Here is a 113225-nt window from a genome sequence, read left to right on the forward strand (position 1 = left end):
CGCGCCTCGCCGCCCCCGGTGAGCGGCGTGTGCTTGAGGCGTGACGTCTCCTCGCCGATGCGCTCGACGAGCCCCGCGGCGAGCCGGTCGCCGCTCTCCATGTCGATCAGCTGGTACTTCAGGGACGAGGAGCCGGAGTTGAGGACGAGAACGCGCGTTGCTGCCACGGTGGTCATGCCTTTTCGATGGGGGTCTGGGCCTGGATGGCCGTGATGGCGACGGTGTTGACGATGTCCTGCACGAGCGCGCCGCGCGACAGGTCGTTGACCGGCTTGCGCAGCCCCTGGAGGACCGGGCCGACGGCGATGGCACCCGCCGAACGCTGGACGGCCTTGTACGTGTTGTTGCCGGTGTTCAGGTCGGGGAAGATCAGCACGCTGGCCTGGCCCGCGACCTCCGAGCCGGGCAGTTTGGTCGCCGCCACCGACGGCTCGACCGCCGCGTCGTACTGGATCGGGCCCTCGATGCGCAGGTCGGCGCGCCGCTCGCGCACCAGCTCGGTGGCCTTGCGCACCTTGTCGACGTCCGCGCCCGAACCGGACGTGCCCGTCGAGTACGACAGCATCGCGATCCGCGGGTCCACACCGAACTGCTCGGCGGTGGCGGCCGCCTGCACGGCGATGTCGGCGAGCTGCTGCGCGTCCGGGTCCGGGTTCACCGCGCAGTCCCCGTACACGAGGACCTGGTCGGCGAGGCACATGAAGAAGACGGAGGACACGATGGCCGCGTCCGGCTTCGTCTTGATGATCTCGAACGCGGGCCGGATCGTCGCCGCCGTCGAGTGCACGGAACCCGACACCATGCCGTCCGCGAGACCGCCCTGCACCATCAGCGTCCCGAAGTAGTTCACGTCCGCCACCACGTCGTACGCGAGCTCGACCGTCACGCCCTTGTGGGCGCGCAGCTTCGCGTACTCGGTGGCGAACCGTTCCCTCAGCGCGGACGTGGCCGGGTCGACGAGCTGCGAGTCCACCAGGTCGATGCCGAGGTCGGCGGCCTTCTTGCGGATCTGCTCCACCGGGCCGAGCAGCGTCAGGTCGCACACCCCGCGCCGCAGCAGCACGTCGGCCGCGCGCAGGACGCGCTCCTCGGTGCCCTCGGGCAGGACGACGCGGCGCTTGTCGGCCCGGGCCCGCTCCAGGAGCTTGTGCTCGAACATCATCGGCGTGACACGGTCGCTGGACGGCGCCGATACGCGCTCCAGGAGGCCCGCCGTGTCGACGTACCGCTCGAAGAGGCCGAGTGCCGTCTCCGCCTTGCGGGGCGTCGCCGCGTTCAACTTGCCTTCCATGGCGAACAGTTCACCCGCCGTGGGGAAGGAGCCGCCCTTCACCGCCACCACCGGCGTGCCGGGCGCGAGCCGGTCGGAGAGCGTCAGGATCTCCTCGCCCGGCCGCTCGTCGAGGGTCAGCAGGACGCCGGCTATCGGCGGGGTGCCCGCGCTGTGCGCGGCCAGCGAGCCCACCACGAGGTCGGCCCGGTCCCCGGGCGTCACGACCAGACAGCCCGGCGTCAGCGCCTTGATGAACGCGGGCAGCATCGCCCCACCGAACACGAAGTCCAGCGCGTCGCGCGCCAGGCCCGCGCCGTCACCGAGCAGCACCTCGCCGCCCAGCGCCTGGGTGATCTGGGCGACCGTCGGCGCGGACAGGGCGGGCTCGTCCGGCAGGACGTAGGTGGGCACCGGCAGCTGGGACTCCAGGCCGGCCCGGATCGCCTCACGGTCCTGGGGCGCCACCCGGTTCACGACCACCGCGAGCACGTCGCAGCCGAGCACCTCGTAGGCGCGGTACGCGTTGCGGGTCTCGGCGCGCACGGACTCGGCGGTCTGCTTCCGGCCGCCCACCACCGGGATGACTGACGCCCCGAACTCGTTCGCGAGGCGGGCGTTGACGGCCAGCTCGTCGGGGAGCTGGGTGTCGGCGAAGTCCGTGCCGAGGACGAGGACGACCTCGTAGTCGCGGGCGACCTGGTGGAAGCGGTCCACGAGCCGCGAGACGAGCTCGTCGGTACCCTGCTCCGCCTGTACGGCCGACGCCTCGTGGTAGTCGAGGCCGTACACCGTCGCCGGGTCCTGGGAGAGGCGGTAGCGCGCCCGCAGCAGTTCGAAGAGCCGGTCGGGACCGTCGTGGACGAGCGGACGGAACACGCCCACCCGGTCCACCTGCCGGGTCAGGAGCTCCATGACCCCCAGCTCGACGACCTGCCGGCCGTCTCCCCGGTCGATCCCGGTCACGTACACGCTGCGCGTCACGCGTGCTCTCCGTTCCGTTGGAGTTGCGTTGGAGTTGCGTCAAAAAAAGGTCGTCGCCGTGTCCTCTTGACAATACCTCCGGGGGTGGATACATCGCCCGGCGGACAAAGGCCCTGGTCCAAGGGGTGCAAGGGCCCTCGCGCACGCGCCGGGGGCGCCGGTGTGACCGCAGGTGAACGGCATCGCCCCCATGGGCGTGGAAGAATCGGAACGGCTCAGACGTCTCAACAGCGAGCAGGAGACACGCACGATGCGTATCGGAGTTCTCACCGCCGGCGGCGACTGTCCTGGCCTGAACGCAGTGATCCGGTCGGTCGTCCACCGGGCCGTCACGCACTACGGCGACGACGTCATCGGCTTCGAGGACGGATACGCCGGACTGCTCGACGGCCGCTACCGTCACCTCGACCTGAACGCCGTGAGCGGCATCCTCTCCCGCGGCGGCACCATCCTCGGCTCCTCCCGGCTCGAGCGCGACCGCTTCCGCGCCGCCTGCGAGAACGCCATAGAGCTGGCCTCCGAGATCGGCTTCGACGTCCTCATCCCCATCGGCGGCGAGGGCACGCTCACCGCCGCCCGGATGCTGTCCGACGCCGGTCTGCCCGTCGTCGGCGTACCGAAGACCATCGACAACGACATCTCCGCGACGGACCGCACCTTCGGCTTCGACACCGCCGTCGGCGTCGCCACCGAGGCGATGGACCGGCTGAAGACCACCGCCGAGTCCCATCAGCGCGTCATGGTCGTCGAGGTCATGGGCCGGCACGCGGGCTGGATCGCCCTGGAGTCCGGCATGGCGGGCGGCGCGCACGGCATCTGCCTGCCCGAGCGGCCCTTCGACCCGGCCGACCTCGTCACGATGGTCGAGGAACGCTTCGCGCGCGGCAAGAAGTTCGCCGTCATCTGCGTCGCCGAGGGCGCGCACCCCGCCGAGGGCACCATGGACTACCGCACCGGCGAGATCGACCGGTTCGGCCACGAGCGCTTCCAGGGCATCGGCACGGCCCTCGCCTTCGAGCTGGAGCGGCGCCTCGGCAAGGAGGCCAAGCCGGTCATCCTCGGTCACGTCCAGCGCGGCGGCACCCCCACCGCGTACGACCGTGTCCTCGCCACGCGCTTCGGCTGGCACGCCGTCGAGGCGGCGCACCAGGGCGTCTTCGGCCGGATGACGGCGCTGCGCGGCACCGACGTGGTGATGGTCCCGCTCGCCGAGGCCGTCACCGAACTGAAGACGGTCCCGAAGGACCGCATGGACGAGGCCGAGTCCGTCTTCTAGTTCCGGACGCCTCGCGCAGTTCCGGACGCCTCGCGCCCGGCGGTCGGGAGTCCTACCTGAGGCGCATCCTCGTCCAGAAGTCGTCGAGTACGCCCTCCAGGAACTCCCGCCCCGCGTCGCCGGTACCCTGCCCGGCGCCCCCGCCCCAGCTGAGAGTCGCGGCCATCAGGGCCTGGTACTCGAGGTGCATCTCCTGGAGCACGTCGTCGAGGCGCACCCGGTCCACCGGGACGAGCTTCGCGATCGGCCGCGCGTACGCCTGCCAGCGCGTCGTCACCGCGCTGCGCAGGAAGTCCGCCAGCTGCTCGTCGCGGCCCGTGACGGTCGCGAAGTCGGGCGGCGCCAGGGCGAGCACCTCGCCGAGGGCCGCCGACTGGCGCTCGCTGCCCCGCCACTCGCCGGTCTCCTCCATCCGCAGATACGCGTGGATCTCCACCCCGACCGTGCGGGCCACGTCCTCGGGTGCCATGCCCCGCGCGAGCCGGTGTTCGCGCAGCGTCCGCGCGGCGCCGATGAGATCCCCCGGCGAACACCACAGGGCACCCGCGAGCGCCGTGAGCTCCGAAGCGGTCGGCGAGGCGAGCTCCTGCTCCCAGGCGACGACCGTGTCGGGCGTGACGTGATGCTGCCCGTACGAGGCACGCATGCCGTACGCGACGTGCCCGGGCGCCATGCCGAGCGCCTCACGGAGGCGTCGGGCGGCCGGGGCGTTGAACGGTGGAGCGGAGTCGTCGCTTGGGTGCACGGGCACACGCTAGGGGCGAAGGGGGAGGATGGCTACGGTCTGTTCGCACCGGGTCACGCTTTGTGTGAACGTACGGGAGTGGTTGGGAGGGGGCCCACGGAGGGGGTCCGTCAGCCCTTGACCGCGCCCCCGAGCGCGAAGCCGCCGCCGAAGCGGCGGGCCACCAGCACGTACAGCAGGACCACCGGTGTCGAGTAGATGATCGAGAAGGCCGCGAGCTGGCCGTAGACCACGGTGCCGCGGTTGCCGAAGAAGTCGTTGATGCTGACCGAGGCCGGCATCTGCTCGGGGGAGAGCAGGAGCATGAAGGGGACGAAGAAGTTGCCCCACATCATGACGAAGGAGAAGACGGTGACGACGGCGACCCCCGGACCCATCAGCGGGAGGACGATGCGGATCAGGGACTGGAACGACGACGCCCCGTCCGTCCAGGCCGCCTCCTCCAGCTCCTTCGGGACGCCGTCCATGAAGTTCTTCATCAGCCAGATGGCGAACGGGAGTTGGGACGCGGCGAAGAAGAAGATCGTGCCCTGCATCGTGTCGATCAGATTGACCTGCACGAACAGCGCGTAGACCGGGACCATGATCGCCGTGATGGGGAGGCACGTCCCGAACAGGACCGTCGCAAGGAACGGGTTGTTGAAGCGGGAGCGGTAGCGGGACAGCGGGTAGGCCGCGAGCGCCGCGCTCGCCACCGTGAGGAGTGTCGCCCCGCCGCACAGCAGCAGGCTGTTGAGGAGCGGCGTGAAGGTGATCGGGCGTCAGGACCGCGTCGAAGTTGTCCAGGGTGACCCCGCCCGGGATCTTCACCTGGAGGTTCGCGTGCGGGTCGAGGGCGGAGAGGATCACCCAGGCCAGCGGGAGGACGAACGCGGCGGCGACCACGAGGAGGCCGGCGTCGGCCGCGAGGCGGTGGCGGGCGGTGCGGGACGCGGACACTCAGGCCTCCGAGCGCAGCAGGCGCATATAGACCAGCGAGAACAGCGAGCCGACGACCAGGAGGAGCAGGGCGACCGCCGTGCCGTAGCCGATCATGCTCTTCTGGAAGGCCTGCTCGTACATGAACAGGGGGAGGGTCTGGCTGCGGTTGCCGGGGCCGCCGCGCGTCATCACCCAGATCAGGCCGAAGACGGACAGTGTCTGCAGGGTGTTCAGCATGAGGTTCGTGCCGATGGAGCGGCGGATCATCGGCAGCGTGATGTGCCACATGCGGCGCCAGCCCCCGGCGCCGTCCATCTCCGCCGCCTCGGTGATCTCCTTGGGTATCTCGCCGAGCGCCGCCGAGTAGACGAGCATCGAGAACGCGGTGCCGCGCCACACGTTCGCGAAGGACACCGCGAGGATCGGCAGGGTGAACAGCCAGTTCTGGGTGGGGAGATGGAGCCATCCGAGGATCGCGTTCAGGGTGCCCTCGCGGCGGAAGAACGCGTAGAGCAGGAAGCCCGCGACGACCTCCGGCAGGACCCACGCGCAGACCACCACCGCGCCCGTGACCGTGCGGACCGTCTTCGAGGCGCGCTGCATCAGGGCGGCCAGGGCGAGGCCCAGGGTGTTCTGGCCGATGAGGGAGGACAGGACGGTGAACACGAGCGTGAGCCAGACCGCGTTCAGGAACGCGTCGTCCCTGAACGCGGCCGTGAAGTTGTCGAAGCCCACGAAGGAGGAGCGGGCCTGGCCGGTCAACTGCAGGTCGGTGAAGGCGATGTAGGCGCAGTACGCGATCGGGCCCGCGAGGAACAGCAGCAGGAGGACCAGGGAGGGGGTCAGGGGCAGGGCGCGTGTCAGGGAGCGGCGCACACCGCCCCGCCCCGCCTTCACTTCGTGATCACCTTGCCGTCCGTGGCCGTCTTCAGCTGCTCGTCATAGGTGCTCGCCGCCTTCTCCACCGAACTGTCGCCCGTGGTCACCGACTCCATCGCCTCCTGGATCGCCGTGGAGACCTTCGGATACGCGGGGTAGGCGGGCCGGTAGTGGGTGGACGCCACCAGGTCCGTGAAGAACTTGATGCCGGGCTGCGCCTTCACGTACGCCGGGTCGGCGGCGACGTCCTTGCGCACCGCGATGCCGGAGTTGGCGATGTACCACTTCTGGGCGTTGGCCTTGGTCTGCATCGTCTTGATGAACCGGAAAGCCAGGTCGGGGTTGGACGCCTTCGACGGGATCGACCAGGTCCAGCCGCCCGACATGCTGACCTTGCCCGGCGCCTGGCCGTTCTGCGTGGGCATGGGGGCGAGGCCCAGCTTCTGCGACCACTCGGGCCACTCGTGGCCGCTGCCCGTCAGCCAGTCCTGCGGGAGCCAGGAGCCGTCGAGGTTGATCGCCAGCTTGCCCTGGGGGAGGAACTCGCCCCGGATGCGGGTGCCGATGTTCGGGTCGAGGGCGTCGGAGACGTCGGGGCCGAGCTTCTCGGCGTAGACCGTCCTGACGAAGGTGAGCGCGTCCTTGAAGGGCTTGCCCGCGGTGATCCACTTGTTGGTGGAGCTGTCGTACAGCGGGTCGGCGGTGCCCGGCGCGGCGGCCCCGGATCCGGTTCCGTACAGCAGCATCTCGAAGCTCTGCATGGCCGACTGCTCGCCGCCGGGCTTGCCGGTGTAGACGTTGAGCGGGGTGACGGAGGGGACCTTCTTCTTGATGACGCGGGCCGTGTCGAGGACGTCGTTCCAGGTCTTCGGCCGCCAGGGGGTCTTGATGCCGGCCTTCGCGAAGATGCCCTTGTCGTACCAGAGCCCGCGGGTGTCGGTGCCGTCCGGGACGCCGTACGTCTTGCCGTCCTGGGCCTTCGCCGCGTTCTTCGCCGTGTCGACGAACTGGTTCCAGTCGGGCCACTTGGCGAGGTAGGGGTCGAGCGGCTTCAGATAGCCGCTGGTGATGTCCGAGTTGATGAGGAACGTGTCCTCGTAGACCAGGTCCGGTGCCGTCTTCGGGGAGCGCAGCATCTGCTGGAGCTTGGTGTAGTACTCGGAGTCCGGCGCCGTGATGGGCACCAGCTTCACCTTCTTGCCGGGGTTCTCCTTCTCGAACTGCTTCTTCATCGACGCCAGATATTTGTCCATGACACGTATCTGGTTGTCGGTCGACTGCTTGAACGAGATCCTTACGGTGTTCGGGTCGTCGCCGGAGCTGCTGCCACAGGCCGTCAGGCCGGCCGCGGCGACGAGCAGAGTGGCGCTGAGGAGTACTGGGGCGGTGGGGCGCACGGGCACGACCTCCTACGGGCCGCCGCCGGCCGGCTTGCCGAGCGGGGCTGCCCGGTGAACGTACGGTCGGGGTCCGAGCAAGGTCAATCCCCGTGCAGGAGTGGCGAGTTGACCAATGGTCTACACCGCTGCGAGCCACCGGTAGTGCAGCTCCGGACGGCCCACCTGCCCGTACTGGGGGCTGCGGACCGCGCGGCCCGACTCGACCAGATGCTCCAGGTAGCGGCGCGCCGTGATGCGCGAGATCCCGACGGACTCGGCCGCCGCGGCCGCCGTCAGGCCCTCGGGGGCGGCGCGCAGAGTGGCCGTGACCCGCTCCAGGGTCGGCGCGCTCAGCCCCTTGGGGAGCGCCGCCGGGCCGGGGGCGCGCAGCGTGGCCAGAGCGCGGTCGACCTCGTCCTGGCCGCCCGCCTCGCCCGCCGCCGCCCGGTACTCCGCGTACCGCACGAGCCGGTCGCGCAGCGTCGGGAACGTGAAGGGCTTCAGGACGTACTGCACGACGCCGAGCGACACCCCTTCGCGGACGACCGTGAGATCGCGGGCCGAGGTGACCGCGATGACGTCCGTGTGGTGGCCCGCCGCCCGCAGTGAGCGCGCCAGCTGCAGCCCGTGGCCGTCGGGCAGGTGCAGGTCGAGCAGGAGCAGGTCGACCTGGGTGCGCTCCAGGGCGCGATGGGCCTCGGCCGCCGTGTGGGCCTTGCCGATCGCGGTGAATCCGGGGACCCGGTTCACGTAGAGGACGTGCGCGTCGGCGGCCACCGGATCGTCCTCGACGACCAGTACGCGGATGGCGTCGCCGGTGGGGCCGGGCTCTGTCATGCGATGCCTCCGGTGGGCAGGGGCGCGCTCGCGCGCTGGAGAGGCAGCGTGACCGTGAACTGCGCGCCGCCGGTGGGGTGTTCGGTCAGGGTGAGGGTGCCGCCGTTGCGGGTGACGGACTGCTGGACGAGCGCGAGACCGAGGCCACGACCGCGGCCGCCGGGGCCCGCGGGCTTCGTGGACCAGCCCCGCTCGAAGACCGCGTCCGTGTGCGGGGCGGCGACGCCCGGGCCCGTGTCCGCGACCCGCAGGAGCAGGGTGTCGTCCTCGGCACGGGCCGTGACCGTCACCTTCGCGTGCGGGGAGCCCTGAGCCGCGTCGACCGCGTTGTCGAGCAGATTGCCGAGGATCGTCACGAGGTCGCGGGCCGGCAGCGTAGGCGGCACCAGACCGTCGTCGATGAGGGTGTCCTCGGAGATCACGAGTTCCACGCCGCGCTCGTTGGCCTGGGCCGTCTTGCCCAGCAGGAGCGCGGCGAGCACCGGCTCGTTCACCGCGGCGACGACCTGGTCGGTGAGGGTCTGCGCCAGCTCCAGCTCGGCCGTCGCGAAGTCGACCGCCTCGTCGGCCCGGCCCAGCTCGATCAGCGAGACGACGGTGTGGAGCCGGTTCGCCGCCTCGTGGGCCTGCGAGCGCAGCGCCTGCGTGAACCCCCGCTCCGAGTCCAACTCGCCCATCACCGCCTGGAGTTCGGTGTGGTCGCGCAGGGTCACCACGGTGCCGCGCCGGTCGCCGCTGGAGACGGGGGAGGTGTTCACGACGACCACGCGGTCCGCGGTCAGATGCACCTCGTCGACGCGGGGCTCGGCGGACAGGAGCGCGCCGGTCAGCGGCGCGGGCAGGCCGAGCTCGGCGACATTACGGCCGACCACGTCCTTGCCGCCGCCCTCCCCGCTGCTTCCCTCGCCGCCTTCCCCGCCGCCCTCCCTTCCGCCTTCCTCGCCGACGCCGAGCAGCTCGCGCGCCCCGTCGTTGATGAGGGCGATCCTGCGCTGCCCGTCGAGCATCACCAGGCCCTCGCGCACCGCGTGCAGCGCCGCCTGGTGGTAGTCGTGCATGCGGCTGAGCTCGGTCGCGTTCATCCCGTGCGTGTGCCGCCGCAGCCGGGCGTTGATCACGTACGTGCCGATGCCGCCGAGGACGAGCGCGCCCGCCGCGACGCCGGCCACCGCGAGGACCTGGCCGCGCGCCTGCGCGCTGATCTCCTCGACCGTGATGCCCGCGCTGACCAGACCGACGATCCGGTGGCCCGTGACGATCGGGGTGACCACCCGCACCGAGGGGCCGAGCGTGCCCGTGTACGTCTCCGAGAAGGTCCTGCCGCGCAGAGCCGGCCCGATATGGCCGAGGAAGCGCTCGCCTATGCGGCGCTTGTCGGGGTGGGTCCAGCGGATGCCGTGCGGATCCATGATCGTGACGAAGTCCACGCCGGTGTGGCGCTGGACGTCCGTCGCGTAGGGCTGGAGCGAACGGGACGGGTCGCCGCCGCCGGTGATCGCCTCGTGGACGGAGGGCGCGTCCGCGACCGCCCGCGCCGCCGCCGTCGCCTGGCGCCGGGCGGCCTCCTCGGCCTGACGGCCGTCGCTGACGTACGTGAACAGCGCGCACCCCGCGACCACGACGGCGACCAGGACGACCTGCATCGCGAAGAGCTGGCCGGCCAGGCTGCGGGCGCGTGGCAGGAAGGGGAAGCGCATGGAGCCCAGTGTGCCTCTCGGTACGAGCGTGAACGTATATCGGTACGAGCGTGAACGTATAAGCGTGAACTAAATGAACGGAAGGGTGACGCCCTTCACCAGCTGGGAGATAGTCACCGGGATTCGCCAGACGTGAGCCGCACGCATGGCGCGTACGTGCAGGTTCTCCGTACGCCTTCTCCGTACGCCGGAACCACCCGCACCTACCCGTACGCCCGACATCGTCGTCAGGAGGCACCCGTGGCCGAGACCCAGGTGGCACCCGCCACCAAGCGAGACCGCACCCACTATCTGTACATCGCCGTCATCGGTGCCGTCCTGCTCGGCATCGCGGTCGGCTTCATCTGGCCCGACTTCGCCAAGGAGCTCAAGCCGGTCGGCACCGGCTTCGTGAACCTGATCAAGATGATGATCTCGCCGATCATCTTCTGCACGATCGTGCTCGGCGTCGGGTCCGTGCGCAAGGCCGCCAAGATCGGCAAGGTCGGCGGCCTCGCGCTCGGCTACTTCATGGTCATGTCCGTGGTCGCGCTCGCCATCGGCCTCGTCGTCGGCAACATCCTGCACCCGGGCGACGGCATGCACCTCACGCAGGCCGTCAAGGACGTCGGCCACACGGCCGCGAAGGACGCCGCCGAGGGCCCCGTCGACTTCGTCCTCGGGATCATCCCGCTGACCATGGTGTCGGCGTTCACCGAGGGTCAGGTGCTCCAGACCCTCCTGGTCGCGCTCCTCGTCGGCTTCGCGCTCCAGGCCATGGGCCGCGCCGGTGAGCCGGTCCTCAAGGGCGTCGAGCACATCCAGAAGCTGGTCTTCCGCGTCCTCGGCATGATCATGTGGGCCGCGCCCGTCGGCGCGTTCGGCGCGATGGCGGCCGTCATCGGCGAGACCGGCATGGACGCCCTCAAGGCACTCGCCACGATCATGCTCGGCTTCTACGTCACCTGCATCCTCTTCGTCGTCGTGGTCCTCGGCACCCTGCTGCGCCTGGCCACCGGCTACAACCTGTTCGCGCTCCTGAAGTACCTGGGCCGCGAGTTCCTGCTCATCCTGTCCACCTCGTCGTCCGAGTCCGCGCTGCCGCGGCTCATCGCGAAGATGGAGCACCTGGGCGTCAGCCGCCCGGTCGTCGGCATCACGGTTCCGACGGGCTACTCCTTCAACCTCGACGGCACGATGATCTACCTGACCATGGCCTCCCTGTTCATCGCCGACGCCATGGACCAGCCGATGGCCATCGGCCAGCAGATCGGCCTGCTGCTCTTCATGATGGTCGCCTCGAAGGGCGCCGCGGGTGTCTCCGGCTCCGGCATCGCCGTCCTCGCCAGCGGACTCCAGTCGCACAAGCCGGCCCTCGTCGACGGCGTCGGCCTGATCATCGGCATCGACCGCTTCATGAGCGAGGCCCGCGCCCTCACCAACTTCGCGGGCAACGCGGTGGCGACGCTTCTCATCGGTACGTGGACGGGCGAGGTCGACAAGGACCGGGTCGCACGCGTGCTGGCGGGGGACCTGCCGTTCGACGAGCGGACGCTCGTCGACGACGGTGCCGTCCCGGCGGGCGTGCCGGATCAGCGCGGTGGCGGCGACGAGGAGAAGGAGCTCGCCAAGGCGTGAGCCGGGCGGTCTGTCGGTCAGACGGTCAGTCGATCTTTGCCACGAGTTCGGTGGCGCGTGAGGCGGGTACGCCTGCCGCGGTCAGTACGGTGACCGCGGCGGAGCGGCCCGCCTCTTCTGCTGGGATCAGCCCGTCGTTGACCGCTTCGAGTAGCCCGAACAGCACCTGCTCATGGACGTACGCGAGGGCAGGCGGCGGCAGAGGTGACATGAACTCGCCTGATTCCAGGCCTTGTTGGAGTAGATCGGCGCAGCTGTCGCGGACCGGGGCCAGCCGGGCGCGGATGCCCTCGACGGTGACTGCGCGCTGCGCGAGGGCGACAAGCAGGCGGTAGCGGTCGGCGACCTTCCATACGGCGAGCAGGGAGCGGGACACGGCCTCGGCGGGGTCGGTCACGCCCGCGCGTCCCTCGGCTTGTGCAGCCTCGACCGCGGCGACGGCGTCGTCGACCAGCGCGGCGACGAGCGCCTCGCGGCTGGGGAAGTGCCCGTAGACCGTGCGCCGTACGACGCCCGCGGCCCTGGCGATCTGGTCCATGGACGCGTCCGGGTCGCGCAGCAGTTCGGCGAGGGCGACGTCGAGGATGCGGCGTCGGTTGGTGTCGGCTCGTCCTGAAGTCACGCGCTCATTCTGCACCCCGGTCCCGACCCTGTTCGCGCGTGGTTTTGCACAGTGCCGTGCAGTGACGTAAATTGCACACTGCTGTGTAATTGCACACTGATGTGCAATGTCCGTGGGCATGCGGACACATGGACTCGTGGACTGAGGGGCAGGGAGCCCCGGAGGGTGGCAGAGGAATGCGCCTCGTCATGAAGGAGCCGGTCGAGGGGATGGACCGGCCGTACGCCCGCCGCTGGTGGGCCCTGCTCGTGCTCTGTCTGAGCCTGCTGATCATCGTGATGGCGAACACCGCGCTCACCGTCGCGGCGCCCGACATGACCAAGGACCTCGGCCTGACCAGCGCCGACCTCCAGTGGGTCATCGACGGTTACACCGTCCCGTACGCGGCCCTGATGCTGCTGCTCGGCGCGATCGGCGACAAGTACAGCCGACGCGGCGCACTCATCCTGGGCCTCCTGGTCTTCGGCGGCGGCGCCGTCGCGGGCTCGCTCGTCGGCAGCTCGGCCGGGGTCATCGCGGCCCGCGCGGTGATGGGCGTCGGCGCGGCCATGATCATGCCCGCCACGCTGTCGCTGCTCGCGGCCACCTTCCCGAGCGCCGAGCGCGCCAAGGCCATCGTGCTGTGGACCGCCACCGCGGGGCTCGCTATCGCCGCCGGCCCCCTGGTCGCCGGCGCGCTCCTGCGCAACCACGGCTGGTCGTCCACGTTCCTGATCAACGTGCCCGTGGCCGCCGTCGCCCTCGTCGGCGCCCTCGTCCTCGTACCGCCGTCCAAGGCGGCGCACCAGCACCGCATCGACTACGTCGGCGGACTTCTCTCCGTCGTCTGGGTCGGCGCCGTCGTCTACATGATCATCGAGGGCCCGCACTTCGGCTGGGGCGCCAAGGCGATCGGCGCTGCGGTCGTCGCGGGCGTGGCCCTGGTGGCCTTCGTCCTGTGGGAGCTGCGCCACCCGCGCCCGGTCCTGAACGTCCGCCGCTTCACGGACCGCCGCTTCTCCGGCTCGAACCTCGCGGTCGCCCTCTTCTTCCTCGCCGTCTTCGGCGCCTTCTACTACCTCACCCAGCACCTCCAGTTCGTCCTCGGCTACGACGCGCTGGCCACCGGAGTACGGATGCTGCCGTTGGCCGGAGCGGTCTTCGTGGGCTCGGCGCTCACGGGGTACCTCACCCCGCGCATCGGCATGAGGATCACAGTGACGGTCGGCATGGTCGGCGGCACCGCGGCCCTCGCGCTCCTCACGCGCATCGACACCTCGTCGTCGTACGGGGACTTCGTGGTGCCTCTGGTCATCCTCGGCCTTGCGATCGGCCTCGCCCTCTCGCCGTGCACCGACGCGATCATGGGCTCGTTTCCCGAGTCGGAGCTGGGCGTGGGCGGCGCGGTCAATGACACGTCGCTCGAACTCGGCGGCTCGCTCGGCATCGCGATCCTCGGTTCGGTCCTGGCCGGCTCGTACTCGTCGCGGCTGGCGGACAACACGGCCGGTTCGAAACTGCCCGCCGACGCGCTGGGCACCGCGCAGGACTCGGTCGGCGCGGGCTACGCGGTGGCGCAGGGCATCGGTGACCAGGCCCACCGGGCCGCCGAGAAGGCGGCGGCCGCGACCAGTCCCGAGCAGGCGGCCCAGCTCAAGGCGCAGGCCGAGCAGCTCGCGGGAGGCGCGAGGCAGATGGCCGACGCGGTCGGCTCCGCCTTCTCGGACGCGGTGGCGCACACGAGTCTGGTAGGTGCGGTAATGCTGGGGGTCGGGACGGTTCTGGTGGCGGTACTTCTGCCGCGGCGAGGGGCGAGGCAGCAGCCGGAACCCGTTGAGGGGGTGGAGGAGAAGGAGCTGGTGGCGAACGGCTGAGGCAGGGGGCCTCGAGAACAAGGGGTGCTACGAAGTCACTTCGAGCCGTCCAGCCCCATGAGGACGGAGTAAGCCGACTCTGCCCGGCGCGCCGGTACGGCGTCACGGCGCGCGTGGTCCAGAAAGCTCTGAGTCCCGCCATGGTGGCGAACCCGGCCGCCATCCATAAGGGTGACGGTGTCGGCTTCGTCGGCCAGGTCGGCGATGTCATGAGTCGACATGAGCACCGGAGTCTTCGCCGCGACCTCTCGCAGCACGTCACGGAAGACTGTGCGCTGGTGAGGGTCGAGCCCGGCCGTCGGCTCGTCCAACAAGATGACGCGTGCGTCGTGGGCCAGGGAGCAGGCGATGCCGACTCGGCGGAGTTGGCCCCCGGAAAGATTGGCGGTCTTTTGGCCGGCCTGCTCGGCCAGGCCGACCTGGTCGAGGGTGGCTCCGGCGCGCTCCCATGCATGGGAGCGGCTCTCGCCCTTCAGCCAGGCGACGTATGCCACGTACTCGCGGGCGGTCAACTGCCGTGAGGTGGGCACACGCTGAGGAAGCCAGGCCACCTGGCGACGGTATTCACGGCTGGCGGATGTGAGGTCCGTGCCGCTGAACAGGACTTTGCCTGCCTTCGGCTCGACCGTGCCTGCGAGAAGAGCCATCGTGGTGGACTTTCCCGCCCCGTTGGGCCCGAGCAGGATGGTCAGGCCATGCGCAGGGACCTCATAGGTGAAGCGGGACAGGACAGGGCGGATCCAGCGGTGATAGCCGAAGGTCACACGGTCGAGCAGCACAGTCATCGGTCGGTCCTTGGTGCGAAACAGATGAGGGAGAGAACTCCGGCCAGATAGACGGCCGCAGCGCCTGCGGCAGCGTGTACGACATGGGCACGCTCTGTGACGATCACCCAGGGGTAGGGGTCGTTGCGACTCCGACCCCCCAGGAACATGGAGTGAATCATCCAGAAGGCAGGGAGCAGGGTCGCCCGGTGTCCGAGGAGTGGCCAGGCGCCCAGGGCGAGTCCACAGAAGAGCAGGTTGTTGCGCGCCGCTGTCCACAGGGCTTCTGCTCCGAGTGGGGACATCGCGATGGCTACTGCGGTCACGAGCACAGCGAAACCGGATGCCAGCGTGATGTCCCTCGCGTCGAGCCTACGGACGGCGGACCGTTCCACGGAGGGCATTCGCCGTTCAAGGCAGACGACCAAAGCGACGGAGGGGATGAGGCAGAAGAAGTTGCTGAGCTCTGTGGGTACCGCGTAATCCCCCAGGAACGCAGGGAATTCGAGGACCATGTCCAGAGTGAGCCCGACGCTCAGGATGAAAGCCAACAGGGCGCCGGGCAGCAGGCCCAGGCCCCCCCCGCTGTCGCAGCCACCAGATCACGTTCAGCGACCTGTCCGGCAGGCATGCCGAAGCTGCTCGAAGTACCAGGCCTTCTGCTGTTGCGGTGGAAGCTTGTTCACTCTGGTCATCTCGGCGAGGAGCTGTCCTCGACTCGGCCCTTGCTTGAACTGTTGGGTCTCATGGGACAGCCAGGCAAGGTAATCGCTCTCCACACCTATGGTCCGGGCGACCCAGAGGGTGTTGTAGTGCAGAGCGTTCCAGTCCGGTTCCGCGCAGGGCATCCCGACGACCGATATGGCGATGTTCTCCCGAAGGGCCTGGTCCGCGTTGCCGGGCACCAGGCTGAGTGTCCAATGCTCCCCTCTGGTGTCGAGGTGCTGAGCTTCGGCCACGGTGCGGTCGGTGATGCGGGTGGGCTGCTCAGTGATGACGCCCCCGGCCTGCAATTGGCCTGTCATCTTGGCGAGTTTGGCCTGAATCTCCCTGATGTGCCGGGAGCCGGCTGTCGGCACGCAGACTTCAGGCGTGTCTCCTTCGCAGGTGATAGGGGCCAAGCCCTTGGCTGCCGGCGCGATTGCACGCCAGTCTTTGGTGATGCTGTACGCGCCGAGTAGGCCACTGACCGCGATAGCGAGGGACGCGGCAACAGAGGCGACGTCGATACGCCGGCGCCATGCGAGTACAACGCAGGCAAGCGCCAGACACACCGTCGGCAGCACTGCGGCTGCCGTCATGGCCAGTGAGTACGTCTCTCCGAACCCCACCCAGGAGATGGACCCAGTGACATGGTGCGCCCAGTAACTGTCCGTCCCCAGGGGAAAACTGATCCCGATGAATACCGCCACGGCTACGAGCGGCGCGGCGTACAGCGCATGGAATCTGCGCCCTACGACGAATCCGATGACGGCGTGCGCAGTGAGCAGGACGACGACGATCCCCATCAGCTGCAACACGTACAGATCGGGAAGGACTCCGACCACCCACAGCCCGCCGGCCATGACGCCGGCGGTGAGGGCAGACAGGGAGAGCACGGCGATGAGGATGGGTTGGACTGCAATGCGCCACGTGGAGCGCGCTGCGCCCAACTCCCAGGTGCCCAGGGCTCGCAGTCGTGTCGCTTCAACCGCGGCCAGGCCTGCCACGGCCGCGGCCGCCATCGGGAGCGGGGCATGCACGGCATACGACGCGACCTGAGCGGGCCACGGAACCGCAATGAGCGGCTGAATGTTGCGGGTAGTCGTGAGGAAGACGTAGGTGAAGAAGAGGCCAATTACAGGGAAGGCCAGCACGGCTGGATGCGTGCGTAGAGCAGAGGAGAAACGCATGAACCCTCGAATGGAGAACAAATCCGGGCCGCCGCACATTGTGTGACGGCCCGGCAGGATCAGTCAGCCAGGGTTGTGTCTACACTCACTTTGTCAGCAGCACCAGTACAAGCTCCGCACCCCGAACCGAGCTTGGTGACTTCAAGGTAATAGCTGTCGTACGGCAGATTGGACTGGGTCGCTGTGCTCGTGTACCCAGCCCCGTTGAAGCAGTTGGTGAGCGTCGACGTGTCTATTTTCGTGTCCGTGCCAAAGTCGATCTGCTGCCACAGCGCTACATTGACGCTGTTCGAAGTTCCCGCCTGGTCACAGCCAGTGAAGTGAAACTCGTTGTACTGCTCATCGACCCACTGCTGAGAAGTGGTCCCCTGGACCAGGCTGAAAGGAGACTTGCTCCAGTTCGCCCAAGCTCCCGTAGCGGTGGCGATCGTGAGTGCGGCGGCAGTCCCCGCGACGACACAGAAGTTACGCAAACGTCTTCCCGACAAAGGGAAACCCCCCTTGTCCTTCCGGTTGTCGAGGCCCCCCCTCGAACTGAAGACCGAAAGGCTGGGGGACTGTATCAGCCCCTCCAGCGGCCATCGCTCACCTCTGGAGTTGTCACCGAACAACCTCGGCGGGACGAAACGCTCTTCAAGGAGGACGGCCCCGGCAGGGAAGTGTTCGGCCGGGGTGAACTTACGGGCTCAGGCCAGGTAGTTGATGAAGTGCTGCCAGATCTCGGGGGTGAGGAGGAGGGCCGGGCCTGTGGGGTTCTTCGAGTCACGGACACCTATTCCGGTGGGAGTCTCGGCGACTTCTACGCAGTTCTGGCCGGGGTCGCTGCACGTCGACTTGAGCCACGCGTGCTCAGGAGCGACATCGGCGGAGGTGCGGTGGGTGGGCATAGTTGGCCTACAGCTCTCGTTCTAGTCGGCGCGGAAGGTCCGGAGTGTCCTCGGGTGGCAGCGCCGACGCGACCATGGCGTCGAACCGCCGCTGAAAACGGTCCACTTCGCGCGGCTTGTCCGAGGTCGACACTGAGCCCCAGGCACTGTCGGCCTGTACGCGCTGCGGCAGGGCGTCGCCGAAGTCGAGGATGGCGAAATCGTTCGTGGAGCGGTAGCTGCGGCGGAACGGGAGCACGGACCCGTTGCCCGTCTTTCCGGTGACGGATCCGTGCCCGGAGGGCGAGCACGGCCGCGGCCTGACGGTCGTACGTCAACTCGCCCTGGAACTTGACTGGTTCCTGCGCCCGGACCTCGGTAAGGCGGTCCGGGCGCGGATGGCGCCTCATGGGCGGCGGGAGGAACTCCGCGCGGTGCGGGGGCAGTTCACATGTTGACATTGCGCTGTCAGCCTGGACAGTTCATACGGGATGTCCCATCACGCTTCGCCAGCGAGGAGCTGTTCTTCACGCACTCGCCGCCCGAGAGTTGACGAAGGACACATCATGACCACACCCTTCAACACCACCGAAGGGCTTTGGCTCCCCGCTGAGCGGTCGCGCCGCGGCGGGTTCTACCTCGGTTTGATCCTCGCGGCGATGCTCTGCCTGGTGCTCCTCGAAGGACTCATTCTCTTTGTGGTTGCCGTGCTGATCATGGGTGAAGACATGGGGCTCATGGGTGACGTGGGTGTCGCCGGCTATGTGGGACTACCGGTGATGGGGGGAGTAGTGAGTCTGCTGCTGCTCATCGCCATCACGTCGCGATATCCGGCCCTGCGCATCGATCCCATGGGCATGAGCAAGGTGTGGCGTGGGGGCACGGAGACCGTGCGGTGGGCTGGTATCGACCAGGTTCGGTTCAACAGCAGGCAGAGTCTGCTGCTGTTGGTGGTGAAGGAGGGGGCTCTCCCGGAGAAGCCGATCGCCGTTGGCGGGCCGAGAATAGTAATCCTCTACTCGCTCGGAAACTCCCTCTGGCGCCGGCGGAGGCCGCATCACTCTGCCTTGATCGTTGACGCAGTCGAGCGGTTCGCCCCGGGAAAGTACACCGCCGAGCCCTGGAACCTGGGCAAGGGCGGCGCGAAGGGTACGGGCGCCTCGGCATAGGGACTGGCGCCTTGCGCTGTTGTCGGAGGGCTTGTCTACCGTGGGGCACGGTCGAATCCTCGGCCACGACCCGGACGGAGCGCCCATGACCACCCTGCCCGATCGCCCGCACACCGCCCTCCTCGTCATAGACGTGCAGATCGGAGTGGTGGCGACCGCCCACGACCGTGACCGTGTCCTGGCGAACATCGTGTCGCTGGTCGACCGGGCCAGGTCCCAGGAGGCGCCCGTGGTGTGGGTGCAGCACTCCGACGACGACGAACTGAAGCGGGGGAGCGAGGCCTGGGAGTACGTACCGGAGTTGGCGGAGCGGCGCGAGGGCGAGGCCGTGGTCCACAAGACGTACCGCGACTCCTTCGAGGACACGGACCTGGAGCGGCGGCTCGCGGAGCGCGGCGTCGGGCATCTCGTCGTGGCCGGGTCCGCGACCGACTTCTGCGTCCGGTCCACGATCCACGGCGCCCTGACCCGTGGCTACGACGTGACGCTGGTCTCCGACGCGCACACGACGGAGGACCTGAGCGAGTACGGGGCGCCGACCCCGGACAAGGTGATCGCCCATATGAATCTGTACTGGGCGGGGCAGCGCGCCCCGGGGCGGACGGCGGCGACGGTGACCACGGCGGATGTGGTCTTCGGACAGCGCTGACACAGGTTCCTCCGGAGGTGATCGCCGGGTACTGCTCCTTCTGGCCCGGGGGAGGCGCAGGCCATTCCCAGCAGGGGCTGGCCTTGACGTCGGCGTCAAGGTCTACCGTCGGGGACATGCGCATCGGAGAGCTGGCCGAGCGGGCCGGGACCACCACGCGGACGTTGAGGTACTACGAGTCGCGCGGGCTGCTGCCCGCGCGGCGGGGCGGGAACGGGTACCGGGAGTACGACGAGGCGGATCTGCGGGCACTGGAGCAGATTCGTACGCTGCAGGACTTCGGGTTCGAGCTTGAAGAGACTCGGCCCTTCGTGGAGTGTCTGCGTGCCGGGCATCCGGAGGGTGACTCCTGCCCCGCCTCGCTCGCCGTGTACCGGCGCAAGCTCGGCGAACTCGATGCGCTGATCGGCGAGTTGACCGCCGTGAGGGAGAGCGTCGGCGCGCAGTTGGAGCGTGCCGAGAAGGTCATGGACGCGCTGGCGGCCGAGGATCATCCGTCGCCGCGCTGCGAACTGGGAGGGTGAAGTGGGTACGGATCTGAGGGGCGTCACGGATGCGGACTTCGACGGAGAGGTGCTGGGGGCCGGGCGGCCGGTCCTGGTGGAGTTCACCGCGGACTGGTGCGGGCCGTGCCGGCAGCTCGCGCCGGTGCTTCGCTCCATCGCGGACGAGGAGCGGGAGCGGCTCGACGTCGTGGTGATCGACGTGGACCGCAACCCGGAGACCGCGACGCGTTACGGCGTCCTGTCCATGCCGACGCTCATGGTCTTCAAGGACGGCGAGCCGGTCTGGTCACGGGTCGGGGCACGCCCGAAGCGGCGGCTGCTTGAGGAATTGGCCGAGGTCATCTGACCGGAGCACAATGAATTGAGGGTGAAGAAAACCCGGGGTGCGTCGAGGCACTGCCAGGGGGTATATTCGGTGTTTCTGTGTGCCCACAGAAAAGGCCCCTCACAGGGGGCCGAATAACCACACCGTACCTGGCAGGGAGCCGCTTTGTCAACCCGTGAAGCGCGTGAAATCGCTGAATTGCAGAAAGAGCAGGAATTCATCGACCGGCTTTACGCGCGCGTGGATGTGCTCCGCGGTGACGCCGCGGAGTCGGTCACGGACGCCCTGATCCCGGTCGGCACCGGCCAGCAGGCGCGGCTCGAACGGGATCTCCTCGTCGTCGAGCGTTCCGGCCTGCTCGCCGCGCTGAACGCGGTCGACGGTTCGCTCTGCTTCGGACGTATCGATCTCACCGAAAAGGCCGGCGGCGCGGTCCATCACATCGGGCGGATCGGAATTCGCGCGGACGACACCGCGCACACCCCGATTCTGATCGACTGGCGCGCACCCGTCGCCCGGCCTTTCTATCTCGCCACCGGGCACACGCCCATGGACATCAGGCGGCGCCGCCACCTCACCACCGAGGGCCGCACCGTCACCGCGCTGCACGACGAGATCCTCGACCTCGGCGACGAGGAACGCACCGGGTTCGAGGACCCGACCGGCGACGCCGTCCTGCTCGCCGCCCTGAACTCGGCCCGCACCGGCCGCATGGGCGACATCGTGCAGACCATCCAGGCCGAGCAGGACCGCATCATCCGCCACTCCCACCGGGGTGTTCTGGTGGTGGAGGGCGGGCCGGGTACGGGCAAGACCGCCGTCGCCCTGCACCGGGCCGCCTTCCTGCTGTACGAGCAGCGGGAACTCCTCGCCAAGCGCGCCGTCCTCATCGTCGGCCCCAACCCCGCCTTCCTCGGCTACATCGGCGAGGTCCTGCCCGCGCTCGGCGAGACCGGTGTGCTGCTCGCCTCGCTCGGCGAACTCTTCCCCGGCGTGCACGCCACCGCCGAGGACACCCCGCACGCCGCCGCCGTCAAGGGCGCCGAGACCATGGTGGACGCCCTCGCCCTCGCCGTCCGCGATCGGCAGCAACTCCCGGAACCCGGCGCGCCGTTGGTCATTCCGCACGACGACGGCGACCTGATCCTCGACTGGGAGATCGCCTACGAGGCCCGGCAGGGCGCCCGCGACACCTTGCTGCCGCACAACCTCGCCCGGCCCCACTTCGCCTTCCGCATCATTGACGCGCTCACCGCGCAGCTCGCCGAGCGCATCGGCGCCGACCCCTACGGCGGGCCGAACTTCCTCGGGCCCGACGACCTCGCCCTGCTCGGCAAGGGCGTTGCCGCGAGTCATGAAGTGCACGCCGCCATCGAGGAGTTGTGGCCCCAGCTCACACCGGAAGCGTTCGTCGCCGACTTCCTCGCCGAGCCCGTGCACCTCGACGACGAGGACGCGAAGGCCGTCCGGCGTGAGGTGACGGGGCCCGGTGACTGGACACCCGCCGACGTTCCGCTTCTCGACGAGGCCGCCGAGCTGCTCGGCGTCGACGACGCGGCCGAGCGGGCCGCCGCGGAGGCCGCCCGGCAGGAGCGGATCGCCTACGCGCAGGGTGTGCTGGACCTGTCGCGCGGCTCGGAGACGTACGAGTTCGAGGACGAGGACGAGTCCGAGGTGCTCGCCGCGCACGACATCGTCGACGCCGACCGGGTCGCCGACTGGTACGAGGAAGAGGACCACCGCAGCGCCGCCGAGCGCGCGGCGGCCGACCGGACCTGGGCCTTCGGGCACATCATCGTCGACGAGGCGCAGGAGCTGTCGCCGATGGCGTGGCGGCTGCTCATGCGGCGCTCGCCCACGCGGTCCATGACGCTGGTCGGCGACCCGGCGCAGACCGCCGAGGAGGCCGGCGTCGGCTCTTGGGAGAAGATCCTCGCGCCCTACGTCGAGGACCGCTGGGAGCACACTCGGCTCGGCGTCAACTATCGGACTCCGTCCGAGATCATGGACGTGGCGGCAGTGGTGCTGCGGGATGGGCATCCCGGGTTCGAGCCGCCCTCGTCGGTTCGGTCCACGGGGGTTCGGCCGTGGGTGCGGGATGTCTCCGACGGCTCCGACGGCTCCGACGGTGACGTGGTGGGTGCGGTGGCCGAGGAGGCTGTCGCCGCCACCCCTGAGGAGGGGCGGCTCGCCGTGATCGCGCCCCGCCGGCTGCACGGGGCGCTGGCCGCTCGGCTTCCGGGGGTGGTGGCCGGTGGTGAGCCTGATCTGACCAAACATCTGGTGCTGCTCGATCCTCGGCAGGCCAAGGGGCTCGAGTTCGACCGTGTCATCGTGGTCGAGCCGGGGGAATTTGGGGTCAGTGATTTGTATGTCGCGCTGACGCGGGCCACGCAGACGCTTGGCGTTGTGCATGGTGGGGAGCTGCCCGATTCGCTCCAGGGGGTGCTGGTCACGCAGGCCTGAGCCAGACCGTGGCCAGCGGGGGGAGCTTGAGGCGGATGCTTGCCGGGTGGCCGTGTGCGGCGTGCGGTTCTGGTTTGACCGGGTCCGGGTTCGTGACGCCGCTGCCGCCGTAGCGGGCGTCGTCGGTGTTGAGGACTTCGTGCCAGGCCGGGATGTCGTCGGGGGCGCCCAGGCGGTAGCCGTCCCGGACCACCGGTGAGAAGTTCGAGACGGCCAGGAGTGGTGTGCCGTCCGCTGCGCGGCGCAGGAACGCGAAGACGTTGTCCTGCGCCGCGTCTCCCACGATCCACTCGAAGCCCGTCGGGTCCGTGTCCCGCTGCCAGAGGGCGGGTGTGGTTCGGTAGGTCTTGTTCAGGGCGCGGGTCAGGTCCCGTACGCCTCGGTGGTCGGGTTCGGCCGGGTAGGACGGGTCCAGCAGCCACCAGTCCGGGCCGTGCGCCTCCGACCACTCCGCCCCCTGCGCGAACTCCTGTCCCATGAAGAGGAGTTGCTTGCCCGGGTGGGACCACATGAAGCCCAGGTAGGCGCGGTGCGTGGCGCGTTGCTGCCACCAGTCGCCCGGCATCTTGGACACCAGGGAACGCTTGCCGTGCACCACCTCGTCGTGCGAAATCGGCAGGACGTAGTTCTCGCTGTACGCGTACACCATCGAGAACGTCATCTCGTCGTGGTGGTGCGCTCGGTGGATGGGGTCGTGGGACGCGTAGTCGAGCGAGTCGTGCATCCAGCCCATGTTCCACTTCAGGCCGAAGCCTAGGCCGCCGAAGCCTGTTGGGCCCTTGTGGTGGGTTGCGCGGGTAACTCCGTCCCAGGCTGTTGATTCCTCCGCGATGGTTACTACGCCGGGGCACCGGCGGTACAGCGTCGCGTTCATCTCCTGGAGGAACTCCACCGCGTCCAGGTTCTCCCTGCCGCCGTATTCGTTCGGGGTCCAGTCCCCGTTCTCGCGCGAGTAGTCCAGGTAGAGCATTGACGCGACCGCGTCCACGCGCAGGCCGTCTATGTGGAACTCCTCGCACCAGTACACGGCGTTGGCCACCAGGAAGTTACGGACCTCCTTGCGGCCGTAGTCGAACTCCAGGGTTCCCCAGTCCGGGTGCGCCGCCCGCGACGGGTCCTCGTGCTCGTAGAGTGTCCGGCCGTCGAACTCCGCCAGCGCCCAGTCGTCGCGAGGGAAGTGGGCCGGGACCCAGTCCATGATCACGCCGATGCCGGCCTGGTGCAGGGCGTCCACCAAGTGGCGGAAGTCGTCGGGGGTGCCCAGGCGGGCCGTGGGCGCGTAGAAGCCTGTTACCTGGTAGCCCCATGAGCCGCCGAACGGGTGCTCCGCTATCGGCATCAGTTCTACGTGCGTGAAGCCCAGGTCGGATACGTAGGCCGGGAGTTGGGTCGCCAGTTGGAGGTAGGTCAGGCCCGGGCGCCAGGACGGGAGGTGGATCTCGTAGATCGAGAGCGGGGCCTCGTGGGGTGGGGGTGTGCAGGTGCCGCGGGTCGCCATCCAGTCGTTGTCGTGCCAGGTGTGGTGCGAGCTCTCCGTGATCGAGGCGTTGGCCGGTGGGGTTTCCGTGCGGCGGGCCAGGGGGTCGGCGCGCAGCGTCTTCGAGCCGTCCGGGCGGGTGATCTCGAACTTGTACAGCTCGCCTTCGGCTAGGTGCGGGATGAAGAGTTCCCAGACGCCCGATGCGCCGAGGGAGCGCATCGGGAAGCCCGTGCCGTCCCAGTGGTTGAAGTCGCCCACGACGCGGACGCCCTGCGCGTTGGGGGCCCAGAGCGTGAAGCGGGTGCCCTGGATGTCCTGGTGCGTCATGGGGTGGGCGCCCAGGGCTTGCCAGAGTTCTTCGTGGCGGCCCTCTGTGATCAGGTGCAGGTCGAACTCCGACAGGGAGGGGAGCAGGGCGTAGGGGTCCGGGGTGATCAGCTCTGCGGTGTCGTAGGTGATGTGCAGGCGGTAGTCACGGGGGACCGGGGCGTTCACCAGGGCCGAGAAGAAGCCCTCGCCGTCGTTGTGCAGCGGGATTGTTTTGTTTTGTGTTGTGAGGGTGACCTTGCGGGCGTAGGGGCGTAGGGCCCGGAACGCTGTGCCGGTGGGGGTGGGGCGGGCGCCCAGGGTTGCGTGGGGGGCGTGGTGCGTGCCTGCCAGGAGGCGGGTGCGGTCCTCTGGAGGGACCGGGGAAGTGTGCTCTTTCATTGCGCGGCCTCCCGGCTCGTCGGGTCCTGCGTCGTGGGGCGGGGCCGCGGCGGTGTGTACGTGCTCGCCATCCCTTCTCCTGCGCCCCCTTCATCCGTGCACGGAGTCTGCGCCGGCGTGCTGCGCGCGCACACACCGCCACGTCCCCTCTCGTACGTGGGCGGCCGCGGGGCCGTTTCGCCTGCCAGGCGGGCTATCGCTCGCATCGGGATCCGCAGCCAGTCCGGGCGGTGCTGTGCCTCGTAGACCGTCTCGTATATGGCTTTGTCCGTCTCGTACGCGCGGAGGAGGACCGGGTCCGTGCGGGGGTCGTGGCCCGTTGTTCGTGTGTAGCCCTCGCAGTACGCGTCCCTGCAGCGCGCCGACCAGTTGGGGTTTGTGCCCGACGCGTAGTCGAAGGAGCGGAGCATGCCGGCTATGTCGCGTGCCGGTGGGTGCGGGAGGCGGCGTTCGGCAAGGGGGCGGGCGGGTTCGCCCTCGAAGTCGATGATCGACCAGGTGCCCTCGGGGGAGCGCAGGCACTGGCCCAGGTGGAGGTCTCCGTGTACGCGTTGGGCCGTGCGGGGCGTCGTGTCGGAGGCCAGTGCGTCGAACGCCTTGTGCAGGGCGGAGGCGTAGGGGTGCAGGGCGGGGACTGACTTCGTTGCTTCGGTCAGGCGGTTCTTCATTGCCTGTGCCAGTTGTGCCGTGTGTGTGCGGGCCAGGGTGACCGTGGGGAGGGCTCGGGCCAGGGACAGGTGGATGTCCGCGGTTGCGCGGCCCAGTTCGTGTGCCTCGTGGGTGAAGTCCGGTGAGCTGAGGGCTAGTTCCCAGGCGTCCTGTGAGCTTTTTAGGTAGGGCTGGAGGATGGCCAGGGTGTGGGGGTCTTTGTGTGTTGTCTCGAACCAGGCGACCGGGGGGAGGGTGTGGGCGCAGCCCTCGGCGGAGATTGATTGTTGGAGTTCCAGGTCCGGGTTCCGGCCCGGGGTTACTTGGCGGAACACCTTGAGGATGAATTTGTCCCCGTAGATGAGTGACGTGTTGGACTGCTCTGTGGTGAGGGGGCGCGAGGGGAGGGCGGGGGGGATTGTTGTTGAACCGTCTTTGGTGAAGCGGAGGTTGCCCAGGGTTCCCGGGTGGCGCAGGCGTTCCAGGAGGACGTTCGTGAGGCGGGGGTCCAGTAAGGCCTCGTAGACCGTTTGGCCTGCCAGGGGGCCCTCTGTGATGTGGCCTATGAGGGCGGGGGCCAGGTGGGACGGGAGCGTCTCGCGTACGCCCAGGAGGAGTTGGTAGGTGTGGTGGGGGTCGGTTTTTATCAGGGTTTGGATCAGGGCTGGGTGTGTGGGGGAGGGAGGGGTGAGGTGGGTGGTGGAGAGGGTTTTTATGGAGGGTGTTGTTGTTCCTGCGTACCAGCGTTGCCTCGGTAGCCAGGTGCGCAGGAGTGGGGCCAAGCCGGCGTCCGTCATGGCGTCACGTCCTTTCGGGACACGCCTCCTTGCGGAGCCTGAACCAGTAGAAGCCGTGGCCCGCGAGGGTGAGGAGGTACGGGAGTTCGCCGATCGGCGGGAAGCGGACCCCGCCGATCAGCTCGACCGGGTGGCGGCCGGTGAACGATTGGAGGTCCAGTTCCGTGGGCTGCGCGAAGCGCGAGAAGTTGTGCACACAGAGGACCAGGTCGTCCTTGTATTCACGGAGGAATGCAATTACTGCGGGGTTGGAGGACGGGAGTTCTGTGTAGGAGCCCAGGCCGAACGCCTCGTTCTGTTTGCGGATCTCGATCATCCTGCGGGTCCAGTGCAGGAGGGATGAGGGGGACGACATGGACGCTTCCACGTTGGTGACCTGGTAGCCGTAGACCGGGTCCATGATCGTGGGGAGCGAGAGGCGGCCCGGGTCGCTCGAGGAGAAGCCCGCGTTGCGGTCGGGCGTCCATTGCATGGGGGTGCGGACCGCGTCACGGTCGCCCAGCCAGATGTTGTCTCCCATGCCGATCTCGTCGCCGTAGTAGAGGATCGGCGAGCCGGGGAGGGAGAGGAGCAACGCTGTGAACAATTCGATCTGGTTGCGGTCGTTGTCCAGGAGCGGGGCCAGGCGGCGGCGGATGCCGATGTTCGCGCGCATGCGGGGGTCTTTGGCGTACTCGGCGTACATGTAGTCGCGTTCTTCGTCCGTGACCATTTCGAGCGTCAGCTCGTCGTGGTTCCGTAGGAAGATTCCCCACTGGCAGGAGGAGGGGATGGGGGGTGTTTTGGCGAGGATCTCGGATACGGGGTAGCGGGACTCGCGGCGTACGGCCATGAAGATGCGCGGCATCACCGGGAAGTGGAACGCCATGTGGCATTCGTCGCCGCCGGCCGTGTAGTCGCCGAAATAGTCGACCACGTCCTCCGGCCACTGGTTGGCCTCCGCCAGGAGGACCGTGTCCGGGTACTGCGCGTCGATCTCCTTGCGGACCCGCTTGAGGAACGTGTGGGTGGCAGGGAGGTTCTCGCAGTTCGTGCCCTCTTGTGCGTAGAGGTAGGGGACGGCGTCCAGGCGGAAGCCGTCGATACCCAGGTCCAGCCAGAAGCGCAGGGCCGCGATGATCTCCTCCTGGACCCGCGGGTTCTCGTAGTTGAGGTCCGGCTGGTGCGAGAAGAAGCGGTGCCAGTAGTACTGCTTGCGGACCGGGTCGAACGTCCAGTTGGACGCCTCGGTGTCGACGAAGATGATGCGGGCGTCCGGGTACTGCTTGTCGTCGTCCGCCCAGACGTAGTAGTCCCCGTAGGGGCCTGTCGGGTCGGAGCGGGACTGTTGGAACCACTCGTGCTGGTCGCTCGTGTGGTTCATCACGAAGTCGATGATCACGCGCATCCCGCGCTGGTGCGCCGAGTCCACGAACTCCACGAAGTCGGCCAGGTCCCCGAACTCGGGGAGGACCGCCGTGTAGTCGGAGACGTCGTAACCGCCGTCTCTGAGTGGGGACTTGAAGAACGGGGGGAGCCAGAGGCAGTCGACGCCCAGCCACTGGAGGTAGTCGAGGCGGGACGTGAGGCCTTTGAGGTCGCCGGCCCCGTCGCCGTTGCTGTCCTGGAAGGAGCGGACGAGGACCTCGTAGAACACGGCCCGCTTGAACCAGTCGGGGTCCCGGTCCTTGGCCGGAGTGTCCTCGAACGTGTCCGGGACGGGTTCGTTGACGATCATGATGTGGGTGACCCTCCGGTGTGCGGTGAGGACGGTCGCGGGACGGTGAGGATGTGCGCGGGTGCGCGGCCCGGTTCGAGGCGCACGTAGTTCGACCTGCCCCATTGGTATGTCTCACCGGTGAGCTCGTCGCGCATCGGTGCGGACTCGTGCCAGCCGAGCCCCAGTTGCGGCATGTCCAACGAGACCGTGGCCTCCTGGGTGTGGTGGGGGTCGAGGTTCGCGACCACCAGAATCGTGTTCGATCCGGCTGTCTTGGAGTAGGCGAGCACCGCGTCCTTGTCCGTGTGGTGGAAGTGCACGTCCCGGAGTTGGTGGAGGGCGGGGTTGTTGCGCCTGATGGTGTTGAGGGTCGTGATGAGGGGGGTGATGTTGGGGGTGGACTGCCAGTTTCTGGGGCGTAGTTCGTACTTTTCCGAGTGCAGGTACTCCTCGCTGCCGGGGCGCAATGGGGTGTTCTCGCACAGTTCGTAGCCGCTGTAGATGCCCCAGGTGGGCGAGAGTGTGGCGGCCAGGACCGCGCGCACCTCGAACGCGGGGCGCCCGCCGTTCTGGAGGTAGGCGTGCAGGATGTCCGGGGTGTTCACGAAGAAGTTCGGGCGCATGTAGGCCGCCGTCTCGCGGGCCAGTTCGGTGACGTAGTCCGTGAGTTCCTGCTTCGTGTTGCGCCAGGTGAAGTACGTGTACGACTGCTGGAAGCCCGCCTGCGCGAGCGTGCGCATCATCGCCGGGCGTGTGAAGGCCTCGGCCAGGAAGATGACGTCGGGGTCCGTTTTGTTGATGGCTGCTATGACCTGTTCCCAGAAGGGCACTGGTTTGGTGTGCGGGTTGTCCACTCGGAAGATGCGGACCCCGTGGTCCATCCAGAAGCGCAGGATCCGCGTTGTTTCGTCGATCAGCCCCGGCATGTCCTGGTCGAAGGCGATCGGGTAGATGTCCTGGTACTTCTTCGGGGGGTTCTCCGCGTACGCGATCGTGCCGTCCGGGCGGTGATGGAACCACTCCGGGTGCTTCTCCACCCATGGGTGGTCCGGCGAGCACTGGAGCGCGAAGTCGAGGGCGATCTCGAGGTCGAGGGCTGTCGCCCGGTGTACGAACTCGTCGAAGTCGTCGAGGGTGCCGAGGTCCGGGTGGATCGCGTCGTGGCCGCCCTCCGGTGATCCGATCGCCCAGGGGACGCCCACGTCGTGCGGGCCCGGCGTGAGCGTGTTGTCCGGACCCTTGCGGTACGTCGTGCCGATGGGGTGGATCGGGGGCAGGTAGACCACGTCGAAGCCCATCGCCGCGATCGCCGGGAGGCGGGCTGCGGCTGTTTCGAAGGTGCCGGAGGTCGGGGGTTCGCCGGGTTCTGCGCGGGCGCCTTCGGAGCGGGGGAAGAACTCGTACCAGGAGCCGTAGAGGGACCGCTCGCGTTCCACCAGGAGCGGGAGGGGGTCTGAGGCCGTGATCAGTTCGCGTAGGGGGTAGCGGGCCAGGATTGTTTCCGTTTTTGGGGTGAGTGCTGCTGCCAGGCGGGCGGTGGGGGTGCTGGTGGTGTCTCGGAGTGCGGCGGCGGCGCGCAGTACTGTGTCGCGCTGGCTCTTGCGCTGGGGGATGTCTTTTGCGGCGCGTTCGTACAGCAACGCGCCTTCCTCCAGGACCAGTTCGGTGTCCATGCCCGCCGGGATCTTGATCTGTGCGTGGCGGCGCCACGTCGTGATCGGGTCGCTCCAGGCCTCGACCGCGTACGTCCAGCGGCCCTCTGACGTGGGCGTCACGCGGGCGCCCCAGCGGTCCGTGCCGGGCGCCAGTTCGCGCATCGGGGTCCACGGGCCCGTACGGCCGCGCGGTGAGCGCAGCACCACGTTCGCCCCGACCGCGTCGTGGCCCTCGCGGAAGACTGTCGCGCTCACCTCGAACGTCTCGCCCGGCACCGCCTTGGCGGGCCTGCGGCCGTGGTCCACCAGGGGGTGGACGTCCAGGATGGGGATGCGGCCGGCGATCGGGGTGAGGGGCGCCTGGCGGGCCTCGGTTCTTGTCTGGTTCGCCTGAGTCGTGCGCGGCTTCGGCGAGGGGCGTCGTGCGGGCATGACCGCTCCTGTCCGCGGGGGGTTCGGCGTGCGGAAACGAGGATGTGGAAGAGGGCCGTGCAGGGTGTACCGGAGGAGCCTTCCACCGCTGCGGGGCGGGCAATCCGGTCCTTTGTTAACTACTCGCGCGTAAGCGAACAGACAAGTCCGGTCCCGCCGTGAGTGACGGGACCGGACCATGAACTCGCCTCTCCGCTACGGGTGGTCGATCTGGAGCAGCCTGTTCGGTGAGCCGGGCAGCGCGTTCGTCACCCGGTCCCTCGCGGCCTGTGCCGTCAGCGCCCGGCTCACCTGGGCCGGGGTGGCCCTGGTGTGGCCGGCGAGGTACAGCGCGGCCGCGCCCGCCGCGTGCGGGGACGCCATCGACGTCCCGGAGTGGGTCGCCTTTCCGGTGTCGCTCGCGTTCGACGCGGAGGTGATGTCCACGCCCGGGGCGAACAGGTCTATCCGGGTACCCCAGTTGGAGAAGTCCGCACGCCGGTCCGTGCGGTCGGTCGCGCCGACCGTGATCGCCTCCGGCACGCGGGCCGGTGAGTACAGGCTCGCCGGGAGGCCGTCGTTGCCCGCCGCCACCGTGTAGGTCACCCCGGAGGCGATGGAGCTGCGCACCGCCGCGTCCAGCTGGGCGTTGGCGGTGCCGCCGAGACTGAGGTTGGCTACGGCCGGCTTGCGCGCGTGCTTCGTCACCCAGTCGATGCCCGCGATGACCTGGGCCGTCGTCCCCGAGCCCGCGTTGTCGAGCACACGGACGCCTACTACTTTCGCCTTTTTCGCCACGCCGTAGGACGTGCCCGCGATCGTTCCGGCCACGTGCGTGCCGTGGCCGTTGCCGTCCTGCGCTGTGGCGTCGCCGTCGACGAAGTCCCAGCCCGAACGCGCCCGGCCGCCGAAGTCCCGGTGGGTCACGCGGATCCCGGTGTCGATGACGTAGACGGTCACGCCCGAACCGGCCGAATCGGGCCAGGTGTAGGAGTGGTCGAGGGGCAGGCTCTTCTGGTCTATGCGGTCCAGGCCCCAGGACGGGGGGTTCTTGCGGGTTTGGGTCAGGTGGATTCGGGTGTCCCGGGTGACTGCGGTGACTGATGGGTCGGCCGCTAGTTGTCTGGCCTGTGTTGCCGTTGCCCTTATCGCGTATCCGTTCAGTGCTGTGGTGAAGGTTTGGCGTATTTTCGCCCCGTATTTCTCGGCCAGGGCCCGGCCCGCGTGGGTGGGGGCCTTTGTTCCTTGTTTGAGCGTCACGATGTAGCTGCCTGCCACGGTGCCGGGTCCGCCGGCGCCGAGTATGCGCCCGAGCGGCGGGGTGGCGTGTGCGGGCAGGGTGGCGGCCGAGAGCACGGCCGCTGTGACGGCGGCCGTGAACGTGCCCGCCCGTCGCAGACGCCTCATGCGCGTCGGTTTCATGGCGTGGACTCCCCTCCTCGACTCGGCGCGCGAGGAACGGAGTTGCCGGGGAACCGCGCACACCGGTTGGCAGCCTCTCGTGCGGCGGCAGGCCCTACAAGACCGCGGGAGGGGGTGGAATCGGCCATATCGAGGTGCGTTGCCGCTGGTCGTGGTGCACCGAGTAATCTGCCGGGGCGTCACAGATGGTGCGTGTGCGCATGGTTGGGGCAGTTGGCAGCAGTTCGGGGGGACGGGGCGGATGATCGGCCGGTTGCGGGAGTCGTCGCCCGTGCGTATAGGTCCGTACGAGACGTTGGCCAGGCTCGGGGCGGGCGGTATGGGTGAGGTGTTCCTCGCCACCGACGGGCCGTGTGAGCCTCAGGCGCTGGTCGCGGTGAAGGCGATCCGGCGCGATGTCGTGGGGGATCCGGTGTTCCGCGCCCGGTTCCGGCGTGAGATCTCCGTCGCCGCGTCCGTCGAGAGTCCCTTCGTGGCGCGGCTCGTCGGTGGTGACGCCGATGCCGAACAGCCTTGGCTGGCAACCGAGTTCGTGCCCGGTCCCGATCTTGCCGAGGCGGTGCGCCGGCACGGGGCACTGCCCGAACCCGCCGTGATCGGGCTCGGCACCGGCCTGGCGCGGGCGCTGGCCGCCGTGCACGGCGCGGGCGTCCTGCACCGGGACCTGAAACCGGCGAACGTCCTGCTCGGCGCCGACGGACCCAAGCTGATCGACTTCGGCGTCGCGCGCACCCCGGGCGCCACCACGATGACCTCGACCGGGCTGCTCGTCGGGACGCCCGGCTTCATGTCGCCCGAGCATGTCGCGGGCGGGCGCCACGTGGTGGCCGCCTCCGACGTGTTCTGCCTGGCCTCGGTCCTGACGTACGCGGCGACCGGGCGCGACCCGTTCGGGGACGGCCCGGTGGCGGCCGTGCTGTACCGGGTGTCGCGGGCCGAGGCCGAACTCGACGGTGTGCCCGAGGTGTTGAGGGGCGTGCTGGCCGATTGTCTCGTGACGGATCCGGCGGCTCGGCCCCGGCCGGACGAGCTCGCCGAGCGGTTCGCCGGTCTGGGCGGTGAGGGGCGGGGTGGTGTCCCGTGGCCGGAAAGCGTCATCGAGTCCATCGCTGCGGTGCGGCGTGATGTGGAGCAGCTGTGCGACGGGGGGCGGCCCCTCGCGCCGCTGCCGTCGGAGGGCGGCCGGACTCCCACCCGCACCCCTACGCGTACCCCTACGCAGCGGTCCGCGCCGAGCCCCCTTTCGCCGCACGATCTGCCCACCATGGGTGCGGTCCCGCCGGCCCAGCGGCGTCCCACGAGCCGCCGTACCCTCCTCGCCGTGATCCTCGCGGTCGCCCTCGCCGGGGGAGCCGTCGGTGCGCTGCTCGCCCTGCGCGGGCCCGGACCGGGTGAAGAGGCCCGAGGATCAGGCCCCACCCCCTCGACCACACTCTCCCCGGCCCAGCTCGTCGCGCAGGCAGGGGTCGACGGCGCCGGCAACGACGACCGCAGCGGATACGTACCGCAGTACCGGGAGCAGCGGCCCAAGGGCTGGAAGCCGTGGCGGGGCACCCTCGGCCACGCGCCCATGAGCTGCGCCGCCGACACCCTTGCCGTCGTCTGCCAGCTCACCGACGGGACGTACACCGCGCTCGACGCGAGCGACGGACGACGGCTGTGGACGTCGAAGGGCGGCACGGCCGTGGACACCGGCGCGGGGGAGGAGGCCTACATCGGGCCGTCCGGTCATTTGTTCATGCCCGGCGACCTTCCGGCACCCGACGTGCGCGGCGGCACCACGGTCATCGCCCGCGACGGGCGCCTCCAGGTGCGGGACTCCCGTTCGGGCGCCGTGCGCTGGTCCGTCGCGCCCGAGAGCGGCACCCGCTTCACCGCCGCCCTGATCACCGGCGACGGCCTCCTCGTCGCCTCCCAGGAAGGGGCGGCCGGCAGCGCGAACCGGCCCACGGGCGCGAAGCTCCGTACGTTCGGCCTGCGCGGCGGCGCGCCCCGCTGGACCCACACCCTCAGCACCGAACAGCTCGCCGAGGCCGAAATCGGCGGCTACCGCGCGGTGCTGGCCCACGGCGGACTGGTCTACGCCGACTCCGCGGACGGCCTGGTCGCTCTGGACGGGACGACGGGCCGGCAGGTCGGCACCCCGTACGACAAGGGGCAGTGCCGCACCCTGATGGCGCGGGGCCGGCAGATCCTGTGCAGTCAGGTCCTGCGGGGGGACGGGGGGTTCGACGACCCGAACGCCGAGCCGCAGACCCGGGTCACCCGGCTCGACCCGCGGACGCTCGTGGCCAAGGGCGCGTTCGGCTTCAAGGCGCCGCGCGTGCAGGCCGACGGCATGCCGGGAATCGACGTCGTCGTGAGCGCGGTCGGGCCGGGCGCCGCGGTCGCCTACGACACGACGAACGGGAAGGTCGTGGTCGCCGACGCGCACAAGGGCCGCGTCATCCGCAAGGAACCGCTGTCGGTCGTCACCGACGTGATCAAGCGGCCGGTGTCGTCGGGGCCCCTGATCGTGGGTGACCGCGCCCTCACCGCCGACAACACCACGCTGCGGTCCGTGCCGCTGGGCGCCAAGGGCACGGCCCGCACCACCGTCGTGCCGGGCGCGCCCGGCAACCGGCCGGTGAAGCCGCATGCCGACCCCGGCACCGTCATCGCCGACTCACCGCGGCCCCCGACGCTCCTGCTGCTCGGCGGCGTCGTGACGCTCGTCTACGACCAGGGGACCGTCGTCTCTCTGGAGATCCCCGCGTAGCACCTCACCCGGTCCTTGGAGGATCCGTTGCTCGACCCCCTGCCCGGGCCCCCGCGGCACATGGGCCCGTACCGGCTGCTCGCCCTCATCGGCGCGGGCGGCATGGGCGAGGTGTACCTCGGCCGGGAGGACCGCGCGGGCGCGCCGCTCGTCGCCGTCAAGACGGTCAGGGCCGACCTCGACGTCGACCATGATTTCCGGACGAGGTTCCGCCGCGAGATCGCGGCCGCCCGCGCCGTCTCCTCCGGGACGGGCACCGCCGCGCTCCTCTGCGGGGACGCCGACGCCGGAGTGCCCTGGCTGGCCACCGAGTACGTGCCCGGGCCCGCCCTCGCCGAGACCGTCGCCCGCTGCGGGCCGCTGCCCGTCCCCACCGTGCGCGCCCTGGGGGCCCGGCTCGCCCGCGCCCTCGCCGCCGTGCACGCGGCCCAGCTCCTGCACCGCGACCTCAAACCCGGCAACGTCCTGCTCACCCCCGAGGGCCCCAAGCTCATCGACTTCGGCATCGCGAAGGCCTGGGACTCCCGGGCGACGGCGCTGACGGCGACGGGGATGGTCGTCGGCACCCCCGGTTTCATGGCGCCCGAGCAGATCGAGGGCGCCCAGGCCGTCGTGCCCGCCTCCGACGTCTTCGCGTTCGGCGCGGTGCTCTGCTACGCCGCCACGGGCCGGGGCCCCTTCGACGACCCGGAGTTCGCCTCCGTCATCTTCCGCATCACCCAGGGCGACGCGGACCTGTCGGCGGTCCCGGACGAGCTGCGTGAGACCGTCGCCGCGTGTCTGCGTATCGCGCCGGGGGAGCGTCCCGGGCCGATCGAGCTCGCACGGATGCTCGACTCCGGTTCCGAAGACGCGCGGGTGCCGTGGCCCACCGAGGTTCTGTCGCTCTTCGCCGAGCACCGTGAGGCGGTGGCCCGCTGCGAACGGGACACGGCGGCACGGTCGTTCGCGGCGGCCGATACGGCGGCGGATACGGCTACAGCTACGGGTGCGGGGCACGCGCCTGTCGTCGCGCCGCCGATGCCATCCACGCCGCCCGTCCCCGTCGGCCGCCGAGTCTCCCGGCGCTGGCCGTGGCTCGTCGCGGCGGCGGTCGCCGGGGCGGCCGTGGCCGTCGCCGCCGTCGTCCTTCCCGGGGGAGGCGGCGGGAGCGGCTCAGGCGCTAAGGACCCCGCACACGCGGCGCCCGGCGGCCCCCGTGTCGTCACCGCCTACGGATCCGCCGACCACTCCGGCGAGTTCGGCCCGGCGGCCACCCGCGCCGCCGTCCGCCCCACCGGCTGGAAGCCCTGGTCCGTGCCCCGCCCCGCCGCCCTCGACGACCGCGGCAGCGGCTGCGTGCTCGTCCGCCCCCGGCTGATCTGCCGCGACGGCAAGGGAGCGGCGGCCGCCTTCGACGCGGCGACCGGCCGCCACCGGTGGACGTCCCGCGGGTTCACCGCCGGGCCCGACGATCTCCAGGGCGTCCAGGACCTGCCGCCCGAGAGCGACGGCACCCGCGTGTTCGTGCCCAGCGAGCTCGGGGTGACCGCCGTCGACGCCGCCACCGGCACCGTGCGCTGGCGGCACCGGCTGCCCCGGTACACCGGACTGCTCGCCCTGACGTACGCGAAGGGCGTGGTCTACAGCGCGGAGTTCGCCGTCAGCCCCGGCACCCGCCTCTCCCGCAGCACGGTCGTACGAGCCCGGCGGGCCACCGACGGCCACGAACTGTGGCGGACCGCCCCGCTGCCCAAGCCGCAGGGCCCGCTCGTGGCCGGCGACGGCCGTCTCTACCTGGCCGGCGAGGACGGCGGAGTGCTCGCCCTCGCCGCGAAGGACGGTGCCCGCGTCGCCTCCGCGCCCGCCGCCACCTGCTTCGCCCTGCTGCGGCACGCCTCGGACGTCCTGTGCTGGGACCTCGGGCACCCGGGCGTGCGCGAGCTCGACGGCCGTACCCTCGCGACCCGGCGCACCGTCGCGGCCGACGTACAGCCCGCGGACCCCGGACCCGTCGTCGGCCAGGACGGGGTGCTCGTGGTCCCCGTCGCCAACGAGGACACCGCGGATCCCGTCGACCACTTCCTCACGGCGTACGACTGGCGCACAGGGCGGCGCCTGTGGCGCTACGGCGCGCCCCAGGAGACCGCCGGCCTCGCGCTCGCGGGCGACAGGGTGCTCGCCTTCGGCGCGTACGCACTCGAAGGGAGGAACACCTCGGGCGACGTCAACACGCTCCGCCGCAAGGACACCCCGCGCACCGGACCGGGGACCGCGGGGACGGCCCTGCACCTCGGACAGCCCCTGTATCTGGGCGGTGCGCTGTTCGCCGACACGCGCGAGCACCGGATCGTCTCCGGTTACGCACCCTGACCCGTCACCGGCCCGCCCGGGTCACCCGGGCGGGTCAGTGACCCCGTGCGCCGTGGTAGCCGGGGCCAGGTGGCCGTACCGTCGGGGATGACAGCCGGGGGGCCGCCCGACCGCGTGCGTCCCCCAAGCACGTGTGCGCGTATGCCCGCCGCGTCCCCCTACAGAGGTGAGAACGTGAAGGCGATCCGCCGGTTCACCGTACGTCCCGTCCTCCCCGAGCCCCTGACTCCCCTCCACGAGCTGGCCCACAACCTGCGCTGGTCCTGGCACCCCGGGACGCGCGACCTCTTCCGCTCCATGGACCCCGCGCGCTGGGCCGCCTCCGACGGGGACCCGGTGCGCTTCCTCGGCGCCGTGGCACCCGCCCGGCTCGCCGAACTCGCCGCCGACGAGGCGTTCCTGCGCTCCCTCGGCGAGGCCACGGAAGACCTCAGGTCCTATCTGGAGGGCGACCGCTGGTACCAGGAACAGAACGGCTCCCTCCCCGCCGCCGTCGGCTACTTCTCTCCCGAGTTCGGCATTACCGCCGCCCTGCCCCAGTACTCCGGCGGCCTCGGCATCCTCGCCGGCGACCATCTCAAGGCGGCCAGCGACTTGGGCGTACCGCTCATCGGCGTGGGCCTGCTGTACCGGCACGGGTACTTCCGCCAGTCGCTGTCCAGGGACGGCTGGCAGCAGGAGCACTATCCCGTCCTGGACCCGCACGAACTGCCGCTGACCCCGCTGCGCGAGAGCGACGGCACCGACTGCCGGATCGCGCTCGCCCTGCCCGGCGGCGGCCGGCTCCTCGCCCGCGTCTGGCAGGCACAGGTCGGCCGCGTACCGCTGCTCCTGCTCGACTCCGACGTCGAGGAGAACGGGCCCGGCGCGCGCGACGTCACCGACCGGCTCTACGGCGGCGGCAGCGAGCACCGGCTTCTCCAGGAGATGCTCCTCGGCATCGGCGGGGTACGGGCCGTGCGCGCGTACTGCCGCCTCACCGGCCATCCGGAGCCCGAGGTGTTCCACACCAACGAGGGGCACGCCGGATTCCTCGGGGTCGAGCGCATCCAGGAACTCGCCGGGCGCGGCCTCGACTTCGACTCCGCGCTCGAAGCCGTACGCGCCGGCACGGTCTTCACCACGCACACGCCCGTCCCGGCCGGTATCGACCGCTTCGACCGCGAGCTTGTCGCCCGGCACTTCGGCCCCGGCGCCGAACTCCCCGGCATCGACGTCGGACGCGTCCTCGCCCTCGGCACGGAGACGTACGCGGGCGGCGACCCGACCCTGTTCAACATGGCCGTGATGGGCCTGCGGCTCGCCCAGCGCGCCAACGGCGTCTCCACGCTCCACGGCCGTGTCAGCCGCGAGATGTTCTCGGGCCTGTGGCCGGGCTTCGACCCGGAGGAGGTGCCGATCACCTCCGTGACGAACGGCGTGCACGCGCCGACCTGGACCGCCCCCGAGGTCCTGCGGCTCGGCTCCCGCGACCTCGACGACCACGAGGCCGTCGTCACCGGGACTCCCGGCCGCGACATCTGGGAGCTGCGGCGCGAGCTGCGCGGCCGGCTCGTCGAGGAGGTCCGCCGGCGCCTCGCCGCGTCCTGGCGTCAGCGCGGCGCGGGCACGGCCGAGCTGGGCTGGATCGACGGGGTGCTCGACCCCGACGTCCTCACCATCGGCTTCGCCCGGCGCGTCCCCTCGTACAAGCGGCTCACCCTGATGCTGCGCGACCCGGACCGTCTGACACGGCTGCTACTCGACCCGGAGCGGCCCGTCCAGATCGTCGTCGCGGGCAAGGCGCACCCGGCGGACGACAGCGGGAAGCGGCTCGTGCAGGAGCTCGTGCGCTTCACCGACGACCCCCGGGTGCGCCATCGCATCGTGTTCCTGCCGGACTACGGCATGGCCATGGCGCGGAACCTCTACCCCGGCTGCGACATCTGGCTGAACAACCCGCTGCGTCCCCTGGAGGCGTGCGGGACGTCCGGTATGAAGGCCGCCCTGAACGGCTGCCTCAACCTGTCCGTCCTGGACGGCTGGTGGGACGAATGGTTCACGCCCGACTTCGGCTGGGCGATCCCCACGGCCGACGGCAGCGGGACCGACGAGGAGCGGCGTGACGACCTGGAGGCCGCGGCCCTCTACGACCTGGTCGAGCGCAGGGTGGTGCCCCGCTTCTACGAGCGCGGCCCCGACGGGCTGCCCGACCGCTGGATCGAGATGGTCCGCCGCACCCTCACCCAGCTGGGCCCGAAGGTCCTCGCCGGGCGCATGGTCCGCGAGTACGTCGAGAAGCTGTACGCCCCGGCGGCGCACGCGGCGCGCGCCCTCACGCCCGACGCGGCGCGGGAGCTCGCGCGGTGGAAGTCCCGCGTCCGCGCGGCCTGGCCCGGGGTGGCGGTCGACCATGTGGAGGCGGCGGGCGCCGCGGCCGAGCTCGGCGCCTCGCTGGTGCTGCGCGTGCGGGTGGCGCTCGACGAACTCGGCCCCGAGGACGTCGAGGTCCAGGCGGTGGCCGGGCGCGTGGACTCCGGGGACCGCATCGCCGACGCGACGAGGGTGGCCCTGAAACCGTCCGGCGGCCCGGACCTGGACGGCCGCTGGTCGTACGAGGGCCCGCTCTCCCTCGACCGTACGGGTCCCTTCGGCTACACGGTCCGCATCCTGCCCGCGCACCGGCTCCTCGCCTCCGCGGCGGAGACGGGCCTGGTGACCGTCCCCTCGGAATCGGCGTCGGAAGCGGCGGGGGTGCTCCTGCGGTGAGCGACGCCCTGCAGTGAGCGGCGTCCGGCGGTGAGTGGCGCCGTGCGGTGAGCGGCGGCCGGTGGTCGGCGGGGTCCGTGGTCTCGGCGAAGATGGACGTATGACCGAGATCCAGACGCCCCGCCTCCTGCTCCGCCAGTGGTCCGACGACGACCTGGTGCCCCTCTCCGAGATCCAGGCGGATTCGGAGGTCATGCGCCGGGTCGGCGACGGCGGGCCGCGCGACCTGGAGCGGACGGCCGAGGACATCGAGCGCTGGGAGGAGGACTGGGACGAGGAGGGCTTCGGGCCGTTCGCCGTCGAACTCCTCGCCTCCGGCGAGCTGGCCGGCGTCGTCGGCCTCTCGGTGTCCGAGCTTCAGCCCGGCATCGAGATCAACTGGTGGCTCGGCCGCCAGTTCTGGGGCCAGGGCTACGCCTCCGAGGCCGCCCAGGCCACCCTGGAGTTCGCCCTCCAGGACCGCGGCGTCGACCGCGTCATCGCCCTGATCCGCCCGGGCGACACAGCCTCCGAGAACGTCGCCCGCAAACTGGGCATGACGGAGGAGACCGAGTTCCCCCACCCGGTACACGGCTTCCCCCTCCGCGTCCACGCGATCGACCTGACGGAGTACGAGGGCTGAGCCGAGCGGACAACTCCCTTGTGAGAAGGGTAAGTTGGGCCCACGTCTAGCAAACGGGGGTCAGGCATGTCCACGGCGGGAGCCGCCACCATCGAGATCGTCCGGGCCCGCGAGGCCCACCTCCGGAGCATCGTCGAGCTCGCCGAGGACCGCCGGCTCGACGTCACCGACCCGCAGCGAGCGGGCCGTGACGGATTCCTGGTGTCGAACTACACCCTGTCCGACTACCGGGCCCGGCTCACCACGGCCGAGCACTTCTGGGTGGCCGTCAAGGGCACGGAGGTGCTCGGCTATCTGCTGGCGTACAGCGACACCCAGATCGAGCCCGACGAATGGCTCAACCACCGGATCAAGTCGACGCTCGGCGCGTTCCTCGTGATCAAGCAGATCTGCGTGTCGCGGAAGGCCGCCCGCAGCGGCGTGGCCTCCCGCCTCTACCACCACGTCCTGGAGCAGTGGCAGACCAGCCCGGTGATCGCGGCCGTCGTCAGCGAGCCGTACAACAAGGCGTCCACGCTCTTCCACCGCAAACTCGGCTTCGAGGAACTGACCCGGCTCACGCCGCCGGACGGCAAGCAGCGGATGGTCTGGGTGTGGCGCAAGCCGCGCGAGGCGATGCTCCAGGCCCAGTACGGGGTGGCCATCGACCTCTACAAGCACGAGGACAACACCAACTGGAACAAGCTGAACAACTTCTTCTACATCACCGCGGGCCTCGCGGCGGCGCTCGGCTTCACCCTCGGCAACGGGGGGCGGCCCGCGAACTCCGTGGAGGGGATCTCACGGAGCCTCGCGATCATCATCTGCGTCATCGGGCTCGGTTCCTCGCTAGCCTTCTCGCAGATGCTGCGCTACGGCCGCCGCTACCTGAGTGCCCGTAAGCGCGCCGCGATGGAGCTGGAGGAGTACATGGCGTGGCACGGTGGGCAGCGGATCGTGGGCCGGGAGGCCGAGACCGACGGCAACGCCTGGCTGAAGCAGTCGCCGACCGGTCTCATCATGATGCTGCTGCCGGCCCTCGTCGCCCTGTGCTGGTCAGCGATGACGGTGGTCCTGGTCGTCGGCTGAGACGTGTCGACCGAGGAGTGGGGCGGCACCCGAAAGTGACGCCCCACAACTGCTCGTTCTCGGGGGTTACTTGACGTTGACCGCTGCCCAGGCGCGGTCTACCGCCTTGTACTCCGTCGAGGAGGCGCCGTAGAGGGCGGATGCCGCGCTCAGGGTGGCCGTGCGGGCCTTGGCGTAGTTCGTGGTGGTCGTGAAGTACGTGGTCAGGGACTTGAACCAGATCTTCTCGGCCTTGTCGCGGCCGATGCCGGTGACCGGCTGGCCGTCCGACGTCGGGGAGTTGTAGCTGACGCCGTTGATGACCTTGGCGCCGCTGCCCTCGCTGAGCAGGTAGAAGAAGTGGTTAGCGATGCCCGACGAGTAGTGGACGTCGACGTTGCCCGCGCCGGTCTTCCAGTAGTCCAGGGACCCGCCGTCCTTGCTCGGCTTGTCCATGTAGCGCAGCGGGGTGCCGTTGCCGTTGATGTCGATCTTCTCGCCGATGAGGTAGTCGCCGACGTCCTTGGGGTTGCCCGCGTGGAATTCGACCGCCGTGCCGAAGATGTCGGAGGTCGCCTCGTTCAGGCCGCCGGACTCACCGCTGTAGATGAGGCCCGCGGTCGCGGCCGTGACGCCGTGGGTCATCTCGTGGCCCGCGACGTCGATCGAGGTGAGGGGCTTCTTGTCGCCCTCGCCGTCGCCGTACGTCATGCAGAAGCAGCTGTCGTCCCAGAACGCGTTGACGTACGCGTTGCCGTAGTGGACCCGGGAGTACGCGCCCTTGCCGTCGCCCTTGATGCCGCTGCGGCCCTGGACGTCCTTGTAGTAGTCCCAGGTGACCTGGGCGCCATAGGCGGCGTCGACGCCCGCGGTCGCCGGGTCGGTCGTCGTGCCGTTGCCCCACTTGTCGTCGGCGTCGGTGAACAGCGTGCCCTTGCCGGACGACCCGTGCTTCAGGTCGTACGTGCTGTGGCCGCCGCGCGCCGTGTCCGTGAGGGCGTACGAGGAGCCGGACTTGGTGGATCCGACGGTCACGCTGCCGCTGTACTGGCTCTCGCCCGCGCCGGTGTGGATCGCGTCCCACTGGAAGATCTTCTTGCCGGTGGTGGCGTCCGTGACGACGTGCAGCTTGCGCGGCGTGCCGTCCTTCTGCGTGCCGGTGACGACCTTCTCGTAGGCGAGGCGCGGGGTGCCCGACGCCGCCCAGACCACCTTGCGGGCGCCGGTGGGGGCGGCCGTGAGGGTGGCGGGGGCCGTGGAGACGGCGACGCTCTTCGACGTGGCGCGGGTGACGCCCTCGTGCTTGCCGGACTTCGACTCGTGGACGACCAGGTCGCCGCCGAGGACGGGGAGTCCGTCGTAGGTGCGCTCGTAGCGCGTGTGCGTCGTGCCGTCGCGGTCCTTGACCACGTCACGGACGACGAGCTTCTCCTTGGAGCCGAGGTTCAGCTCCTTCGCCGTCTCGGCCTTCTTCGCGTCGGCGTCGTGCAGCAGGCCGGCGCGGGCGGAGGAGGTCAGGGCGGTGGGCGCGGCGCTCGGGGTGGGGTCGGCCGCGGGCTGTGCGGTGGCGCCGGTGGTCGTTCCGGTGGCGATGAGCGCTCCGGCCGCGACGGCGGTGGCGATGGCCAGAGTCGAACGCTTCGTGGTGAAGCGCGATATGTGGGGGATCACGCAAGCTCCCTGTACATGTGTGGGGGGTAAGTGAGCTGAGTGGTGCGTGGTGCGTGTGAAGCGTGCCAGTTGCGGCTTGTACATGTCAGGAGGGCGGCCGCAGGTTGGCCGGAAATCGTCCGTTGGGCGATGTCCGTTGTACGGATTGCGAACAGAACATGAACGGGCGCGCCGCCCCGGGGAGTTGACTCACCCGGGGCGACGCGCCCAGATTGTGCGGCTGTGCCGGTGGAGCGGTGGTGCGGTCAAGCGGTCATGCAGTCATGCAGTCATGCAGTCATGCGGTTTACGGGAAGGTGAGCTTCCAGCTGTTGATGTAGCCGCTGTCCTGCGCGTACACGTCCTGGACCTTCAGCTTCCAGGTGCCGTTGGCCACCTCGGAGGACGCGTTGACCGTGTACGTCGTGTTGACGTTGGCCGCCGAGTCGCTGCCGCTGGAGTTCTTCAGGCGGTACGTGGACCCGTCCGGGGCCACCAGGTCGATGACCAGGTCACCGCGATAGCTGTGCACGATGTCCACGCCGACCTGGAGATTGGACGGCGCGTTGCCCGTGCGGCCCGTGACGTTGATCGACGAGGTGACCGCGGCGCCCGCGTCCGGGATCGCGACGTCGGCCGTGTTCTCGAACGTCGTGCCCGTGCCGCCGCCGCCACCGGAGCGCGCGCCCACGTTGACGCCCGCCCAGGCGTCCTGCACGGCCTTGTACTCGGCGCTGGTGGTGCCGTACAGCTCACCGGCCGCGGCCAGCGTGCCGGTGCGCGCGCCCGCGTAGTCCGTGGTGGTGGTGAACTTCGTGGTGAGCGCCTTGAACCAGATCAGCGCGGCCTTGTCGCGGCCGATGCCGGTGACCGGAAGACCGTCCGACGTCGGCGAGTTGTAGCTGACGCCGTTGATGACCTTGGCGCCGCTGCCCTCGCTGAGCAGGTAGAAGAAGTGGTTGGCGACACCCGACGAGTAGTGCACGTCGAGGTTGCCGACACCCGAGTACCAGGAGTCGGCGGAGCCGCCGTCCTTGCTCGGCTTGTCCATGTAGCGCAGCGGGGAGCCGTCGCCGTTGATGTCGATCTTCTCGCCTATGAGGTAGTCACCCACGTCGGAGGCGTTGTTGGCGTAGAACTCGACCGACGTGCCGAAGATGTCGGACGTGGCCTCGTTCAGACCGCCGGACTCACCGCTGTAGTTGAGGCCGGCCGTCGCGGCGGTGACGCCGTGGGTCATCTCGTGGCCCGCGACGTCGATCGACGTGAGGGGCTTGAGGTTGCCCGAGCCGTCGCCGTACGTCATGCAGAAGCAGCTGTCGTCCCAGAACGCGTTGACGTACGCGTTGCCGTAGTGCACCCGCGAGTACGCGGCGACACCGTCACCGCGGATACCGGAGCGGCCCATGACGTTCTTGTAGAAGTCCCAGGTCAGCGCCGCGCCGTAGTGCGCGTCGGCGGCCGCGGTCTCGGTGTTCGAGGCGCTGCCGTTGCCCCACACGTCGTCGGTGCCCGAGTAGAGGGTGCCGGTGCCCGACGAGCCGTGGTTCAGGTTGTACGTCTTGTGGCCGCCGCGCGCCGCGTCGTTGAGGGAGTACGTCGATCCGGACAGGGACGTGCCGAGCGTCACGGTGCCGCTGTACTGCGTGTTGCCCGTGCCGTTCTCGATGCCCTGCCACTCGTACAGCTTCTTGCCGGTGGCCGCGTCGGTGACCACGTGCAGCTGGTTCGGGGTGCCGTCGTCCTGCAGACCGCCGACGACCGTCTCGTACGCGAGGGTCGGCTTGCCCTTGGCCATCCACACGACCTTGCGCGGGGCGCGGTCCGCCGTGGTCTTCTTCGAACCGTCGGCCGTCGCGGCCTTGACCGCCTGCCGCTCGGCCGCGGCCGGCTTGACCGCCGCGGTGGTGGCGACGCCCTTGAGGGCCGCCTTGGAGGCGCGCGTCACGCCTTCCGTCTTCCCGGACTTGGCGGTGTCGACGACCAGGTCGCCGCCCAGGACGGGGAGTCCGCCGTAGGTGCGCTCGTAGCGGGTGTGCGTCGTGCCGTCGCGGTCCTGGATGACGTCACGGACGACGAGCTTCTCCTTGGCGCCGAGGCCGAGGTCCTTGGCGGTGACCGCCTTGGTGGAGTTGGCCTCGCGCAGCAGCTCGGCGCGCTTGGAGGGGGAGAGTTTCGCGGGGAGGGCGCCGGGGTTGGCGCCCTTCGCCGCGGCCTTGGCGACGGCCGTGGACGGCTGGACGTCGGCGGAGGCGACACCGCCGGTCTGGACGGCGGCGGCGAGCAGGGCGGTGACGGCCGCGAGGGCACCGTAGGCGGTGGCTCGCTTACGGGAGGTGGATCTGTGGGAGGTGGAGGACAACGCTGACTCCTTCTGCGGGCCGCGGATCGCGCGGCCTGGGGAAGACCGGACGGCGAATGACCGTCCGGGCAGAACAAGGCAGAACAAGGCAGAACTGGGCGAAGCTGGGCGGAACTGGGTGGAACCGGGTGGAGCGAAGGCGGAACTGCGCACAACCGGTGGTGCTTCAGCCTGTGAACCGGCCCCGCCCGATCAGCTGTGGGGCAGCTGAGCGAGCCGAGGGAAGAGTGGCAGCAGAGAGCGTTGTCTGTCAGGAGCGCGTCAACATGTTGGCCGGAAACAGTCCGTTGCCCGGAGGTTCACGTTCGATATACGGAGCCGTCGCCCGGGCGTCGCGGGTGCGTGCCCGAGCGCGTTCAGCCGACGACGCTGTCCCGCCAGGCGCGATGCAGATCGGCGAACGCTCCTGTACCGCGGATCAGTTCGTCCGGGGTCCCGTCCTCCGCGATCCGCCCGTGTTCCATGACCAGAACGCGGTCGGCGATCTCCACGGTCGACAGGCGGTGGGCGATGACGACCGCCGTCCGGCCGCGCAGCACCGTGTGCATCGCGCGCTGCACCGCCCGTTCGCCGGGGATGTCCAGGGAGCTGGTGGCCTCGTCGAGGATGAGGACCGCCGGGTCGGCGAGCAGGGCGCGGGCGAACGCCACCAACTGCCGCTGCCCGGCTGAAATTCGACCCCCGCGCTTGCGCACATCCGTGTCGTACCCGTCCGGCAGCGCCGTGATGAAGTCGTGCGCGCCGATCGCCTTCGCCGCGCGCTCGATGTCCTCACGGCTCGCCTCGGGCCGCCCGATCGCGATGTTCTCGGCGACCGTGCCGGAGAACAGGAACGCCTCCTGGGTCACCATCACCACGCCCCGCCGCAGCTCGGCGGTGCCGAGGTCGCGCAGGTCGACGCCGTCGAGCAGGACCCGGCCGGCCGACGGGTCGTAGAAGCGGGCCAGGAGTTTGGCCAGCGTCGACTTGCCCGCGCCCGTGGAGCCGACGACCGCGACGGTCTGGCCTGCGGGCAGGGTGAGATCGAAGCGGGGCAGCACCTCGCCGCCGGTGCGGTAGCCGAAGGACACCCCGTCGAAGACGACCTCGCGGCCGGGCCGGTCCGCCGCCGCCTCGGGCAGCCCGCGCGGCGACGACGGCTCCGGCACGGTCGGCGTCTGGTGCAGCAGGCCGGCGATCTTCCGCAGCGAAGCGGCCGCGGACTCGTAGGAGTTGAGGAACATCGCGAGCCGGTCGATGGGGTCGTACAGGCGGCGGACGAACAGCACCGCGGCCGCGAGCACGCCCAGTTCGAGCGTGCCGTCGGCGACGCGGTAGGCGCCCCACAGGACGATTCCGGCCACCGCGGTGTTCGCGAGGAGCCGGGAGCCGACCACGTAGCGCGCCATCTCCAGCATCGCGTCGCCGTTGACCCGCTCGTGACGGTGGTTGAGCCCGGCGAAGTCCGTGTCGTTGGCGCGCTCACGGCGGAAGGCGCGCACCGGCCTGATCCCGTTCATCGTCTCGGCGAACTTCACGATGACGCGGGCGATCGCGGAGGACCGCACCGCGTACACGCGGGCCGCGCGCCGCCGGTACAGCTGGATCAGGACGGCGAGCGGCAGGAACGACAGGGCGGCCACGGCGCCGATCCCCACGTCGAGCCAGAGCAGCATCGCCGTGATGTAGGCGGCGGCCAGGACGATGTTGATGAGCTCCTGGAGCCCTTCGGCGAGCAGTTCGCGCAGGGACTCGACGTCCGTCGTCGCGCGCGAGATGAGCCGGCCGGACGTGTAGCGGTCGTGGAAGTCGACGCTGAGGGCCTGCGCGTGGCGGAAGATCCGGCCGCGCAGGTCGAGCAGCACGTTCTGGTTGACCCGCGCCGACACCCGGACGAACGCGTACTGGAAGAGGCTGGAGCAGGACGCCGCCAGGAGGTAGCCGGCCGCCACCGCGATCAGCGGGCCGTGGTCGCTCGCGCGGAAGGCCGGCACCGCCCGGTCGATGGCGTACGCGACGAGCAGCGGCCCCGCCTGCACGGCGGCCTGCTGGAGCAGCAGACACAGCACGGCGAGCCACACCGTGCGGCGGCCCGGCGCGAGCAGGGAGCGCAGCAGCGCGCCGGTCGCGCCCTTCGGGGTGGGCAGGTCGTCCTGGTCGAAAGGGTCGGTGGGGGAGTCGGGGGAGTCGGCGGAGTCGGGGGAGGGGAGCCGCAGCTCCTTGCCGTCGTCGCCGCCTTCGGCCGCCGGATCCCGCGGTGTACGGTCCGGCCGGGTCGTCGTGGTCATCGCGTGCCCTTCCCCTCGCGCCCCTCGGGCCCGTCCTCTTCGGTGTCGGCTCCGGAGGTGCCGGATCCGGAGGTGTCGGATCTGGAGGTGCCGGCTCCGGACATGAGATGCCGGTACTCGGCGTTGTCGCGCAGCAGTTCCTGGTGGGTGCCCACGGCCGTGATCCGCCCGCCCGACAGCAGGGCCACGCGGTCGGCGAGCAGCACCGTGGACGGCCGGTGCGCGACGACGAGCGCGGTGCTCTCGGCCAGCACCTCCCGCAGGGCCGCCTCCACCAGGGCCTCCGTGTGCACGTCGAGCGCGGACAGCGGGTCGTCCAGGACGAGGAAGCGCGGGCGCCCCACGACCGCGCGGGCGAGCGCGAGCCGCTGCCGCTGCCCGCCGGACAGGCTGAGCCCCTGCTCGCCGACCTGCGTGCCCGCCCCCTCCGGGAGCGCCTTCACGAAGGCGGCCTGCGCGACGCCGAGCGCGCGGTCGAGCTGTGAGTCGTCCGCGCCGGCCGCGCCCATCAGCACGTTCTCCGCGACGGACGCCGAGAACAGGGTGGGCTCCTCGAACGCGACGGAGACGAGCGTGCGCAGTTCCTCGCGCTCCATCGCGGCGATGTCGCGCCCGTCGAGCGTGATCCGCCCGCCGCTGAGCTCGTGCAGCCGGGGCACGAGCGCGGTCAGGGTCGTCTTGCCGCTGCCGGTCGCCCCGACGAGCGCCAGGGTCTCGCCGGATCTGATGTGCAGGTCGATGTGGTCCAGGACGGGTTCGGACGCCTCGGGCGCGTCCGGGTAGTGGAAGCGGACGCCCTCGAACCGCAGCCCGCCGACGCCGTCCTCCCGCCCCGCGCCGTCCTCCCGCCCGGGGGCGTCGGCCTGCCCGGGGGCACCAGCCGCCGTCTCCGAGCTCTCCTCCGGTGCGTCCATGACCTCGAAGCTCTCCTCCGGTGCGTCCATGACCTCGAAGAACCGTCGTGTCGCCGTCGCCGCCTCCTGGCTCATGGCGAGCAGGAACCCGATCGAGTCGATCGGCCAGCGCAGGGCGAGCGCCGTCGACAGGAAGGCGACCAGCGTCCCCGCGGACAGCTTCCCGTCGGCGACCTGCACCGACCCGAGCACGAGCGCGGCCCCCAGCGCCAGCTCCGGCAGCAGCGTGATGACCCCGAGGATCCCGGCGAGCAGACGGGCCTTCGTGAGCTCGGTGCCGCGCAGCGTGCGCGACAGGTCGCGGAAGGCCCGCGCCTGGCTGCGGTGCCGGCCGAACCCCTTGATGATCCGGATGCCGAGGACGGACTCCTCGACCACGGTCGTCAGGTCCCCGACCTGGTCCTGGGCGCGCCGCGACACGGCCGCGTACGCCGACTCGAACCGGTAGCAGAGCACCATCAGCGGCAGCGCGGGCGCCAGCAGGACGAGGCCGAGGCCCCAGTCCTGCGCGAGGAGCAGCACGAAGCCGGCGGCGATCGTCACGCCGTTGACGATCAGGAACGTCAGCGGGAAGGCCAGGAACATCCGGACGACCATGAGGTCGGTCGTCCCGCGCGACAGGAGCTGGCCCGATGCCCACCGGTCGTGGAACGCGACGGGCAGCCGCTGCAGATGCCGGTACAGATCCGCCCGCATGGCCGCCTCGACGCTCACGAGGGGGCGCGCCACCAGCCACCGTCTCAGCCCGAACAGCAGCGCCTCGGTGACCCCGAGCGCGAGCAGCATGCCTGCGCCCAGCCACACCCCGCCCGGGTCGTGGTCCGTGACCGGCCCGTCCACGATCCACTTGAGGACGATCGGGAACACGAGCGACAGACAGGAGGCGACCACGGCGACGACCGCCGCCGAGGCCCAGCGCGCCCGCACGGGCCGCACGTACGGCCACAGGCGCAGCAGGGTGCGCACGGCGGACTGCTCCGCCGCCGGGGGGAGTTGGTCGGGTTCCGTGGCCGGTGCATGTGTAGTGGGCATCAGAGGTGAGACTACGGATCGGTACTGACAACGCCACCGGGTTTCCGGCGCGAACGCCCTCGCGCCGTGGTCCGCCCCGTCAAAGTCGTAGCGCCGTATCAACCGATCGGCTGATGCCCGTTCGAGCGCGATGGGCGATGCCGGGCGAGGGCCCGTGCGGGGATTCTCGGAGCATGACGACGACACAGAGCGCAGCGCGGGGCACGCGGCCCCTGATCGAGGTCTCCGGGCTCCGCAAGGTCTATGCCGGGCGGGCCGTCGTCGACGGCCTCTCGTTCACCGTCGCGGAGGGCGAGATCTTCGGCATCCTCGGCCCGAACGGCGCCGGCAAGACGACCGCCGTGGAGTGCGTCGAGGGACTGCGCGTCCCCGACGCCGGACGCGTGCGGGTCGCCGGACTCGACCCCGTGGCCGACCACGACCAGGTCACCTGCATCCTCGGCGCCCAGCTCCAGGAGAGCGAACTCCAGCCGAAACTCACCGTCCGCGAGGCGCTCGAACTGTACGCGGCCTTCTACCCGGACCCCGCCGACTGGCGCCCCCTGGCCGAACGCCTGCGCCTCACGGACAAGCTCGGCACCCGGTTCGCGAAGCTCAGCGGTGGCCAGAAGCAGCGCCTGTTCATCGCGCTCGCCCTGATCGGCAACCCGCGCGTCGTCGTCCTCGACGAGCTGACCACCGGCCTGGACCCGCGCGCCCGCCGCGACACGTGGCAGCTCATCGAGGACGTCCGCGACAGCGGCGTCACCGTCCTGCTCGTCACGCACTTCATGGAGGAGGCACAGCGCCTCTGCGACCGGATCGCCGTGATCGACCAGGGCAGGATCGCCGCCCTCGACACCCCGGCGGGACTCATCAGCCGGGCCGCGGCGTCCACCGTCATGTCGTTCACGCCGTCCGTGCCGCTCGACGAGGAGGCGCTGCGCGACCTGCCCGCGCTCGCGTCCGTCGAGCACAAGGACGGCCGCGTCACCCTGGGCGGCACCGACGAGACGGTCAACGCCGTGCTCACGCTGCTCGCCCGCCACCACATCACCGCCCACCAACTCCGCGTGTCCGACGCCACGTTGGACGACGCGTTCCTCGACCTCACGGGAGTCGGCCAGTCATGAGCACCGCGACCCTCACGCGTACCTCGCCGAACCGCGCCGTCCTGCGGACCGAGCTCCGGCTCTTCGGGCGCGAGCCCGCCGGCCTCTTCTGGATCGTCGTGTTCCCGACGGTCCTGCTCGTCATCCTCGGCTCCATCCCCTCCTTCCGCGAGGCCGACAAGTCTCTCGGCGGGATCCGCCTCGTCGACGCGTACGTCCCCGTAACCGTGCTGCTCGCGATGATCATGTCCGGTCTGCAGTCCATGCCGCCCGTCATCACCGGCTACCGCGAACGCGGCATCCTGCGCCGCATGTCGACGACTCCGGTGCGCCCCGCGGCGCTCCTCGGCGCGCAGATGGGCATCCACGGCGCCGCCGCCCTGTGCTCGGCGGTCCTCTCGCTCGCGGTCGGCCGGATCGCCTTCGGCGTACCGCTGCCGAGGCACGCGGCGGGCTACCTGCTGGCCCTCGTGCTCGCGGTCCTCGTCGCCCTGGCGCTCGGCGCCCTCGTGTCGGCCCTGTCGCGTACGACGAAGATCTCCAACGCGATCGGCTCCGTCGTCTTCTTCCCGATGATGTTCTGCGCGGGCGTCTGGCTGCCCGTCCAGGCGATGCCCGGCGCGCTCGCGCACATCGTCGCGTACTCGCCCTTCGGCGCCGCCGCCGAGGCCCTGGGCCAGGCCGCCGCCGGTGACTGGCCGAGCTGGTCCCACCTGGGCGTCCTCGCCGTGTGGACCCTGCTCCTGTCCGGCGCCGCGTCGCGCTGGTTCCGCTGGGAGTGACCCGGTGACCACCGCCGCGGCCGTGCAGACTGTGCGCATGACGACGCAGACGGACCAGGGCGGCGCCGCGGCGGACGCCGCCCTGACGGTCGAGGAGCGCTGGGCGAACTTCCACCGCTACGGCCCCTTCGGCCTCCTCGGCATCGGCCTCACGATGTCGATCGCCACGTCCCAGGTCGTCGGCATGGACCGGTCCGACTGGTACGTCGTCGGGTCGCTGTCCCTCGCCGCGTTCGTCCTCCAGGTGTGGTGGGTCCGGGCGATGCGCACCAGGCCGGGCCCCTGCGCCGCCAGCATCTTCAACTACTGGGTCCGCTGGGCGATCAGCTTCGTCGTCGCCTGGATCAACCCGTTCTTCGCGTTCTACGGGGCCTGCGGCTACTTCGACGTCGAACGGCTGCTGCCACGCCGCATGGTCAGGCCGGGCGTGGTCGCGGCGGTCGTCGTCGTGGCCGGGTCCCAGTCGGGTGGCCTGCCGCCGCACGGCCCCGTCGGCTGGGCCGTGTTCGGCGGCCTCCTGGCCGTCAACACGACACTCGCCGCGATCATGGGCCACCTCAACGCCAAGGAGAACGAACGCGCCCGCGTCCAGGCCGAGACGATCGCCGAACTGGAGCGCACGAACACCGCGCTCCAGGAGGCCATGGACGAGAACGCCGCCCTTCACGCCCAACTCCTCGTCCAGGCACGCGAGGCGGGCGTCGCCGACGAGCGCCGGCGGCTCGCCGCGGAGATCCACGACACCATCGCGCAGGGCCTGACCGGGATCATCGCCCAGCTCCAGGTCGTCGCGGGCACCGCCGACCCGCAGCAGGCCCGCGTCCATCTGGACCGCGCCGCCGACCTCGCCCGGCACAGCCTCGGCGAGGCCCGCCGCTCCGTGCACAACCTCTCCCCGGCGGCCCTGGAGAACGCGTCCCTGCCCGAGGCACTGAAGAAGACCGTCGACGACTGGTCCCGGCGCACCGGCGTACGGGCCGAGTTCACCGTCACCGGCACCACCGAGCCGCTGCACGACGAGATCGAGGCGACCCTCCTGCGGATCGCCGAGGAGGCCCTGTCGAACGCGGCCCGGCACGCGCACGCCGGCCGGCTCGGCGTCACGCTCTCCTACATGGCCGGCGAGGTCACGCTCGACGTGCGCGACGACGGCCGCGGCTTCGACCCCCTGGAACTGCCCGCCCGCACCGGCACCGGCGGCTTCGGCCTCGACGGGATGCGGGCACGCGCCGAACGGATCGCCGGAGCGCTGACGGTGGAGTCCGAGCCCGGCACAGGCACCGCCGTGTCGGCTCGCGTACCGTTGGTGCGCCATGACCAGTGACCCCGCCCGCGCCGGCGAACCGGCCGTCATCTCCCTGCTGATCGTCGACGACCACCCCGTCGTAAGGGACGGACTGCGCGGCATGTTCGAGTCGGCCGACGGCTTCGCGGTCCTCGGTGAGGCGTCGAACGGGGTCGAGGCCGTCGACCTCGCCGCCCGCCTCGACCCCGACGTCGTCCTCATGGACCTGCGCATGCCCGGCGGGAACGGCGTGGATGCCATCAAGGAGCTCACCCGCCGCGGCGCCCGCTCCCGCGTCCTCGTCCTCACCACGTACGACACGGACTCGGACACGCTCCCGGCGATCGAGGCGGGCGCCACCGGCTATCTCCTCAAGGACGCCCCGCGCGAGGAGCTGTTCACGGCCGTCCGGGCCGCCGCCGACGGCCGCACCGTGCTGTCCCCGGCGGTCGCCTCCCGGCTCGTGACCGCCGTCCGGAGCCCGTCCGCCCCGGCCGGCGAACCCCTCTCGGCGCGGGAGCGCGAGGTCCTCGCCCTGGTCGCCAAGGGCACGTCGAACAAGGAGATCGCCCGCGTCCTGTTCATCAGCGAGGCGACCGTGAAGACCCATCTCACGCACGTCTACGGCAAGTTGGGCGTGAAGGACCGCGCGGCCGCCGTCGCGGTGGCGTACGACAGGAAGATCCTCGGCTAGGGCGTGCCGGCGGATCAGGGGTCGGACAGGTCGCGGCGTCCGGTGCGGTGCATCGCAAGGCGCCGGAGCGTCCTGACAGCGGAGCCATCCGGTCGTTTCGGCAACGCGGCGAGGTGCCGTGCGGATGGGGGCACCTCCCAGTGGTAGCTGGGGGAGTCGCGGCCCCGGCCGTGATCCGCCGGGTACGCCCTAGACCGGTCCCGCCTCCAGGGGCAGTGCCCGTAGCAGCAGGACGGACCGGCCCGGCACCGTGATCGCCGTGCCCGCCGCGTGGGTCACCCCCGGCGCGGCCGTCTGCTCCTCGCTCGCCGTGTCCACCACGACCTCGTACGCGTCCGCCCACGGCCGGCCGGGCAGGACGTAACTCTCCTCGTGGTCCCCTGCGTGCAGGACCACGAGGAAGCTGTCGTCCGTCACCGGCGCGCCCAGCGCGTCGCGGCCCGGGATGTCGCGCCCGGAGAGGTACATCCCGAGCGTGGCCGCCGGCGCGTACCAGTCCCGTTCCGTCATCTCCGTGCCGCGCGCCGTGAACCACGCGAGGTCACGCAGGCCGTCGGCCGAGTGCGCGCGCCCGGAGAAGAACGCGCGCCGGCGCAGCACCGGATGGGCGTGCCGCAGTGCGACGAGCCGCGCGGTGAGGTCGAACAGGGCCCGCCAGCCCGGCTCTTCGAGGAGCGACCAGTCCACCCAGCTGATCGCGTTGTCCTGGCAGTACGCGTTGTTGTTGCCGCGCTGTGTGCGCCCCAGCTCGTCGCCCGCGACCAGCATCGGCACGCCGGTGGACAGCAGCAGTGTCGTCAGCAGGTTCCTCAACTGCCGCCGCCGCAGGGCGAGTACATCCTCGTCGGCCGTCTCGCCCTCGGCGCCGCAGTTCCAGGAGCGGTTGTCGTCGGAGCCGTCCCGGTTGCCCTCGCCGTTGGCCTCGTTGTGCTTGTGCTCGTAACTCACCAGGTCGCGCAGCGTGAAACCGTCGTGGGCGGTGACGAAGTTGACCGACGCGTACGGGCGCCGGCCGCCCCACGCGTACAGGTCGCTCGACCCCGACAGGCGGTAGCCCAGGTCCCGCACGTCCGGCAGGGCGCCGCGCCAGAAGTCCCGCACGGCGCCCCGGTAGCGGTCGTTCCACTCCGTCCACAGGGGTGGGAACGCGCCGACCTGATAGCCGCCCGAACCCACGTCCCAGGGCTCCGCGATCAGCTTCACGCGCCGCAGGACCGGATCCTGTGCGATCACCGCGAGGAACGGCGACAGCATGTCCACGTCGTGCATCGAGCGGGCGAGCGCCGCCGCCAGATCGAAACGGAAGCCGTCCACGCCCATCTCCGTCACCCAGTAGCGCAGGGAGTCGGTGATGAGCCGGAGCACGTGCGGCTGCACCACGTGCAGGGTGTTGCCGCAGCCGGTGTAGTCCGCGTAGCGGCGGGCGTCGCCCTGGAGGCGGTAGTAGCCGCGGTTGTCGATGCCCTTCAGGGACAGCGTCGGGCCGAGCTCGCCCGCCTCCGCCGTGTGGTTGTAGACCACGTCGAGGATGACCTCGATCCCGGCCTCGTGCAGCGCCCGCACCATCCGCCGGAACTCGCCGACCTGCTGCCCGCCCGTCCCCGACGCCGCGTACGCCGCGTGCGGGGCGAAGTAGCCGACGGAGTTGTAGCCCCAGTAGTTGCGCAGGCCACGGCGCAGCAGATGGTCCTCGTGCGCGAACTGGTGCACCGGCAGCAGCTCGACCGCCGTCACGCCCAGCTTCACCAGGTGCTCCACGGCCGCCGGATGCGCGAGCCCCGCGTACGTCCCGCGCAGTTCCTCCGGGATCCCCGGATGCAGCGCGGTGAAGCCCTTCACATGCAGCTCGTAGATCACCGAGTCCGCCCACGGCGTCTTCGGCCGGCGGTCGTCGCACCACTCGTCGTCGGGCGCGTCGTCGTGGACGACCACCCCCTTGGGGACGAACGGCGCCGAGTCCCGGCCGTCGCGCACGGTGTCGGCGACATGCTGCTCGGGCCAGTCCCGCACATGCCCGTACACCTCGGGCGGCAGTCCGCACGAGGAGTAGTCGCCGTCCACGGCCCGCGCGTACGGGTCGAGGAGCAGCTTCGCCGGGTTCCAGCGGGCCCCCGTCCACGGGTCCCAGCGGCCGTGCACCCGGAACCCGTACCGCTGCCCCGGCAGCACGTCCGGGACGAAGCCGTGCCAGATCTCGTGCGTCAGCTCGGTCAGCGGGGCGCGCCGCTCGCGGCCCGCCTCGTCGAAGAGGCACAGCTCGACCGACTCCGCGCCGCCCGCCCAGAGCGCGAAGTTGGTGCCCGCCGTGCCGTCGGGGCCGACCCGGAACCGCGCGCCCAGCGGCGTCGGGGCGCCCGGCCACACCGGCTCGACGGGCGGCGTCCGGTCCCTCGTGCGCCGGCCGTCCCCGCCTGTCGCGGTGCGGGCCGGCGGCAGCGCCGCGGCCCGCTGTGCCAGGGCTTCCTGTGGTGCCTCCTGCTCGGGTGCGCTCGCCACCTGTCATGCCTCCCGCGGCTCGGTCGGGCCGGCGCCACCGGCAGGGGAAGGGCGCGCGGCGTCCGTCCGCGGCTCCCCGTCGCGTCGTCCTCCCCAGTGTTCTGCCCACCGGTCGGCTCGCACTCACGTTTCCCCGGCGGGGGGACGGTCGTTGGGACGGGCGTGAGAACAGCTGTGAGACGCGCAGGGGCCACGCTGGCCGCCGTACTGACCTGGGCGGCGGTGCTGACCGGAGTCACCGGATGCACCGCCACGGACGAACTGCTCGGCAAGCCGAGGTCCCCCGAGGACACGATCAGGGTCGTCCCGGCCGACGGGAGCAAGGACGTCCGGGCCGACCGCCCGATCGAGGTGAGAGTCCCGGACGGGCGCCTGGAGTCGGTCAAGGTCGTCAAGATCGAGGACGCGCAGGAGATCCCGGTCCCCGGCCGGATCGACGACGACGGGATGCGATGGCGGCCGGCCGGTGAGGGGCGGCTCGCGCTCGCCGCCAAGTACACCGTCGACGCCGTCGCGCTCGACGGGCAGGGCCACCGCTCGGCCCGCCACACCACGTTCACGACGTCCGTCCCGCAGGAGCGGTTCATCGGCTACGTCACGCCGGAGGACCGCTCCACGGTCGGCACCGGAATGATCGTCTCGCTGGAGTTCAACCGGGACATCGACGAGGCGAGGCGCGCCGCCGTCGAGCGCGCCGTCCACATCACGGCGACGCCCGCCGTCGACGTCCGGGCGCACTGGTTCGGCAGATCCCGCCTCGACTTCCGGCCGCGCACCTACTGGAAGCCCGGCACGAAGGTCACCGTCGCCCTGCGGCTGCGCGACGTGGAGGCGGCCCCCGGCGTGTACGGGATGCAGAACCGGACGTTCGGGTTCACCGTCGGCCGCAGCCAGGTCAGCCTGGTCGACGCGGCCGAACACACCATGCAGGTACGCCGCGACGGCGAACTCCTCGACACCCTCCCCATCACGGCGGGGAAGCCCGGCAACACGACGTACAACGGCAAGATGGTCGTCAGCGAGATGCTCGAAGTGACCCGCATGAACAGCCGCACCGTCGGGCTCGGCGGCGAGTACGACATCCCCGACGTGCCGCACGCGATCCGGCTGACGACGTCGGGCACGTTCCTGCACGGCAACTACTGGGCGGACGACGCCTTCGGCAACCGCAACGAGAGCCACGGGTGCGTGGGCCTTCGCGATGTGAAGGGCGGCAGTTCGGCGACGCCCGCGGGCTGGTTCTTCGACCGCACGCTCATCGGCGACGTCGTCGAAGTCGTCCACAGCAAGGACAAGACCGTCGCCCCCGACAACGGTCTCGGCGGCTGGAACATGAGCTGGAAGGAGTGGACGGCGGGCTCGGCCGTGCGCTGAGCCGGCGCCCGGTCGGCGCCCGGCCGGCGGACCGCGCCACGGCCGGTTCCTGAGCGTCCAGTTGGGACTGAACGGTGACATACGTGGGGATCCATAACCGCAGGTCGTGTGGTTATCTGTCGCTGTGCGCGCTAGGACGCGCTGGGGTGCGGGCCTGACCGGCCGTGCGCGAGGGGAGAACAAGATCTTGAACGGGCGACGACCGATATCGGGGGCCCTGCTGGGGGCCGCTCTGCTACTGGTCACCGCGTGCGGCGGAGGGGGCGGCTCCGGTGCGGGGAACGACGGGAAGGGCGGCGACTCGGGCAAGGCGGACACCAACAAGCCGTCCCAGGCCGTCGTCACGGTCTCCCCGAAGGACGGCACGGACGGCGTGGCCACCAGCGGGGACCTGCGGATCACCGCGGACAAGGGCAAGTTGACCGAGGTGAAGGTCGCCGACACCAAGGGCAACCCGGTCGAGGGGAAGATCGTGGACGGTGGTGCCGGCTGGACGCCCGCCCACCACCTGGCCGCCTCCACGAAGTACAAGGTGCACGCGGTCGCCAAGGACGCGGCGGGCCGTGCGTCGGCGAAGGACGTCGCCTTCACGACGCTGGTCCCGAAGAACACGTTCATCGGCCAGTTCACTCCGGAGGACGGCTCGAAGGTCGGCGTGGGCATGCCGTTCTCGGTCCACTTCACTCGGGGCATCACGCACCCGGAGGACGTGGAGAAGGCCATCGAGATCAAGACGGAGCCGTCCGTGCCGGTGGAGGGCCACTGGTTCGGCAACGACCGCCTCGACTTCCGCCCCGAGAAGTACTGGGCCGCGGGCACCGAGGTGACCGTCAGGCTCAACCTCGACGGCGTCGAGGGCCGGCCGGGCGTCTACGGCAAGCAGGCCAAGACCGTGAAGTTCACGATCGGCCGCAGCCAGGTCTCCACGGTCGACGCCAAGACGCACATGATGACCGTCAAGCGGGACGGCAAGACCGTCAAGAAGCTCCCGATCACCACGGGCAAGCCGGGCTACTCCACGTGGAACGGCCAGATGGTCATCAGCGAGAAGCTCGCCGTGACCCGGATGAACGGGGAGACGGTCGGCTACGGCGGCGAGTACGACATCAAGGACGTGCCGCACGCGATGCGCCTGACGACGTCCGGCACCTTCATACACGGCAACTACTGGGGCGGCGGCGCCTTCGGCAACTACAACGCCAGCCACGGCTGCGTGGGCCTGCGCGACGTACGCGGTGGCTACGACAGCAAGGTGCCGGCGGCCTGGTTCTTCAACAGCTCGATGATCGGTGACGTCGTCGAGGTGAAGAACTCGCATGACCGGACGGTGGCCCCGGACAACGGCTTCAACGGCTGGAACATGTCCTGGGAGAAGTGGAAGGCCTGACCTTCTTCCGTAAAGAAGAGGCCCGGTGCACTGTGACCAAGTGCACCGGGCCTCTTCCGTTAACCGGCACTAACCTGCTGTCCATGACTGCCTACCTCGAAGTCGCCGAAGGCGTCGGCACGATCCGGCTCGACCGGCCGCCGATGAACGCGCTGGACATCGCCACGCAGGACCGCATCAAGGAGCTCGCCGAGGAGGCCTCGCGGCGCGACGACGTGCGCGCCGTCGTCGTCCGGGGCGGCGACAAGGCGTTCGCCGCCGGTGCGGACATCAAGGAGATGCAGGTCATGGACCACGCGGCCATGATCGTGCGGTCCCGCGCCCTGCAGGACTCCTTCACGGCCGTCGCGCGCATCCCCAAGCCGGTCGTCGCCGCGGTCACCGGCTACGCGCTCGGCGGCGGCTGTGAACTCGCCCTGTGCGCCGACTTCCGGATCGCCGCGGACAACGCGAAGCTCGGCCAGCCGGAGATCCTGCTCGGCCTGATCCCGGGTGCGGGCGGCACCCAGCGCCTGGCGCGCCTCGTCGGCCCCTCCAAGGCGAAGGACCTCATCTTCACGGGCCGTCAGGTGAAGGCCGAAGAGGCCCTCGCCATCGGCCTGGTGGACCGTGTGGTGCCCGCCGCCGAGGTCTACGAGCAGGCGCACGCCTGGGCCGCGAAGCTGGCGCAGGGGCCGGCGCTCGCGCTGCGCGCCGCGAAGGAGTCCATCGACGTGGGCCTGGAGACGGACATCGACACCGGTCTCGCCGTCGAGCGGAACTGGTTCGCGGGCCTGTTCGCCACCGAGGACCGCGAGCGCGGGATGCGGAGCTTCGTCGAGGAGGGCCCGGGCAAGGCGAAGTTCCTCTGACTCGCCCTAACTTCCCCTGATCCGCTTGCAGTTGACGGGCCGTCTCGCCCGTTGTCCCTCGTTGGGGCGGATTATCGCAGCCTTAAGAGAACCTTAAGCCCGTATGGCCCCTCGCGGCCCGTGATCCGCCCCGGCCGGGTCGTCCTCGCAGGTCAGATGGTGCGCGGTCGGGGACTATCTGCCAACGGCATATGCCAATCCGTCCCCCCGGAATGGAAGCTTCCGGGGGGCTTATTCGGCGGGAACGGCCCCGCAACCCGCTCTGGGCAGCCATGATGGGTGCATGGCGGGGCTGGAGGGTATCGAACAGCCGCGGAGGCACGGGAGTGCGACCGCGGCGCGCTGGTCGCCTGCGGTCGAGGACGAACGGGCTCTGAAAGCGCTGGAGTTGTTCGGCAATCCGACCGAGGCGGAGGTGCCACTGCCGTCGCGGCCCGAGTCGGCGGCGACCGCGCGCAGGCTCGCCCAGGTGGTCGTGCTGCGGCACTGGGGGCTCTCGCCCAAGATGACCGAGGACGCCGTGCTGCTCGTCTCCGAGCTCGTCGGGAACGCGGTGCGGCACACGGGGGCCAGGGTCTTCGGGTTACGCATGGTGCGCAGGCGCGGCTGGATCAGGGTCGAGGTGCGGGACCCCTCGCGCGGCCTCCCCTGTCTGATGCCCGTCCACGAGCTCGACGTCAGCGGGCGCGGTCTCTTCCTCGTCGACAAGCTGTCCGACCGCTGGGGCGTGGACCTGCTGCCGCGCGGCAAGACCACCTGGTTCGAGATGCGGGTCGCCGACCGCTGAGCCGAAGCCGCTCTGGCGGGGTGCGTGAAAAGCGGTACACGAAAGCCCCCGTTCTCGCCGTTGTGGGGCGCCGCGGGGGCTTCCGTGGAGCGCCGCGGAAGGTGGGGGGTGTTATCCACGGCGACTGTTGACGACCGAGCCCGGGTCAATGGGGGTCGTGCAACCGACTATGGCAGACCGCCGCCCCCAAGGCCAAATGAATCGTCGGTGATGTGACCCACGGGCCTGCCAAATGAAGATTTATTACAGGCCCCGTCCAGTATTTGTTAAGACCCTCGGGTCGATAAGCCCCTTTCACGGCTTACCGCCCTTAAATGGGGCGGGTGACCACGACCGATCGCCGCGGAGCCCTCCGCTTCGGCGCCGGACTCACCGCCGCCGCCCTGACCACCGGCTGCTCCACCACCGCCCACGACCCGGTGGCCGCCGGGCACTCCGCGCGCCCGGCCGACCCCGCCCGCGCAGCACCCCCGGCCCCCGCGCCCCGCGCCTTCCCCGGCCTGCCCGCTCAGATCGCCCACGGCCCCCGCGACCGGCCCCGCGTCGCCCTCACCTTCCATGGACAGGGCGACCCGGCCATCGCGTACGCGGTGCTCAAGGAAGCCGAGAAGGCGCACGCCAAGGTGACCGTCCTCGCGGTCGGCACCTGGCTCGACGAGCACCCCGCCGTCGCCCGCCGCATCCTCGACGGCGGCCACGACCTGGGCAACCACACCCTCCACCACCGCGACATCGACGCGATGTCCGAGGCCGAGGCGCACGCGGAGATCGCCGGCTGCGCCGACCGGCTGCACCGGCTCACCGGATCCATCGGCACCTGGTTCCGGCCCTCCCGCACCCCGCACGCGACCCCGCTCGTCGAGCGCGTGGCCCGCTCGGTCGGCTACCCGCACGTCCTCTCGTACGACGTCGACTCCCTCGACTTCACCTCGCCGGGCGCCGCCGCGGTGACCCGCAAGGTCACCTCGGAGATCCGTGACGGCTCGGTCGTGAGCCTGCACTTCGGTTACGCGGGCACGGTCGCCGCGCTCCCCGCCCTCCTGGAAGACCTCGACCGCCGCGGCCTGACCGCGGTGACCACCACGGAGCTGCTGACATGACACCGCGCCGCACCCGCATCACCGCAAGCCTGATCGCCGCCGCCACCGCCCTCGCCGCTCTCGCGGGCTGCAGCAGCGACTCCAAGGACCGGGCCACCGAGGCGCTCGGCACGCACGGGGCCGCGAAGCCGGCCAAGCCGAAGCCGGCCGTGCAGGGCCTGCCCGGCATGCCGCCGGTCCTCGACCCGAAGGACGTCTACGCGGCCGACCGGCCGAACCAACTGTCCCCGGTCGTCAAGGACTTCCCGTCCCGCGTCTACGTCCCCAACACCGAGTCCGACACCGTCTCCGTCATCGACCCCAAGACCTTCAAGGTCATCGACACGATCCCGGTCGGCCGCCAGCCGCAGCACGTCGTGCCGTCCTGGGACATGAAGACGCTGTGGGTCAACGACGACAAGGGCAACACGCTCACCCCGATCGACCCGAAGACCGGCAAGGCCGGCAAGCGGGTGGACGTCCACGACCCGTACAACCTCTACTTCACGCCCGACGGCAAGTACGCGATCGTGATGGCCTCGCTCGACCGTGAGCTGGTGTTCCGGGACGCGCACACCATGAAGCGGGTCAAGACCGAGCCCGTCAGCTGCTACGGCGTCAACCACGCCGACTTCTCCGCCGACGGACGGTACTTCATCGTCTCCTGCGAGTTCAGCGGCGAACTCCTCAAGGTCGACACGGCGAAGATGAAGGTCGTCGACCAGCAGAAACTGCCGTTCAAGGGCGCCATGCCGCAGGACGTCAAGATCTCCCCGGACGGCAAGACCTTCTACATCGCCGACATGGTGGCCGACGGCATGTGGGTCCTGAACGGCGACAAGTTCACCACCCCCACCCTCCTGCCCACCGGCAAGGGCGCCCACGGCCTCTATGTCAGCCGCGACTCCCGCGAGATGTACATCTCCAACCGCGGCGAAGGCACCATCTCCATCTTCGACTTCACCCGGAACCGGCTCACCAAGAAGTGGAGGCTGCCCCACGGCGGCAGCCCCGACATGGGCGGCGTCTCCGCCGACGGCAAGACCCTGTGGCTGTCCGGCCGCTACAACGCCGAGGTGTACGCCATCGACACCCGCACCGGCGAGCAGATCGCCCGCATCCCCGTCGGCAACGGCCCGCACGGCCTCGCCGTGTACCCGCAGCCCGGCCGCTACTCCCTCGGCCACACCGGCATCTTCCGCTAGCCGCTCACGCGGGCGCTCACTCGGGCGCGACGAACAGGGCCTCCGCGCCCACGGGACGGTAACCCGCCGCCTGGAACGCCCGCACACTGCGGGCGTTCCCCGGCGACTGCTGTGCCCACACCGGCTCGCCGCCCGGCACCAGATGCCGGGCCGCCACCGCGAGCAGCCGGCCGAGGCCCCGGTGGCGCGCCTCCTCGTCCACCTCGACCGCCGTCTCCCAGCGGCCCGCGACCCCGCGCCCCAGGACGACCACGCCGCCGTCCGCCGCCCACACCCGCACGTCGTCGCGGCGCCCCCGCGCCCGCGTCACCCGCGGATGGTCCGGGTCCGTGAGCTCCTTCAGCGCCACCGGCGGCTCGCCCGCCAGCGCCGGAGCCACCGTCAGCAGGTCCGTCGTGTCGTGCCGGCGCCCCGTCCGGTCCATGAGTGCGGCCAGGAACCGCGGATTCATCGTCGCCGCCAGCGGATCGCAGTCCAGGGCGCCAAGGGTCTCGTACACCCACCGCGGGTCCTCGTCCGTGAACACCACCGAGTGTGCGGTGAGGGCAAGCACGCCCGCGTCCCGCCGATCCGCCTGCGGCACCACCGTCGTGCCCCCGTCCGGCGGCGGGAAGACCCCGCGCGCGGCCCCGTCCAGAATGTCCCGCAGAGTGCCCGGCATGACGTTCCCCCTCGGCTCGCTTGAGTCTCCACCCACTGGAAGGCCCAGACTCCCTCACATGATCGATGACGGCCCGCGGCTGCTCACCATCGGGCAGCTGTCCCGACGCACCGGCCTGTCGGTGCGCACCATCCGCTACTGGTCCGACATGGGCGCCCTGCCACCCGTGGGACGCAGCTCGGGCGGCTACCGACTGTACGACGCACAGTCCCTCGCCCGGCTCGAACTCATCCGCACCCTGCGGGAGTTGGGCCTGGGCCTGGACGACGTACGCCGTGTGGTGGACGGGGAGTCGGACATCGCGTCGGTGGCCGCCGCGCACGTGTCGGCCCTCGACGCGCAGATCCGGGCGCTGCGGCTGAACCGGGCCGTCCTGTCGACCGTCGCGAAGAGGAAATCGAGCGCAGAGGAGATGGGCCTGATGAACAAGCTGGCACGGCTGAGCGCGGCCGAGCGCAAGCACATCATCGACGACTTCATGGAGGAGACCTTCGGCGGCCTGGACGCCGCCGACCCCGACATCCGCAACCGCATCCGGGTCATGGTCCCCGACCTGCCGGACGACCCGACGGCCGGACAGGTCGACGCCTGGGTCGAGCTCGCCGAACTGATGCAGAACCCGGAGTTCCGGGCACACATGCGCAGCATGATCGAGTTCAACGTCGCCGACCGCGGCCCCGGTGTGCCGGCCGGCAGCTCCCTGTGGTTCATGAGCCGCCTGGTGCAGCTCGCCGGCGAGGCCCTGCAGGGCGGCGTCGCCCCCGAGTCGCCCGAGGCGGAGGAGGTGCTGCGCGGCCTGCTCGGCGGCGACGCGGACCTGGCTGCCGTACTGCAGCGCATGGAGGCCGCGGCCAATGAGGACGTGGCCCGGTTCCGCGACCTGGTGTCCCTGGTGCGGGGCCTGGAGACGCTGCCCCGGCACGAGGAGGAGTTCGCGTGGGTGGTCGCCGCACTGCGCGCCCGGACCGGCGGATAACCTGACCCCCGTCAGTGTTACAGCAAGAAGGGGTGGACCCGGTGGCGGACATCGAGGAAGCACGCAAGGCGTTCCAGCGGTTCGACGCGGACGGCGACGGCTTCATCACGGCGGCCGAGTACAAGAGCGCGATGGCGCAGATGGGCGACTTCAACGTCACCGAGTCGGTGGCCGAGGCCCTCATCGCCCGGCAGGACGCCAACGGCGACAAGGTCCTCTCGTTCGACGAGTTCTGGGCGAACCTGAACAAGGCCTGAGCGCTGAGACCCCGGCTGCTCGAGGGGGCGCCCACCGGAATCCCGGCGGGCGCCCCCTCGACGTCGTGCCCGCCCCTGACGACCCGAATGGCCGGTGGGCCGGAATAGGGTCACCGGAGTGCCGGTTGAGCGCCGTGTCACCCCGCACGCACCTCCGGAAGGGCACGACATGAAGATCGGCATCATCGGCGCCGGCAACATCGGCGGCAATCTCACCCGGCGTTTCACCGCGGCCGGCCACGACGTGTCGGTGGCCAACTCGCGCGGCCCCGAGACCCTGCGCGCCCTCGCCGAGGAGACGGGCGCCACGCCGGTGACCGTCGCCGAGGCCGCCCGCGGCGCCGACGTCGTCGTGATCACCATCCCCATGAAGGCCGTCCCCGGCCTCCCGGACGGACTCCTCGACGACGCGCCCGAGGGCGTCACCGTCATCGACACCGGCAACTACTACCCGCAGCAGCGCGACGGCCGCATCGCCGCCATCGAGGAGGGCCTGCCCGAGAGCCGCTGGACCGAGCTCCAGATCGGCCACCCCGTCGTCAAGGTCTTCAACGGCACCTACGCCCACGACCTCCTCGACAGGCCGCGCCCGCAGGGCGACCCCGAGCGCATCGCCCTGCCCGTCGCGGGCGACGACGAGACGGCCAAGGCCGTCGTACGCGGCCTGCTCGACGAGATCGGCTTCGACTCCGTGGACACGGGCGGCCTCGACGAGTCCTGGCGCCAGCAGCCCGGCACCCCCGTCTACGGCCTCGCGGCGAACGCGGACACCGTCCGCAAGGCCCTCTCCGAGGCGTCCCCGACGCGCACGGCGGAGTGGCGCGCCTGAACCACCCTGCCGCGAGAGCGCGTTACGGGGTGGCCCAGTCCCGCAGCGCGCTCTCGCTCGTGAACGCGGCGACGTCCTTGTCGAGCGGGCTGTCCGTGTACTGGTGGAAACGCCACTTCGCCTGGATACGCGGATGGCCCGCCGTCACGTAGTCGGCGATCCAGAGCCCGTCGCCCGCGTACGACGTCGTGTCCACGTTCAGCCAGAAATTCCTGTTCGTGTAGAGCAGGACCCGGTGGTGCGGGCGCAGGCGCTTCACCTCCTGGATGAAGTGGTCCTTGTCCGCATTGCTCGCGTGCGTCCCGTCCCCGGTCGTCTCCCAGTCCACGGCCAGCAAGTCCCCTGCTTTCTCAGGGGCCTTGCTCACGAAGTACTCGGCCTGCGCCGTGATGTTCCCCGGCCACAGGAAGTGGTAGAAACCGACGACGCAGCCGCCGTTCCGTGCCAGTTTCGTCTGGCTCGCGAGATGGGGATTGACGTAACTGCGGCCCTCCGTCGCCTTGATGAAGACGAACGACAGACCGTCCGTGTGGAACGTGGACTGGTACGAGCTGACATCGATGCCGCGCAGCATGACTGGCCTCCTGGTCGGTGGGGCGACGGGACCGGATCTCCATCGTCCCTGATCCGCGCTCGTTCCGGGTGCGCCTTGGCGAAGGTCGCAATCTTGGGACACGTTTTACGCGACCGTGTGCAACTACGTCTGCCGGTGCCGGGGTCTGACACTGAGCCGGGCCCCGACCAGGGGTGCCAGCGACGGAGAGTGGGGGAAAGCCGTGGGACGGCGCAAGGTTGGCGGTATAGGGATCGCGCTCGTGACGGTCGCGGTGCTCGTGGGGACGAGCGCCTGCGGCAGCGGCAGTGGCAGCGACAAGGCGGGCGCGGACGACGGGAAAGGGGCGGGGAAGGCGACCGCGAGCGCCTCGCCCTCGCCCACGAAGCCCAAGGGCCCGCCGATGCTGCTCGAGACGATCACACCGCTGAGCGGGGCCACGGTCGGCGTCGCGATGCCGGTCTCGGTGGTCTTCACCGACCCGGTCGCCGAGAAGGCACGGGCCTCGGTCGAGAAGCACATGAAGGTGAGCGCCTCGCAGCCGGTGGCCGGCGCCTGGCACTGGTTCGGCGACAAGCGCGCCGACTGGCGGCCCAAGAAGTACTGGCCCTCCGGTACGAAGGTGAAGGTCGTCGCCGACATGGAGGGCGTCAGCAACGGCAACGGCCGCTACGGCACGCACAGTTACACCCACACCTTCAAGGTCGGTGACGACGTGCGCGCGGACGTCTCCGTCTCCGGCCACACCATGAAGGTCACGAAGAACGGCGCGGCCGTGCGCACCCTGTCCATCAACGCGGGCAGCGCCGAGTACCCCACGTGGAACGGCACGATGGCGGTGATCGACAAGCAGGAGAAGGTCCACATGACGTCCTGCAGCGTCGGCATCAGCTGCAACAAGGGCAGCGCCAACTACTACGACCTGACGCTGCCCTGGGACGTCCACCTCACCCAGTCCGGCACGTACGTCCACTACTCGACCGGTGACCCGAACCCGGGCAGCGGAAGCGCCCGTGGCTCCCACGGCTGCGTCCACCTGTCGCTGTCCGACGCCAAGTGGTTCTACGGCCAGGTCAAGCAGGGCGACCCGGTGACCATCACCGGCTCACCGCGCGCCAAGGCCCCGGCCGACAACGGCTACGCGGCCTTCAATCTGAGCTGGGACCAGTGGCTCGCGGGCAGCGGGTCGGGGGAGGGGACCACGGCGACGCTGTGAGGGGAGCGCGGCGGCTCAGCACTCGATGATGTTCACCGCGAGGCCGCCGCGGGCCGTCTCCTTGTACTTCACGGACATGTCGGCGCCCTGTCGCACTATGCCCTTGACCTGCACGTTCGGGGGTAGCTGAGTGGCCCTGCATGCCAGCAGGGACTTCTCAGGGACTTTCGGCCGCGAGGGGTCCCGCAGCCAGGCATCCATCGCGGCGAGTCCTCGCTGCCCCGCACCGGGCATGAAGTGAGCGTAGTGGTCGAGTGTGACCTTCGGTGTCGAGTGCCCGAGCCACTTGGACAGGCTGACGACCGACTCGCCGGCCTCCAGCTGCACGCTCGCGTAGGTGTGGCGGAGGACGTGGAACATGTCCTCGCGTGGGGCTGCATAGCGCGGGACCCGGCGAATCCGGTCGCCGTCGTGCCGCACCTTCTCGCCCACGGGCTTGATCAGCCCGGCGGCGGCGAGCGCACGCTTCCAGCTGCGGTCGTTCCAGGTGCGGTAGTAGATGCGGTTGCCGTGCGACGAGGTGAGGATCAGGTCGACCGTGATCGGCTTCCGCTGGCGCTCCTCGAGCGCTGTGGTGGGGGCCTCCGGGTTCCGCCAGGGCAACGTGCAGGAAGTCGACGGGAACCGGCGGAAGTGAGCTCGGGCCCGGAGCGCGAGGTTGGCCGGCAGGGGGATCTCGCGGGTCTTGCGCCCCTTGGGGAGCGAGAAGTAGGGACGCCCCTTGATGTCCCACCTGAGCTGGCGGCGGACGTGGACGACTCCAGCCGCGAAGTCGAAGTCCTCTTCGGCGAGACCGAACGCTTCGCCTTGGCGCAGCCCGAGGCCGATGCCGAGATCGACCGCGATCTGGTAGCGGTCTTGCAACTCCGCGCGGACGGCGTCGACGACCTCACGTGACCACGCCTTGGCCTTGCTGTCGATCGCTCGTGGGGGCTTGACGCTGTTCTTCACCTTCATCGGGTTGCGCAGCAGACGCTGATCGTCGACGGCACTGCCGAGGATCGAGGACAGGTGCCCCCAGATCACCTCTGCCGTCGACTCCTCGACCCTCGTGAGCAGTCCTGCCTTGAAGGTCCGTAGAGCGGAGGCGTCGATCTCACGCAGAGCGTAGTCGCCCACCAACGGGATGATGTGGTTCCAGACGCGGCTGCGCATTGAGTCCGCCGTCGAGGGCTCGTCGGAGCGGCCCGCCCACCAGTGCTCGACGATGTAGTCGGCGAGAAGGATCTCCCCCTTGCGGGGGTCGACGAACTCGCCACGGCTGGAGTCCGTCTTGGCGCTGGCGAGCCACTGCTTCGCGTCCTCGCTCGTGTGGAACGACCGGTCCTGGATGCCGGGAATCCGCTTGACCCGGTAGCGCTTCCCGGTGCCGTAGATCGCGGTCCGTTCCCGCTTCCCCGTCAGCTTGTCGGGGCGCTTCTTCAGCCATCGGTCCTCTATGTAGCCCGCCATTACGGTGTCCTCCAGTGGTGCGTGATCACGAGTTGGTCGGTGCTAACGCGGTCTGAGGCACGTTCCAATCCCCGTTCGGAGGGTCTCTTCTCGAGGGAGGACGGATGCACAAGTCACTGCGCTACTTCGCGGCCTCCGGGCGCCGTTGCGGTTTCCGGTTCAGCGGGTCAAGGGTGCGGTTGGAGCGGGAGTCCGCTCGTTCCTGATCACAGACCCACTCGTCGAGCGCCGAGATCCGGTACATCACGCGCCGCCCCATGCGGAAGCTGGGAGGCCCCTGTCGGCGGTGTCGCCAGACGTACAACGTGTTGGGTGAGATACCGAGGTACTCAGCAGCTCGGGGGAGGGTCAAGAAGGCGGTGTGGGATGCTCCGCGCGGCTCCGGCATGCGTCGACTCCTGTCGTGTGTGGGGCGATGACAGGATGAGATTCCGGAGAAATGGCGAGTTGGGCGAACCGGATTCTTGAGATAGAAGGCGTCAGTCGAGGTCCGCATCGCCAGCACGCATCCGAGGACTGACGGGCGACGAGCTACTGGCCTTACCGGCTGTGTTCGATGCCGGCATCTCGGACAGAGCGCTGATGATAGGGCGGTCCACTGGGTGCGCACTCGCCAAGCAGGGTGTGAGTGCCCGGTCAAGGTGCTGCGCTCCGGCAACACCTACAGAGTGGTCGCGGCGGACCTGCTGCGCCTTCACAGTGATGTCGAAGCGGCGCTCCTTTCGCGGGACCGCGGTGTGCTTCAGAAGCGACCGGTGCGGAAAGTGAGTTTGGCCGGTCTCCGCCGGCTACCACCCGCCGACCTGCCGCCGGCACCGGGTGACGCCGGAACCGCGATCGGCGCCGCCCTCGCCGTGCACGTCGACCGGCGCAACCCTCGCCCAGTCGTCGGCATCGCCCGCACCTGTTACCTCGGCCCCTCCTACGAGGACCAGGCCCTCGACCTGACTCCCTGGCCCGGCCTCCACCAGAAGACCCTGGGCATCGAGACCGCCGAGTTCCTCGCCGACCAGTTGGCTCACGGCATGATCGCCGGCCTGTTCCAAGGGGCTGTCGAGGCCGGGCCGCGCGCTCTGGGCAACCGCTCGATCCTCGCCTCCCCGCTGGAGCCCGGCGTCGTGGAGCGCCTGAACGTCACCGTGAAGTTCCGCGAGCCGTTCCGGCCCTTCGCCCCCGTGGTCCCGGCCGAGCGCGCCGCCGAGTTCTTCACGCTCGGCCAGCCGGCGCCGTACATGTCCATGGCCTCCGGGGTGACAGACCTGACGCGCGAGCGGGTGCCAGCCATCGTGCACGCCAACGGCACCTCCCGCCTGCAGACCGTCACCCGGTCGCAGAACCCGTTCATGCACGCGGTGCTGACCGCCTTCGGCCGCCGGACCGGCGTACCCGTGCTGATCAACACCTCCCTCAACGTCAAGGGCAAGCCGATCTGCGGGACGCCCGAGATGGCCCTGGGCTGCCTGGCCAACTCCGGCCTCGATGCCCTGCTCCTCGAAGGGCGGTGGATCACCAAATGAAGATCGGATACAGCTTCTGGGGCTTCCTCGGCAACGGCGTCACCGACACCCCCGACGGAGGCCGCAGCCACCGCCGCCCCTTCATCGACGCCCTCCTTGCCCGCGGTCACGAGATCGTCTTCCTCCAGCCCGACCGCGACCGCCTCGAAGCCGACGACGACCTCGGCGGCGCTTACACCTTCGACGACGGCCTGCCCGGAATCGACGCCCTGTTCCTGGAGTGGCGCTGGGCCATCCCCGGCCGCAACACCACCGTGTGCGGCAGCGAGGGGCACACCTGCGACCTCCACCGGCAGGCCCAGCTCATCAACCACTACACGGCCCGGTGCCAGACGCCCACCGTCATCTGGGACAAGGACCGCACCCTGCGCGCCGAAAGCGTGTGGCGCCGCACGGCCCACACCCGCGTCTGCGAGGCCGCGCTCGCCCCGACCCTCGGCGCGCACTCGCTGCTCTTCCCCGTCGCCGAGGACCTCCTCGCCCAGGCCGATCCCCTCACCCTCGCGGCGCGGCCCCGGGATCTCGCGCTCGGCTACGTGGGCAACCAGTACGACCGGGACCAGCCCTTCGACCGCTTCTTCGCCCCGGCCGCCGCCCACGTCGAACACCTGATGTTCTCGCGCCAGCCCATCCCCTATCCCAAAGGCGACCGCCCAAAGTACCTGTGCCAAAGGCCGGCGCGCGGCGTCGTGGGAGTGGTCAGGGCACCGGTGGCGCTATGGCGAAGGTAGGTGGCCAGGAGAGGTTGGGTGGGCCGCCCGCCGTGCTGAGCGGCCAACTCAGCGAAGGCGCGCGCCATTTCGTGATGGATCTGCACCGTGTTGGGGACGGCGGCGTCGGCGGCCGGTCAGGGGCGGGTGCCGGGCCTGGTCCGGCAGTCCAGGGCGGCAGGTTCAGCACGGTGAGGGTGTAAGGGGACTTTGTGATCTGGGCTTGTGTGCCGAGGTCGGCGTCCGTCTGCCACAGGTGGATCAGATACTGCAGGCCGGAGGCCGTGCTGGCGGGCGCATCTGGAGGGAGCGCTGGGAATGGCTTCGTAAGTCCGGTCTCATCCGGGGTGACCAGGCGCCCGAGACGGCCGGTGAGGGCATCTGCCACCAGGTCGGGCACAGGGCGCCGGGGCCGGGCGCCGGAGAGCCAGTGGGCCACCGAGGTGCGGTCGTAGGTCAACGACAGGCCCTGCTGGGCCCCGAGTGCGTTGACGGCGCGTGCCAGGGATGCAGATGTCCAGGCCGCTTCGGTCAAAAGCGCGCCCAGGTGCAGGTTGCGGCAACGGTTGGGCATGGCCGCCTCGGTTCGGCAGTGGCGGGGCAGTGCCTGCCGCAGGCGGGTGCGCCGGCGTCCTCGCGCGAAGAGTCGGCGTCTTCGCGCGAAGAGCCTGAACGCCGACTTCCGGTCTGCTCTGGCTCAATGAGCCTTTTCCATCATCGGTCTGAGCTGGTCAGATGCAGGGTGAGGACGGCTTGGACGAGGCTGGTGATCCGGGTGGTGGAACATCGGAGCTTGCGTAGGAGCCTCCAGGACTTGAGGCTGGCAATGGCTTGTTCGACGAGTGCGCGGATCTTGGCGTGCGATCGGTTCCCCGCCTGCTGACCGGTGGAGAGAGTGTGCCTGCGTCCCCAGTCCCGAACCGATCGCCAGCCGCCAGCCGAACGCACTCACGAAACTCTCGCCGCGCATCACTGAGCTACTGCCTGCGGCACACCTTACGACGGCGTACCGCGAGGATCAGGATCTGTCAGCCACTACGACACCACGAGCTGAACCTCAGTCGTTCCACCTTGGTAATGCCGCCCTACACGAGTGTTGGCTCTAGCGATCCCGGAAGTTGCGGCCCTCCTCTCGAACCTGCACACGTGCTGGGCCTTCGTCTGAAGTCCGGTGGATCAATTGCAGCACCTCGTGCTTGAGGCATCCCGCTAGAGGGATCAGCATCCTCCGTAGAGCTTTCTTGGACACTCTATGTATCCCGAATGGACACTCTGCCTCGACGCTGTGGGCAGGGTTTAGTGCTCACCTATGCGTCGCTGGGGTCAGCCATCAGCTGCCAAGAACTAAGGGCAGCTTCCGCTGCCAGAGGGGCGCAACAACACACTGGGTCGCCTAGTGGTCACATACGCCAGAGAACGGGTAACTTGCATGCATATCGGCTTCTTCTCCCCTCGGCCGCTCGGATACTACGGCCTTTTCGATATGTTCAAAGACTCGCAAAATCACACCGTAACCGTATTCACGACAAAGGAAATGCTCGACGGCACCCAGGTTCCCGGTGAACGAATTGTCATAGTGCCTGGCTACAAAATCAACGGAGAGTTGGAGCAAGCCGTGCTGGCTGAGCACGCAGCCAAGCCTTTTGACTATCTTGTAAGCTACGCAGAAGATGATCAACTTCGCGTGGCGGCCTTGCGAGAGCACTTGGGGATTCCAGGGCAGACTTACACCTCAGCCACAGCATACCGGGATAAAGCAGAGATGAATCGGTACTGGGAAGAGAGGGATGTTCCTCATCCTCACCTCGAGCCGATAACCGAGGTGTCAGATCTCATCAACTTCATCGATCGCCACAAGTACCCCGTGGTTGTTAAGCCTCGATTTGGCGTGCGATCAATGTCTATTCATGTGCTTCGCGATGATGCGGACCGTGACCACTTTATCTCGAATTCGTGGGAGCGGCGCACAGACACCATGTCGCCATGGGTCGCGCAGGTCCATGTCACTGGGCGCATAATTCAAGTGGATGGATTGATGCGCCATGGTCAATTGGAGTACGTGTGGCCGACAGAGACCTCTGACCATCTTAAGGTCTACGAGGGTGACGCCTTTCTGATGACCACTATGGCTATTGATGATCCGCTCCGAGTGCCGATTCAACACCTTGTTTCGAGCGCCATTTCAGCACTTCCTTCCCCCGACCACGCAGTCTTCCACGCAGAGTTGTGGCATTGTCCAGATGGCCGTCTTCTCATGGGCGAAATCGCCGCGCGGACAGGAGGGCTGCGCACGATGGATATGGTCGAAGCGGCATTCGGTGTGAACCCGGTGCGCCGAATGTTTCTGGCTCTACTTTCTCCGGATGCAGTAGAAGCAGCGCCACTTCCTGCCACTCCACTTCGGATGGCCGGCGTCATCAGCGTTCCACCCTCTGTGGGTGTCGTGGAAAAGGCCCCTGAAGCGTTCCCGCAGGAACAGTTTCCCGGTGTGATAGATGCTCAGTTGGTCGCGAAGACAGGCGACGAGACTGACTGTATTGCCTCGCCGTATCACTCGGCGGCTCTCGCGCTGGCTGCACGGGCGACCAGGTCGGAACTCATCGAAGAACTCCGTAGGTTCGAATCGTGGTTCCGGTCCGCAGTGAGCTACGGACGTGTCGACACATGATCCCGCAGTCTTAGGTCCGTAAGTCTGCCTGGGAAAGTGCCGCGGGCACAGAAGAACTAAGTGTTCTGGAGGAAGCATGACCAAGACGTTGCCGAACTATATGGTCTCGTTCGCGAATTTTTACGAACGCGAGGAGGAAACTCGAAAGTCCTACCAGGCGGCACTTTCCCAGTTCGGCTACGTTCATGCCGTCGAAGTTCCTGATGAATTCGACCACTCCAGCTTTCTTTCGCGGTTCGGCACTTTTTACCCAGGCCCATCACGCAAATTGGTCGACGACATCATGCCGGAGCCTGGAATGGATGACGTCTACTACGGCTCAAATCGCAAGGCCCTGCTTCCTCACACCGAGGGGTATGAGTTCTCTGGACTTCCACCTCGCTACCTCGCGTTGTGGTGTGTGACTCCCCCCGTCGGACCCGGCGGGGAAACGACTCTCTTCGACACTCAACCTCTTTTGGAGAGTCTATCCCTTCCGGAAAGGAAGGATCTGCAAAATCGTCCCTTCTCGTGGGTATCTAGTGCAGGACTACGGCGCAATGGCCTGGGGCAAGAGGCTAAGCACCCGATCCTGGGCGATATTAATGGAAGCGCGCTCCTTCGATTCTCGCTCAATAATATTCTGATTCCAGAAGGTTCCGAATATGCAATGGCGCGATCGTTCCTCGAGCGAATCCAACGGGCTTTCGAAGGTCGACATCTCGCCATCAACTACAAGCGTAACGACATGGTGCATTGGGATAATTGGCGGGTTCTCCATTCACGCAATGCGTTTGCCGACCCTCAGCGGCACCTGAAGAGGATTCAAATTAGAGACTTGTCGGACGCTCGTGAGGCTATGGGGCATGATCGCTAGTAAGCGAAGTTCAGGCGGTTAGCTACCGCATCTTGAATCCGAGTCGGAAAAATGGATTTCTGCGCTCAACGATTTGCGCGCATTTAGCACACCGCCAGGGCTGCTCGGAGAACCGACTCCTCTGGCCGTGCCTCTCCCGAAGGTGCACGATTGCTAACTCCTGCACTGAGACCAAACCAAGAAGAACGACTCTCGCAGAGCGGATTCCTGGACTAGTTTTGCTGCCGCATCGCACCATGAAGGATTCATCATGCCGTCAAGTCTCGTGGTCCAGCATCGACCAGATCTCTCTCTGTCAGACCTACAGAAGATCCAGGCCTCAGGCGGGGCCGTTATGCGTTCTGCACACTTCGGGAACTGGTCGCCAAGCAATCTTTCCGTAGCTGAAATGGGACTTCGGTGCGTGCTCATCAATACGACGATCACGGGCCGGGACACGACCTACCATCCCGCTGGTGTAATCGTCGGCCGACGTTTTCACTCTGGGGTGGCCCGGCCCGGCAACGGTCTCGTTACCCTCAGCCGAGTCCGACAGCCACCGAAACTTAAGGCCGTGCGCCCCTTCTTCTCTTCCGGCGCAAATCTTGCATTGGCGCACCTGGAGGCCCTTGCCAAGGCGGTTCCCGATGCCGTTCTCGGCACTTATGCCGACTACTTGAACGAACATCAGACCGTTGCCTCAGCGGTTTTGGAGATATGCGCGGATCGACGCCCAGACCTTTGGTACCGTCGCGCCGACGCTCAGCGAGGCGTGGACGATCTCAGCTCAACGTCTAACAGGCCACAGAAATGGGAAGAATTCTCCCGGGAGGGTGTTGTTGGTTTCGACGGCGCCACTGAAGGCTGGTTGATCCCCAAAACGGTGATCATCCTAACCATGGCGATACTGGACGCCTTCCACTTTAAGACCCCCGAGGTCTACCATCTAAGCGGTCCCAGCATGGTGCAGTACATAGGTAGCCTGGGCGCCGATCTCGAAGACCTGTATCGAGCAGTGGCGCCTAAGATCGGCTTGCCCACACGTTTGGTCTTCAATTTGGTGCCGACTGCCCTAATGACACTCGGTGCCCCAGACGGCGAGTGCAGCAGTGTCGACAGATTGGTCGAGGCTTGGCTTGCCGTGCAGGGGACCCGCCAGCACCATCCGCTGCCGTCCCGCGCGGAGGATCGTCCCACCTTTTTCCATACACGCCAAGCTAAGCAGTCCCGGGCCCGTACAGAACTGGCATGGGCAGCAGCATCCTGCCCCTTCCCTTTTCACCGGAGCCGTGTACCGGAGTTCTGCTCCCAGTACGACCTACTTGCGCTGGACGCCACTTGGTTCGTCCACCCGTGGGGTGCCGAAACCCCTCTCGGCGAAGTGGGCCGTATGCTCCGAGCCGTCAATGATATCCGTAGTGACGCGAACACCTGAGGTAATCCGATATGTCAATTTCTGCCATCCTCGGTAAGATATCTGCGCACGAGAATCGACGTGTGGAGACAGTCAATCTCGTGGCCAGTGAGAACCTGCTGTCCCCGGCAGCCCGTGCTGTTTTGTCCAGTGACCTCACTCACCGCTACTGCATTCCTCCAGTCGACCAGCGGCCGGCGGCAGTGTGGGACTATCCCAATCAGTTCGCAGTCCGCAGCCTGGAGCAAGAAGCCGAAAAGCTGGCGTGCCGAGCTCTCGATGCTGAGGTCGCCGACGCTCGACCACTGTCTGGTAACAATGCCGCCTACATCCTGATCAAAGGGTTGATGGAACGGGGGGAGGCTATGGCTAGCGTTCCCGGCGACTGCGGTGGGCATTTCGCCACGGCCGAGATCTGTCAGCGCGAAGGTGTCGTTCGCCACGACATTGTGTACGACCGAAACGCATGTGCAATTGATGTCGAAGAAACTGCTTCCATGTGCGAGCGAGAGTGCGTAAAGCTACTTTTCCTGGATGCAAGCATGCAATCCTTCCCCTATCCAGTAAAGGAGTTGCGCGCTGCGCTTCCTTCGGATGTGATCATCGCCTACGACGCATCACATACTATGGGAATAATTGCGGGTGGAGGCTTCCAGAATCCTCTGCACGAGGGAGCCGACCTGATTCAGGGGAGCACTCACAAGTCATTGTTCGGACCTCAAAAGGCGCTCTTCGCCTACCGGCACCGTGGCGACACTTATAAGACTATACACAGCACTGTCAGCCCTCTTTTCGTATCGAACTCGCATCCTCACCACACGGCCGTGCTTGCTGTGGCCCTGCAAGAGTCCCTGGACTTCGGCCAGCCGTATGCCCGGCAGGTCGTAGCAAACGCTCGGGCGCTGGCGGGCGCGTTGCATAGTGGAGGCGCTCAGATCCCCTTTGTGGACCAGCACTTCACAGACTGCCATCAGTTCGTTTGGCCCATCGGCAACCGAGATGAGGCTGAGCGAAGGTGGGTAGCACTGGAGGCCGCAGGATTGCATGTCAACATGGTTCGAGTCCCCTTCCAGCCAGGCAAGTTCGGCTATCGGATCGGCACCTCAGAGTTGACGCGCCGAGGGATGGGGGTGGGGGAGATGGCCCAGTTGGCTGCGGTGATGTTGGACATCGTCCGCAATGATGTCCACAGCGAGGGCACGCAGAGTCACGCTGAGGCCATTCGACAGATCTCCGCCCTGTTCCCCCACTTGTACTACGGATACGAAGAATCCGGAGCACCTCTCGGTCTGCCTGTTTAGATCAGGGAGGAACGCCACAAGCCGCGTGCCCCTGGCACCATGCGAGGGGCACGTGCCGACACCCCAACTCGGCTGTCATTCCTAGCTTTTTGCTCAACGGTAGGGTGCAGCTCCCTGATCCTTCGTGTCTCTCGGCTGCTCTTCTGGAGGCCTCAACCGTGTCAAAGCCGCCCTTCACGCACCTGCACGTCCACACCCAGTACTCGCTGCTGGACGGTGCCGCACGTCTGAAGGACATGTTCAAGACGTGCAACGAGATGGGCATGACCCACTTGGCCATGTCCGACCACGGCAACCTGCACGGGGCGTACGACTTCTTCCACACGGCGAAGAAGTCCGGGGTCGTCCCGATCATCGGGATCGAGGCGTACGTCGCCCCCGAGTCGCGGCGCAACAAGCGGAAGATCAAGTGGGGCCAGCCGCACCAGAAGCGGGACGACGTCTCCGGTTCGGGTGGCTACACCCACAAGACTATGTGGGCGACCAACCAGACTGGTCTGCACAACCTCTTCAAGCTGTCCTCGGACGCGTACGCGGAGGGTTGGCTGCAGAAGTGGCCGCGCATGGACAAGGAGACGATCTCCCAGTGGAGCGAGGGCATGGTCGGGGCCACTGGCTGCCCGTCCGGTGAGGTACAGACGCGCCTGCGTCTCGGACAGTTCGACGAGGCACTCAAGGCCGCCTCCGAGTACCAGGACATCTTCGGCAAGGACCGGTACTTCCTGGAGCTGATGCAGCACGGCATCGACATCGAGCGCCGGGTCCGTGACGACCTGCTGCGGGTCGGCAAGAAGCTCGGCATCCCGCCCCTGGTGACGAACGACTCGCACTACACGTACGCGCACGAGGCGACCGCGCACGACGCCCTGCTCTGCATCCAGACCGGCAAGAACCTCTCCGACCCGGACCGCTTCCGATTGGACGGAGGCGGCTACTACCTGAAGTCCACGGAGGAGATGTACGCCGTGGAGACTTCAGAGATCTGGCAACAAGGTTGCGACAACACGCGCCTGATCGCTGAGATGATCGACACCACGGGCATGTTCGAGAAGCGCGACCTGATGCCGAGGTTCGACATCCCGGAGGAGGGCTACACCAACACCACCTGGTTCAAGGAGGAAGTGCGGCGCGGCATGAACCGCCGCTACCCCGGTGGCGTGCCCGACGACCGCCAGAAGCAGGCGGAGTACGAGATGGACGTCATCATCCAGATGGGGTTCCCGGGGTACTTCCTGGTCGTCGCCGACTTCATCATGTGGGCCAAGAACAACGGGATCGCGGTGGGCCCGGGTCGTGGTTCGGCGGCCGGTTCGATCGTCGCGTACGCCATGGGCATCACCGACCTCGACCCGATCACGCACGGCCTGATCTTCGAGCGGTTCCTGAACCCCGAGCGCGTCTCCATGCCCGATGTCGACATCGACTTCGACGAGCGCAGGCGCGTCGAAGTGATCAGGTACGTGACCGAGAAGTACGGCGCCGACAAGGTCGCCATGATCGGCACCTACGGCAAGATCAAGGCCAAGAACGCGATCAAGGACTCCGCGCGCGTCCTCGGCTACCCGTACGCGATGGGCGACCGCCTCACCAAGGCGATGCCCGCCGACGTCCTCGGCAAGGGCATCGACCTGTCGGGCATCACCGACCCCGCCCACCCGCGCTACAGCGAGGCGGGTGAGATCCGGGGGATGTACGAGAACGAGCCGGACGTCAAGAAGGTCATCGACACCGCCAAGGGTGTCGAGGGCCTGGTCCGGCAGATGGGCGTGCACGCCGCCGGCGTCATCATGTCCAGCGAGCCCATCGTCGACCACGCCCCGCTCTGGACGCGGCACACCGACGGCGTCACCATCACGCAGTGGGACTACCCGCAGTGCGAGTCGCTCGGCCTGATCAAGATGGACTTCCTCGGCCTGCGCAACCTCACGATCATGGACGACGCCGTCAAAATGGTGAAGGCCAACAAGGGCGTCGACCTGGAGATGCTCGCCCTCCCGCTGGACGACCCCAAGACGTACGAACTGCTCTGCCGCGGTGACACGCTCGGCGTGTTCCAGTTCGACGGCGGACCCATGCGCTCCCTGCTCCGCCAGATGCAGCCCGACAACTTCGAGGACATTTCCGCCGTCTCGGCCCTGTACCGCCCGGGCCCGATGGGAATGAACTCGCACACGAACTACGCGGAGCGCAAGAACGGGCGCCAGGAGATCACCCCGATCCACCCGGAGCTCGAAGAGCCGCTGAAGGAGACCCTGGGTCTCACCCACGGCCTCATCGTGTACCAGGAGCAGGTGCAGAAGGCCGCCCAGATCATCGCCGGCTACTCGCTCGGCGAGGCCGACATCCTGCGCCGCGTGATGGGCAAGAAGAAGCCCGAGGAGCTGGAGAAGAACTTCTCCATTTTCCAGGGCGGTGCCCGCAAGAACGGCTTCTCCGACGCGGCGATCCAGGCCCTGTGGGACGTCCTGGTGCCGTTCGCCGGATACGCGTTCAACAAGGCACACTCCTCCGCGTACGGCCTCGTCACCTACTGGACCGCCTACCTCAAGGCGAACTACCCGGCCGAGTACATGGCCGCGCTGCTCACGTCGGTGAAGGACGACAAGGACAAGTCGGCCGTCTACCTCAACGAGTGCCGGCGCATGAAGATCAAGGTGCTCCCGCCGAATGTGAACGAGTCGGTGCACAACTTCGCCGCCCAGGGCGACGACGTGATCCTCTTCGGCCTGGAGGCCGTCCGCAATGTCGGTACGAACGTGGTCGAGTCGATCATCCGTTCGCGCAAGGCCAAGGGGAAGTACTCCTCGTTCCCCGACTACCTCGACAAGGTCGAGGCCGCCGCATGCAACAAGCGCACCACGGAATCGCTGATCAAGGCAGGCGCGTTCGACACGATGGGGCACACCCGCAAGGGCCTCACTGCACAGTACGAGCCGATGATCGACAACGTCGTACAGGTCAAGAGGAAGGAAGCGGAAGGGCAGTTCGACCTCTTCGGCGGCATGGGCGAGGAGGACAGCAGCGAGCCGGGCTTCGGGCTCGACGTCGAATTCTCCGAGGACGAGTGGGAGAAGACCTATCTCCTCGCCCAGGAGCGCGAGATGCTCGGCCTGTACGTCTCCGACCACCCGCTGTTCGGCCTCGAACACGTGCTGTCCGACAAGGCGGACGCGGGCATCGGGCAGCTCACCGGCGGCGACTACTCGGACGGGTCGGTCGTCACCGTCGGCGGCATCATCTCGGGCCTCCAGCGCAAGATGACCAAGCAGGGCAACGCCTGGGCCATCGCGACAGTCGAGGACCTGGCCGGCTCCATCGAGTGCATGTTCTTCCCGGCGACGTACCAGCTGGTGTCGACCCAACTCGTGGAAGACGCCGTCGTGTTCGTGAAAGGCCGCCTCGACAAACGCGAGGACGTGCCGCGCCTGGTCGCCATGGAGATGCAGGTCCCCGACCTGTCGCACGCGGGTACCAACGCCCCGGTGATCCTCACCATCCCGGCGCTCAAGGTGACCCCGCCGATGATCAGCCGCCTCGGCGAGATCCTCTCCAACCACCGCGGCGACAGCGAGGTGCGCATCAAGCTCCAGGGCCCGCGCAAGACCACGGTGCTCCGCCTCGATAACCACTTCGTCACCCGGAGCCCTGCTCTTTTCGGCGACCTGAAGGTACTACTCGGCTCTTCTTGCCTGGCTGGCTGATCCAAAAAGTGCGTCACCAAAAAACCGACAAGGGCGGATTACAGGCGTGCCCTGATCTTTCGCGCAGAAAAAGAGGGGAAACGCGTATGGAAGAGCGGCAGAATGCGACTCGGAGAAGCGTGACGAAGGCGCGAATAAAGTCTCTGAAGACCGCAGGGTTTGCGTCGTGGGCTGGAATCGCGTTCGCTAGCCGTATGCCCGTCGCCATGGCGCCTCTAGCAATGGTGTTTCTAGTAAGGGATCGCCCTGACGGGCTAGCTGAAGGAAGTCTCCTAGCTACTCTCTACGTCATCGGCGAGATGGTAGGTGCACCTATTCTGGGTACCATTGCCTCCCCCCGCCGCTTGCGACAGCATTTGGCGGCAGGACTTGCCATCGGCGGCTCGGCTTTCGCGGGTGTCGCTCTTTTTCGTGATGCACCTATATGGCTCCTCATGATTCTCTCATTGATAGCCGGAGCTGCACCTGCCGCTACTCCCGGGGGGGTACAGACAATACTGACTCGTCAGTTCAAAGAAGCTGACGTACCCTTCGCCCTGTCGGTTTCTCGCGTCCATGCAACGGTCGTCTGGTCTGTCGCGCCGGCGTCAGTTGGGTACCTAGCTCTTACAGTCGCCCCGTTCACTCCCTTCCTTCTTGGCGCCCTGCTGTTTCTGCTATCTGCCAGCATGTTGATCTTCATCTCCGCCGGTTCCGGGAATATTCAAGGGAAGAAGCCGGACAGTGTTAAAAAATCAGTCACGGAATTGAGCAGAGCGTGGCCTCTTTTCCTAGGGACTGCGGCTGTAAATTTTCTCGTCGGGCTCGGCGAACTCGAGCTGGTTGCTCTGCTTTCCTCTAAAGGGATTCAAGTTATCTGGGCTGGCCCTCTGGTGGCAGGATTTTCAGTCATCGGTGTCGTCGGTACGATTGCTTTTGGTCTCGGGAAGTGGCCGGGAAACCACCGGCAGCAGTCCACCTGGCTAATAGTGATGATGTGCTCCGGAACAGTCATTTGCGCGATATCATCGAATCTTCTCCCCCTTGCCCTAGGATTTCTATTCTCGGGGCTTTTCGTTCCATGTTTCATGCTGGTTCGGAACCTGGCACTGCGCGACCTCCTGCCTGAACAATTCCACACAGCCGGATTTTCGGTTCTCTACGCCTCTTCATGCGTGGGATACGTGCTTTGTGGAGCTACAGCCAGTGTGACTCTCAAATTCTCGCAGCCGCAGACCTCGCTTATAGGCGCCGCCGGCGCTGTGGCAGTTATAACCTTCGCGTCATTTGTCGTTGAGCGGCGGCTGGCGTCAAGTCGTCAGGAACTCACAGCGACGAATTCGTTTAGTTAATTCACCCGATGGAGGGGAATATATTGACACCCGTAACTGTAGCCTTCGCTGGTTTTGGCAATCGCGCGGAACGCTATGCGCAGTGGATCGACGAGAATCCAGAACTCTGTAGAGTTGTCGCCATTGCAGAGCCCCGAGCAGTCAGGCGGGAGCGGGTTGCAGAAAAGTACGGCCTTGGCGCCAACATGGCCGTGGCTGACTGGAGGGCCCTAGCACAGTTGGGGCGCGTGGCTGACGCCATCATCATTTCCCTACCGGATCAAGACCGCGTCGGTCCGGTTGAAGAATTCTTGAAACGCGGCTATGACACCTTGCTGGAGAAGCCAATAGCGGTCAACGAGGAGGACTGTAGGTCGATTGTAGCTGCTGCAACAAAAAACAACTCTCTCTTTGCCGTCTGTCACAGTCTGAGGTATACCCCGCACACCCAGACCATCAAGGAGGCTGTAACTAGCGGACGAATAGGTGAGGTCATCTCTATTCAGCATATTGAGCCCGTAGACTATCTGCATTATGCCCACTCCTTCGTACGGGGGAACTGGAAGAAAGAGGCAGAGTCCTCGTCTATGCTATTGCAGAAATCGTGCCACGACATGGACCTTCTGCAATATTGGGTAGACAGTCCAATACGGCGAGTATCAAGTTTCGGTCGGCTGTCTCACTTTAGGCCAGCGAACAAGCCCGCCGGAACAGCAGACCGATGCATCGACTGCAAAATCCAAGACGAGTGCGCATTCTCCGCCACTCGCCAGTATCTCCCCTTGATTCGCGAAGGGCATACGTGCTGGCCGATCGATGTCGTCACGGAAGAATTCACGGAGCTTGGCGTACGCGAATCCTTGGAGGTAGGCCCCTACGGCTCCTGCGTCTATAACTCAGGAAATGATGTGGTGGATCACCAAGTGGTGAATATGGAATTCGAAAGTGGCGTAACGGGAAGTTTTACCATGGTGGGCTTCGGGTGGGATTCACGCCGCAGGACAAGGATATTTGGAACACAGGGGGAGGTGGAGGGAGATCTGGACACCGTCAAAATCGCACACTTCCCGACGCGCAGTTATGAAGAGATAGAAATCAACCCCAGTCGGCCGCCAGGTAGCATGGCCCCTCTGGGTTCTGGAAGAAATATTGCCGTCAATAGCTTGCTTAGCGCTTTCATCAAAGCTGTGAAGACCGGGGATAGATCAGGGATCCTCTCCGGCCCGGAAGAATCACTCAACTCGCATCTCGCTGTTTTTGCCGCAGAGAAATCGAGGCGAGAGGGGGGAATTGTCGATGTTTCGGCGTTGACCCACGCTTAGGGAAAGTGGGGAGGCCTGCATGCCTCAAATTAGAGTAGAGTATTCAGTGGGACTTGAAGAGAGTTTTGGAGGTTTCGCTACTCTTGCACACCCTGCTCGTCGAGTACGCTCAACTTAGTATGGGAAACTGTAAGACGCGCTTCGTTCCCGTAGCTGAAATATTTTCAGGCGATTCGCTTGCGGAGGTGCGTGAGCTCAGCTCTTCGTGCAAAGAGTCCGGGCGATGCAATTGCGGCCGCACGCATTGAGTCGAAGGTCTCCGTGAATCCAGTGAAGGCGTCCGTCAAGCACGATAAACGCCACGGGTGCTGACAGCACGGGGCCGCGGTGATCGTGCAGGCACACACGCCGGATGATGCGTCTGCGTGCTGTACGGGGTGTGGTGGCGCGAGGGACTTGGGCCACAGCCGCGATACGTGCCCCCGTTGGGTCGCACCAGTGCGAGGCAACCGCCCGCCCGGTAGCGGGGGACCCACCGGTCCAGCGTGCCGCGAGCGACCTTCACCTGCCGGCCGAATGGGTAGGTGAGCTCCTGCTCGGCCAGCTCGCGAGCGAGTTGCCCGCGCTGGCGCGTCGCGAGGTTCGTGTCGATCAGATCCTGGATCAAGCCGTAGCGGAACAGGCCCACCTGCTGCGCCCGATCCGCCTGGTGATGTCCTCGTCCTCTCGGGTGAACTGTGGTCGCTCAACGAACCGTTGCTGCCCCAGCCGGCGCCGAAGCTGGTCGAGGGCAGACCGCTGATGCCGATCCCGATTTCAAAGAGTCCTCCTGTAACTCCCGTGACGCCTGGCGGCGTGAAAATCGGTGCAGGCGTGACGCCATCGGGCGGCATGCGCCTTTCCGCCGTATCGGTCGCCAGGTACGGGCCTCGATCATGTTCTACGGAGGCTGTTCGTCCACGTCGATGGCGTTTGGGCTTGCGAGCCCGAGAAAGAGTCTGACGCGGGGGCCAGCCAGGGGTCACCGACTGTTGCCACGTGCACGCCGATCAGCACCACCGGGCCCGCTGGCAAGGGGAACGCCTGGCTCAAGGGCGCCTTGGGCGAAGCGGCCAGCGCCGCCGCCCGGACCGACACCTTTCTTGGTGCCCGCTACCGGCGGCTGGTCAAACGGCGAGGTCACGCCAAGGCCCTGGCCGCGGTCGCACGATCCATCCTCGTCATTGTCTGGCACCTGATCGACGACCCACAGGCCCGGTATCAGGAACTCGGCCCCGGACTGGCACCAGCGACATCTCAACCCGCAGCGCAAGACCCGCGACCTCGTCCGGCAGCTCGAACACCTCGGCCACCACGTCACTCTCGCCCCCACCAGCGCAGCCTGACCAACCCCGCCGCTTCGTAGTGAGACCGTTCGGCTCCGCCGAACGGCGCTGCCGCCTGCCTACGTGAACGTTGATTTTCCGTTCAGCGCCATCACCGCGGGTGCCGGACCGGCAGGCCCTGTGCGGCATCCTCTTCGTGCTGCATACCGGCATCCAGTGGGAGACCTGCCCCAGGAGCTCGGCTTCGGCTCGGGCATGACCTGCTGGCGGCGCCTGGCTGCAGGGAACGAGGCCGGTGTCTGGGACAAGCTGCACGTCCTGCTGCTGGAGAAGCTGCGGTCGAAGAACCAGCTGGATCGGGGCCGGGCGGTGATCGACTCCTCCCCCGTTAGGGCAGCTGGCAAGGGCCCAAAAGCGCGCCCCGCCCGGTCGACTGCGCACGGCCGGGCAGCAAGCACCACGTCACCGTCGACGGGCAGGGCATCCCGCTCGCGGGCCCGGTCGGCAGGCCGCGGCGCCGCCCGGATGCTCTGCTGGCTGACCGTGGCTATCACCACGACATCCACCGTCGCCTGCTCTGACAGCGCGGGATCCGGCCCGTGATCGAGAAGCGGGGCGAGGCCCGTGGCACCGGCCTGCGCATCTTCAGCTACGTCGTCGAGCGTCGCCCCATCCCTCTGGCTCCACGGGATCCGTCGCCTGCGCATCCGGTGGGAACGACGAGGCCTGGTTCGCCAATTCCTCCATCGCCCTGTCGCTCCAGTGCCTGCACCACTACGGCCGGCACGTGAGCCGATCCGAGATCCTCAACGACCCCGACGAGCACGAGGACGAGCCCAAGCGGATCGACCCGCCCGCGTTCGACGGGTACATCGGCTTCATCTGGACGGAGTTCCTCGACCGATGGCTCTGGTAGTCCTGCGTTCCGCTGCGCGCCTGTTCGTGTCCACGGTGTCGTCGCGCTGAACGGCCAGCCCGGCCGCAGACGGGGTCATGCTTCGTGCGTAACGGCCGTGTCGCCGTCACCCCGCTTCATTCACCATGCAGAGAGTCGCCTGCAAGCGGACGGCCGCGAACGGGGAATGGTGGCCGCAGCCGTCCAGGGCACCACACACTGTTCGCCTTTGTTCCGGTAGACCCGCGGGCCGTCACGAGATACGGCAGGGGGCGAGAGAGGCCGCGATGCGATGGACAATCCGTGTCAGGACATCGAGGTCCGTGGCAAAGTTCAGGCGGACGAATCCTTTGCCAGCTCGTCCGCAGTCGCCCCCATCGAGGGTGGAGATCTGCCCTCTGTCGGCGAAGTAGCGGGCTGGCGTCCTGTCCAGGGCTAGCGAACGGCAGTCAAGCCACGCCAGATAGGTGCCCTCAGGGGGGACGTAGCTGATGCACGGGTGGGCTTGCTTCAGCTGACAACCAAGGCGGTGACGGTTGCGGTCGAGCAGCCCTATGGTTTGCTCCAGCCAGGGCCTCCCGTGGCGGAAGGCCGCGGCATTCGCGACAGCGCCCAGGACCGAAGTACCGTCGGTTGCAAGTCGGTCCAGGCGCTGCCAGCGGTTGCGGTCAGCATCATTGCTTAGCAACACCTGAGCGCACTTCAGACCCGGCAGATTCCACGCTTTCGAGGCGGAGGTGGCAGTGATGGTGTGGGCAGCTGCAGCTGGACTGATCGACGCGTATGGGATGTGCTGCTGGCCGGGGTAGGTCAGTGGGGCGTGAACTTCGTCCGCGAAAACACGGCCGCCGTGTCGCTCGACAACTTCGCTGAGGGCGGCCAGTTCAGTTCGGTCCAGAACTCGCCCCGTCGGATTGTGGGGGTTACACAGGAGCAGTATGTGGCCGCCCGCCCTGAAGGCCCGGTCCAATTCTTCGAGGTCATACGTGAACCGACCTTTGATGTTGACCATATCGACTTCGATGACCGGTCGGCCCAGCACGGCAGGCACCTTTAGGAAGGGCGGATATGCAGGTGTGGGGACGATGACAGGTGTGGCGGGTTTGGAGAAGTACTGGATGGCGACATGCAAGGCGCGGACTACGTCCGGCAGGAGTTGTACATCGTCTGCATCCACGCTCCAGCCGTAGGTGTCTTGTTGCCAGTCGGCGCAGGCACGGCGCACAGAGTCTGTGAGAGCCTGTGGCAGATAGCCCAACAGGTGCTCGCGAACAGCTTCGTGCAGCGCCTCTTGGACCACTGGAGCGGTGCCGAAGTCCATTTCGGCTGCTCCTGCCGCCAGGATGTCTGGCTTCTGCATTTCGGCCCACTTGAAGTGGGCCGCTCGATTAGTACGGCGCGGGCTGGCTGCCGGCCGGTCAGATGAAGAGTCGTGGGCGAAGGCGTGAGCCTGAGTGTTCATGTGTCACATCCCGGCAGAAGGACAGGTCGGCACCTGTCCGCGGCATTCGTAGATGCCGCGGACAGAAAGGATTGGAATAGGCGCTGTTGGCCGCCTTGTCCTCTTCGGTGGCCCGGGCCTGGTCACGCGATGGGCTAACGACGAGGCATTCAGCGAAGCTGGACAACGTAGGTTCGCATGTCTGGAATCAAGCTTCGCCCGCTGGGCGGTGTACTGGTCTGGCGCTGTCGAACCGCTTCTGATGGCGTGGATGAGCCATGCGACACCTCTCGGCAGCAAGCGTGATGCCTCACTCAGTGAAGGCCTGCAGACCAGCCGCAAGACTGGCTGCCCAGTTCTGTCCGTCAAAGTCGTGGTACTTCACCTCGGCGAAGCTGAGGTCGTCCATACAGCGTGCGTTGACGCTGTAGTACCCGGTGGGGTGGGACCTGGGGCGGTAGAAGGGCAGAATGTGGCAGGTCTTGCAGAAGGTGTGGCTGGCCGATTCGCCGAACTTGTAGGGCTCCAAGTGGCCCTGACCCTTCGTGATACGGAAGCGGTCCTCGGTGACCAGGATCTCTTGGAAGCCGGACTTGAAGCAGATATCGCAGTTGCACAGAGAGACGGTCAGGTGCGACGTGAGCAGGACGTCAAATGTGACTGCCCCGCAGTGACATTTGCCTGAGTGCCAAGAGCGTTTTTCATCGGCGCGAACTTGTGCGGTTTCCGTCTTCACTCGATCCTCCAAGGGGGCTGTGTGAAGTGTGTGGAGGTGGGCGGCTCTGTACGCGGAAGCCGCCGTCGGGGTGTTCACCAGGTAATGGGCAGATCGCGCAGGCCGTTGTCGGTCTTGTTGGGCATGGCATTGCCCGGTTGGATCCATCCGCAGCGGGCGCATGCGCGAGCATCGGTGCGTGAACCCCTCAGCCCCAGGAAGAGGACGGGGAAGCGGGTCTGGTGCGGTCGGAGCTGAAGTAGGGGCCACTCAACACGGCCCGCATGCCTTCGTGCGGGCCACATGCCTCATGCGTTCATCCGCCGGGCAGCGTGACCTTGGCGACGGCGGCCTCGTCCCGGATCCGACAGCGATTGCTGGGCTTCAGGCATGGTCCGGATCCCAATTGTCACGCCATAAGTGTTCTCCACTGGTGCTGGTGGAGAACGAACGGGTTGCTTAGCTGGCGGCTGGCAACTGCACGCTCATGGGTAGCTCCGAGTGGGGCGCAGTGGAGTCGAGGCCACTGGAGGCGTGCCCTTCCAGGGCAGGCTTGCGGGTGAAGAAGACGAGCATGTCTCGCCAAGCTGACTGGTCGGCGTCCTGCGCTGCGATGGTTGAGACGCTGTGCTTTCGCTCGTGGTCGACGATCAGAATTGTGTCGAGGAAGTTGCGGTGCTGCATCACGCCGAACTGCAGTTCCGGGTCTACCTGGCCCCAGTGGGTCGCGTTCTTCTCGGCGTTGTCGTGGATGCGCGTGATTGCGCTGTCCTCGGTCATGTTCCTGCCGCCGAGGAAGACGGTCATGGTGTGGTCGACACCGTCGGCGTGAACCCCTTCCAGCGCAGGCTCGCCGGTGAGCTGAGGGGTGGTGATCGTACGAGTGTGGAAGACCGTGCAGATCCACTTGTCCGTGTTGTAGTCCTGGAACGGACGGTGGAGTATCTGAAGGTCGCCCGCGATCAAAGCCTTGAAGATCAGCAACGCCTTGAAAGTGGGATTGAGCTGGGTATTGTTGTCCATTTCGGCGAAGTGGCGTGTCTTGCCGGAGTCATGGCGGACAAAGTCCTCCTCGGCCGAGAGCACGAACGGCTGGAACTCGGTGCGGTAGGCCTGCCCATTCGCCGGGTCGATACAGAAGCGGCCGTTTCGCGCCTTGCGAAAATCGAGCGTCGGGTCAGGAGGAAGATCTTCGGTGACCTTCTTGAAATCCTCGATGCTCTCGGGGGTCGCCCCGAAGGCGGACAGGATGTCGATGAGGTCCTCGCCCTTGATGAAGGCGACTCGGTCACGCGTGTACTGCGCCTTGATGTCATCAATAGCCGCGAGAGCCTTGTGTACCGTCATGAAATTCATGAGTGTGTCCTGGATTCTGTATGTACCTAGGGGCCGGACGGCGAGGCTGCGTACAGTCTGGCTTCTTAGGCAGTGGAAGGAGAGCCTGCCGCGTGGGCGAACTGAAGCCCGGCTAGTGGCTGGTGGTGCCCTCTTGGAGGCGCGAGACCATGTGCTTGGCGGAATCAACCGGAGCGGTACCGCTCAGTGAGTGGCTGCCGGCCCCGCTGCTCTCGTTGAGTCTGCGGGCCTGATCGTTCCACTCCTCGCAGCCTGCGAAGGGGATCGTCTCGCCCTCAACGTAGTCCGGGATCGGGCGGTAGGCGTTGCCTCCGGCAACCGGGTTACCGCGGGCGAGGATGGGGTCGAGATAGACGCCTTGGCTGAGGATGCGGGTGGTGGCCGAGATATAACCGATGTCGAGTCCGCACCGTCGGGTGTTTGAAGTGTTGGGTTCAGAGGAGTGCAGCAGGTTGGGATGATGGATAGAGATGTCTCCGGGATTCAGCTCTATTTCGGTGATGCCGTGCTTCTCGATCATTTCGTCGACGAGTCGCTGGTCGGACGAGGAGAACAGCAGGTTGGGTACATCAGTGCGGGACGATGTCTTCTGCAGTGGCAGGTGTTGGGTACCTGGAATGACCCGCAGGCAACCGTTCTCTGTAGTGGTGGCGTCCACCGCGAGCCAGACCGTAAGGGCCTGCATCGGGTCGAGTTTCCAGTAGGCCCCGTCCTGGTGCCAGAGCACCGCGTGTCCGTCGACGGGCGGCTTGCATACGTAGTGCGCCGTGAAGCAGGCGATGTCCGGGCCGAGGAAGTGCTCGCCGACATCGACAAGGGAACTTTCCATAATCATGCGCACCCAAAAGGCATCGTCCCGGATCAGCGGGTGGTGGAGATGCTCCGGGCGCAGTTCGGAGTACTTATTGATGAGCCAGTCGACGTGGGTGCGAACTTCTTCCATCAGGTGCGGCGAGACGACGTCGCGAATGATGGCGTAGCCGTTCTCTTCGTACTCGACTGCCGCCTGCTCAAGTTTATTCATATTAGGGCCATCCGATTGGTTGTGAGTTGCTGGTGCGTTGGTCATACGTGATCGCCGAGACCTAATCAGCGATCAGTCGCGGCGGCGGCGAGGTATTCATCCACTGCCTTGCGTAGATCTCCTTCAATCTTCCGGTTTTCGTCAAGGGAACTCCCGATAATCAGGCACTCCATCATATTGGCTAGCCGCGGGTCACAAGCCAGAATGATTACACCTCGACCCTGGCTCTTATCAAAGGCAATCTCCTGCTCTGCAAGTAGAGCAAGTGCTTCCGGCAGGGGGACCGGAGGGACATCTCGAAGAGAGGAAACGTTATGGGTGTCGGAATAGCGTGTTCCGACCAAACGCTCGCTTATGGCATGGAGAATGGTGCCACCCCCCCATCGTGCATTGGACTCATTGAAAAGCAGCTCGCCCGAGTCCGTAAGGATCGCATCGATGTTTATGTAGCCCTGATAGCCTAGGTCAGCGGCGAGATGCGCAAATTTTGCAGCTTCTGTAACGGCACTACCGAAGGAAAATGGAGGAAGATCCGCCGGTATGTCCAAACCGACCCATACTAGTTCCTTTTGGTCCGAGGGGTTTGGCTCTAGCCGAGCAGACCCTGATGCGATGAACCGCACTTCGCGACTGTCGCTAATGTGAAACTCAAAGTAGAAGATACTGCGCGCCTTGTGATAGCTCTCCACCACGAGGACCTGCTGATCTTTCAGTTCGTCCCAGACGCTCGCGGCTACCTCTGCAACGTTTGTGATGTCAATTTTTCGAGTCTCGCGAACCCCCTCGAATGCCTCATCTATCGAGTGCTGGGTAAGGGCAATGTTCCCTTTCCCCCCAGCGGCATTATCTCCCTTAATGATGACGCTGCCCGTCTCGGGCAGGAGCCGTTCCACTGCGCGAGTCAGTGTACGCAGATTGTTTGTGATGCAACCGTTTGGAACAGGCAATCCCGCGCCTGTCGCCAATTGCCTGAAATGCGACTTGCGATTCAGTAGAACCGGCCCTCGTTGGCTGGCAAATTCCCATCCGGTTCCTGCCTTCACGCCAAGTAGACGTGACAGTTCAGCGGCACCATCCGTGAAGAAGCACGGCATGAACTGCCAAGGTTCAGAACGATTCGTCAAGAAGATCAGAGACTGCAGTTCTCCCACGAAATCCGGGGAAAGGATGACTTCGTCATTCAAGATCTCATTTCGAGTCAAGGTTAGAATCGTATCCGTGTCCACGCCGATTACTTGGCCCACGTATTCCAGGAAATCTTGCTCAATCTGGGCGGGCACGACGAGGATGTCTCCCTCTTCAATGAACCACATGTGACGCCAGCCGGACACTGTAGTCGGGTGAGAACTCGTGACACCCAAGGCGGCGGCCGGGTAATCCGCACGTACATTGATCAGGATAATCTTGGGCACGGGACCCCTCATTTCTCATTTTGGCGAATTAGTGCGCCCGCGCGGGCACCCCCGCGCACGCGCCGTTCACTCCTACCATCCGTCGTACGAGCCTCGATCACGTCCGTCCATCAGGGATACATGGGAGGTCCAAGTTGCGTCTGCGTGCACTACACGCAACGTCGTGGAGCTCGGGTAGACCTTGGCGTATAGGCAGGGGCCGTGCGCCAACGCCCCGCCCCTCTGAAGATGCGGGAACCGCAGAAGCCTCGTTGGAGAACCGCCGGCGGAGTTCTGAGCGTCGACAGGCTGTTCGGGTGCCGCGGATTGGCTAGATGGAGGGACGGCAAAAGCCTTGAACCTAATACGGACGCCATGGAAACCGGAATATCATGCCATGTCGGCATTAAGATTTCTCAATACACTCATCACCTGAGGGCGCATCTCAAGGTCACATCTCAGTAAAATGACGAGAACATTCCAGAGCGGTCTAGACATCTGTTCCCCGCCTCGCGGAGTCTTGACCGTGCCGCATCCGACGGGGAACTGATTGAAGGTTTGACTTCGCAATGCTGTTCAGGATACTGGGGGATATCGATTTTCTCGCTCCATTGAGGCAGAGTGCCACAATGGGAGGAAAGAAGGCCGAGCTGCTAGGGGTGCTGCTCCTCGGGGCGAATGAAACAGTCCCCCTGGATCGGATAGTCGAGGGGATATGGGGAAGCGAGCCGCCTAAATCTGCTATCCGAAACGTGAGAACCTATGCCTGGCAAGTTCGACGGGAGCTCGGTGACGAGGCTTACCGCTTGAGCCATTCACCAGGGGGGTACAAAATAGCATGCGCAGCATCCGAACTCGATCTTTACATTTTCCAGCAGCTAGCCGATGAGGGATTTCGGGCAGCGAAGAGAGGGGAAACTGCTACTGCTTCGGAAAAGCTTGAAGAGGCTCTGTCGTACTGGCGCGGACAACCGTTCGGCGGCGTTCCTCTCTCGCAGTACCTTCAAGCAGAAGTCGACTGGCTGCAGGAGCGTCGTCTATGCGTTCTGGAAGAACTGCTTGGGCTTCATGTCGCGCAGGGGTCACACCATGAAGTGATTGAAAAGGCCAGGCGGGAGATAATACGACACCCTCTCAGGGAGACACTCCATGAGCATCTCGTTCGATCCCTCGTTCGGTCTGGAAGGGGTGGAGAGGCCATATCGGCTTATCTGAAAGCGAAGCAGATACTCAATGCAGAGCTTGGCGTTGAGCCTGCTGGCCCCCTGAAGAATCTCTACGAAGAGATTCTCTCGGACTCATCATGCGCCTGATCTCGAGGGAGAGTGAACGTACTTCATGACATCATTGTCTCAATCTGCATTTGCCAACTCTTTCAATTCCCTCGCTTCCGTCTATTCGGCGGTTCGTCCACACTACCCAGTGGAACTCTTCGAACGGATAGAGGGCATCGCTAAGATGTCCATGCGTGGTGCGACGATTCTAGATGTTGGCGCGGGAACCGGAATCGCCACGCGCCTGATGAAAGATCGGGGTGCAACTGTAATCGCGCTGGAGCCTGGCGATGGAATGGCGTTGCAGCTTCAAGCCAATCACCCGGCGGTGCCTATCCTTCGGGGAGACGGAAATTATCTCCCAATCGGGTCGAACGTCATGGATTTTGTCACATATGCGCAGGCGTGGCATTGGACGGATTCGAACAAGTCGGTTCCCGAAGCAGAGCGTGTTTTGCGAAGAGGGGGAGCCCTTTCGGCATGGTGGAATGTTCCAGATTCAACCGTGCCATGGGTGGCTGAACAAGAGGAAAGGCTAAGGGCTCGCCTTCCTAGTTACCATTCCTTCAATGTGACACGAACTGCAGCAGAGGTGATCCGTAGCGCCTCTCCTGCGTTTTCGACCACTGCCGTCGAGCTACACTGGTGCCGGCGGGTGCCGATTGACTTGCACTTGAAGAATCTGTCCACCCTGTCTTACTTCGCTGTTCTATCTCGTCAAGAAAGCGAGGAAATTCTCGCCGCTGAACGTAAAGAGATCATTAGCGTGTTCCCTGACCTCATCGTCGAGGAGTCCTATCGCATAGATGTAACGGTTGCCGTGAAATCGGGTGACTGACCCAGAATTTCTCGGCTCCCAAAGGCACATGCGTCTGTGCAGGAGCAGCCTGATGAGCCAAAAGGGCCGCCGACATCATGCACCGCGAGGCTCCACACGCGCAGCCCGGCGGTGGCTCTTCAACTGTCGCGTCCTGCCCGCCGAGGACGAACCGCTTGCCAGCCCCACGTGAGGTCCTCGACGGGCACGGTATAGACGAACCCACCCCAGTGGGCTCCGCGGTTGGACCGTGTCGACAGGCGCGGCCTGCAGCTGCCGGGCCCGACCCGGACAGCATCACTGTCACCCAGTTCCGCAAGACCGTGCCCGGCGGCTTCCCCATTGCCCGCGTCGCGCAGGCGCTGAAAGCCACGACAGCCCACGTCATCTACCTGCTGTCACGGCACCTGACCGACTGGAGCCCGCGCCGCCTCCGGCACTTTCAGCACACGGCCGCGGCCGGGTCTGTACGGTGAGCGGTGTAACTCCCGAGCTGGAAGCGCCAGTTGATGACTGACGTGACGAGTGACATCGAGGCCGGGGAGGCCGTTGTGAGTGCGGCGAGTCCCGTGGATGACGGGCTGGTCGCCGAGCTGGTGGCCCGGGCCCGGGCTGGTGGGGTGAAACTCACCGGGGAGGGCGGCCTGCTGCAGCAGCTGACCAAGCGGGTGCTGGAGTCCGCGCTGGAGGGCGAGCTCACTGATCACCTGGGGCACGAGCCCGGCGGGCGGGCCGAGGGTGGTCGGGAGAACTACCGCAACGGGCACCGGTCCAAGACGGTGATCACCGAGTCGGGACCGGTCGAGATCGCGGTGCCGCGGGACCGAGCCGGGTCGTTCGAGCCGCAGTTGGTGAAGAAGCGCCAGCGGCGTCTGGGCGGGGTGGACGAGATGGTCCTGTCGCTGTCGGCGAAAGGGCTGACGCATGGGGAGATCTCCGCGCATCTCGCCGAGGTGTACGGCGCGGAGATCTCCAAGTCCACGATCTCCACGATCACTGACAGCGTGATGGCCGGCATGACTGAATGGCAGAACCGTCCGCTGGACAGCGTCTACCCGGTCGTCTTCATCGACTGCGTGAACGTGAAGGTCCGGGACGGGCACGTCGCCAACCGGCCGGTGTACATGGCGGTGGCGGTCACCGCCGAGGGGCACCGGGACATCCTGGGCCTGTGGATCGGCGACGGTGGTGAAGGCGCGAAGTACTGGCTTCAGGTCCTGACCGAGATCAAGAACCGCGGCGCGGCCGATGTCCTGATGCTGGTCTGTGACGGCCTGACCGGGCTCCCGGACGCCGTGAATACGGTTTGGCCTGCGACGATCGTCCAGACCTGTGTTGTTCATCTGCTGAGGAACAGCTTTCGTTACGCGGCCCGGCAGGACTGGGAGAAGATCGCGAAGACGCTCAGGCCCGTCTATACCGCGCCGACCGAAGAGGCCGCGCTGGAGCGGTTCGTGGAGTTCACCGAGGCCTGGGGCGGGAAGTATCCGGCGATCGTCCGGCTCTGGGAGGCGGCCTGGGCGGAGTTCGTGCCCTTCCTCCAGTTCGACGTGGAGATCCGCAAGATCGTCTGCACTACCAACGCGATCGAGAGCATCAACGCGCGGATCCGCAAGGCCGTCCGGGCCCGGGGGCACTTCCCCACTGACCAGGCCGCCCTCAAATGCGTCTACCTGGCCGTCATGAGCCTGGACCCGACCGGCACCGGACGCAAACGCTGGACCATGCGATGGAAGGCCGCACTCCAAGCCTTCGACATCACCTTCGACGGCCGGCTCACTGCCGGACGCCGCTGAACAAAACCGACGAGTTCCACCGTTCGCTACACAGACCCACCGGCCGAGGGTAACGACACGAAACTCACCGAGTGGATCACGGCTGCCCGTGCCGTCGGCCTGCCTCACCTGCGCAGCTTCACCAACGGCCTGGAAATCGACCGGCGTGCCGTGGACGCCGGCGTCACCTTGCCCTACCACAACGGCCGCACCGAAGGCGTCAACACTCGCACCAAGCGGATCATGAGGCAGATGCACGGCCGCGCCGGGTTCGACCTCCTCCGCCACCGCATCCTCCTGCCCTAACAGGTACCCAGCGTCACCACCGACTACGGGACAGAGCCGAACGTTTTACAGTCCCGTGCTTCAGAAGTAATCAGTGCGTTTGCTGGTCTCCCGCCGGCTACCACCCGCTGGCCTGCGTCGAACACATGGATAGGGTCGCGGTACCCGAGCTGGAGAGGTAGCCGCATGGACCACGAGATCGTGATCGCGCAGACGACAAGTGACGACGAGGAGCTGGCGAAGTCCCTCGCCAGAGGCGCTGTTGAGAGCAAGCTGGCGGCGGGTGTCCACATCGATGCGCCCATCGCGGCCTTCTACTGGTGGCAGGGGAAGGTCGAAACGGCTCAGGAGTGGCGGATCTCTTACATGACGTCGTCGGATCGCCTCCCCGCACTGGAGGCGTGGCTGCACGAGAGGCACCCGTACGACGTCCCTCAGTGGGTCACGCTGCCCGTGACGGGAGGCTCGGAGGCTTACCTGTCCTGGGTCGTCGACGAGACGTGCCCACGGTAAGGGCCCGCCATTCAACGACTTGCTCTTGACGAGCCTGAGCGCTGGGAGGAGTCACAACGTCGCGAACGTCAGCAGGTGGCTGGCCAGATCGTGCTCGGCGTCGGGAAGCCCGGCAGCGATGGCCTGCGCCCGCTGACGGCCCATGGTGTTGGGCTTCGACTCCGCCGCTGCTGCGAACTGGTGCGCGACGTAGGCCCCGCGGTCTACGTCGCCGCCGCGCAGAAGGGCGGACGCCAGGTCCCCGAGGACGACAACTCCGGACTCGGGTAGTTCACCGCCGAGGCGCTCGACTGCGGAGTCGGCTGTGGTCGTCAGCTCCTGGCGCTTGAGTTCGCCGTAGACCGAGAGGGTTAAGGAGTCCATCCGGTACGGCGTCACGAAGCGGACCCACGCCTGCTCGCTCGTGTGGTCGGCGAAGTCATAGGCGAACTTAGCCTGGTCCAGTGCGCGGAGGGCGCCAGCGTCATCGCCTGACTGAGCGGCCTCCTCCGCGTACCGGCCCAGGGCCCACGCTGCGGCGGTTGCGTTGCCACGTCCGCGTACGTCCTGAGCTGCCTGCGACAGCATCTCCAGCGCCTTCGCAGGGCTGGGGGCGCCGTAGCTTGCGTAACCCAGAGCCAGGGCGCGCAGAGGGGGATGCCCCGCCTTCTTCGCGCACTCCGAGGTCACTCCGTAATAGGAGGCAGCCTTGTCGTGCTCACCAAGATCCCAGGCGATCCACCCGGCAAGAGCTGCGGTCTCTCCCGCCGCGATGGTCAGCGCTCGCTCATGGGTGCCGGCGCGGGGTAGGGCTGCGGTGATCGCGTCCAGGTGCGCCTCGACCCGCGACTGCAGGCTGAGCGCGCTCTCGTTCAGCTCGTCTACGTGTAACCGGGCAGCGTGATCAATGAGTACGCCCGCTGACTCAGCGTCGATCTTGGAACCCTTGCTGAGTGCATAGGCGAGCCGGCCCCACGGCTCGGCAGCCGCAGCCGCACCGATGACTGCGCCTCCCAGCAGCGTTCGGCGTTTCACGTCGTCCAGGTCCTCCGCTTCGGCCTTGTTCTTCTCTCGCCGTCTGGCGCGGGCGGCTTTCGCCTCGCGCAGCAGTGGCTCCAGCGGGACGCCGCAGGCCAAAGCGATGTTCCCCAGGGTGTGGTCCGTCGGAACGTTGGCACCTTTTTCGTACCGATTGACCTCTCGGCGGGTCATCGTTGCCCGCCCGGAGGCGGCGTTGATCGCAGCGGCCTGCTCGTCCTGCGTCCGATTCGCGTTACGCCGCAGGTGACGGAGCAGCTCGGCAAATGGATCCACTGCCATGAGTCTGACCCCTATCCGTGGGAGAAAGCCAATACTCCCCTCAACTCCCCCCTGTTTTCCCCCCTTGACAAAGATTTCCCCCCTCCGGTTTCCCCTGTTCCGGATCGCGCAGCCACGGTGCGATGTGCGCATGACCACGCACCGGACAGCAACGCCACCCCGACCTGGGGGCGACGACGGTGGCGCCCACGACGTCGGCGCCGCGACCGCTCGGTGTCCGTTGACCTCTCACGTCTTCGAGATGGCCATGGAGCCGAAGGATGTGCACGTCGCTAAAGCACGACGAACCACGGCCACCGTGCTGAAGCAGTGGTCGTTGCCGGAGGCGCCGGCAGAGGACGCTCGGCTCGTCGTCTCGGAGTTGGTATTCAACGCGATCATCCACGGTTCCGGGGATGTCCGACTGCGACTGCGACACGACGACCACGAGCTTCGAATCCGAGTCACCGACGACGGCACCGCACCGGCCAGGCGACGACGTGCAAGTGCCGCTGGCCTCGGTGGTCGAGGGCTGCACCTCGTCGCCTGTCTGTCGCTTCGGTGGGGCGTCGCGGACGGCGGCCGAACTACCTACGCGGTCATCCCCACACTCACGGAGGCACCCCCATGTCGCCGCACGATGCAGTCAAGCACGGACCCGACGTGTTGAGCCTCGTTGCCTTCGACCGGGGGCGTGAGAAGCACGCGGGCGGTGGGTCGCCGATTGCTGGCAATGACCACCCGAGATGGCCCCGCACCTCTCCCAGGGTGAAGCGCCAGTCCCGAGCTGGCCAACTCCGAGGCGTCCGACAGCACTTCTACCGACAGGTCGTTGACACGCAGGACGATCAGCCGCTGCGCGTGCTGGCGTACAGCTTGGTACCGAGTCCGAGGGCCCGACCTGACGAGGACTGGGGGACGCTGCAGGCTGAGGCCGACCAGCTCGGTTACGCGATCGCCGCTCGGCTCCACGATGTGGCCGTCCCGGTGAGCACGACGTACTTCCCGGCGTCCAGTGCGAGCCAGGGCGTTTACACGCCGCCGTGGGATCGACCTGGTTGGGGGGAAGCCGAGCGGCAGCTCCGAGAGGGCTTGGCCGACGGCGTGATCGTCCTCGACCGGCACCACATCAGCTCCGATGACGACGAGTACCACGCTGTGATCAAACATCTGGGCGAGCACTGCCGGGCGTTTCTCCACCTCGTGATCTCCGAGGAGCCCGTCGCGCCGACTTGAAGGCGTCCACTGCGCTGGATGGACAGGAAGGGCTGGGGCTGGCGGCAGATCAGCGCCCAGATCGCCCTGGTCGCCACCGTGAGCGTCGCGCTCGCCTTCACCTTCAAATACACCTGACCGAGGGCTGACCATGACTTTCGAGGGACACACCGATCGTGCGTCGCGCCGACTGCCGCACCGCGAGCAGGGCGAAGCGCTCCTCGCCATCCGGGAGGCCGCCCCGTCGGTGCCCAGCGAAGAGGGCATCGACCTCTTCGCCGTGCCCGCCGGTGAGGTTCAGGGCGTGGCTTCAACCTCTCGCGCTTTCACCGGCTCTCGCGCCTGCCGGCCGAGCCGAACGGATCGGTCTCGCCTTCGGCTGACGGCCCGCCGGACCCGGCCTGACTCTCCGCGAGCGAGCACGACGGCGACCACCGCTGCCCCGGATACCGTCGCCGCGGGGCTGGCCCCGGTGCCACGCGACTCCGGCCGCCGGACCGTCCAGCGTTGGTGTACCCGGACAGGTCGCCGACGATCGCCACGAACTCCGCGCTGGTCATCGCTGACACCGCCCGGCTGCGCGGCTGCGGCACATCTTCTACTTGTCCGCGCAGACGGCGATGATGAGGCCCGGCCAGTCGCGCGAGTACTACCTCAGGAAGCGAGCCGAGGGCCAGACGCATGTCCAGGCCGTGCTCGCACTGGCGCGACGCCGAGTCGGGGTGTTGTGGGTGATGTTGCGTGATGGACGGCCGTATGTCGGCGGTCCGCCTGTGGCGCAGGGGGCTTGACTTCATCATTAAGACACCTGCGTCCCGAGCGTCGAGAAGAACGCCACCACACCGTTGGCCGCACCAAGCAGAAGTGCCGCGCCCGCGCTTACCAGCACGCCCTTCTTCCCGTTCGCCTCGGCCTGGTGACCACCCGAGTGGTGACCCCAGGCCCACACGCCCGCACTGACGGCGAGAGCGCCGACCACGGCGATGAGCCCGAAGAGGTTGATCGAGCCCATTACCTGCTTGAGGACGTTGAGGCCAGGGAGCCCGCCCTCGTTCGGCTTGATTCCGGGGTCGTAGGCGAGCTGTATGACCTGGTCAGCGAGATACATGGGAACTCCAGTTCGAATGAACGCACGCCAAAGCCCGGCGGGGCGAACCAGCGGTGCGAGGGGGAGGTGAGGAGGGGGGAGGAGCGCCGGTCAGACGACTCGGCGGGCCGCGAGAATCCGCGATTTCCAGGACGCGACGGTGGTGATCCGTACGACGTCACCGGTGTGCGGGGCGTGGACGATCAGGCCCTGTCCGATCGCCATCCCGACGTGTTCCGGTACGGCGGCCGTCCCCTCGGTGAAGAGGAGGTCGCCCGGCTTGAGGGCATCGACCGAAACGGCCTTGCCGTCCTTGACCTGCGTGTACGTGGTCCGCGTCAGGGTGACCCCGGCGGCTTTGTACGCGCCCTGCATCAGGGAGGAGCAGTCGCAGCGTCCCATCGGGTTCTTGCCGTGGGAGTCGGTGCAAGTGCCGCCCCACTGATACGGGGTGCCGAGCTGGCCGAGCGCCCACCGGATCGCCGTCTGCACCTTCGGCGGCGCGGAGGCGGGGATCTTGTACTCGTCCGGCAGGGCGCCCGCCGGGATGGTGCCGAAGTCCGTCCCGTCGCCGTCCGCCGAACAACCGCCCGCGGAATCGGGAGAGGGGCTGCCGGTGTCGGCAGAACCGGACGGCGACGGGCTCGGCGATGCACCGCCGGCCTTCTGCAGCAGGGGTTCGATGGCCTTCTGCAGGGCGGTGGCCAGTGGCTCCCACTTGGCGTACGCCTCGGGGAAGCCCGACTTCTGCACCGCCTGGGCGGCCTGGGTGACAGATAGGGACTGCCAGCCGGAGACCTTCTTGAGCCCCTCGTAGAACTTCGTCGAGGCGTGCACCGGGTCAAGGATCTGGCTGGCCGTGCCCCAGCCCATCGACGGCCGCTGCTGGAAGAGACCCAGCGAATCGCGGTCGCCGTAGGTCAGGTTCCGCAGGCCGCTCTCCTGCAGCGCGGTCGCCAGGGCGACGACCTGCCCTCGGGCGGGGATGTTCATCGCGACGCCCGTGGCCTGGATCGTCTTGGCGTTGGGCACCTGATCGGCAGGCGCGTCCAGGCCCGGCACGGAGACCGAGCCCTTGTCGCCGCCGTCCAGGATGGCCTTCACCTGCTTGGCGACGGCGGAGGCGTCTACCCCCTTTGCACCGTTGGTCGAGCACGAGGCCGAGGCGGTCCCAGCACCGATGCCAAGGATCGGCAGTGCCAGCAGGAGTGGTCCGGCGGCGCACAGACCGACGAGGGCTCCCGTCGTCTTCTTCACGGCCGCCGCCGTTCAGTACGACGGCGGTGCGGACCAGTCGATGGAGGTGGGTCGGGGCGCGGGTGTGTCAGGGCATGCTGCATCGCAGCGGCTCCTCGGTGTTCGTAGGAGGCGCGGTGCCGACTTCTCGTGCAAAGCCGTCGGCACCGCGCCGATGCGCATCCGCCTCTCGGCGGGCCCGGATCAGAGGAGTTGGTAGCTCCCGGACGCCGGTTTCAGGTCACGCGCGGCAGCCAGCCGCGCTCGTAATCTCAGGCGGTGCACAGGGGCCTCCTCACGGCGCTCGCGGGTAGATGGGCAACATGCCTCCGAAGCTGCTCGATTGGACGAGGCGGCACGGATAAGCACAGCTCAACGGGGGTGGAGCAGCGCTCCTTCCCGGTGGCACGGCGAGACAGTAGACCGGGATTCCGGCCGCACCAAACGACTGCCGTCCCGGGGTCCGAAGCGGGGAGCCGCCTCGCTTGGTGCGGCCGGAATTCGCCGTTAACCTCCGCTGCAACCTCGCGCCGGACGCCCGCCGTTGAGCGCTGTCCGGAGCGGGTCCAGACTCCGCCGCGCCCGAAAAGAGGCCCTCCCCATGAGCTACACGCTGCACCGAGGCGATGCCTTGACCGTCCTGAAGTCCCTCCCGGACGAGAGCGTCCAGGCGGTGATCACCGATCCGCCGTACAACTCCGGGGGCCGCACCAGCTCCGATCGAACCGGCCGTACCGCCCGCGCCAAGTACGTCACGAGCAACTCGGCGCACGGCCTCGCCAACTTCCCGGGAGAGAATCGCGACCAGCGCTCCTACCGCTCCTGGCTCACCGAACTCCTCACCGAGGCGTACCGGGCCTCGACCGAGCACACGGTCGCGATGGTCTTCACCGACTGGCGACAGGAGCCGACCACCTCCGACGCACTGCAGATGGCGGGGTGGACCTGGAGCGGGACGATTCCGTGGATCAAGCCGTCCAGCCGGCCCCGCAAGGGCGGACCGAAGCAGGACTCGGAGTTCATCATCTGGGGCGTCAAGGGCTCCCTCGACAACACCCGCGACCTCTACCTGCCGGGCCACTACATCGCCTCCCAGCCCCGCAAGGGCCGGGTTCACATCACCCAAAAGCCGGTCGAGGTCATGCAGCAGCTCGTCCAGGTCTGCCCCGAGGGCGGCACCGTCCTCGACCCGTTCACCGGCAGCGGCTCCACGGGCGTCGCAGCCCTGCGCGAGGGACGCCGCTTCGTGGGCGTTGAGCTGTCCGCCCACTACGCCGACGTCGCCGAGGAGCGGCTGCGCGGCGCGTTCACGAAGGACGACTTCGAACTCGCCGGGCCCGGGAAGTGAGAGTGAGAGCGGGGCTGCAAGAACGAGATATGAGAAGGGCTGTCGCTCCACCTCCGCATTGGAGCAACAGCCCTTTTCCGTAGCCGAGTTATCCGGCCTCGACGCTGCGCCGGATCAGGCCAGCAGCACGGCCGAGATCCTCGCGGGAGGCGATGCGGACCTCGACGACATCGCCCTGCAGGCCGAGGCTGCCGAGTCCCCTCATGTCCCGGGTGAACCCGTCGCACAGGTCTACGGTGTCCGGGGCGAGGCGCAGATTCACCACGAGCAACTTGTTCCTCGGCTGTACACGCACCGTGGCGACGTTCTTGATCCGCCGGTACGAGAAGTAGTGCACCTGCGGCTCCATCTGCACATCACGGTGGAGCAGTAGCTCGTCGAGATCGGCGTGCAGCTCGCGCAGTTCCTTGGGCGACGCGTCGAGGTACTGCTGGACCGACTTTGGCGCCGAGGTACCCGAGCGGGTCGGCGACGAGGTCTTGCCGCGTGCCGTGGTCCGGGTGCCGCCGGTCGCGGTGACGAGCTGCAGGGTGACGGAGTCGTCGAAGACGCGGTACGCCATGAGGTCGATCCGGTGAGGGATCATCTCCACCGCCACCGTCTCGTGGTAGGTGAAGGCGCCGGCGATGCACACGATCCGCGGGGCACTCCAGTCGATCTCCCCGGCGGCCTCCTCGCCGAGCCGGGCAGTGACCAGGTTCTCGAACTCGTGGTGGTGATCCTGCAGCCAACACAGGTACGAGAGCCCCTGGACGACGGCCGCCTCGTCGCGGGTCCGCTTGTACTCCACGATGACCGGCGTGCCGTTCTCGTCCAGCCCGAGCGAATCGATCCGACCCCCGTGGCGCCCGGTGCGGTACTCAGCGGCCAGGAAGCGGATACCGAGCATGGTCTCCATGTTGGCCTCGATCAGCCGCTGCAGCTCGACCTCGACACTGACGGCCTCCCCGGGAACTTCAGTGACATCCCGGCCTCTGACCTTGAAGACCTTCAGGTTGCTCATGAGCCTCCCCCCGCCCACCGTGTTCGTTGCGAACGAACAATCGAGGTTGGGAGCTGTTTATTCCGGTATTCCGGCAGTAGGCGTGTACAGCCTGGTCTGGGTGAGGCGTGATCGTCAGTGCGCTGCCCCGCCCCGCGCCGTCGGCGAGTCATAAGGACTTCAAGCGGGCTGTACCCCAGGTCGGAGATACTGGTGATTCCGTGACTCTCCGGCCCGGGTGCAACGCGAGGTGCTGGGGCGGTCACGTTCCGGCAATGATGACGTTGGTGAAGGAGCCTGTCCAGGTCCGAGGCCAAGGGCATAGCGGATCGTCTGGCCGACGGCGACACCCTGACCGCCGCGCTCAAGGTCGTCGCGGTCGGCCAACGGGCCGAGGTCCGACGGCTGCTGGAGGCAGTGGCGCGAGACGCCAGCACGACGTACCAACAGGTTCTGGTCCTGCGGGCGATCGAGGGGGCGCGGGCGCTCCCGACCACGCTGTCACCGCTCTGGACCATGCCCGGACACCTCGCCCAAAGTGGCCCGCTCACCAGCTCGGTCACCCGCCTCGTGGACGGCGCCCGTCACGCGATCACGTGCTCAACCTTCAGCTTTCAGCGCAGCTCGGCGCTCTGGACGTCGCTGCAGGAGGCCGCACAGCGCGACGATGTCGCCGTAAGCGTCTACATGGACACCCGGGCGGCCGACGGCAGCGGACAACACTGGTCGCCGACAACCGCAGAGGTAGCCGCGCACTTGGCTCCAGCTGAGGTATGGCGGACCAAGGAATTCGACGGCACGTACGTCCGCAACCACGCCAAAATTCCTCGCCATCGACCGTCACCTCTTGCTGGTCACCAGCGCGAACTTCTCTTGGAGCGCCGAGAACAACAACGTCGAGTTCGGCGTACTCATCGACAACCCGAACCTCACCGAAGCCGTCGAGCGTGAGCTGAGGGAAGCAGAGGGGGCTCTGTACGAACGGATCTCCTGACGCCCCGGCCGCCCGTCGTTGGGGAAGACCGTTGACCGCCCTCCGGGGAGCACTGCGAGGCTGTGGGCCCGTGGGCGCGGTGCACGGCGGAGAACGTCGGGTGTCACCTAAGAGGGTGAAACTCTGCTTCCTCGTTCTGACTCGGCTGCGCACAAACACCCTGGTCAGCGCTATGGGGATTTTGTGATCGCGACACGCTGACTCACATGCTTGCCATCACGCCCCGATAGTTCCGGCACCATCACCTCCATCACGCAGAGCTCTCTGTCAAGAACACTCAGTAAAGTGAGATGGAGGAGTGACGGTGCTCGATGCCGTTATGAGCCGGCGCAGGACCATGCTGGTCAGCGCCACGATTCGCCTTGGGTACGCCTGGACGATCCGGCGCGAGGAGTCCCGGGCCTGGCGCGAAGTCATGAGTATGACCGGGGTGGTCAACTCGATCCTCGGCGCCAACCGAGAAGCCCTGAGTCCGGCTGAACTCGTAGACCAGCTGTCGAGGAAGCCACTGCGGCATATCGCTCCCGACGTCTTCAAGGACGATCCGCTGGGGCGGGTCACGATCCTGGAGTGGGGCGAGATCAGCGACGACGTCTACTCCGACGGGTGCTCCGCGATCGTCTCGGTGCTTGAGCGAGGCGATCGCGGTCGTGGCTGGATGCCCACGTGGACGTGGATGCAGCACGAGATCATCGAGAACGAGGCGTTTCTCGGGCTCAAAGCGGGGGCGAGCGATGCGGACTATGTGACGCGCCGGCGGTTCACGACCGAGCACCCGGCCGGCGAGCGGGAGGCCATCGCTGACGCGTGCAGCGATGCCGGGATTCTGCCGCCGGTCCGCTACGTTCCCCTCCCGCCGGATCGCGCCTACGAGGGGCGCTACTGGTGGCCCTGCCCCGTGTGCCAGTGGCCCATGCGCGTCAACGGGGCCTCCGTGCGCTGCAGTTACTGGGCCCACAACGCCGAGTACGCCATCCGGAGCCTGAAGGATGGCCAGCCTCCCAAGCTCCGCCCCCGGGACGACACGGTGCGCAGGCAGCCGGCGGCCAAGACCGTCCACCGGGACGGCGGCCGTCAGACGGTCTGCGTCGAGTTCTCCGTGTGGCGTTTCATCGTCGTACCGGGGATCGAAGAGCTCAAGTTGTACAAGCGGTGGGACGGCAAGCCGCCGCTGATCGTCGAACTCTGGCCCCATCAGGATCTCTACGACGTGAGGTTCGCAATCAAGGAGCTCGACTGGGAGCTGGCGGTCGACCTCAAGGATGTTGCCAGCGCCTCCGGTCTGGCCGACGAGATCGCCAAGAAGCCGCTCGCCGCGAAGACCATCGTCCTCCCGGATCATCGCGGCACCGCGCAGCGTGTGGAACTGCAGGACCTGCTGCCCGACTACACCGTTCTCATGGTCGAGGACGTGAACCGGATCGTGAAGAAGAAGCTCGCCGAGGCCAGGAGGGCTCAGTGAAAGACGAACGCGATCGTGATGGCCTCGAGCGGAATCAATCCCGGCTCCTGTCACGGCTCCTGGCCTGCGCTTGTGCCTGCGCACAGGCGTACTTCCCCGAAGGCCGAGGGGGCACCACACTGACGGCCGCGCACTACTTGTTGACGGGGAAGTACGACACCTGGGCGGCCTTCGCGGACCTTCCCCTGGACGATCAGCGCCGTCTCGGCCGTCTGGTCGCCCACAGGGCGAACCCCCTGGCGAATGACACAGCGTTCCGTGATTACGCCAGCACGAACTTCTTCGAGCGTCGGGTCCCGGGCTTCCGCCTGCAGGACGGCGAAGAGCAGGTAGTCGGTCACCACGGTCTTGACCCTCGGACCTGTGCGGACCAACTCTTGGCGGAGATGGACGACATCCGGGCGTCCGCGGTGACCGTGAGCGCGATCGCGAAACCTGGGGAGTACACCCACACACTGCGCGTTCCGATGGCGGGACGTCAGAAGGCCCCTGTACTCGCCTACTACACCTTCGAAGAGCACCAGGCACCGCCGCGCCAGCCCCAGCCTGTGCAGCTGCATACGGCTCCCGAGCTTGCCGAAGCGGTGCTCAAGGTTCCGGACTTCCTGCAGCTGAACACAGAACTCGACGAGGGGAAGGGAAGCGCGTTCCGGACCCAGACGCTCACCCCCTTCTTCAAGAAGATGCGAACCGTGCGGGGGGAGGACATCGATGACGCCGTGAAGTTGCGGGCGGGACCGACCACGGTGCTGAGCGCCCCTACAGGCTCAGGGAAGAGCGTTCTGCTTCGGAGCTACGCGATCTGGGCCGTGCAGGAAGGGCACACCGTGGCCCTGGTCGTCGACACCAACGCGAACGCGCTGAAACTCACCCACGCGATCGAGCAGGATCTTGAAGAATGGGGCGTCAGGGAGCGGCTGGGTGCTGACCCCTCGGCGGTGGTGCTTCCGCTGATGTCGCCAAACAGCTTGATGCGGGAAGTGGACCGAGCCGTCAAAGGCTCGCATGACCCGGACTACATCGACTGGGTCTTCGCCCGGATCGGCTATTCCTGCCAACTACCCGCGTGCGCCTCGGTGGAAGAAGCCGTGGATACGTGGGTGCCGGGTGGAGAGCCCTGCACGAAGTTGACCCCCGTCCGCCCAGAGCGCGGGGAACCGTACCGGAGCATGCCAGCTCCGAAGGTCTGTCCGTTTAGGCAGGGCTGCGGGAAGTTTCGGCTGGCCCGGCAGGCAAGCTCGGCGCGCATCATCGTGACCACGCACGCCAACCTCTACGGGGGGCGCATGCACATCCCGATGGAGGCGGACGACGGGACGGTGGACGAGAAGGTCAGTGTGGAGAAGTTCCTCATGACATGCGCCCAGGTCGTCCTCATCGATGAACTCGACGCCTTCCAGTCAGCCGTGATGGACCGGTCCGGGCGGGGGCTGACCCTGGCGTGGGGCGACCGTGGACATGATCGACCTCTCCTGGAGGTGGACAATCAACTTGTCAGCGCATTCGGCCGACTCCCCGGGGCCCTAGAGGAACGAACCCGGTCGAACGTGTCGGAGTGCCGGCGTCTGGCCGAGACCTACACGATGCATCTGGCCCGGGGTGATCTCGCTCTGAGCGAGCAACTCCCCGACGAGCCACACCAAAAGCCGCGCAAGCAGCGAGGCGGCCGTCGGTGGATCGTCCCTCAGCGCTGGGACGGATGGCTGGGCAGGCACCTCGCTGCCTTCCTCGCCGACGACGTGTCCAAGGTGTCGCCCGAGCCCGATCCGCGGGATGAAGCGGGCGCGGCTGTGCTGATGGAAGCGGTGTACGACAGCAACATCGCGAGTCATCTTCTGCCCGCGCACGTACGTGAGTTCGCGCGGCTGGTGCGTTCGATCACCACCCCCACCGACGCTGCAGGAGTCCTGGAGAACGCTCGCGGCGAGCTGTTCGAGGCACTGGCCTCCTGGATCCCCGCGTCGAAAACCAGGGCAGCGGTGATCGACCGGCTGGTACGCAGGATGTTCCTGGTCCCGCTGAGGGGCATGCTGTACAGCTTCGTTCACGACGCACCGCAGCTCAAACTCGCCGGCGTTCCCGCGGCAGAGGAGATCACCCAGGCTCTGGGCGGATATGAGAAGTGGAGAGCGATTCCGCACGGCCCGCTCGGGCGTCTGGTGTTCGCCTTCACCGAGGACCACAACCCCAAGTTGCCCCACGAGACCAAACTGTGCGCCGCCGCGTTCGGCGGTGACCCCCACCGGTACATCACCTCGCTGGGGCAGATCACCGCGCTCGCTCACTCAGGGCACCCGAGAGCAGTCCTCGGGCTCTCGGCGACCGCCTACATGCCGGGGGCGCATCGGCACCACATCCACATCCGACCCGAGTTCATCGTGCCGGACGAAGGTTCGACAGTGGTCATCGACGCCCGCGCCATCCCGGACCTGGCGGGGGAAATGATCAGGATCTCGGGGCTCTCCGGAAAGAAGAGACGGGAAGCCACGAGGCAGCTCGGGATGAAGCTGTGGAGTGAACTCTCGCGCGAGCTCGAAGACCTCGCCGCACAAGACCTCCCCGGCGTTCAGGACGCGATCTTGCTCGCTACGACCTCCTACCAGAGTTGCCGTGACCTGGCCGAAGGGATGCGCGCCGCAGGTGCGCCCCCCGGGCTGATCGCGGTCGCAGTGAGGCCGGACGCAGATGCCGACACCATGACGGAGCTGGAAGCCGAGGACCGTCCCTGGATCGAGATCGCGGGAGACCAACTGGAGGACTTCGGGGCCCGACCGCACGCACGTATCCTCATCGCTCCACTCAAGCGAGCCGAACGCAGCCTCAACATCCTCACTCCAGGCGAACGCCGATCTCGGATCGGATCCATCTGGCTCGCGGTACGTCCCATGTCGATCGTCGACGACCCCGACGAGCTGCTCGCCCATGTGGGAGCCAGAGCCTTGGACGACCACCGTGTCAGCGACAAGCCATGGCTCGAACTCGCGCGATCCAAGAAGACGTCCGGGCAGTACTTCGACGAACTGCTGAGCAGCGAACGCTATTTCAGTGCGTTGCCCCGCCGGGCCAAGAAGGCCATCGCCGCCGAACTCATCGCCTCCACCATTCAGCTCGTCGGCCGTGCGCGCCGGGGCGGCACACCAGGGCGGATCCGCCTCGTCGATTACGCCTTCCTCGACCCCAAGGGCAACTCCGACCTGCCCAGCCTCATCCGACAACTCCGCGCCGACTGGGCCCGCTCCGGTGAACTCGACACCATGCTCACCACCAACGGCGAGGCCCTGAGGGCCTTCTTCACCTTCGCCGACAACCACAAAGTCACCGCAGACTCATTGGACACAGCATGCTGACCTCCCTGGCCTACCTCCTCGCCCCCGAGCGCCTCGGCACCGTGGTCCTCTACCGACTGAACGAGGACTTCGCTGAGGCGTGGAGCCAGCTGCCCCGCTACCGCGACAACGACACCTCTAAGCCGATCCGTCCCGCGTACGCAGGGCTCGCCACGGCGCTCTCCGCGGTGACCAATCAGCCCATCGTGATCATGCCGGACATCGACACCATGCCGGACGACGACCGCGCACTGCCCACGGTCCTGGCCACCACCAAGCCCATCGCGCCACGGTTGCTGACACGGGCCGTCCGTAGCTGGGAACAGCTCATCCACGGCGGCACCGACGCCAACACTCTTTCCCCGCTTCTGGCGCAGAGCGAGATGGACAAGCCCAAGCTCGGATCCTTTATCCGCGACGCGGCCTCTGGCCAGCCGCGTGCGCCACAGTGGTTCTACCGAGTCGCCGCGTGGAACTTCGCCGCCGCACTCGCGCGCGAACCGCTCCACCTGCCTGCGGGCACCGCGGACGCAGGCCGTCGCCTCGAATGGCTGATGGACACCAGAGGCAGCCTGCTCGCCTGGGATCATGTTCTGAAAGGCAAAACGGAACGGCCGGCGAGGATCGGCTACGCGATGCACAAGCTCGACTTCCGCGTCATCACGCTGCCCGGCGAGCCACGGATCGGTATCCACGTTCTGCCCACCTTCAGCAGGCTGGCCACACACTGGGCCGGCACCCGCACCGCATTCGTCGAACGCGGCAAGAACAACACTGTGCTCCGCCTGCCCGTCGGGCACCGTCGTGCAAGCGAAGGATGGGAGCCGTACGCCCGCAACTTCGCCGCCCAAGTCGTCGCTGCCTGCAACCTGGAAGCCATCCAACTCGGCAACAACGAGACCCTCGCCGAGGTGAAGGAGTCATCGGTGAGGGCCCTGGTGCCCGGACCCACCGAGCATCCGCTGGGCAAAGGCACAGGGACACGCTTCAACCTCTACCTCGCCCACCACGTGAAGAAGGCTGCGGCGAAGCTGAAGGTCGAGCAGCTCGTGTACGAACGAACCGACGTCGAAGTCGTCCGTCACACAAAGGGCCCCGTCGCGCGGGAGGATCTCGACCACGCTCTGAGTGGCACGGGTCAGGACCAGGTGCGGGTCCTCGCCCTGTACGACGACGAGTACACGCGGGAGCGCATGATCACCGCTCTTACTCCATACCTTGAGGAACCGGAGCAGACGGAGGAGTGGGGAGACAACCGCGATCACCGTCTTACGGAGCGGCTGTGCGTACAGCTACGGCGCTTGCCCGCTCTGACCTCGCCGACGCCGGTCGACTGGAATCGCGAACTCTCCTTCCTCGCACCACTTTCGAGCACCATGCTCACTGGCGTGTGGGTCGAGACGATCTGGAATCCGAAGAGGCGAACCCCTCGGAGGGGACAACCAGACGTCTACGACCCGAAGCAGGATCTCCGCAGGCACTTCCATCGGCGGGGAGCCGTCTCCCAGTTCATTGCTCAGCGCCCTCGGCCGAAGCCGCCGAAGCCTGAAGACGAAGACGGGCTGTCCCAGGACTCGGAGTTGAGTGCTGAGCTTCAGGCCATGGCGGGTGACCTTGATCTAGAGCCTCAGGTAGGCGAGGAGGCAAAGAAGCCCAAGCGGAAGCGCCCGCGCCTGGACTACCCGGCCATCAACGGGCTGCGTGATCTGATGTTTCGCCTCGGGGCGGTCGACGGACGCCTCGCCGAGGGCGTCCCACTGGATCGCCCCACGATCCTGGTCGGACTGCATCTACGCCAGCAGCGGGTCAGTGCAAAGTTCGGTTCCGCCGACAAGACACAGATGGTGGAGGTCCTCACGGCCCTGCACACCGATCCGGACCCGGACAAGCCCTGGCGACTGGAGATGTACAGCCGTCGCGACCACGCCTGGCTCCCACTTCCCCAGGGAGAAGTAGCCTTCGGGTCCGGTCCGATCGGCGTGGACCAGCACGCCCGTCACAAAGAAGGCGCCGCCCTCGTCCGCGAGCACATCAAAGCCGCACTGAGGATTCTGCCCGCAAAGACCCCCCTCGTCATCTTCGTGGACACAGAAGCGTGCCGGACCATCTGGCCGGGACTGCAGCACGCCCAACTCGGCGAAGCGACGCTCCCCAGCGAAGGGCTCAACTACAACGGCCGCTCGGTTGCCGTGGTCAGCATCAACACGTCGTACGGCGAGGTCCCCACGCCTGTCGACCGCGCCGACGCCCGAGGGCGACGCGACCCGGCGCGACCGCAAGCCCCGGACGACTGGCTGCACGAACGCACCACATCCACAGGGGTGACCAGCTGGTACTTCGCCCAGAAATCGCGCAGCTACGACGGCTTCGGTCAAACCGCCATCAACGGCAGCACATTCACCCGCTTCACGATCCCGGAGGACCAGAAGGAGGCGCTGCTGCGCAAGGACTGGCACAGCTTTACCGCAACTCAGATCACTGTGCCGCAGCCAGGCATGCACCAGCCGAAGGACCTTGCTGCGCTGGCAGCGGCGCTGTGCCATCAGTCCCTCGCCTGGGATGCGCGCACCCGCCATCCCGTCCCGCTCCACGTCGCCGGTGCCGTGGACCGAAACCACCCCGAGTACCGGGGCTCCAGCTTTGAAACCGAGACCGAGCAGCCCGGCGAGGATGCCTCCTGATCGCTGTGCCCGCACTCGGCACCGCTCCAAGGGCACCTGGTCGGCCAAGAAGGGCAGCCCAGCACCACCGATGAACGAGGCGGAGCAGGGAAATCCCAGGGACTTTTCAGGGACTTTCACGTCTGTCTCAGGGAGGTTTGAGGGACTTTCCGCTGCGTAAGCAGGGAAGGCCCTGACAGCGCTGAAAGATTAATAAGCGCTGGTCAGGGCCTATCTGTCTAGCACTCGATGATGTTCACCGCGAGCCCGCCCCGGGCGGTCTCCTTGTACTTCACGCTCATGTCGGCGCCGGTCTCCTTCATGGTCTTGATGACCTTGTCGAGGGAGACCTTGTGGCTGCCGTCGCCGCGCATCGCCATCCGGGCCGCGGTGACCGCCTTCACGGCGGCCATGCCGTTGCGCTCGATGCAGGGGATCTGCACGAGGCCGCCGACCGGGTCGCAGGTGAGGCCGAGGTTGTGCTCCATGCCGATCTCGGCGGCGTTCTCGACCTGCTCCGGGGTGCCGCCGAGGACCTCGGCGAGCGCGCCCGCCGCCATCGAGCAGGCGGAGCCGACCTCGCCCTGGCAGCCGACCTCGGCGCCGGAGATGGAGGCGTTCTCCTTGAAGAGCATGCCGATCGCGCCCGCGGCGAGCAGGAAGCGGACGACGCCGTCCTCGTCAGCTCCGGGCACGAAGTTGATGTAGTAGTGCAGGACGGCGGGGATGATGCCCGCCGCGCCGTTGGTGGGGGCCGTCACGACGCGGCCGCCCGCGGCGTTCTCCTCGTTGACCGCCATCGCGTAGAGCGTGATCCACTCCATGGCGTGGGCCAGCGGGTCGCCCTCGGCGCGCAGCTGGCGGGCGGAGTTCGCGGCGCGGCGGCGGACCTTGAGGCCGCCGGGCAGGATGCCCTCGCGGGACATGCCGCGCGAGACGCAGGCCTGCATGACGCGCCAGATGTCGAGGAGCCCGGAGCGGATCTCGTCCTCCGTGCGCCAGGCCTTCTCGTTCTCCAGCATCAGCGCGGAGATCGACAGGCCGGTCTCCCCGGCGAGGCGGAGCAGCTCGTCACCGGTGCGGAAGGGGTACTTCAGGACCGTGTCGTCGGGCACGATCGGGTTCTCGCCGGCCACAGCGTCCTCGTCGACGACGAATCCGCCGCCGACCGAGTAGTACGTCTTCTCCAGGAGCAGGGCGCCCTCGCGGTCGTACGCGAAGATCGTCATGCCGTTGGCGTGGTACGGCAGGGCCTTGCGGCGGTGCAGGACCAGGTCGTCGTCGAAGGCGAAGGGGATCTCGTGGACGCCGAGCAGGTTGATCCGCCCGGATTCCTTGATCGCCTCGACGCGGTCGTCGGCCTTCCCCACGTCGACGGTGCGCGGGGACTCGCCCTCCAGGCCGAGCAGGACGGCCTTGGGGGTGCCGTGGCCGTGTCCCGTGGCGCCCAGGGAGCCGTAGAGCTCGGCGCGTATCGAGGCGGTGTGGGCGAGCAGGCCCTCGTTCTTCAGGCGGCGCGCGAACATGCGGGCCGCCCGCATCGGGCCCACCGTGTGGGAGCTGGACGGGCCGATGCCGATCGAGAACAGGTCGAAGACCGAGATGGCCACGGGATGACTCCTCATAACGGGGTGGTGCCGGGGGCCGGCACCACGCTCACCCATCCAGTGTGCGTGGTGCCGGATGAAACGGGACTTACTTGTTCAAGCCCGGGTACAGCGGGTGCTTGTCGGCGAGAGCCTTGACGCGGGTCTTGAGGGCTTCGGCGTCGTAGGACGGCTTGAGTGTCTCGGCGATGATGTCGGCGACCTCGGTGAAGTCCTCGGCCTCAAAGCCGCGGGTGG

General features: G+C 67.6%; 85 protein-coding genes and 6 pseudogenes (1 of these 91 cut by a window edge). 50 read left to right on the top strand and 41 right to left on the bottom strand.

Annotation, left to right across the window (positions count from 1 at the left end):
* Together EOT10_RS27500 and pta are read right to left on the bottom strand one after the other, a co-directional pair.
* Positions 1–176, bottom strand: partial view of an acetate kinase gene (locus tag EOT10_RS27500; RefSeq protein WP_262985446.1) — the 5' end (the start) only. It extends 1057 nt beyond the left edge of the window; 176 of the gene's 1233 nt are visible here — the first part of the coding sequence; it begins with the start codon at positions 174–176; its stop codon lies off the left edge, out of view.
* The gene (gene pta / locus EOT10_RS27505; protein WP_127831034.1) at positions 173–2254 is read right to left on the bottom strand and encodes a phosphate acetyltransferase; all 2082 of its coding nucleotides are present in this window, start codon (positions 2252–2254) and stop codon (positions 173–175) included. The genes EOT10_RS27500 and pta overlap by 4 nt, the downstream gene beginning before the upstream one ends.
* Positions 2255–2504: 250 nt before the next feature.
* On the opposite strand from pta, the gene EOT10_RS27510 reads away from it, so the two are divergent.
* Positions 2505–3530: an ATP-dependent 6-phosphofructokinase gene (locus tag EOT10_RS27510; RefSeq protein WP_127831035.1), complete on the top strand. Its 1026-nt coding sequence runs from the start codon at positions 2505–2507 to the stop codon at positions 3528–3530.
* Positions 3531–3582: 52 nt separating this feature from the next.
* On the opposite strand, the gene EOT10_RS27515 is transcribed toward EOT10_RS27510, so the two are convergent.
* The 6 genes and pseudogenes from EOT10_RS27515 to EOT10_RS27540 all read right to left on the bottom strand — a co-directional run bounded on the left by EOT10_RS27515 (position 3583) and on the right by EOT10_RS27540 (position 9988).
* Positions 3583–4275, bottom strand: a complete 693-nt coding sequence (locus EOT10_RS27515; protein WP_127831036.1) for a helix-turn-helix domain-containing protein — start codon at positions 4273–4275, stop codon at positions 3583–3585.
* A 110-nt stretch (positions 4276–4385) separates the two neighbouring features.
* Positions 4386–5214, bottom strand: a pseudogene (locus EOT10_RS27520) (carbohydrate ABC transporter permease).
* Complete coding sequence (locus tag EOT10_RS27525) at positions 5215–6093, bottom strand: carbohydrate ABC transporter permease (protein ID WP_223281238.1); 879 nt, start codon at positions 6091–6093, stop codon at positions 5215–5217. It lies immediately after the preceding pseudogene.
* A complete protein-coding gene (locus tag EOT10_RS27530) occupies positions 6090–7472 on the bottom strand; it encodes an extracellular solute-binding protein (RefSeq protein WP_127831037.1) in 1383 nt (460 codons plus the stop codon). The genes EOT10_RS27525 and EOT10_RS27530 overlap by 4 nt, the downstream gene beginning before the upstream one ends.
* 120 nt (positions 7473–7592) lie before the next feature.
* The gene (locus EOT10_RS27535) at positions 7593–8291 is read right to left on the bottom strand and encodes a response regulator (RefSeq protein ID WP_127831038.1); all 699 of its coding nucleotides are present in this window, start codon (positions 8289–8291) and stop codon (positions 7593–7595) included.
* Positions 8288–9988, bottom strand: coding sequence for a sensor histidine kinase (locus tag EOT10_RS27540; RefSeq protein WP_127831039.1), 1701 nt, complete (start codon positions 9986–9988; stop codon positions 8288–8290). The genes EOT10_RS27535 and EOT10_RS27540 overlap by 4 nt, the downstream gene beginning before the upstream one ends.
* 240 nt (positions 9989–10228) lie before the next feature.
* Here EOT10_RS27540 and EOT10_RS27545 point away from each other — a divergent pair, with 240 nt between their 5' ends.
* Entirely contained in the window at positions 10229–11605 is a 1377-nt protein-coding gene (locus tag EOT10_RS27545) for a cation:dicarboxylate symporter family transporter (protein ID WP_127831040.1), read from the top strand.
* Between the two features lie 25 nt (positions 11606–11630).
* Here the strand turns inward: EOT10_RS27545 and EOT10_RS27550 are convergent, their stop codons facing one another.
* Positions 11631–12227, bottom strand: a complete 597-nt coding sequence (locus EOT10_RS27550) for a TetR/AcrR family transcriptional regulator (protein WP_223281239.1) — start codon at positions 12225–12227, stop codon at positions 11631–11633.
* A gap of 176 nt (positions 12228–12403) precedes the next feature.
* On the opposite strand from EOT10_RS27550, the gene EOT10_RS27555 reads away from it, so the two are divergent.
* Entirely contained in the window at positions 12404–14080 is a 1677-nt protein-coding gene (locus tag EOT10_RS27555; RefSeq protein WP_127831042.1) for an MFS transporter, read from the top strand.
* Between the two features lie 35 nt (positions 14081–14115).
* Here the strand turns inward: EOT10_RS27555 and EOT10_RS27560 are convergent, their stop codons facing one another.
* From EOT10_RS27560 to EOT10_RS27585, 5 genes are all read right to left on the bottom strand, one after another.
* On the bottom strand, positions 14116–14865 hold the full coding sequence (locus tag EOT10_RS27560) for an ATP-binding cassette domain-containing protein (RefSeq protein WP_127831043.1): 750 nt from the start codon (positions 14863–14865) through the stop codon (positions 14116–14118).
* Positions 14866–15452: 587 nt separating this feature from the next.
* Positions 15453–16736, bottom strand: coding sequence for a DUF7224 domain-containing protein (locus tag EOT10_RS27570; RefSeq protein WP_189492140.1), 1284 nt, complete (start codon positions 16734–16736; stop codon positions 15453–15455).
* A gap of 59 nt (positions 16737–16795) precedes the next feature.
* Positions 16796–17209, bottom strand: coding sequence for a hypothetical protein (locus tag EOT10_RS27575; RefSeq protein ID WP_223281240.1), 414 nt, complete (start codon positions 17207–17209; stop codon positions 16796–16798).
* Positions 17210–17422: 213 nt separating this feature from the next.
* Positions 17423–17623: a DUF397 domain-containing protein gene (locus EOT10_RS27580; RefSeq protein WP_127831045.1), complete on the bottom strand. Its 201-nt coding sequence runs from the start codon at positions 17621–17623 to the stop codon at positions 17423–17425.
* A 7-nt stretch (positions 17624–17630) separates the two neighbouring features.
* Positions 17631–17861, bottom strand: a complete 231-nt coding sequence (locus tag EOT10_RS27585) for a Scr1 family TA system antitoxin-like transcriptional regulator (protein WP_223281241.1) — start codon at positions 17859–17861, stop codon at positions 17631–17633.
* A 307-nt stretch (positions 17862–18168) separates the two neighbouring features.
* Here EOT10_RS27585 and EOT10_RS27590 point away from each other — a divergent pair, with 307 nt between their 5' ends.
* The 5 genes from EOT10_RS27590 (at position 18169) to EOT10_RS27610 (ending at position 22717) form a co-directional block, all read left to right on the top strand.
* The gene (locus tag EOT10_RS27590) at positions 18169–18771 is read left to right on the top strand and encodes a hypothetical protein (protein WP_127831046.1); all 603 of its coding nucleotides are present in this window, start codon (positions 18169–18171) and stop codon (positions 18769–18771) included.
* Between the two features lie 85 nt (positions 18772–18856).
* Positions 18857–19420 (top strand): isochorismatase family protein, encoded by a 564-nt coding sequence (locus tag EOT10_RS27595; RefSeq protein ID WP_127831047.1) that lies wholly within the window; start codon positions 18857–18859, stop codon positions 19418–19420.
* Between the two features lie 116 nt (positions 19421–19536).
* Positions 19537–19944 carry a MerR family transcriptional regulator gene (locus EOT10_RS27600; RefSeq protein ID WP_127831048.1) on the top strand — a complete coding sequence of 136 codons (408 nt, stop codon included), beginning with the start codon at positions 19537–19539 and terminating at the stop codon, positions 19942–19944.
* A 1-nt stretch (position 19945) separates the two neighbouring features.
* Positions 19946–20272: a thioredoxin gene (gene trxA / locus EOT10_RS27605; protein ID WP_127831049.1), complete on the top strand. Its 327-nt coding sequence runs from the start codon at positions 19946–19948 to the stop codon at positions 20270–20272.
* 177 nt (positions 20273–20449) lie between these two features.
* Positions 20450–22717, top strand: coding sequence for a HelD family protein (locus EOT10_RS27610; protein ID WP_127831050.1), 2268 nt, complete (start codon positions 20450–20452; stop codon positions 22715–22717).
* Here the strand turns inward: EOT10_RS27610 and glgB are convergent.
* The 5 genes from glgB to EOT10_RS27635 all read right to left on the bottom strand — a co-directional run bounded on the left by glgB (position 22704) and on the right by EOT10_RS27635 (position 31537).
* Positions 22704–24905 carry a 1,4-alpha-glucan branching enzyme gene (gene glgB / locus EOT10_RS27615; RefSeq protein ID WP_127831051.1) on the bottom strand — a complete coding sequence of 734 codons (2202 nt, stop codon included), beginning with the start codon at positions 24903–24905 and terminating at the stop codon, positions 22704–22706. The two genes, EOT10_RS27610 and glgB, sit on opposite strands and share 14 nt — an antisense overlap.
* Positions 24902–26350, bottom strand: a complete 1449-nt coding sequence (locus tag EOT10_RS27620) for a maltokinase N-terminal cap-like domain-containing protein (RefSeq protein ID WP_223281242.1) — start codon at positions 26348–26350, stop codon at positions 24902–24904. Before EOT10_RS27620 ends, glgB begins: the two co-directional genes overlap by 4 nt.
* A gap of 4 nt (positions 26351–26354) precedes the next feature.
* Positions 26355–28067: a maltose alpha-D-glucosyltransferase gene (treS, locus tag EOT10_RS27625; RefSeq protein ID WP_127831052.1), complete on the bottom strand. Its 1713-nt coding sequence runs from the start codon at positions 28065–28067 to the stop codon at positions 26355–26357.
* On the bottom strand, positions 28064–30136 hold the full coding sequence (locus tag EOT10_RS27630; RefSeq protein ID WP_127831053.1) for an alpha-1,4-glucan--maltose-1-phosphate maltosyltransferase: 2073 nt from the start codon (positions 30134–30136) through the stop codon (positions 28064–28066). The genes treS and EOT10_RS27630 overlap by 4 nt, the downstream gene beginning before the upstream one ends.
* A 195-nt stretch (positions 30137–30331) precedes the next feature.
* Positions 30332–31537: a S8 family peptidase gene (locus tag EOT10_RS27635; RefSeq protein WP_127831054.1), complete on the bottom strand. Its 1206-nt coding sequence runs from the start codon at positions 31535–31537 to the stop codon at positions 30332–30334.
* A 271-nt stretch (positions 31538–31808) separates the two neighbouring features.
* Between EOT10_RS27635 and EOT10_RS27640 the strand changes: the two genes are divergently transcribed.
* The 5 genes from EOT10_RS27640 to EOT10_RS27660 all read left to right on the top strand — a co-directional run bounded on the left by EOT10_RS27640 (position 31809) and on the right by EOT10_RS27660 (position 41085).
* Entirely contained in the window at positions 31809–34295 is a 2487-nt protein-coding gene (locus tag EOT10_RS27640) for a serine/threonine-protein kinase (RefSeq protein ID WP_189492143.1), read from the top strand.
* 27 nt (positions 34296–34322) lie between these two features.
* Positions 34323–36647, top strand: coding sequence for a protein kinase domain-containing protein (locus EOT10_RS27645; RefSeq protein ID WP_127831056.1), 2325 nt, complete (start codon positions 34323–34325; stop codon positions 36645–36647).
* A gap of 174 nt (positions 36648–36821) precedes the next feature.
* Positions 36822–39395, top strand: a complete 2574-nt coding sequence (gene glgP / locus EOT10_RS27650; protein WP_189492146.1) for an alpha-glucan family phosphorylase — start codon at positions 36822–36824, stop codon at positions 39393–39395.
* A gap of 100 nt (positions 39396–39495) precedes the next feature.
* On the top strand, positions 39496–40017 hold the full coding sequence (locus EOT10_RS27655; RefSeq protein ID WP_127831058.1) for a GNAT family N-acetyltransferase: 522 nt from the start codon (positions 39496–39498) through the stop codon (positions 40015–40017).
* Between the two features lie 66 nt (positions 40018–40083).
* Complete coding sequence (locus EOT10_RS27660) at positions 40084–41085, top strand: GNAT family N-acetyltransferase (protein WP_127831059.1); 1002 nt, start codon at positions 40084–40086, stop codon at positions 41083–41085.
* 66 nt (positions 41086–41151) lie between these two features.
* Here EOT10_RS27660 and EOT10_RS27665 read toward each other — a convergent pair whose 3' ends face one another.
* The 4 genes from EOT10_RS27665 to EOT10_RS27680 all read right to left on the bottom strand — a co-directional run bounded on the left by EOT10_RS27665 (position 41152) and on the right by EOT10_RS27680 (position 49289).
* On the bottom strand, positions 41152–42735 hold the full coding sequence (locus EOT10_RS27665) for a M4 family metallopeptidase (protein ID WP_127831060.1): 1584 nt from the start codon (positions 42733–42735) through the stop codon (positions 41152–41154).
* Between the two features lie 286 nt (positions 42736–43021).
* On the bottom strand, positions 43022–45076 hold the full coding sequence (locus tag EOT10_RS27670) for a M4 family metallopeptidase (RefSeq protein ID WP_127831061.1): 2055 nt from the start codon (positions 45074–45076) through the stop codon (positions 43022–43024).
* A 356-nt stretch (positions 45077–45432) separates the two neighbouring features.
* Complete coding sequence (locus EOT10_RS27675) at positions 45433–47343, bottom strand: ABC transporter ATP-binding protein (RefSeq protein WP_127831062.1); 1911 nt, start codon at positions 47341–47343, stop codon at positions 45433–45435.
* The gene (locus EOT10_RS27680; RefSeq protein ID WP_127831063.1) at positions 47340–49289 is read right to left on the bottom strand and encodes an ABC transporter ATP-binding protein; all 1950 of its coding nucleotides are present in this window, start codon (positions 49287–49289) and stop codon (positions 47340–47342) included. The genes EOT10_RS27675 and EOT10_RS27680 overlap by 4 nt, the downstream gene beginning before the upstream one ends.
* A gap of 173 nt (positions 49290–49462) precedes the next feature.
* Between EOT10_RS27680 and EOT10_RS27685 the strand changes: the two genes are divergently transcribed.
* From EOT10_RS27685 to EOT10_RS27700, 4 genes are read left to right on the top strand one after another with little or no spacing between them, the layout of a single operon-like run.
* Positions 49463–50401, top strand: coding sequence for an ABC transporter ATP-binding protein (locus EOT10_RS27685; RefSeq protein ID WP_127831064.1), 939 nt, complete (start codon positions 49463–49465; stop codon positions 50399–50401).
* Positions 50398–51162, top strand: coding sequence for an ABC transporter permease (locus tag EOT10_RS27690; RefSeq protein ID WP_127831065.1), 765 nt, complete (start codon positions 50398–50400; stop codon positions 51160–51162). Before EOT10_RS27685 ends, EOT10_RS27690 begins: the two co-directional genes overlap by 4 nt.
* A 37-nt stretch (positions 51163–51199) precedes the next feature.
* Complete coding sequence (locus EOT10_RS27695; protein ID WP_127831066.1) at positions 51200–52486, top strand: sensor histidine kinase; 1287 nt, start codon at positions 51200–51202, stop codon at positions 52484–52486.
* A complete protein-coding gene (locus EOT10_RS27700; RefSeq protein WP_127831067.1) occupies positions 52476–53141 on the top strand; it encodes a response regulator in 666 nt (221 codons plus the stop codon). Before EOT10_RS27695 ends, EOT10_RS27700 begins: the two co-directional genes overlap by 11 nt.
* Before the next feature lie 189 nt (positions 53142–53330).
* On the opposite strand, the gene glgX is transcribed toward EOT10_RS27700, so the two are convergent.
* A complete protein-coding gene (glgX, locus tag EOT10_RS27710) occupies positions 53331–55637 on the bottom strand; it encodes a glycogen debranching protein GlgX (RefSeq protein WP_127831068.1) in 2307 nt (768 codons plus the stop codon).
* A gap of 174 nt (positions 55638–55811) precedes the next feature.
* Between glgX and EOT10_RS27715 the strand changes: the two genes are divergently transcribed.
* The 6 genes from EOT10_RS27715 to EOT10_RS27740 all read left to right on the top strand — a co-directional run bounded on the left by EOT10_RS27715 (position 55812) and on the right by EOT10_RS27740 (position 62320).
* Complete coding sequence (locus EOT10_RS27715; RefSeq protein WP_223281243.1) at positions 55812–57011, top strand: L,D-transpeptidase; 1200 nt, start codon at positions 55812–55814, stop codon at positions 57009–57011.
* 187 nt (positions 57012–57198) lie between these two features.
* Complete coding sequence (locus EOT10_RS27720; protein WP_127831070.1) at positions 57199–58398, top strand: L,D-transpeptidase; 1200 nt, start codon at positions 57199–57201, stop codon at positions 58396–58398.
* Between the two features lie 83 nt (positions 58399–58481).
* A complete protein-coding gene (locus tag EOT10_RS27725) occupies positions 58482–59249 on the top strand; it encodes an enoyl-CoA hydratase/isomerase family protein (RefSeq protein ID WP_127831071.1) in 768 nt (255 codons plus the stop codon).
* Between the two features lie 283 nt (positions 59250–59532).
* Positions 59533–60036 carry an ATP-binding protein gene (locus EOT10_RS27730; RefSeq protein ID WP_189492149.1) on the top strand — a complete coding sequence of 168 codons (504 nt, stop codon included), beginning with the start codon at positions 59533–59535 and terminating at the stop codon, positions 60034–60036.
* Positions 60037–60350: 314 nt separating this feature from the next.
* Positions 60351–61136, top strand: a complete 786-nt coding sequence (locus EOT10_RS27735) for a polysaccharide deacetylase family protein (RefSeq protein WP_127831073.1) — start codon at positions 60351–60353, stop codon at positions 61134–61136.
* Positions 61133–62320, top strand: a complete 1188-nt coding sequence (locus EOT10_RS27740) for a YncE family protein (RefSeq protein WP_127831074.1) — start codon at positions 61133–61135, stop codon at positions 62318–62320. The genes EOT10_RS27735 and EOT10_RS27740 overlap by 4 nt, the downstream gene beginning before the upstream one ends.
* A gap of 16 nt (positions 62321–62336) precedes the next feature.
* Here EOT10_RS27740 and EOT10_RS27745 read toward each other — a convergent pair whose 3' ends face one another.
* On the bottom strand, positions 62337–62981 hold the full coding sequence (locus tag EOT10_RS27745; protein ID WP_127831075.1) for a GNAT family protein: 645 nt from the start codon (positions 62979–62981) through the stop codon (positions 62337–62339).
* Between the two features lie 58 nt (positions 62982–63039).
* On the opposite strand from EOT10_RS27745, the gene EOT10_RS27750 reads away from it, so the two are divergent.
* The 3 genes from EOT10_RS27750 to EOT10_RS27760 all read left to right on the top strand — a co-directional run bounded on the left by EOT10_RS27750 (position 63040) and on the right by EOT10_RS27760 (position 65043).
* Positions 63040–63957, top strand: coding sequence for a helix-turn-helix domain-containing protein (locus EOT10_RS27750; protein ID WP_127831076.1), 918 nt, complete (start codon positions 63040–63042; stop codon positions 63955–63957).
* A gap of 41 nt (positions 63958–63998) precedes the next feature.
* The gene (locus EOT10_RS27755; RefSeq protein ID WP_127831077.1) at positions 63999–64214 is read left to right on the top strand and encodes an EF-hand domain-containing protein; all 216 of its coding nucleotides are present in this window, start codon (positions 63999–64001) and stop codon (positions 64212–64214) included.
* 169 nt (positions 64215–64383) lie between these two features.
* On the top strand, positions 64384–65043 hold the full coding sequence (locus EOT10_RS27760) for an NADPH-dependent F420 reductase (protein ID WP_127831078.1): 660 nt from the start codon (positions 64384–64386) through the stop codon (positions 65041–65043).
* 22 nt (positions 65044–65065) lie between these two features.
* Here the strand turns inward: EOT10_RS27760 and EOT10_RS27765 are convergent, their stop codons facing one another.
* The gene (locus EOT10_RS27765) at positions 65066–65617 is read right to left on the bottom strand and encodes a glycoside hydrolase family 25 protein (protein WP_127831079.1); all 552 of its coding nucleotides are present in this window, start codon (positions 65615–65617) and stop codon (positions 65066–65068) included.
* A 202-nt stretch (positions 65618–65819) separates the two neighbouring features.
* Between EOT10_RS27765 and EOT10_RS27770 the strand changes: the two genes are divergently transcribed.
* Positions 65820–66812 (top strand): L,D-transpeptidase, encoded by a 993-nt coding sequence (locus EOT10_RS27770; protein WP_127831080.1) that lies wholly within the window; start codon positions 65820–65822, stop codon positions 66810–66812.
* A 15-nt stretch (positions 66813–66827) separates the two neighbouring features.
* On the opposite strand, the gene EOT10_RS27775 is transcribed toward EOT10_RS27770, so the two are convergent.
* Both EOT10_RS27775 and EOT10_RS27780 read right to left on the bottom strand, forming a co-directional pair.
* Positions 66828–68264: a tyrosine-type recombinase/integrase gene (locus EOT10_RS27775; RefSeq protein WP_127831081.1), complete on the bottom strand. Its 1437-nt coding sequence runs from the start codon at positions 68262–68264 to the stop codon at positions 66828–66830.
* Between the two features lie 121 nt (positions 68265–68385).
* Positions 68386–68760: a helix-turn-helix transcriptional regulator gene (locus EOT10_RS27780; RefSeq protein ID WP_317617365.1), complete on the bottom strand. Its 375-nt coding sequence runs from the start codon at positions 68758–68760 to the stop codon at positions 68386–68388.
* Positions 68761–69028: 268 nt separating this feature from the next.
* Between EOT10_RS27780 and EOT10_RS27785 the strand changes: the two genes are divergently transcribed.
* A complete protein-coding gene (locus EOT10_RS27785) occupies positions 69029–69781 on the top strand; it encodes a carbamoyltransferase C-terminal domain-containing protein (protein WP_223281244.1) in 753 nt (250 codons plus the stop codon).
* Positions 69778–70395 (top strand): annotated as a pseudogene (locus tag EOT10_RS27790) (hypothetical protein); the annotation flags it as partial. The gene EOT10_RS27785 and the pseudogene EOT10_RS27790, both read left to right, overlap by 4 nt.
* An 85-nt stretch (positions 70396–70480) precedes the next feature.
* Here EOT10_RS27790 and EOT10_RS43375 read toward each other — a convergent pair.
* Together EOT10_RS43375 and EOT10_RS27795 are read right to left on the bottom strand one after the other, a co-directional pair.
* Positions 70481–71065 carry an NsdA family TPR-like regulatory protein gene (locus EOT10_RS43375; RefSeq protein WP_488803551.1) on the bottom strand — a complete coding sequence of 195 codons (585 nt, stop codon included), beginning with the start codon at positions 71063–71065 and terminating at the stop codon, positions 70481–70483.
* A 140-nt stretch (positions 71066–71205) separates the two neighbouring features.
* A pseudogene (locus EOT10_RS27795) lies at positions 71206–71436 on the bottom strand (transposase family protein); the annotation flags it as partial.
* 484 nt (positions 71437–71920) lie between these two features.
* On the opposite strand from EOT10_RS27795, the gene EOT10_RS27800 reads away from it, so the two are divergent.
* From EOT10_RS27800 to EOT10_RS42660, 8 genes are all read left to right on the top strand, one after another.
* Positions 71921–73159 carry an ATP-grasp domain-containing protein gene (locus tag EOT10_RS27800; RefSeq protein WP_127831083.1) on the top strand — a complete coding sequence of 413 codons (1239 nt, stop codon included), beginning with the start codon at positions 71921–71923 and terminating at the stop codon, positions 73157–73159.
* A gap of 76 nt (positions 73160–73235) precedes the next feature.
* Positions 73236–74015, top strand: coding sequence for a TauD/TfdA family dioxygenase (locus EOT10_RS27805; RefSeq protein ID WP_223281246.1), 780 nt, complete (start codon positions 73236–73238; stop codon positions 74013–74015).
* Positions 74016–74568: 553 nt separating this feature from the next.
* Entirely contained in the window at positions 74569–75429 is an 861-nt protein-coding gene (locus EOT10_RS27810) for a hypothetical protein (protein ID WP_127831084.1), read from the top strand.
* An 11-nt stretch (positions 75430–75440) separates the two neighbouring features.
* Positions 75441–76709 carry a PLP-dependent aminotransferase family protein gene (locus EOT10_RS27815; protein ID WP_127831085.1) on the top strand — a complete coding sequence of 423 codons (1269 nt, stop codon included), beginning with the start codon at positions 75441–75443 and terminating at the stop codon, positions 76707–76709.
* 158 nt (positions 76710–76867) lie between these two features.
* Entirely contained in the window at positions 76868–80410 is a 3543-nt protein-coding gene (dnaE, locus tag EOT10_RS27820) for a DNA polymerase III subunit alpha (protein WP_127831086.1), read from the top strand.
* An 86-nt stretch (positions 80411–80496) separates the two neighbouring features.
* On the top strand, positions 80497–81741 hold the full coding sequence (locus tag EOT10_RS27825) for an MFS transporter (protein WP_348539245.1): 1245 nt from the start codon (positions 80497–80499) through the stop codon (positions 81739–81741).
* An 8-nt stretch (positions 81742–81749) separates the two neighbouring features.
* Positions 81750–83042 carry a Gfo/Idh/MocA family protein gene (locus EOT10_RS27830; RefSeq protein ID WP_127831088.1) on the top strand — a complete coding sequence of 431 codons (1293 nt, stop codon included), beginning with the start codon at positions 81750–81752 and terminating at the stop codon, positions 83040–83042.
* Positions 83043–85094: 2052 nt separating this feature from the next.
* Positions 85095–85223 carry a hypothetical protein gene (locus EOT10_RS42660; protein ID WP_262985449.1) on the top strand — a complete coding sequence of 43 codons (129 nt, stop codon included), beginning with the start codon at positions 85095–85097 and terminating at the stop codon, positions 85221–85223.
* A gap of 232 nt (positions 85224–85455) precedes the next feature.
* Here EOT10_RS42660 and EOT10_RS27845 read toward each other — a convergent pair whose 3' ends face one another.
* From EOT10_RS27845 to EOT10_RS27865, 5 genes are all read right to left on the bottom strand, one after another.
* Positions 85456–86523 (bottom strand): MalY/PatB family protein, encoded by a 1068-nt coding sequence (locus tag EOT10_RS27845; protein WP_262985447.1) that lies wholly within the window; start codon positions 86521–86523, stop codon positions 85456–85458.
* A 430-nt stretch (positions 86524–86953) separates the two neighbouring features.
* Positions 86954–87379: a GFA family protein gene (locus EOT10_RS27850; RefSeq protein WP_223281247.1), complete on the bottom strand. Its 426-nt coding sequence runs from the start codon at positions 87377–87379 to the stop codon at positions 86954–86956.
* Positions 87380–87817: 438 nt separating this feature from the next.
* Positions 87818–88714 carry a 2OG-Fe dioxygenase family protein gene (locus EOT10_RS27855; RefSeq protein WP_223281248.1) on the bottom strand — a complete coding sequence of 299 codons (897 nt, stop codon included), beginning with the start codon at positions 88712–88714 and terminating at the stop codon, positions 87818–87820.
* Positions 88715–88826: 112 nt separating this feature from the next.
* The gene (locus tag EOT10_RS27860; RefSeq protein ID WP_127831091.1) at positions 88827–89738 is read right to left on the bottom strand and encodes a phytanoyl-CoA dioxygenase family protein; all 912 of its coding nucleotides are present in this window, start codon (positions 89736–89738) and stop codon (positions 88827–88829) included.
* Between the two features lie 65 nt (positions 89739–89803).
* Positions 89804–91150, bottom strand: coding sequence for a preATP grasp domain-containing protein (locus EOT10_RS27865; protein ID WP_127831092.1), 1347 nt, complete (start codon positions 91148–91150; stop codon positions 89804–89806).
* A 548-nt stretch (positions 91151–91698) separates the two neighbouring features.
* On the opposite strand from EOT10_RS27865, the gene EOT10_RS27870 reads away from it, so the two are divergent.
* The 5 genes and pseudogenes from EOT10_RS27870 (at position 91699) to cutA (ending at position 95793) form a co-directional block, all read left to right on the top strand.
* Positions 91699–92442 carry an AfsR/SARP family transcriptional regulator gene (locus EOT10_RS27870; RefSeq protein WP_127831093.1) on the top strand — a complete coding sequence of 248 codons (744 nt, stop codon included), beginning with the start codon at positions 91699–91701 and terminating at the stop codon, positions 92440–92442.
* A 25-nt stretch (positions 92443–92467) separates the two neighbouring features.
* Positions 92468–93241, top strand: coding sequence for a class I SAM-dependent methyltransferase (locus EOT10_RS27875; RefSeq protein WP_127831094.1), 774 nt, complete (start codon positions 92468–92470; stop codon positions 93239–93241).
* A 488-nt stretch (positions 93242–93729) separates the two neighbouring features.
* Complete coding sequence (locus EOT10_RS27880) at positions 93730–95016, top strand: IS256 family transposase (protein ID WP_127831095.1); 1287 nt, start codon at positions 93730–93732, stop codon at positions 95014–95016.
* A gap of 39 nt (positions 95017–95055) precedes the next feature.
* A pseudogene (locus EOT10_RS27885) lies at positions 95056–95301 on the top strand (transposase); the annotation flags it as partial.
* A gap of 165 nt (positions 95302–95466) precedes the next feature.
* On the top strand, positions 95467–95793 hold the full coding sequence (gene cutA, locus EOT10_RS27890) for a divalent-cation tolerance protein CutA (protein ID WP_127831096.1): 327 nt from the start codon (positions 95467–95469) through the stop codon (positions 95791–95793).
* 51 nt (positions 95794–95844) lie between these two features.
* On the opposite strand, the gene EOT10_RS27895 is transcribed toward cutA, so the two are convergent.
* Positions 95845–97092, bottom strand: a complete 1248-nt coding sequence (locus EOT10_RS27895) for a helix-turn-helix domain-containing protein (RefSeq protein WP_127831097.1) — start codon at positions 97090–97092, stop codon at positions 95845–95847.
* A gap of 247 nt (positions 97093–97339) precedes the next feature.
* Here EOT10_RS27895 and EOT10_RS27900 point away from each other — a divergent pair, with 247 nt between their 5' ends.
* The 3 genes and pseudogenes from EOT10_RS27900 to EOT10_RS43200 form a co-directional block, all read left to right on the top strand.
* Entirely contained in the window at positions 97340–97741 is a 402-nt protein-coding gene (locus EOT10_RS27900) for an ATP-binding protein (RefSeq protein ID WP_223281251.1), read from the top strand.
* The gene (locus tag EOT10_RS27905; RefSeq protein ID WP_127831098.1) at positions 97699–98307 is read left to right on the top strand and encodes a hypothetical protein; all 609 of its coding nucleotides are present in this window, start codon (positions 97699–97701) and stop codon (positions 98305–98307) included. The genes EOT10_RS27900 and EOT10_RS27905 overlap by 43 nt, the downstream gene beginning before the upstream one ends.
* Positions 98308–98743: 436 nt before the next feature.
* Positions 98744–99077 (top strand): annotated as a pseudogene (locus EOT10_RS43200) (hypothetical protein); the annotation flags it as partial.
* An 8-nt stretch (positions 99078–99085) separates the two neighbouring features.
* Here the strand turns inward: EOT10_RS43200 and EOT10_RS27920 are convergent.
* Both EOT10_RS27920 and EOT10_RS27925 read right to left on the bottom strand, forming a co-directional pair.
* Entirely contained in the window at positions 99086–99394 is a 309-nt protein-coding gene (locus EOT10_RS27920; RefSeq protein WP_127831099.1) for a DUF6112 family protein, read from the bottom strand.
* 90 nt (positions 99395–99484) lie between these two features.
* Positions 99485–100630 carry a C40 family peptidase gene (locus EOT10_RS27925; RefSeq protein WP_127831100.1) on the bottom strand — a complete coding sequence of 382 codons (1146 nt, stop codon included), beginning with the start codon at positions 100628–100630 and terminating at the stop codon, positions 99485–99487.
* A 580-nt stretch (positions 100631–101210) separates the two neighbouring features.
* Here EOT10_RS27925 and EOT10_RS27930 point away from each other — a divergent pair.
* Complete coding sequence (locus tag EOT10_RS27930) at positions 101211–101957, top strand: DNA-methyltransferase (protein WP_127831101.1); 747 nt, start codon at positions 101211–101213, stop codon at positions 101955–101957.
* 88 nt (positions 101958–102045) lie between these two features.
* Here EOT10_RS27930 and EOT10_RS27935 read toward each other — a convergent pair whose 3' ends face one another.
* Positions 102046–102960, bottom strand: a complete 915-nt coding sequence (locus tag EOT10_RS27935) for an endonuclease NucS domain-containing protein (RefSeq protein ID WP_127831102.1) — start codon at positions 102958–102960, stop codon at positions 102046–102048.
* A gap of 826 nt (positions 102961–103786) precedes the next feature.
* Here EOT10_RS27935 and EOT10_RS42165 point away from each other — a divergent pair.
* From EOT10_RS42165 to EOT10_RS27955, 4 genes are all read left to right on the top strand, one after another.
* Positions 103787–103933, top strand: coding sequence for a hypothetical protein (locus EOT10_RS42165; protein WP_262985448.1), 147 nt, complete (start codon positions 103787–103789; stop codon positions 103931–103933).
* A 298-nt stretch (positions 103934–104231) separates the two neighbouring features.
* A complete protein-coding gene (locus EOT10_RS27945; protein WP_127831103.1) occupies positions 104232–105395 on the top strand; it encodes a restriction endonuclease-related protein in 1164 nt (387 codons plus the stop codon).
* Positions 105392–108742: a DEAD/DEAH box helicase family protein gene (locus EOT10_RS27950; RefSeq protein ID WP_127831104.1), complete on the top strand. Its 3351-nt coding sequence runs from the start codon at positions 105392–105394 to the stop codon at positions 108740–108742. The genes EOT10_RS27945 and EOT10_RS27950 overlap by 4 nt, the downstream gene beginning before the upstream one ends.
* Positions 108736–111402, top strand: coding sequence for an RNaseH domain-containing protein (locus EOT10_RS27955; RefSeq protein WP_127831105.1), 2667 nt, complete (start codon positions 108736–108738; stop codon positions 111400–111402). Before EOT10_RS27950 ends, EOT10_RS27955 begins: the two co-directional genes overlap by 7 nt.
* Before the next feature lie 218 nt (positions 111403–111620).
* Here EOT10_RS27955 and EOT10_RS27960 read toward each other — a convergent pair whose 3' ends face one another.
* Both EOT10_RS27960 and EOT10_RS27965 read right to left on the bottom strand, forming a co-directional pair.
* Positions 111621–112991, bottom strand: a complete 1371-nt coding sequence (locus EOT10_RS27960) for an L-serine ammonia-lyase (RefSeq protein WP_127831106.1) — start codon at positions 112989–112991, stop codon at positions 111621–111623.
* Positions 112992–113076: 85 nt separating this feature from the next.
* Positions 113077–113225: pseudogene (locus EOT10_RS27965) on the bottom strand (serine hydroxymethyltransferase); the annotation flags it as partial.

The sequence above is a fragment of the Streptomyces antnestii genome (assembly GCF_004005495.1).
GTDB lineage: Bacteria > Actinomycetota > Actinomycetes > Streptomycetales > Streptomycetaceae > Streptomyces > Streptomyces antnestii.

Excerpts from the sequence above, each read along its gene's own strand:
- EOT10_RS27695 (WP_127831066.1), top strand. The coding sequence starts at position 51,200 with ATGACGACGCAGACGGACCAGGGCGGCGCCGCGGCGGACGCCGCCCTG.
- EOT10_RS27800 (WP_127831083.1), top strand. The coding sequence starts at position 71,921 with ATGCATATCGGCTTCTTCTCCCCTCGGCCGCTCGGATACTACGGCCTT.
- EOT10_RS27775 (WP_127831081.1), bottom strand. The coding sequence starts at position 68,264 with ATGGCGGGCTACATAGAGGACCGATGGCTGAAGAAGCGCCCCGACAAG.
- EOT10_RS27655 (WP_127831058.1), top strand. The coding sequence starts at position 39,496 with ATGACCGAGATCCAGACGCCCCGCCTCCTGCTCCGCCAGTGGTCCGAC.
- EOT10_RS27600 (WP_127831048.1), top strand. The coding sequence starts at position 19,537 with ATGCGCATCGGAGAGCTGGCCGAGCGGGCCGGGACCACCACGCGGACG.
- EOT10_RS27690 (WP_127831065.1), top strand. The coding sequence starts at position 50,398 with ATGAGCACCGCGACCCTCACGCGTACCTCGCCGAACCGCGCCGTCCTG.
- EOT10_RS27845 (WP_262985447.1), bottom strand. The coding sequence starts at position 86,523 with ATGGACTTCGGCACCGCTCCAGTGGTCCAAGAGGCGCTGCACGAAGCT.
- treS (WP_127831052.1), bottom strand. The coding sequence starts at position 28,067 with ATGATCGTCAACGAACCCGTCCCGGACACGTTCGAGGACACTCCGGCC.
- EOT10_RS43375 (WP_488803551.1), bottom strand. The coding sequence starts at position 71,065 with ATGCCCAACCGTTGCCGCAACCTGCACCTGGGCGCGCTTTTGACCGAA.
- EOT10_RS27725 (WP_127831071.1), top strand. The coding sequence starts at position 58,482 with ATGACTGCCTACCTCGAAGTCGCCGAAGGCGTCGGCACGATCCGGCTC.
- EOT10_RS27580 (WP_127831045.1), bottom strand. The coding sequence starts at position 17,623 with ATGCCCACCCACCGCACCTCCGCCGATGTCGCTCCTGAGCACGCGTGG.
- EOT10_RS27815 (WP_127831085.1), top strand. The coding sequence starts at position 75,441 with ATGTCAATTTCTGCCATCCTCGGTAAGATATCTGCGCACGAGAATCGA.
- EOT10_RS27935 (WP_127831102.1), bottom strand. The coding sequence starts at position 102,960 with ATGAGCAACCTGAAGGTCTTCAAGGTCAGAGGCCGGGATGTCACTGAA.
- EOT10_RS27870 (WP_127831093.1), top strand. The coding sequence starts at position 91,699 with ATGCTGTTCAGGATACTGGGGGATATCGATTTTCTCGCTCCATTGAGG.
- EOT10_RS27900 (WP_223281251.1), top strand. The coding sequence starts at position 97,340 with ATGGAGCCGAAGGATGTGCACGTCGCTAAAGCACGACGAACCACGGCC.
- glgB (WP_127831051.1), bottom strand. The coding sequence starts at position 24,905 with ATGAAAGAGCACACTTCCCCGGTCCCTCCAGAGGACCGCACCCGCCTC.
- EOT10_RS27570 (WP_189492140.1), bottom strand. The coding sequence starts at position 16,736 with ATGCGTTTCTCCTCTGCTCTACGCACGCATCCAGCCGTGCTGGCCTTC.
- EOT10_RS27540 (WP_127831039.1), bottom strand. The coding sequence starts at position 9,988 with ATGCGCTTCCCCTTCCTGCCACGCGCCCGCAGCCTGGCCGGCCAGCTC.
- EOT10_RS27590 (WP_127831046.1), top strand. The coding sequence starts at position 18,169 with ATGACCACACCCTTCAACACCACCGAAGGGCTTTGGCTCCCCGCTGAG.
- EOT10_RS27895 (WP_127831097.1), bottom strand. The coding sequence starts at position 97,092 with ATGGCAGTGGATCCATTTGCCGAGCTGCTCCGTCACCTGCGGCGTAAC.
- EOT10_RS27730 (WP_189492149.1), top strand. The coding sequence starts at position 59,533 with ATGGCGGGGCTGGAGGGTATCGAACAGCCGCGGAGGCACGGGAGTGCG.
- EOT10_RS27880 (WP_127831095.1), top strand. The coding sequence starts at position 93,730 with ATGACTGACGTGACGAGTGACATCGAGGCCGGGGAGGCCGTTGTGAGT.
- EOT10_RS27685 (WP_127831064.1), top strand. The coding sequence starts at position 49,463 with ATGACGACGACACAGAGCGCAGCGCGGGGCACGCGGCCCCTGATCGAG.
- EOT10_RS27620 (WP_223281242.1), bottom strand. The coding sequence starts at position 26,350 with ATGACGGACGCCGGCTTGGCCCCACTCCTGCGCACCTGGCTACCGAGG.
- EOT10_RS27765 (WP_127831079.1), bottom strand. The coding sequence starts at position 65,617 with ATGCTGCGCGGCATCGATGTCAGCTCGTACCAGTCCACGTTCCACACG.
- EOT10_RS27955 (WP_127831105.1), top strand. The coding sequence starts at position 108,736 with ATGCTGACCTCCCTGGCCTACCTCCTCGCCCCCGAGCGCCTCGGCACC.
- EOT10_RS27700 (WP_127831067.1), top strand. The coding sequence starts at position 52,476 with ATGACCAGTGACCCCGCCCGCGCCGGCGAACCGGCCGTCATCTCCCTG.
- EOT10_RS27745 (WP_127831075.1), bottom strand. The coding sequence starts at position 62,981 with ATGCCGGGCACTCTGCGGGACATTCTGGACGGGGCCGCGCGCGGGGTC.
- EOT10_RS27855 (WP_223281248.1), bottom strand. The coding sequence starts at position 88,714 with ATGAATTTCATGACGGTACACAAGGCTCTCGCGGCTATTGATGACATC.
- EOT10_RS27560 (WP_127831043.1), bottom strand. The coding sequence starts at position 14,865 with ATGACTGTGCTGCTCGACCGTGTGACCTTCGGCTATCACCGCTGGATC.
- EOT10_RS27675 (WP_127831062.1), bottom strand. The coding sequence starts at position 47,343 with ATGACCACGACGACCCGGCCGGACCGTACACCGCGGGATCCGGCGGCC.
- EOT10_RS27805 (WP_223281246.1), top strand. The coding sequence starts at position 73,236 with ATGACCAAGACGTTGCCGAACTATATGGTCTCGTTCGCGAATTTTTAC.
- EOT10_RS27750 (WP_127831076.1), top strand. The coding sequence starts at position 63,040 with ATGATCGATGACGGCCCGCGGCTGCTCACCATCGGGCAGCTGTCCCGA.
- EOT10_RS27830 (WP_127831088.1), top strand. The coding sequence starts at position 81,750 with ATGGAGGGGAATATATTGACACCCGTAACTGTAGCCTTCGCTGGTTTT.
- EOT10_RS27905 (WP_127831098.1), top strand. The coding sequence starts at position 97,699 with ATGTCGCCGCACGATGCAGTCAAGCACGGACCCGACGTGTTGAGCCTC.
- EOT10_RS27740 (WP_127831074.1), top strand. The coding sequence starts at position 61,133 with ATGACACCGCGCCGCACCCGCATCACCGCAAGCCTGATCGCCGCCGCC.
- EOT10_RS27860 (WP_127831091.1), bottom strand. The coding sequence starts at position 89,738 with ATGAATAAACTTGAGCAGGCGGCAGTCGAGTACGAAGAGAACGGCTAC.
- EOT10_RS27635 (WP_127831054.1), bottom strand. The coding sequence starts at position 31,537 with ATGAAACCGACGCGCATGAGGCGTCTGCGACGGGCGGGCACGTTCACG.
- EOT10_RS27875 (WP_127831094.1), top strand. The coding sequence starts at position 92,468 with ATGACATCATTGTCTCAATCTGCATTTGCCAACTCTTTCAATTCCCTC.
- EOT10_RS27660 (WP_127831059.1), top strand. The coding sequence starts at position 40,084 with ATGTCCACGGCGGGAGCCGCCACCATCGAGATCGTCCGGGCCCGCGAG.
- EOT10_RS27760 (WP_127831078.1), top strand. The coding sequence starts at position 64,384 with ATGAAGATCGGCATCATCGGCGCCGGCAACATCGGCGGCAATCTCACC.
- EOT10_RS27930 (WP_127831101.1), top strand. The coding sequence starts at position 101,211 with ATGAGCTACACGCTGCACCGAGGCGATGCCTTGACCGTCCTGAAGTCC.
- EOT10_RS27595 (WP_127831047.1), top strand. The coding sequence starts at position 18,857 with ATGACCACCCTGCCCGATCGCCCGCACACCGCCCTCCTCGTCATAGAC.
- EOT10_RS27680 (WP_127831063.1), bottom strand. The coding sequence starts at position 49,289 with ATGCCCACTACACATGCACCGGCCACGGAACCCGACCAACTCCCCCCG.
- EOT10_RS27630 (WP_127831053.1), bottom strand. The coding sequence starts at position 30,136 with ATGCCCGCACGACGCCCCTCGCCGAAGCCGCGCACGACTCAGGCGAAC.
- EOT10_RS27780 (WP_317617365.1), bottom strand. The coding sequence starts at position 68,760 with ATGCGGACCTCGACTGACGCCTTCTATCTCAAGAATCCGGTTCGCCCA.
- EOT10_RS27510 (WP_127831035.1), top strand. The coding sequence starts at position 2,505 with ATGCGTATCGGAGTTCTCACCGCCGGCGGCGACTGTCCTGGCCTGAAC.
- EOT10_RS27555 (WP_127831042.1), top strand. The coding sequence starts at position 12,404 with ATGCGCCTCGTCATGAAGGAGCCGGTCGAGGGGATGGACCGGCCGTAC.
- EOT10_RS27735 (WP_127831073.1), top strand. The coding sequence starts at position 60,351 with ATGGGGCGGGTGACCACGACCGATCGCCGCGGAGCCCTCCGCTTCGGC.
- EOT10_RS27920 (WP_127831099.1), bottom strand. The coding sequence starts at position 99,394 with ATGTATCTCGCTGACCAGGTCATACAGCTCGCCTACGACCCCGGAATC.
- cutA (WP_127831096.1), top strand. The coding sequence starts at position 95,467 with ATGGACCACGAGATCGTGATCGCGCAGACGACAAGTGACGACGAGGAG.
- EOT10_RS27535 (WP_127831038.1), bottom strand. The coding sequence starts at position 8,291 with ATGACAGAGCCCGGCCCCACCGGCGACGCCATCCGCGTACTGGTCGTC.
- EOT10_RS27825 (WP_348539245.1), top strand. The coding sequence starts at position 80,497 with ATGGAAGAGCGGCAGAATGCGACTCGGAGAAGCGTGACGAAGGCGCGA.